The organism is Micromonospora sp. WMMD754, assembly GCF_049315235.1.
GTDB lineage: Bacteria > Actinomycetota > Actinomycetes > Mycobacteriales > Micromonosporaceae > Micromonospora > Micromonospora sediminicola.
The window spans coordinates 5605407-5716806 of record NZ_CP186058.1; the positions used below are offsets into that span (position 1 = coordinate 5605407).

Here is a 111400-nt window from a genome sequence, read left to right on the forward strand (position 1 = left end):
GAAGAACTCGTCCTGGGCATTCGTGTCCAGGTCCCGGTAGACGTCGCTGAGCAGGGTCCGCACCGCGGTGCTGCCGGCCAACGCCGGACCGCCGGGCACCGGCACCGGACCGATCGCGCCGAGCAGGTAGGACAACACCACCGGGTCGACGGCCAGCACCCCGTCCGCGGTGGTCCCGGTGCGGCGGCGCACCATCTCCCGGTAGAGCGCGGCGGCGGTTGGGAAGTCCGGGTCGAGGTTGACGTCGGCCGGATACATTCCCGGCAGGTCCGACCAGAGCCGGCGTGTCTCCGGAGCAACCTTGAGCGGCGGGTCGAAGAACCGCAACTCGCTCGACGTGCCCTGGGTGACCATCCGGATCCGCCCGTCCTCCGCGCGCAGCACGGCGTAGGCGCCGAACATGCCTCCGGTGGACCGCAACTCGGCCGGATTCTGCGAGACGAGCAGGTAGGTGCGCGGGCCGCCGGCGCCGAGCAGCGGCGGCAGCAGGCGGGCGCCGCGGTCCGCGGCCGAGGTGAGCTCGCCCAACTGCTCGAGCTCCGAACGCAGGGCGGTGACCGCGTCCCGCACCTGCGCCACCAGGTCCGCGGTCGGGACGGCCGCCAACCGCTGCGCCGTGCGCCGGACCGCCTGGTCGGCGGTGGAGACCTCCGCCGAGACCGCGCGCAGCCGGTTCAGGTCGAGCTTGCCCTGCTTCGGCACCAGCGAGGCGAGATCGACCCGGAGGAGGGTGGGAAAGGCGAGCCGGGCCAGGTCGTCCACCGCCACCGAGATCTCCCGCACCGCGGTGAGGTCGTCGCCGGCGTACGGCGTCCGCTGGCCGACCCACCAGGCCGGGTCCCCGGTCGCGCCGCGCGCCGCGGTGGCCTGCTCCTGCAGGGCGGCGAGGGTCCGCTGGGCGCGGGCCACGTCGCCGTCGAGCACCTGGGAGCTGAGTTCCTTGGCCAGCCCGGCGGCGTTCACCAGGTGGGCACGGGCCTGCCAGCCCCGGAACGCGACCCAGCCTCCGGTGGTCAGCAGCACCGAGACCACGACCAGGCCGACGAGCAGGATCCGGCGGACCCGGGCCCGGCTGCGCCGCCGCGAGCGCCGCCGCCGACCAGGCGAAGCACCGCGTTCCGTCACTGTTCCCCCTACGTGTCGAATCGGACACTGAACGCATTGACTGCTTTCTAGCACGAAAATGCAGGCGTTCGTCGGGTTTTGGGGGCTCCTGAGCTTTATCGCCCCACTGCGAGGTTTGTTCGCCTCGCCATGGCGGTGGACGCCTCGCGCAACAAGCCCTCGATCCGGTCCACCCCGGCCCGCAACGACATCTCCCGCAGGTAGGCGTCCCGACCGCGACGGCCCATCTCCACCCGTGCGGCCCGCGGGATGGCCGCGGCCAGCCAGAACCGGTCGGCCAGCGCGGCCCAGTCCTCCGGCGGGCAGGACAGGCCGGCGCGCGCCCGCTCCACCAGCTCGGCGGTGTCCCCGCCGGTCGAGGCGACCACCGGCGCGGCACAGGAGAAGGCGGCCTGCAGCTTGCCCGGCACGGTGCCGCGCAATTCGGGCACGTCGCGCTGCATGACGAGCTGGTAGTCGGCGGTCGCGTACAACTGCGGCATGTCCACCGGGGACCGCCACTCGACGAACCGGACGTTGTCGGCGCCGAGGTCGGCGGCGAGCCCCCGCACCCGCCGCTCCTGTGCACCGGAACCGACCAGGACCAGGTCCATCCGGTCGCCCAGCGCGGCCGCCGCGCGGACCGCGGTCTCCAGACCCTGCCGTACGCCGATCGTGCCGGCGTGCATCACCAGGCAGCGGTCGTCCCGGCGGATCAGGCGACGGGCCGCGGGACCGGGCTCGGCCGGGCGGAAGATGCGCTCGTCGGTCCAGTTGAGCACGGTACGCACCCGGTCCGGCCCCGCCCCGGCGGCGACCACCAGGTCGCGCATGGACGGCGCGGTGACCGCCACCGCGGCGGCCTCCCGGTAGAGCCGGCGCAGGCTCGTGTCGAACCGGTCCGCCCAGCGCCGGTTCTCCCCCGGCCGGGACGGCTCCTCCCCCGTCCAGACGTCCTGCACGTGCAGCACCGTGGGCACCCGGCCGAGCAGCCGCAGCAGACCCGCCGCGGCGAAGGTCACCGCCGGGTGCTGGAAGACGTAGAGCGCGTCGACGTCCCGCAGGTAGCGCCGCCCGGCGACCGCCACGCTGCCGGCGAAGGAGAGCCAGGCGGCCGTGCGCGCCCCGGGCGAGGCCTCACCGCGGGCGTACCGGGGCACCCGACGGACGGTCAGCCGCTCGCTGTGGGTCTGGTGCCGCCACCGCTGTCGCCAACCGGGATAGACGTGACCACCCGGGTAGTCCGGGAAGCCGGTGAGCACCCGCACCTCGTGGCCGCGGGCCGCCAACTCCTCGGCCAGGCTGCCCGGGATGAACGCCGGCTCCGGCGGGAAGTGGTAGGACAGGATGCCGATCTTCATGGCCGCGCTCCCGGCGCGGCCTGCGAGACCGCCGCCGTCCGCACCGCGTACGATGCCCGCATCCCCTCTGCGTCCGGCCGCGACCGCCGGAAGAACGCCGTCGCGGCACCGTGTCCCGCGACCGCGCCGACGAGAGGGGTGCAGATGGTCGACGGGGTGCTCTTCGTCTGCCACGCCAACATGTGCCGGTCCCCGATGGCCGAGTTCATCGCCCGCCGCCTGCTGGCCGACCTACCGGTGGTGGTGACCAGCGCCGGGACCGACGCGGTCGACGGCGCCGCCATGCATCCGTACGCCGTCGAGGTGGCGGCCGGCACCGGGGCCGACGCGGCGGCGTTCCGCACCCGCCGGCTCCGTCCGGAACACCTGGCCGGGGCGGCGCTGGTGTTGACCGCGACCCGGCGGCAGCGCTCGGCCTGCACCGCGCTGGCCCCGGCGGCGCTGACCCGGACCTTCACGCTGCGCCAGTTCGCCCGGCTCGCCGCCGCGGCCGAACCGGCCGGGGCGACGGCGGACACGCCGCTGCGGGCGGCGGTGGCGGCGGCCGTCCGCGCCCGGGGGCGGATGCAACCCGCCGCACCCGGCGCGGACGACCTACGCGACCCGATCGGTGGCTCCCCGGCCGACTTCCGCCGCTGCGCCGAGGAGATCGAGCGGTCGATCCGGCCGGTGCTGGCGCTCATCGCGACAGCCGGGTGAGTTCCTGCGTCCGGTCGCCCACGGCCGGCTGCCCACCCCGCCGGGTGCCGGCCCGGTCCGTGGGCACGGACGGCGCGGCGGGCACGACCACCTTGTACGCCTCGTACTGGTAGGCGTCCGCCTTGGCCACCTTGGCCATGTTGAGCACGCAACCGAGCAGGCGCACCGAGACCGAGCTGAGCGCGTGCGCGGCCGCGGCCACCTGGCTGCGTGAGGTCCGCCCCTGCTGGGTGACCAGCAACGCGCCGTCGGCCTGCACCGCCACGACCACGCCGTCGGTGACCGCCAGCAGCGGCGCGGTGTCGATGACCACGATGTCCGCCGACTCGCGCAGCGCCACCAGCAGGTCGGCCATCGCCTTGGAGCCGAGCAGTTCGCTGGGGTTCGGCGGGGCGGCGCCACTGGGCAGCACCAGCAGCGACTTCTCGCCCCAACGCTGCACCACGTCACCGACCTGCACGTCGCCGACGAGCACGTCGGTGAGGCCGACGCCGCCGTCGAGGCCGAGGTAGTCGGCCACCTTGGGCCGGCGCAGGTCGGCGTCGATCAGCAGCACCCGCCACCCGGCCTCGGCCAGCGCGATGGCCGTGTTGCAGGCCATCGTGGTCTTCCCCTCGCCCTGCAACGCGCTGGTGACCGCGATGACCCGGGCCGGCTCGTGCACGTCCACGAACCGCAGGTTGGTGCGCAGCTTGCGGACCGCCTCGGCCCGCGGCGAGTTGGCCGCGTCGCCGACGATCAACGGGGCCGCCTTCGCGCCGGACTCGAAGGGGATCTCGCCCAGCAGCGGGCTGCCGGTGACCCGCTGCAACGCGGCGGCGTCGCGCATCCGCACGTCGGCCAGCCCGCGCAGCACGGCGAGCGCGGCACCGGCCAGCAGGCCGAGCAGGCCGCCGAGGACCAGGTTGCGCACCGGCTGGGGGGACACCGGGCTGGACGTCACCCGAGGGCCGCTCACCACCTCGATCTTGATCGGCGGCGACTTGCCGTCCGGCGGCGTCTCCACCTTTCGGACCAGCTCGGTGAACTTGGCCGCGAGCGCCTCGGTGGTCTTGAGCGCCCGGGTCTGGTCCGTGTCGGTGATGGTGGCGTTGAGCAGGACGGTATCGGGCTTGGCGGAGGTGGTGATCCGGCTGCGTACCTGGTCGGCGGTGAGGCCGAGCGGCGCATCGGCCACCACGCTCTGCGCCAGCCGGTCGCTGGTGAGCAGGTCGCCGTAGGACTTCACCCGCTGCTGGAGGAAGAGGCTGCCCTGGTAGGCGTCGGTGACCCCCTGGCTGGGTGTGGTGACGAAGAACGTCACCGAGGCCTCGTAGCGAGGCGCCGTCCGGACCGTCACCAGCGCGGCGGTGCCCAGCGCGAGCATCACCGTGACCAGCACGATCCACCAGTGGCGTCGGACCAGGCGCAGGTAGCCGAGAACGTCCATCACGCTCCCCCTCGCGACACGCCGGTCTGCCGATGAAACTGCACGAAAGCCCCCTAAAAACACCAGTAGCCGTGCCAGGATCGAATCGCCTATTCGCCACGTTAGGTGACTGGACGAATGTAAACGACCGAACAGGCACATACGGCCTAATTCCGTTCAATCTGGATAGGACACCGAGGCAGCCCATGGATCGTGAAACCACCGCCGACGTCGTGCGACCCCGCGGACGAACCACCCACCGCGCCGCCACCCTCTCCCTGTTAACGCTGGACACGGCCGCGTGGTGCGGAGGATTTCTCGGCGCGGCGTGGACCCGGTACGAGTTCGACCTGACCGCCGCCCTCAGCGGCCGGGTCCTCGGCGTGGCGCTCGCCTGCTCCACGCTGTACGCCCTGCTCACGCTGCTGCGCTCGCAGGTCTACGGCCGCTACCCGATCGGCAGCGCCGGCGATGCCCGGGGACTGGCCGCCACCGTCGCGCTGGCCGCCCTGATCACCGTCGCCGGGGTGCTCCCCTGGGCCGAGCGACCGGTCCCCGCGACCACGCCGCTGGTCGGCGGGGCCGTCGCGCTGGTGCTGATGGCGACCGCCCGCGGACTGTGGCGGGCCCACGCCGACCGGCACCGCCCGGCGGCGCGACACGCCGAACGCTGCCTGGTCTACGGCGTCGACGCGGCCAGCGAACGGCTGGTCCGGGCGTTGCTGCACGACCCGGACAGCAGCTACCGGCCGGTGGGGCTGCTCGACGACGCCCCGGAGAGCCGGGGGCTGCGGCTGGAGGGGCTGCGCGTGCTGGGCGGCCGCGAACAGGTCGGCGCCGTGATCCGCGCCACCCAGGCGCGCACCGTCATCTTCTCGATGAGCGGCTCGGACCCGCAGCTGCTGCGCGACGTGCGGACCCGCACCCTCGAAGCCGGGGCCGCGTTCAAGGTCCTGCCCCCGGTGCGGGAGCTGCTCGACCGACCGGTCGCCGCCACCGACGTCCGCGACCTCCAGCTCACCGACCTGCTGGGCCGGGCCCAGCGGGTGGCCGAGCTGACCGTCGAGCGGGGCGGGCTGGCCGGCCGCCGGGTGCTGGTCACCGGCGCGGGCGGCTCGATCGGCTCGGAGCTGTGCCGGCAGATCGCCCGCTGCGAGCCGGACGAGCTGATGATGCTCGACCGGGACGAGTCCGCGCTGCACGCGCTCCAGATGTCGCTGCACGGCCGCGCCCTGCTGGACGGCCCTGAACTGATCCTGGCCGACATCCGGGACGCCGAGGGGATCGCCCGGATCGTCGCCGACCGGCAGCCCGACGTGGTGTTCCACGCCGCCGCCCTGAAGCACCTGACCATGCTCCAGCGGCACCCGGGCGAGGCGATCAAGACCAACATCCTGGGCACGCTGAACGTGCTGGAGGCGTGCCGGGACGTCGCCGAGTTCGTCAACATCTCCACCGACAAGGCGGCCAACCCGACCAGTGTGCTGGGCTACTCGAAGCGGATCACCGAACGGCTCACCGCCCACCAGGCCGAGCGGATGGGCGGCACCTACCTCAGTGTCCGGTTCGGCAACGTGCTCAGCAGTCGGGGGTCGGTGCTGACCGCGTTCCAGGCCCAGATCCGGGCCGGGGTCCCGATCACGGTCACCCACCCCGACGTGACCCGCTACTTCATGACCGTGCAGGAGGCCGTGCACCTGGTCCTGCAGGCCGCGACGATCGGACGCGGCGGCGAGGCGCTGGTGCTCGACATGGGCGAGCCGGTGCGGATCGCCGACGTGGCCCGCCGGCTCGCCGCCGAGGCGGACCACCCGGTCGACATCGTCTACACCGGGCTGCGGCCGGGCGAGAAACTGCACGAGCACCTGTTCGGCGCCGACGAGGTGGACACCCGCCCGCTGCACCCGCTGATCTCGCACGTGCCGGTGCCGGCGCTCGACCCGGACGAGGTGCGCGCGCTCGACCCGTACGCCGACCAGGACGAGTTGATCAAACGGATGGCGGCGTTCTGCGAGACGATCGGCTCCTCCCTGCCGGCCCTGCCGGGACAGCGCTGAGCCACCGACGGTGGGACGCCCCGTTCACCTGATGAGAGGAGCGTCCCACCGGCTCGGCTCGCCGACGGCCGGACCCGCCGTTAGGGTTGACCATGGTGTGCCGGGAAGCCTGGTCGGCAATCACATTGTCGACCCCTGCTCCCGATCGGATGCCGCATGCCCGACCGCACTTCGCAGTCGTCCCGTCTGTTCTCCCGCCGATCCTGGCCCGAGGCCCGCTTCCTGGCCGACGTGCTGCGCACCGAGACGGTCGGTGGTGGGCTCCTGCTGCTCGGCGCGGTCATCGCCCTGGTCTGGGCCAACTCACCGTGGCGCTCGGCGTACGCGGCACTGGGCGACTGGGTGCCCTGGCCCGGCGGGACGTCGCTGCACCTGGACCTCAGCCTCGGCACCTGGGCCGCCGACGGCCTGCTGGCCATCTTCTTCTTCGTGGTGGGCCTGGAGCTCAAGCGGGAGTTCGTCGCCGGCGATCTGCGCGACCCGCGACGCGCCCTCCTGCCGGTGGTGGCCGCGATCGGCGGCATGGTGGCGCCGGCGCTGATCTACCTGGCGGTGACGCTGAGCGCCGGCGGCGCCGGCGCGCGGGGCTGGGCGATCCCCACCGCCACCGACATCGCGTTCGCGCTCGCCGTGCTGGCCGTGGTCAGCTCGCACCTGCCGCAAGGGCTGCGGGCCTTCCTGCTCACCCTCGCGGTGGTCGACGACCTCTTCGCGATCACCATCATCGCGATCTTCTACACCGCCGACTTCCACCCGCTGCCCCTGCTCGGCGCGCTGCTGCCGATCGCCGCGTTCGGGCTGCTGGTGCAGCGGCGGCGGACCTGGTGGTGGGCGCTGATCCCGCTCGCGGTGACGGCCTGGACGCTGGTGCACGCCTCCGGTGTGCACGCCACGGTAGCCGGGGTGCTGCTCGGCTTCACCGTCCCGGTCCTGCCCAGCCGGAGCGGGGCGCCCGGGCTGGCGGAGCGGCTGGAGCACCGATGGCGGCCCGTCTCCGCCGGCTTCGCGGTACCCGTCTTCGCCTTCTTCGCCGCGGGCGTGACCCTGGTCGGCGTGGACCTGGGCGAAACCCTCACCAACCCGGTGGTGGTGGCGGTGGCTGCCGGGCTGGTGCTGGGCAAGGTCGTGGGGGTGTTCGGTTCGACCTACCTGCTCGCCCGGTTCACCCGCGCGGAACTGGACGAGGAGATCACCTGGGCGGACCTGGTGGGCCTGGCGCTCCTCGCCGGCATCGGCTTCACCGTGTCACTGCTCATCGGTGAGCTGGCGTTCGGCGCGGGAAGCCCCGAGGAGGACGGCGTCAAGGTGGCCGTGCTGCTCGGCTCGGTGGTGTCCGCCGCTCTGGCCGCCCTGGTGCTGGTCCGGCGCAACCGGGTCTACCGGCGGATCAGCGAGCGGGAGAGCCGCGACGCCGACGGCGACGGCATTCCGGACGTCTACCAGCAGGAATCCGCCTGACGCGAAGGCGCCGGCCGCCGACCCCGGTGCGGGATCGGCGGCCGGCGGCCCGGGCGTCAGCGGCGGCGCTCGGCCGGACGGGCCTCGTGCTCGTCCTGGGTCTCCTCCTCGAGCGCGTCGGCGACCGGTTCGGTCAGATCGTCACCGGGCACCGCGACCTGCTCGGCGCGGTCCCGCTCGTCCGCGCGTCCGCCGGCCGGCGGCTCCGGGGCGGTCGCACCGCCTGCGAAGCCGTACTCGTTGGGCTCGTCGTGCCTGCTCATGCGCGGAACCTCCCGGTCGTCCGAATCCTGGCGGCGGCGCGCCACGGCGCCGCCTCCCGGACACTTACCCACCGGGACCGGGCCTGATCATCCGAACGCCACCGGCGTCAGTTCAGCTCCCTGATCGCCTCGAAGACCAGCCACAGGCCGCAGATGGCGAAGAGCACGGCGGCGCCGTAGCGGATCGCCCGTTCCGGCAGGTGCCGGCCGAGCATCCGGCCCACCAGGATCGCCAGCGCGTCCGCGGCGACCATGCCGAGCGTCGAACCGAGCCAGGTGCCGAACCAGCCGTACTTGGTCGCCAACGTGATGGTGGCGAGCATGGTCTTGTCACCCAGCTCGGCCAGGAAGAACGCCACACCGACCGCGACGATCGCCGACTTGGTGCTGCGCTCGGCCTTGCGCTTCTCCTCCTCGGTCAGCTTGTCGCCGCGCAGCGTCCAGGCGCCGAAGCCGAGGAACGCCAGGCCGGCGATGAGCGAGATCCACCCGGTGGGCAGGGCCGCGTTCAGGCCGTAGCCGATGGCCACCGAGGCGAGGTGGACGACCGCCGTGGCGATCGTGATGCCGATGAGCACCGGCACGGGCCGGAAACGCGTGGCGAACGTCAGGGCCATGAGCTGGGACTTGTCCCCCAGCTCGGCGACGAAGATGACGCCGAAGCTGACCACCAGCGCGACGAGGAAACCCTCCATGTGAACCTTCCCGATCAAGCCGGGAGGAGAGACAGGGGCGCCCTCGACCCGGCTGCGACAGCCTGAGTCGAAGGTCTCGCCCGCCTCGGGAACCGAGGCCGCGTGGCCGGATGCGGAACGCACCAGTGTGTCGACCACGACATTGGGGGCTACTCCCCTTCGCGCCGCCAGCCTAGCCGATCGCCCCCGGGCCCGGTCGCCGGGTCTGGCCGGGGCCTCAGTCGGCCCGGGCCAGGCTCACCCCGAACAGGCCCGCGCGGTCGGTCCAGAACGCCTGCCGGTCGAACCCGGCGGCGGTCAGCTCGGCCGCGATCCCCTCCGGGCGGAACTTCGCCGAGACCTCGGTACGCAGCTCCTCACCCTCGGCGAACGCCACGTCCAGGTCGAGCACCCGCGCCCGGGTCGGACGCTCGGCGCGCAGCCGCATCTCGATCCACTCCCGCTCCGGGTCCCAGAGCGCCACGTGGCGGAACGCGCCGAGGTCGAAGTCCGCGCCCAGCTCCCGGTTGATCACGCGGAGCACGTTGCGGTTGAACTCGGCCGTCACGCCCGCCGCGTCGTCGTAGGCGGGCACCACCACGGCCGGGTCCTTGACCAGGTCGGTGCCGACCAGCAGCCAGTCGCCGGCCTCCAGCGCCGCCCGCATCGCGGTGAGGAACTCGGCCCGCTCCACCGGCATCAGGTTGCCGATCGTGCCGCCGAGGAACGCCACCAGGCGCCGGCCACCGGTCGGCAGCCGGTCCAGGTGGCGGGTGAAGTCACCGACGATCCCCCGCACCCGCAACCCCGGGTACGCGGCGGCGATCTGCTCGGTGGACTGCCGCAGGGCGCTGACCGAGACGTCCAACGGCACGAAGGTGCCCAGGTCGCCGTGCCGGGTGAACGCGTCCAACAGCAGTCGGGTCTTCTCCGACGAGCCCGACCCCAGCTCGATCAGCGTCTTCGCCCCGGTCATCGTGGCGACGTCGTCGGCGTGCGCGGCCAGGATCGCCCGCTCGGCCCGGGTCGGGTAGTACTCCGGCAGTCGGGTGATCTCCTCGAACAGCTCGCTGCCCCGGGCGTCGTAGAACCACTTCGGCGGCAGCCACTTCGGTGTGGCGGTCAGCCCGACCCGTACGTCCTCCCGCAGCCCCCGGTCGAGGTCCTGATCCTCCAGGTGGATCTCCAGCGGTTCCGCGCCCATCACGTGTCCTCTCTGTCCTACCGGTGGATTCGGCCGGTCAGGCGGTGGTCGGTTCCCGGATGTCGAGCCCGGCCGTGGTGGCCACCACGAGCCGCCGGTCCGGCACCGGCTGCCAGTCCGGGTGGTCGTCGAAGGGTTCGGAGGCCAGCAGGACCGAACCCGGCCCGCGTCGTACGGACAGCGCGTGCCCGGCCACGCTGGCGACGACCGTCGTGCCGTCGGTGAGCAGCAGGTTCAGCCGGGAGCCGGGCGCGGCCGCGGCGACCGCCGCGACGGTGTCGGCCACCGCCTCGTCGAGCGCCGCGCCGCCGCGCAGCCGGTGCCGGACCAGCGCCCAGAGCAGGGCCGAGTCGGTGGGCACCTCCAACGTGAGCAGGTCACGCACGGGCAGGCCCTCGGCCAACGGGACGAGGCTGTCCGGCCAGCCGCGCACCACGCCGTTGTGGCTGAACAGCCAGCGCCCCTCGGCGAACGGCGCGGCGGCCGTCTCGTGCAGCGGCATCCCCACCGTGGCGGAGCGGACGGCGGCCAGCACCGCCCCGGTCGACGTCACGGCGGCCAGCTCCGGCAGGGTGGTGTCGCTCCACATCGGCTGGGCCCGCCGGTAGCGCACCGGGTCGCCGCCGCCCGGGTACCAGCCGACGCCGAAGCCGTCGGCGTTGATGGTGCCGCCGCCGCGCATGTCCCGCGGCGCCCAGGACTGGCGCAGCAGCCCGTACGGCGGGTCGAACAGGAGGCTCCCCAGGGGCACCGGTGGACCGAGGTACGCGAGGTGGCGGCACATCGGGCCGGCTCACTCCTCTCCGCCGGCGTCGCGGGCGCAGCGGAATCCGCTGAAGATCTGCCGCCGGATCGGGTAGTCCCAGTTGCGGAACGTGCCCCGGCAGGCGGCCCGGTCGGTGCCGAACGAGCCGCCGCGCAGCACCCGGTGGTCGTCGCCGAAGAAGACCTCCGAGTATTCCCGGTAGGGGAACGCGGTGAATCCCGGATGCCCTCGGAACGCGGACGACGTCCACTCCCACACGTCGCCGACGAGCTGGTGCACGCCGAGCGGCGAGGCGCCGTCCGGATACGCGCCGACCGGCGCCGGCCACAGGTGCCGCTGGCCGAGGTTCGCGTGGCCGGGGGTCGGGTCCTGGTCGCCCCACGGGTAGCGGCGGGAGCGGCCGGTCGCCGGGTCCCACCGGGCGGCCTTCTCCCACTCCGCCTCGGTGGGCAGCCGCCGGCCCGCCCAGGCCGCGTACGCCTGGGCCTCGTACCAGCAGACGTGCACCACCGGCTCGTCGTCGCGGACCGTGGACCAGCGGCCGAACCGGCGGTACGCCCACCCGTCGCCGTCGCGCCGCCAGTGCAGCGGCGCGCTCAGGTCCGCCTCGACCCGGTGCCGCCAGCCGGCCTCGCTCCACCAGCGCGGCTCGTCGTAGCCGCCGTCGGCGATGAACGCGCGGTACTGCCCGTTGGTGACCGGCGCGGCGTCGATGGCGTACGCGGGCAGGTCGACCGTGTGCGCGGGCCGCTCGTTGTCCAGCGCCCACGGGTCGGTCGAGGTGCCCATGGTGAACGGGCCGGCCGGCACCAGCACCTCCCCGCCGACCCGGGCCCGGGGCTCGGGTGGGGGCGGGGCGTCCAGCACCGGCGCTCCGGCGCGCAGTTGGTGGGTGGCGAGCATGGTCTCGTCGTGCTGCTGCTCGTGCTGCACGATCATGCCGAACGCGAAACCGTCCTCGACCAGCCGGCGGTCGGTGAAGCGGATGCCGTCGAGCAGGTCGTGGACCTTGTCCCGGACCGTGCGCACGTAGGCGCGCGCCTCGGCCGGGGGCAGCAGCGGCAGCGCGGGCCGGTCCTTGCGCGGTTGCTTGAAGGCGTCGTAGAGGTCGTCGATGTCGCGGCGCACCGGCTCACGGCCGCCGACGTCGCGGACGAGCCACAGCTCCTCCTGGTTGCCCACGTGCGCCAGGTCCCAGACCAGCGGCGACATGAGTGTGGAGTGCTGCCGGACCAGGTCGTCGTCGTCCACCGCGTCGGTCAGCAGGGCGGTACGGGCGCGGGTGCGCTCCAACTCCGCGGCGATCCGGCCGCGCAGCTGCTCGGCGTCCGTACCCGGGCGCTCGGTCGTGGTCACCGGTGTCCCCTCTCCGCGACGGCACGGCGCCGCCGGATCGCTCGGTCGATCTCGTCGTGCAGCCCGGCCGGCAGGTCGAGCCGGGGCAGGGCCGCGAGGGCCAGGTCGAACAGGGCCGCCGCGGCGGTCGCCAGCGGGCGCTCGGCCAACCCGCGCCGGGCCGCCGCGCTCCACCGGTCGGCCACCGGCCCGGCCGCGGCCAGCGCCTCCCTGGTGGTCGCCGGGTCGGCGAAGAGCGCGGCCAGCACCGCCAGCGGCACGGTCCACTCCCGCCCGGGCTGGGCGTCCAGATAGCGCAGCTCGAGGTAGCCGCGCGGGCGCACCGGCGGGAACAGCGTGCTGAGGTGGTAGTCGAGGTCGTCGGTGGTGGGTGGGCGGTCGAGCGCCCCGGCCAGCCAGTCGGCGAAGGTGACGCCCGGCGGCGTGGACCAGTCCGGGCCGTCGTCACGGACGCAGAGCAGCGGCGCGGCCAGCGCGTACTCGGTCCAGGCCGCCACCGGGTCACGGTCGGCGCGGCCCGGTGACCAGACCGGGCGGGTACGCGCCGGGTCGATGGCCAGCCAGGCGGCCATCCGGGCGGACGCCCAACCGGTGCGCCGGCCGGCGTGCCGGTCGGCGGTGGCGAAGGCGGCCAGCAGCGGTGGCCCGACGGCGTGCGCGGCGGCCCACCGCTCGGCCACCTGCCCGGGCTCGCCGACGTCCAGGCAGACCTGGAGCCCGGCCGTGCTGTACATCATGGCCCGCCCGGCCGGGCCCCGCCGGTCGAAGACGCGGCGCATGGCGCGGTAGCGCGGAGTTTCCACGACCGGTCGCGGGGACCGCCAGGGATCCATCCCGGTGCGTCCCAGCACCAGCCCGGCGGCGTCCAGCAGGGCGCGCAGCTCGGCAGCGTCGGCCTCGGTGGCCAGGATGAGCGCGGCGACCGACGGTCGCGCCGCGGCGGAGATCTCCACCTGCCCGCCCGGCTCCACGGTCACGGTTCCGCCGCGCCGGAGCTCGTCGGCCGGGCTGGTGGGGTCGACGGTGACGGGGCTGTGCCGTCCCAACGCCTCGCGCAGTCGCTCGCGGTCGACCCGACGGGTCGGGTCCGCGGCGTCGTGCACGGTCCATTCCAGTTCGACGCCGGTGAGCGTGGGTGGCCCGGTCTTGAAACAGATGCGGGCCAGATGCCCGCGGGCCGCGGCCTCGTCCCCCAGGACGGTGACCCGGTCCAGCTCCGGCGACATCACCACGTGACGGCTCCTCTCCCGGAGACGGACGACGTCGTTGTCGCCCGGGACCCGGCCGGGTACGGCACGGGTCCGCGCGTCCCCCCATCCTCTGTCTAGCAGACGGATTTCGCGCGCCCGGGAAGATGAAATTTTGTCCGGAATCCGATTGCGCCGGACGCTCAGTCCTGGTCGTCGTCCTCGTCGTCGGGCGGGCCCGGAGGCTTCGACTTCGACTTCGACTCCGGGGTGGGCTTGGGCTTGGGCGGCTTCCCGGCCGCCGACGGCACCAGCTCCCGGCAGTAGCCCTCGACCCGGTCGGCGCCACCGGCGGCGGCCACCAGGTCGGCGAAGCCCGGCGTGGTCAGGGCCTTGGCCCGCTGCCGCTCCGGCTTCGCCAGATAGGCGCGGCAGTGACCGGCGAGCCGGCCGTCGACCGGCGGCGCGGTGGCCGAGCGGGACGGCGGGGGCGGCGCCGGGGACGTCGCCGCGCCGGACGCCTCACCGGTCGGGGTGCTGGGAGCCGGTCGCGACGGGCCGGCACCGGACGGGCCGGTACCGGACGGGCCCGCCGTGGTCGGCGCCGGCGGGGCCGTCGGTTCCTGGTTCCGGTCCAGACCCACGGCCGCGAAGGCCACCCCGGCGACCGCGGTGGCGGCGAGCCCGGACAGCGCGGCGGCGACCCGGAGACGCCGGCGCGCGCGTGGCGCGGGGACCGGCGGGGGCGCCGCGCGGGCGGCCCGGAACGCGGCGAGCGCCTGTTCCTCGCCGGCGAGTTCGTCGGCGGAGGCCGGGGCGGCCGCGGCGGCGAGCAGCCGGCTCAGGGGATCGCCGTCGTCGGGCGCCGGCGCGCCGAGGCGTGCCGCGTCGAGAAGGCGGTCGGATTCCGTCCGGTCGTCGGGCCGGCGCGGGTGCATGCCGTCTCTCCTCACGTCAGCCCTCCGCCGGCTCGGCCTCGGGCGCGTGCGGCGCGCGGCGGTCGGTGCGGGGGCGGGGCGCGGACGTCTCCCGGACACCGTTCGGGGCGCCCTCGGCCGAGCGCTCCAACAGCGCCGCCAGGCGGCGCAGCCCGCGGTGGGCGGCGGTACGCACCGCGCCGGCGCGCCGGCCCAGCACCCGCCCGGCGGTCTCCGCGTCGAGGCCGATGACGGCCCGCAGCATCACCGCCTCCGCCTCGGCCGGCGGCAACGTGCGGATCAGCGCCAGCGCGCTCTCGGTGCCGATCGCCTCCCCCGCCCGGTCGGCGGTGTCGGCGTCCGAGGCCAGGTCGTTGAGGGCCTGCACGGGCACCGGCACCGCGGGTCGCCGTCGTTGCCGGCGCAGGTGGTCCATGGCCCGGTTGCGGGCGACGGTCACCGCCCAGGCCCGGAACTCGCCGCCGGTGAACGACGGCAGGTCGCGCGAGATCTGCAGCCAGGTCTCCGACGCCACGTCCTCGGCGTCGGCGCCGACCAGGGCGGTCAGGTAGCGCAGCAGGGCCGGCTGGAGGCTGCGGTAGAGGTGACGGAACGCCTCCTCGTCGCCCGCCCGCGCGGCGGCGACCGCCTCGTTCAGGTCCGGGGTCACGGGCGCCGCCCCGGCGGGACCGGGCTCGCCGGCCGGGCGTCGGCCCGCGCGGGAGACCGCACCGTCATTCGCACCCCCGCCCCCCGCTGAGCTGATCGGCACCGGCCCGGGACCGGTGCGCATGGACACTGCCGCGCAGCGCGGCCGTCGGCGGACATACCGTACCGACGTCGTGGGGCGGCCGGGAGCCGGGCCAACGCTAGGAGGGGATCCCGCTGGCCGGCAAGCCACGAAGAGCCGGGAAAAGGGAGAGAAATGTCTACCGAGCGGATCGGCGTGTCGGTGTAACGAAGACCACCGCCCGGTCGCCGCCGAACCGGAGGAAACGGGCGGATCCCGACCGAACGAGCCGGACATCCGCCGCCGTCCGGACACATTATTGCCGATCGTACCCGGTCGGTCACGGTGCGCCCACGGCCGAAACCGGCCTCGGCCGTTCGGATGACCGGGCCGGAACCGCTCGCCGACCGCGACGGGAGAGATCGCGGGAAATACTCCGGGGCCGCGGTGGGTACGGTATGGGAATGCTCACCTCCGACGTCGTACTCAGCGGTCGGTACCGCCTGGAAGACCGTGTCGCCACCGGCGGCATGGGCGACGTCTGGCGTGCCACCGACCTGGTGCTCGGTCGGCCGGTCGCGGTGAAGGTGCTTCTTCCCGCGCTGGTCTCCGATCCCGACTTCATCGCCCGGTTCCGCTCCGAGGCGCGGATCATGGCGTCGTTGCGTCATCCGGGCGTGGTCCAGGTCTTCGACTGCGGCGAGGACGAACTGCCCGACGGCAGCCGGGCCGACTACCTGGTCATGGAGTTCGTCGCCGGTGAGCCGCTGTCCCGGCGGATCGAGGCGGCCGGGCAGCTCGAGGTCGCCGAGACCATGTCGATCGTGGCCCAGGTGGCCCAGGCGCTGCACGGGGCGCACGGCCGCGGCATCGTCCACCGCGACGTCAAGCCGAGCAACCTGCTGGTGCAGGAGGACGGCACCGTGGTCCTGGTCGACTTCGGGGTGGCCCGCTCGACCAACGTCACCAGCATCACCAGCACGAACGCGGTGCCCGGCACCGCCCTCTACATGGCCCCCGAGCAGGCCGCCGGCCGCCCCGTCTCGGGCGCCACGGACGTGTACGCGCTCGGCGCGGTCGCCTACTGCTGCCTCACCGGCAGCCCGCCGTTCACCGGGGACAACCCGCTCCAGGTCGCGGTGCGACACCTCGACGACGCGCCGCCGGAGCTGCCGGCGGAGATCCCGGCGGCGGTACGCGAGCTGGTCGCCCGGGCGCTGGCGAAGGACCCGGCCGACCGCTACCCGAGCGCCGCGGCGATGGCCGACGCGGCCCGGGCGGCGCGCACCGAGTCGCCCGCCGCGACGGTGCCGGTCGCCCTGCGCGGCGCGGCCGGGCCGGGGCGGACCCGCGACGACCAGCCGGTCGCCCGGCCGGCCGCCGCGGTCGCGCCGGCGCGCCGCCGCAGTCGTCGCGGCACCCTGGTCGGCGCACTGGGCGCCGTGCTGGTGGCGGTGACCGCGCTGGGCGCGCTGGTGGCCGCCGCCAAGGACGCGGAGGCGCCGGCCACCCAGCTCGATTCCACGGCGCCCGCGGTGGCGCCGAGCAACTCCGTCGCCGACACCGCCGTCACCGAGGGGCCGTCGACGGTCGAGGACGACTACACCTACCGCCCGGTCGGCCCGGGCGGCAAGCCCTCGGCGTCGACCTCGGTGACGCCGAGCGCCTCGCCGAGCGCCTCGGGCCAGCCCAGCCCGTCGAGCGCCCCGTCGACGCCGCCGACCGCGCCGAGCAGCCCGCCGGCCACCAGTTCGACGCCGACCGATCCCGCCACGCCGACCGAGACCACCACCACGACCGCCCCCGCCGAGGGCGGCGGCGGGGACGACGGTGGGACCGGCGGCCAACCCGTCTCCCGCCCCTGAGCGACCCCGGACCGGGCCCGGCCACGCGGCGGGACCGAACCGTCGCAGGCACGCACGGAGCCGGTCCCGCCGTCGAGGCGGGACCGGCTCGTCGGCGTCCGGACGACGGTGGCCGACGTCAGTCGGCGCCGAGCGACGCCACCACCGGCCGGGACAGCGCCCGCCGGGCCGGCAGGACCGAGGCGAGCAGCGCGGCGAGCACCGCCACCGCGACGATCAGGCCGAGCCGTCCCCACGGCAGCACCAGCGTGAAGTCCCCGCCGATGCGGGCCACCACGGCCATCGCCCCGGCGGCGACCCCGACGCCCAGCGCGACGCCGAGCAGCGTGCCGACCGACGCGGTGAGCACCGCCTCCACCGCGAGCACCCCCCGCATCCCGCCCCGGCTCAGGCCGACCGCGCGCAGCACGGCGTTCTCCCGGGTCCGCTCCACCACCGAGAGGCTCAGCGTGTTGGCGACCCCCACCAGCGAGATCACCACGGCCAGGCCGAGCAACGCCGTGACCAGACCGAGCACCATGTCGACGGTGCCGGTCAGCATCTTCTTGTAGGCGGCCTGGTCCATCAGGTTGACCGTCGGATAGCGGGCGACCACCGACTCCACGGCGGCCCGGGCGACGTCCACGTCCACCCCGTCGGCGGGATCCACCTCGGCCAGATGACCGCGTTCGGTGGGGAAGAGCCGGGTGAAGTCCGCGTCGACGACGTCCACCACGTACCCGTCGGGCACCGGGCTGCCGGCCAGGGCCGGTCGGTCCTCGGCCACCACGGCGGCGACCCGGAACGGACGCCCGGCGACGGTGACGGTGTCCCCGACGGTCCAGCCCCGGGCCGCGGCCAGCTCGCGGTGCACCAGCACCGAGCCCGGCCCGAACGCGCCCGGGTCGCCGGCGTCCACCGCGGACAGCGTCCGCCGGACCAGGGCCGGGTGGGCGGCCCGCACCTGCACGCCGTCCGACACCCGGCTGCGCTGCTCGTGCACGACGCCCAGCTCCGGCCGGGCGGCCAGCTCACCGGCCAGCGGCGCCGGCAGCTCCCCGCCGATGCCGGTGACCAGGAAGTCCACGCCGATCCGGGCGTCCACCGCGCGCTCGATGCCGGTCTTGACGCTGCCCGCGCCGACCACGAAGGCCGAGACCAGGCCGATCCCGATCACCATCGCGGTGGCGGTGGCCGCGACCCGGCGCGGGTTGCGCACCGCGTTCGCCACGGCCAGGGCGCCCGGCGCGCCGACCACCGCGCGCACCGGCGCGCCGAGCGCCCGGACCAGCGCCGGCACCAGCACCGGGCCGAAGGCCACGATGCCGCCGAAGGCCAGCAACCCGCCGGCCGCCACCAACGGCACCTGGCCGGTCGCCCCCGCGCCGAGCAGCGCCGCCACCCCGGCGACGAGGACCAGCGCCCCGACGCCGAGCCGGATCCGGCCGGCCGGGCGGGCGGGCCGGGTCGCCGCGTCGGTCAGCGCGGCCACCGGCGCGATCCGGGTGCCCTGCCAGGCCGGCAACGCGGCCGCCAGCACGGTGAGCAGCGTGCCCAGTGCCAGGGAGAGCAGCACCGTCCGGGTCGTCACCGTGACCCCGCCGGCGGCCGTCGCTCCGGTCGCCCCGAGCAACGCGCCGAGACCGGCGGCCAGCGCCGTGCCCACCGCCACCCCGACCGTCGAGGCGACCAGCCCGGTCAGCGCCGCCTCGACCAGCGTGGCCCGGTAGACCTGCCCCCGGGTCGCGCCGACCAGGCGCAGCAACGCCGTGCGCCGGGACCGCTGCGCGAGCACGATGGCGAACGTGTTGGCGATCACGAAGCCGGCGACCACCACCGCCACCGCCGCGAAGGTGCCCAGCAGCAGCTCGAACTGCCGCAGGTCGCGAACGGCGTCGGCGACCGCCGCGTCGAGGACGGCCGCGCGGTCCCGGACCGTGACGCCCGGGCCGACCACCGCCCGGACCCGGTCGGCCAGCGCCCGGGTGTCCACCCCGGGGCGCGCGGCCACCATGATCCGCCCGTAACCACGGTCGCCGCCGACCGCGAGGGCGTCGGCGCCCACCAGGCCGATGAACGGCCCGCCGACGTCGCGCGACGTGCCGGCGACGTCGACCGCGCCGACCAGGGTGTACGCCCGGGCCGCCCCGCCGACCCCGCCGACCGACACCGGCCCGCCGAGGGTGAAGCGCTGCTCGGCGACGGTCTTCTCGTCCAGCACCAGCTCGCCCGCGCGCTGCGGTAGCCGGCCGGCGACCACGTCGTACGACTGCAGGGCCGGCTCGGTGGGGATCGCGGCGAGCACGGCGTAGCCGAGCACGGGCCGACCGTCGGCGCCGACCACCCCGGCGCTGCCGGTCAGCTCCCCCGCGGCCGCGGCGACCCCGTCCACCGCGCGGACCCGGTCGACCAGGGCCGGCGACAGGGGCACCCGGCCGGCGTAGGCGGCCAGGTCGGTGTGCCGGTCGAACGCGCCGGCGCGCGCGTACGCCCCGGCCCGCATGCCGTCGGTGACCATCAGGGTGCCGGCGACGAAGGCGACGCCGAGCACGACCGCCAGCGACGACAGCAGCAGCCGCAGGCCGTCGGCGCGGATCTGGCGCAGGGTCAGGCGCAGCATCCCGGTCACCGCCCCACCGGCGTCGCGGCCGGTTCGAGCCGGCTCAGCGCCTCGCGGACCCGGGCGGTGGTCGGAGCGTGCACCTCGTCGACGAGCCGGCCGTCGGCCAGGAAGACCACCCGGTCGGCGTACGCGGCGGCGGCCGGGTCGTGGGTGACCATGACGACGGTCTGACCGAGGGTGTCCACGGCCTCGCGCAGCAGCCGCAGCACCTCGGCGCCGGAGCGGGAGTCCAGGTTGCCGGTCGGCTCGTCGGCGAAGACGACCCACGGCCGGGTGACCAGCGCGCGGGCCACGGCGACGCGCTGCTGCTGCCCGCCGCTGAGTTCCGCCGGCCGGTGGTCGAGGCGGTCGGTCAGGCCGACGGCGACCACCACCTGCCGCAGCCAGGCCGGATCGGGTCGCCGGCCGGCGATGGCCAACGGGAGGACGATGTTCTCCTGCGCGGTGAGCGTGGGCAGCAGGTTGAACCGCTGGAAGACGAAGCCGATCCGGTCCCGGCGCAGCCGGGTCAACCGGCGGTCGTCGAGGCGGGCCAGGTCGGCCTCGCCGATGCGGACGGTGCCGGCCGACGGCCGGTCCAGGCCGGCGAGGCAGTGCAGCAGGGTGGACTTGCCGGAGCCGGAGGGACCCATCACGGCGGTGAACCGGGCGGCGCCCAGGTCGAGGTCGACGCCGTCGAGGGCGACGACCCGGTTCGGCCCGGCGCCGTACTCCATGCGCAGCGCACGGGCGGCGACGGCGACGCCGGTGGTCGGGGTTGCGGACAACGTGGTGCTCCTGTCGGAGACGGTCTGCTGACCCTTCCGACGCTATGGCCGGCACCCGGCCGGCCATCTCCACCTGCGCGCGCGACCTCGGTACTCCCCCGGTCGCCCCCGACCGGCGGACCCGTACGACCCGAGGCGTACGCCGGGTCATCCGCCGGGTGTGACCAGCCCGCTCTCGTACGCCAGCACCACGGCCTGGACCCGGTCGCGGAGCTGGAGTTTGGCCAGGATCCGGCCCACGTGCGTCTTCACCGTCGCCTCCGCGACGTGCACCCGCCCGGCGATCTCCGCGTTGGACAGCCCCTGCGCGACGAGCAGCAGCACCTCCCGCTCCCGCTCGGTCAGCTGGGCCAGTCGCGGGTCCTGGACCGGAGCGGGGCCGAGCTGGCCGGCGAAGCGGTCGAGCAGTCGCCGGGTGATCGACGGGGCGACCACCGAGTCACCCTCGGCGACCACCCGGATCGCGGCGAGCAGGTCCTCCGGCGGCACGTTCTTGAGCAGGAAGCCGCTCGCCCCGGCGCGCAGCGCGGCGAAGGCGTCGGCCTCGGTGTCGAACGTGGTGAGCACCAGCACCCGGGGACGCCCGCCGGTGGAACGGGCGCAGATCCGCCGGGTCGCCTCCACCCCGTCCATGGTGGGCATCCGCAGGTCCATCACCACCACGTCGGCCTCGACCCGCTCCAGGACCCGCAGCGCGTCCGCGCCGTCGATCGCCTCGCCGACCACGGCCAGGTCGGGTTGGGAGTCGAGCACCATCCGGAATCCGGCGCGGACCAGCGCCTGGTCGTCGACGATCATCACCCGCACGGTCACGCCGCCGCGCTCCCTTCCTCGGTGCCGGCCGGCGCGGGCAGCGGCAGTCGCGCCTCCACCCGCCAACCGCCGGCCAGCGTCGGTCCGGCGGCGAGGCTGCCGTCGTACACCCCGACCCGTTCCCGCATGCCGACCAGGCCGTGCCCGCCGGACGGCGCCGGCCGCACCACCGGACGGCCGCGCCCGTCGTCGACGGCCCGGACCACGACGGCGTCGGCGTCCCAGTCGAGCGTCAGCTCGACCGACGCCCCCACGCCGGCGTGCTTGAGCGCGTTGGTCAGGCTCTCCTGCACCACCCGGTAGACGGTCAGTTCCAGGCCGGGCGGCAGCGCCACCGGGGTGCCGGCGCCGGCGCAGGCGATCCGCAGCCCGGCGGCGCGGAACCGGTCGAGCAACGCGGGCAGCTCCACCAGCGCGGGACGCCGGTGCGCCGGCTCGGCGGCCGGCTCGTCGGTCACCGCGGGCGGCTCCGGGCGGCTCGGCTCGCGCAGCACCCCGACCAGCCGCCGCATCTCCTCCAGCGCCTGCCGGCCGGTGTCCGCCACCACCTTCGCGGCCTCCCGCGCGGTCGCCGGGTCCCGGTCCAGGGTGAACCGCACGCCGTCGGCCTGCACGATCATCACAGCCATGCTGTGCGCCACCACGTCGTGCAGCTCCCGGGCGATGCGGGTGCGCTCCTCGGCCACCGCCGCCCGGGACTCCGCCTCCCGCTCCCGCTCCAGCGTCGCGGCCCGCTCCTCCAGGCTGAGCACGTAGAGCCGGCGGGTCCGCACGTTCAGCCCGACCAGCCAGACCGCGCCGGTGACCAGGCCGTAGTAGAGCGCCCCCGCCCACCAGGGCGCCGGCCCGGGCCAGGAGAGCGCGGAGAGCAGCACGCCGATCGCCGCGCCGATCCCGGCCAGGATGCCGTCGCGCGCCCGGTCGGCGTACTTGACCACGCTGTAGAGGGCGATCAGCACGCCGATGTCGTAGCCGAGCGGGCCCCAGCCGACGATCACCTGGGCCAGCGCGAGCGCGGCCACCGCCACGGCGACCAGGGACGGGTGGGTCCGCCGGAAGAACAGCACCGCCGCCATCGCCACGCCGACCGCGAACGCCGGCAGGCCGCCCTGCTCGGCCAGCAGGCCGAGCACGGCGACGAGGACGACCAGCCCGGAGACGGCGGCGTCGAAGGCGACACCGCGCAGCGGGCGGCCGAGGATCAGGCGGTCCACGGTCACCCAGCGTACGGGGTGGCGCGCGCGTCGATGCCCACCGCGTCAGCCGCCGACGCCGGCCGCCTCCGACACGGCCCAGGCCAGGTTCTCGGCGGCGAAGCTGCCGCGCAGCTGGGAGAACCTGGTCCACTCGCCCGCCGGAAGACCAGAACCCGTCACGGTCAACGTCCACCCGTCCTCGGCCCCGGCCGCCCAGTCACGGAGCCCGGCGGCCACCAGGTCGGCGTCGGACCGGGACCCGACCACGGCCCGGATCCGAGTGCCCTCGTCGGGCGTGACAGGCACGGCAGGAACCGTACGACGGAGGTGCGCGAGAAGGTCGGCCGTGGCGGACGGCAGCAGCTCGCTCCCGATCCCGACGGCGAGCCCCACCCACGGCGTCGCCGCAGGCTGCTCCCCGTCGCGCTTCCGCCACCTCCCGGGCAGACTGATCATGAGCGGTGAGAGTACCGACGCCCGGTCGCCCTCCGGAAGTACGCCGTCGACCATGAAGTTGACTGCCTTCACCGTCCGATATGTCGCCGCCAACTTCATGATCGACGGGTTCGGTGGGGTGGGTGGGTCAGGACGGGAGGAGGGCGCGCATGCGGGTGATCTCGGCGGACTGCTCGACCGCGACGGCGTTGGCGAACTCCTGCATGACCTGGTCGGCGCCCACCTTGAGCAGATCGGTGGACATCACCACCGCGCCCTGGTGATGGGCGGTCATCATCCGCACGAACAACGTGTCGAACGCCGCGCCCCGGGCGTCCGCGAGCTGCCGCATGGCCTCGGCGGACTGCATCCCGCGCATGGTGGCGTGGTCGTGGCCGGCCACCTCGGCCGGCAGGCCACGGGTGCTCAGCCAGGCGCGCAGCACCCCGACCTCGGGCCCCTGGGCGGCCCGGATCCGGTCGGCGACGGCCCGCACCCGGGGGTCGGCGGCCCGGTCGGGGGCGAGCTTCGCCATCTCCAGCGCCTGCTCGTGGTGCGGGATCATCATCCGCACGTACCAGACGTCCAGGCCGTTCCACCGCGGCGGGGCGGCGTCGCGGACCTCGGCGGCGGGGCGGGTGGCCGCCGACTCGCCCGGGCGGCCGGGGACCAGCACGGGCGGGGCGGAGACACTGCCCGTCGGGCTCGGGACGGCGCCGGCCGGGCTCGGCCGGGTCGCCGCCGGGCGGGTGTCGCCGCGCCCGGTCAGGGCCAGCCCGCCGATCACCAGGAGCGCTGCCAGCGCTGTGACGGCCCACCACACGCGTGCCTGCCGGCCGGTCATACGACGCTCCCTCCGGTCGAGGTGACAGCGATCCTATCCATAGACGAAAGTTCCCGGATGTGACCGGGATCACATTGATGAACGTCGTAAGTCGGTAAGGTGTGGCGAATCATCATCCCCCTTTCGAAGGGTGTTGCCGATGATCAGCATCCGCACGTCCCGTACCCGTATCGTCGGTCTCGCCGCCGCCGGCCTGCTGCTCGCCGGCGTGATCGCCGCGCCGCCGAGCAGCGCGCAGGAGGTCCCCCGGGCGGCCCCGGCCACCGTGGACAGCGCCGTCCCCGGTGTCGACGAGATCTCCAGCAGCCCCAACCTGCGGCAGGTGGCCAACCTGCCGAAGCAGGCGCCCTTCGACACCACGTCCGCCCTCGGCACCGACATCGCCTTCCAGGGCCGGTACGCGTTCGCCGGCAACTACGAGGGTTTCGTCATCTACGACGTCTCCCGGCCGAGCCGGCCGACCATCGTCTCGCAGGTGCTCTGCCCCGGCTCGCAGAACGACATCTCGGTCCACGGGAACCTGCTCTTCCTGTCGACCGACTCCTCCCGCAACGACGACTCGTGCGCCAGCACCAGCCAGCCGGCGTCGGTCAAGGAGTCGTGGGAGGGCATCAAGATCTTCGACATCCGCGACAAGCGCAACCCGCGCTACATCAAGTCGGTGGAGACGGCCTGCGGCTCGCACACCCACACGCTGGTGCCGGGCAAGGACCGGCGCAACGTCTACCTGTACGTCTCGTCGTACAGCCCGCGGGCCGAGTTCCCGGACTGCCAGCCGCCGCACGACTCGATCTCCATCGTCAAGGTCCCGGTGAAGAGCCCCACCTCGGCGTCCGTGGTCGCCACCCCCAACCTCTTCCCGGACGGCGGCTACCCGGGCATCCCGGGCCAGACGTCCGCGACCACCGGCTGCCACGACATCACCGCGTACCCGTCGAAGGACCTGGCGGCGGGCGCGTGCATGGGTGACGGCGTCCTGCTGGACATCAAGAACCGCGAGGCGCCCCGGGTGATCGAACGGGTCACCGACGCGGAGAACTTCGCGTTCTGGCACTCGGCCACGTTCAACAACGCCGGCACCAAGGTCGTCTTCACCGACGAGCTGGGCGGCGGCGGCGCGGCGACCTGCAACGAGGTGGTCGGGCCGAACCGCGGCGCGGACGCCATCTACGACATCACCGGCCGCGGCGACGCCCGCAAGCTGGAGTTCCGCAGCTACTACAAGATCCCGCGGGTCAACGCGGACACCGAGAACTGCGTGGCGCACAACGGCTCGCTGATCCCGGTGCCCGGCCGCGACATCATGGTCCAGGCCTGGTACCAGGGCGGCATCTCGGTGTGGGACTTCACCGACTCCCGCCAGCCGAAGGAGATCGCCTACTGGGAACGCGGGCCGCTGGACGCCACGCAGCTGCGCACCGGCGGGTCCTGGTCGGCCTACTGGTACAACGGCCACATCTACTCCAGCGACATCCAGAAGGGACTGGACGTGCTGGAGCTGCGTGACCCGCGTACCTGGCTGGCCCAGTTCCTCCTGGTGCCCGAGCTGAACGTGCAGACCCAGGCGGGCTACCTGAGCTGGTGACCCGCTGACCGTCGCCGGGCCCGGCACCCCCTCGGGGCGCCGGGCCCGGGTCAGCCCATCGGGGCGCCGGGCCCGGGTCAGCCCATCGGTAACCGGTAGTCCCGGATCCCGCCGCCCGCCGTGACCACCCGCACCTCGCCGCTGCGCAGCGCGTACGTCACCGACCAGCGGGTGTGCGGCTGCCGGACGGCGGCGAGCAGGCGCAGCGCCCCGGCGGCGTCCAGCGCGCCACCGACCCGGTCCAGCTCCGTCGCCAGCACCCCGTACCGGTGGTCGCGCCGCAGGTCCCGGTCGGTGACCCCGACGGTCGGCACGTTGGTCAGCGCCTGCCACGGACCCCGGCGGCGGTCGACGCGCATGCTCCCGTCGACGAACTCGACCACGGCGGACTCCCCGGTCGCGTCCGCGAGCAGGTAGTGCAGCGCCGGGCCGCCGGCGAAGTCCAGGTTGTGCCGCGCGAAGACGCCGACCGCCTCGTCCACGGTGGCGGCCGCGTCGAGCACCAGCCGCAGGATGCGCACCGAACCCACGGTGGGGCGTCCGGGCACCGGGTCGGCCCGCGCGCCGTCGTCGGCGGCCAACCCGACCGCCAGACCCCGCTCGTTCATCCCGTCGAAGGGCAGCAGCGGCGCGTCGAGCAGCCGCCGGTCCCCGGCCGGGTCGGCGGCGACCCCGAGGTAGGAGATGTCCACCAGCGAGATCGAGGCGTAGCCGTCCGGCGGGTCGGTGCGCAGCACCAGCGCCGGGTTCGGCTCCCAGTCGAAGTTGCGGGCGAACAACGGGCGGTCCCGGTCGGCCAGCGCGGCGAACAGCGAGCAGCCGAACGGGCTGGGCGGGGTGGCGCCCGGCACCCCCACGGTCGGGTCGTAGTCGCCGACGTAGGTCATCTCGTACAGCGGCAGGTCGTCGACCCGGCGCAGGCTGGCCAGGGTCCGCGCGACCTGGTCGGGATCCTGCCGGGAGGCGGTCGAGGTGCCGGGCCCGGGCGCGCCGCCCGCCCCACGGCCGTCGGCGCACGCCGTGGCGATCAGGAGCACCGCGAGCCCGGTGGCGACGAGCGTCCTCCGCATACCCGCGACGCTAGGAGAGACGGCGACCGGTGTCCATCGAGGAACCGGTCAGCCCCGGACGACCGCGAACATCCAGCAGCCGTACACCACGTTGCGGCTGTGCAGGACGTCCACCGCCGGGTCGGCGAACAGCTCGGCGACCACCGCCTCCGGCGCGTCGCCGTCGTGCCGGCGGCCGCCGACGATGCGGCCCCGCCGGTCGTACGCCCGCAGCACCTGCGGCCGTCCGCGCCAGCCCACCGGGTAGGCCGTCACCTCCGCCGGCCCGGCGCAGGCCGCGTCGTGCGCGAAGACCGGCCCGAGTTCCCGGTAGGGGCCGGGCGGCAGCGGCGGCGCGTAGCCGAACAGCAGCAGCGGTTCGCCCGCCTCGGCGTCGCGCAGGCAGCAGCGCAGCGGCTCGCCGCCGCCGGCCCGGTGCCGCTCCGGCGGCTGCCCGCCGGCGTCGCGGCCGGTGCGGCGCAGGTCGGCCAGGATTTCGGCCGGCAGCGGGCGGATCAGGAAGGCGGTACGGGTCGTCGTCACCCGTCCAGCGTGGCCCGGCGCCGGCCGTGGCGCTGGCGGCCATCGGACCTGGCGTTACCCGCCGGAGATTCCGGCCGCCCAGCCGCCGTCCGGGCACCCGTGGCGCGGTCGCGCGGGTCGACAATCGACTGATGGACTATCGGACCCACTCCCCGTACAGCGATCCCCGCCACCACGCCGCGCTGCTCGACGCGGTCCCCGGCGACGTCGCCGGCGCCTCGGCGGCCGCCCGCAACGTGATCGTCCACTACCGCGCCGGCGGCGTCGAGCTGTCCGACGCCCGGCGCGGCGAGGCCAACCTGCGCTGGCTGGACCGGATCCTCGACACCGACCAGTCCCGGTTCCCGCTGCCGCTGAGCGCGCCGCGACCCGTCGCGGAGCGGGTGGCCGGGTGTTGCCGCGACCACACGCTGCTCACCGTCGCCGCGTTGCGCCAGCACGGCGTGCCCGCCCGCAGCCGGGTCGGTTTCGCGAGCTACTTCGTGCCGGGCTGGCACCACGACCACGTGCTGGCGGAGTGGTGGAACGGCGAGCGCTGGGTCTGGGCGGATCCGGAGCTGGACCCCGCCGACCCCCGGCCGTTCGACGGCTACGACATCGACCCGGAGGCGGGGCACTTCGACTCGGCGGCCCGGGTCTGGACGGCGTACCGGGCGGGCCGGGTCGACCCGGACCGGTACGGGGTGGACCCGGCCCTGCCGATCCGGGGCGCCTGGTTCGTCCGCGTCTACGTGCTGCACGAGCTGGCCCACCGGCGCAAGGACGAGCTGCTGCTCTGGGACGGCTTCGGCACGATGAGCGACGACCCGACCGAGGCCGACCTCGCGCTCACCGACGAGATCGCCGCGCTGCTGCTCGCCGCCGACGCCGGTGACGCCGCCGCCGAGCGGGAGCTGGCCGACCGGTACGCGTCGGACACCCGGCTGCGCCCGGACGGGACGGTCCGCAGCGTCGACCCGGTCACCGGCACGGTCACCACCGTCGACCTGCGCCGCTGAGCCCCGGCCTACCCCGGCAGGGGCGCCTCGTCCCCGCCCCGCGTGCGGCGCGGGTTGACCAGCCGGCGCACCATCGGGGCGGCGTTCCACCGGGCGGCGCCGACGAGGTCGCGGGCGTGCTCCAGCACCGTGTAGTCGGGCCGGGCCAGGCCCTCGGCGATGGCCCGGTCGAGGTCGTTGCCGCACCGGGTGAGCACGCTGTCGAAGTCCCGCCGGACCGGTTCGAGCAGGTCGTAACCGAAGGAGCGGTGCAGCCGGGCGAAGAGCGGCTTGTACAGCCGGGCGCGCTCGTGCAGGCCCGACGAGTAGGACATCGGGTTCTTCGGCCGTCGCCGGACGTAGTCGGGCAGCAGGTCGGCGAAGGCCCGCCGGACGATCCACTTCTCCTGCCCGTCGCGCAGCTTGAGGTCCAGCGGCAGTCGCATCCCCAGTTCGACGACGCTGAGGTCGAGGAACGGCACCCGCGCCTCCACGCCGTGCCCCATGCTCGCCCGGTCCACCCGCTGCAACTCGGTCCGGCACAGGTTGCGGATCTTGTGCAGGAACAGCCGGCGGGAGCGTTCCGGCCCGACCCGGTGGTACATCGGGTAGCCGCCGAACACCTCGTCCGAGCCGTCGCCGGTGAGCACCACCTTCACGCCCAGCTCCCGCAGCCGCCGGAAGATCGGCACCGAGACCACGGCGTTGATGATGTCGCCGTACTCGGTCAGCTCGGAGATCCGGATCGCCTCGCGCACGTCGGCGAGCCGGATGTCGCGCGGGCGCAGCTCGATCACCTCGTGGGGCACGCCGAGGTCGGCGGCGAGCCGACGCGCGTACGCGACGTCGGGGCTGTCCGGGACGCCGATGGTCACCGCCACGCAGTCGGGGTGCAACTCCCGGGCGTGCAGCAGCGCCAGCGAGCTGTCCAGGCCGCCGGAGAGCACCACCCCGACGGTGAGGTCGGTGTCCAACCGGATCCGCATGGCGTCGGTGAGCGCGACCCGGACGAGCAGGGCGGCCTCGTCCGGGTCGTCGATCACCGGCAGCCCGGCGCCGAGCGTGAGCAGGTCGACGTGCGGGCGCGGCCGGACCGGGCCGTCGGGTTCGACCCAGCCGTGGTGGCCGGGCGGCACCTCATTGATCGGGGCGCCGTGCCCGACCAGCGCCTTCACCTCGGAGGCGAGGTGCAGGCAGCCGGGCACGCGGGACCAGTAGAGCGGCTTCACCCCGAGCGGGTCACGGGCCAGGTACACCCGGCCGGCGTCGCGTTCGACCACGACGAACGCGTACTCGCCGCGCAGCCGGCGTACCGCGTCCCCGCCCCACTGGCGGTACGCGGCAAGCACCACCTCGGTGTCGCCGAGCGTGCGGAACTCGTGCCCGAGTCGGGTCAGCTCGGCGCGCAGCTCGTGGTGGTTGAAGATCTCGCCGTTGAAGCAGAGCAGGTGCCGTTCGTCCGGCGACACCCAGGGCTGCACGGCCCGGTCCCGGTCCACGATCCGCAGCCGGCGCACGCCGGCCAGCAGCCCGTTCTCCTGCCGGGTCTCGGTGACCTCCCCGCGCGGGGCGAGCGCGGCCAGCATCCGCCGGAAGGTGGCCGGGTCGGCCTCGGGGCCGATGCTCAGCGCGATCCCGCACACCGGGTCACACCCCCATCTCGGCCTCGTACGCCCGCCGGAACCGGCGGCGGGCCACGGGCGCGAGGCAGACGTGCCAGGCCTGTCCCTCGTCGATGACGTTGATCTCACCGGCCTCCTGGCGGGCCAGCAGCAGCCCGGCCAGGGTGGTGCGGGCCCCGAAGCGCTCGTACCACGCCAGCTCCACGTCGGCCGCCCAGCCGAGGCAGTGCCCACTGGGCACCATCGCGGCGTATCCCAGCCGGCGCAGCCGATACTGGTGCTCGGCGCTGCGGGCCAGACTGGTCACCCAGAGCGGCGGCGTGCCGGGCGGGCCGGCCGCGGCGAACTCCCGGCCCAGGTCGTTGAGGAACGCGATCATCTCGCGGCGGGCGCGGCGGAACAGCAGGCCCGCGGTGCGGGGCGTGGCGTCCGGGCGCAGCCGGCGGCGGACCGCCCGCAGGCCCCGCCCGAGCACCGTGGCGGGCTGCTCCTGGTAGCGGAAGTCGAGCAGGCCGCGGCGGCGCAGCCACTCCAGGTCGACCAGCTCGGTGCTGGTGCGGACCTGCTCGTCGGTGAGGAAGGTGGGGCTGTCCCGCCACCACAGCACGTCGATGCGGGAGAGCAGGTAGATCCGGACCAGCGCGGTGAGGTCGTGCGCCGAGCTGCGCGCGTTGGGCTGGTAGCGGGCCATCTCCAGCAGCAGCGTCTCCCGGGCGCCGACCAGCCCCTGGGGCGTGGCGTCCAGGACCGCCGCGACGGCCGGTTCGCGCAGCCGCTGGTCGAGCAGCACCTGTCGGGCGGTGGTCGACGGCGCGTCGGCCAGCGCGCCCACCTCGACCAGCAGCTCCGCCACGGCCGACCGGTACGCGGCCAGGTCGGGCGCGGCGGTGGTCCGCCGCCCTCCGGCGGGCAGCCGGCGGGCGGCGGGGGCGGTGGACGCGACGGCGGGACCGGGCTGGCGACCGGGGCTTCGGCTGGGCACTCGCATGGTCTCCGTCCCCTCTCGGGCAGGACACGGCGTGATGAAACCTGCACTCACCGTAATCGCCAGAGAAGGTACCTCCGAGAACAATCCTCCTATCTCCTCCGAAGGTGCCCGATCAGGTGGCGAACCGCCGTGACAGCTGCTGCACCTCGGCGTACCCCGGCGCGGCCGGCTCGCCGGTGTCCGCCCCGGCGGCGACCGCGTCGACCCGACGCAACGCCGCACCCAGGGCCGCCCGGAACAGCAGCGAACCGGTGCTCACCCGGGCCACCCCGAGCCGGCCCAGGCGGTCCAGGTCCGGCCCGCCCGGCCGGTGCAGGACGTTCAGCGGCAGTCCGGCCTCCGCCACCAGCGTGCCGACCGTGTCGTCGGGCGCGCCGGGGACGAAGAAGCCGTCGGCGCCCGCCGCCCGGTACGCCGCCGCCCGGCGCCGCGCCTCGGCCAGCGGCGCCGGCACGTCCAGCCACCACGCGTCGGTGCGGGCGTTGACGAAGAGCCCCGGCGCCGCCGCGCGTACTGCCGCGATCTTCGCCGCGACGAGCGGCGCCGGGGTCAGGGTGCCGTCCGGACGGCCGTCCTCCAGGTTCACCCCCACCACTCCCAGGGCGGCCAGCTCGCCGACGTAGCGGGCAACGGCCGCGGGCTCCTCGTCGAAGCCGTCCTCCACGTCGACGGTGAGCAGCACCGGCAGGTGCCGCAGGCGACGGGCCAGGTCCAGGGTCTCGGCCCGGGTCGCCCCGGCGCCGTCCGGCCGACCGGCGGCCGCCGCGACACCGAGGCTGGTCGTGCCGATCGCGGCATGCCCCCGGGCGGTGAGCGCCGCCGCGGACGCGTGGTCCCAGGCGTTGGGCAGCAGCAGGGGGCGGCCGGGCCGGTGCAGCGCGCGGAAGGCCGCGTGGCGGTCGCTCATCGCAGGGTCACCTCGAGACGGGTCGGGACGCGCAGCGTCGGATGCGGGGCGTAGCTGACCGGAGCGTCGACCGGTGCGCAGCGGCGGCGCAGCACGTCGACCACATCGGCGGCCAGGGCGAGCGCGTGCCACGACCCCGGGCAGCCCCGGGCGCCGGCGCCGAACGTCAGCGCTCCACCGGACCGGTCGACCACGAACCGGTCCGGCTCCGGATGGACGGCCGGGTCCCGGTTCGCCGCGTCGAAGCGGAGCAGCAGCGGCTCGCCGACCCGGATCGACCGGCCGCCCAGGTCGAGTGCGGCGGTGGTGATCCGGCGGGTGGCGCGTACCGGTGGGTCGAGCCGCAGCACCTCGGCGAGCAGCGCGGCGGTGGCGAGCCCGGCCGGCGCGGTGAGCCCGTGCCGGACCGCCGCGCCGATCAGCCCGGCCGTGGCGTCGGCGGCCTGCACCAGCAGCCCGATCCGGTTCGCGGTCACCTCGGCCGGCGCCGGTGGCGACATCGCCACCAACGCGGCCACCGCCCGGTCGGCCCGCGCGAGCGCGGCCGGCGCCGCGCCCGGATGGTAGGCGGCGGCCACCGCCGTCACCGCCGGGGCGGCCGCCGCCGGATCCGCCAGGCCGAGCCGCTCCCCCAGCACCACCAGCGGTACGCCCCGCGCCAGCGCCCCCATCACCTCCACCCGGGGTGTAAGGAAGGGCCCCCTGTTAACGCCTCCGGTAGTGCAAGGGACCCCTCTTAACAGAGGTGGCACGGGCGACGCCGACCGGTCGAGGAACTCGCCGGTCCGCCGTGCGGCGGCCAGGGACAGGTCCCGCGGGTCGAGGTCGGCCAGCGCCGTCACCGCGATCGCCCGCCGGCCGGGGTGGCGCTCGGGTGGGCTGAAGCGGCTGACGGACGCGCGCAGCCAGGCCAGCGAGCCGGCGACGCCGGGCGGCCCGGCGGGCGGCACCACGCAGCGGGGATCGGTCAGGGCGGCGATGACGTCCGCGTGCCGGGTGACCAGCCAGCCGTCGTCGCCTCGGGTCGGCGGTCCGCAGGCCGGCGTGCCCGGGGCGGCCGTGATCGTCGGTAGGTCCACCACCCGACCGTAGGACGCCGATCGTTCGGTCCGGACCGAACGATCGCCGCGCCAGGTCGGCGAGCTGGCGGCGTCAAAGGCACGTCGACCCCACCAGCTCGCCGACCTGGCCTCGATCAGGCGGACCGGGCCGCCGGGCGGACGGGACGGGCGGGCGGATCAGGCGCGGGCGGGGCCGGTGTCGCGGGAGGTGGGCGGGGCGAGCAGCCCCGGGTCGAGCGCGAGGGCGGCGGCGAGGCCGTCCCGCCCGGCCGGGGTGAGCCGCACCGCCCGACCGGTCCCCCGCGCGATCCAGCCGAGGTCGAGGAAGCGCCCGCACAACGCGGCGCCGAGCGCGCCGGCCAGGTGCGGCCGCCGTTCGGTCCAGTCCAGACAGTCGCGCACCAGCGGTCGACGGGCGGCGCGCAGCCGCTCGACCGGCACGCCCACCTCGGCCAGCCAGGACATCCCGGCCGGGGTGAGCGCGAGGCCGCCGGCCCGGTCCAGCACACCGCGGGCGAGCAGCGCGTCGTGCAGCAGCACGCCGAGTCGCCCGGCGAGGTGGTCGTAGCAGGTCCGGGCGTACGCCAGGGCGGCGCCGGCCGACGCGGCGCGCAACGTGCGGGGCGGCGTGGCCGGGGCGGGCGCCCGCGCGGTCAGGTCCTCGAGGAGCTGGGCGACCGACGGGTCGGCCAGGCGGACGTACCGGTGCCGGCCCTGCCGTTCCTCGGCCAGCAGGCCGCCGCGCACCAGCCGGGTGAGGTGATCGCTGGCGGTGGAGGCCGCGACCCCGGCGCGGCGGGCCAGCTCACCGGCGGTCCAGGCGCGTCCGTCGAGCAGGGCGAGACAGAACTCGGCCCGGGTGGGATCGGCGAGCAGGGCGGCGAGTCCGGCCAGCCCTCGGCCGTCGGCGCGGGTGGTCATCGGACCATGCTGGCACGGCCACGGTTCGGGCCGGACCGGAAGGTGGCGCGAGGCGGCTCTTTACATCGTTGTATCCAACGTTGTACAAACGGGTGCACCGCAGTGACCTCCGTCTACCTCCAAGGCAGGCCTGATGGGACACCTCCGCCGCGGCGGCGTGCTCGCCGCCGTCCTCACCCTTCTGCTCGCCGGCGCGTCACCCGCGCCCGCCGCCGGGCCCGACCGCTACCGCAACCCGGTCTCCGCCGGGTTCGCCGACACCTTCGCCGACCCGGTCGTGGTCCGCGGCGACGACGGGCTCTGGTACGCCTTCGGCACCTCCGACCCGCTGCGCGAGGGCGAGGGAACACCGCACCGGGTGCCGATCGCCCGCTCCGCCGACCTGGTCGACTGGAGCTACGTCGGCGACGCGTTCGCCCCCGACCAGCGGCCCGCGTACGCCGCGCCGGGCGCCGCGTTCTGGGCGCCCGACGTCCGCCGGCTCGGCGGGCGGTGGGTCATGTACATGACCGTCACCGACACCACCGTCTCCGCCGACACCTTCGACACCGCGGTCGGGGTGGCCACCGCGCCGAGCCCGGCCGGACCGTGGACGTTCGCCGACGAGCCGGTGGTCGCCCCGCGTCCCGGCGCGGGCGGCGGCTACCTGTGGACCATCGACCCGAGCCAGCTCACCGGCGCCGACGGCCGGTCCTGGCTCTACTACGGCAGCTACTACGGCGGCATCGCGGTCACCGAACTGTCCCCCGACGGCCTGCGCGCGGTCGGCACGCCGACCCCGGTCGCCATCGACAACAAGTTCGAGGGCGCCTACGTGGTGCGCCGCGACGGCTGGTACTACCTCTTCGCCTCCACCGCCAACTGCTGCGCCGGCCCGGCCACCGGCTACTCCGTCCAGGTCGGCCGGGCCCGTGACCCGCGCGGCCCGTTCACCGACCGCGACGGCCAGCGCCTCGACGTCTCCCGCGCCGGCGGCACCCCGGTGCTGACCCAGAACGGCAACCGCTGGATCGGCACCGGCCACAACGCCGTGCTCACCGACCTGTCCGGGCAGGACTGGATCGCCTACCACGCGATCGACCGGGCCGACCCCTACCTGGACGAGCCGTTCGGCGTCAACGAGCGGCCGATGCTGCTGGACCGGCTCGACTGGATCGACGGCTGGCCGACGGTGAACGCCGGCGCCGGCCCCTCCGACGGCGCCCGCCCCGCGCCGGTCACCACGGGCCGCGTCGACGCCCGCTTCGCCACGTCCGACCTGCGCGACTGGCGGGTCGAGAGCGGCACGTGGCGGGCGGCCGGCGGGGTGCTGACCGGCACCGGGGCGCTGGCCTCGCGTACCGGGATCGGCGGCGACCTGCGGGCGGAGACCGACCTGCGGCTGACCGGCGCGGCCACCGCCGGGCTGCGGCTCGGCGGCGTGGACGTCCGGGTCGGCGGCGGCCGGCTGACCGCCGGCGCCGCCGCGACGGCGCTGCCCGCCGGGACCGACCTGACCCACCGGCACACCCTCGCGGTCGAGGTACGCGGCCGGCAGCTCGTCGCCACGCTCAGCCCGTCCCGCCTCGGCGACCCGGTCGCCCGGGTGTCGCTCCGGCTCCCCCGCCCCACGACCGGTGCGCTGGTCCTGCGGGCCCAGGGCGGGCCGGCCGAGTTCGACAACGTCAGCGCCGCCCGGTTGTACCGCCCGGTCCGGCACCCGGTCGCGCCGCCCCGGGTCGGCCCGGTGCTGCGCGGCTTCTCCGACGAGTTCACCGGTGGGCTCGACCCGGCCTGGCGCTGGGTACGCCCGGATCCGGCCGTCACCGTGGCCGGCGGCGCGCTGCGCTGGCCGGTGCAGGACGCCGACCTGTCCGGCACCGGCAACACCGCCGGGGTGCTGCTGCGCGACGCGCCCGCCGGGGACTACGTGGCCGAGACGAAGGTGACGCTCGACCTAAGCGAGGACACGGTCCGCAACTACCAGCAGGCGGGCCTGGTCGCGTACGTCGACGACGACCGGTTCGCCCGGCTGACCCAGGTGGCGATCTGGAACACCCGTCAGGTCGAGTACGGCTACGAGCTGCCCTTCGCCGGGCAGCCGGTGTACGGCGGCAGCATCGTCGGCACGCCGGGCACCACCACCTGGCTGCGGTTGGCCCACCACGTCGACCGGGTCACCGGGGAACACGAGTTCCGCGCCGGCTCCAGCCGCGACGGGAAGCACTGGACGTGGGGGGCGGTGTGGACGTTCCCGGCCGACACCACGCCCCGGATCGGGCTGGTCGCGCACGGCGGCGCCACGCCCGCCGTGACGGCCGAGTTCGACTACCTGCGTTTCCACCGCTGACCCGCCGGGGCCGCCCGCACCTCGCGGGCGGCCCCGCTCAGCGGTCCGGACGCGGGCAGGTCCCGGCCAGCTCGGAGACCGTGCGCGTATCCCCGTCGTAGCTGCGGGCCGCCACGAACGCGCCGCCCGGGCGGTCCGCTCCGGCGACCGCCCGGGCGAGGCGGCGGTCCGCGCCCCGGAACCGCAGCGCCAGGCTCAGGTGCGGCACCCAGCGCCCGGGCAGGTGCCAGGGGTGCGGGCCGGACGCCTCGGCCAGCACGTCCCAGACCGCGCCGTGCAGCGCGACCAGCTGCGGTGTCGGGTGGACCAGCCAGACCAGCGGGGCGCTGCCGTCGAGGACGGCCAGCCGGTCCAGCCGCACCGGCAGCGGCAGCGCGGCGTCGCAGAGGTCGGCCAGGCGCTGCTCGGCGCCGGGCGGGAACTCGTCGACCGAGGCGAGCGTCAGGTGCGGCCGGTTCGTCGGGTGCGTGTTGCGGGCCAGGCTGGGCAGGCCGGCGGCGGCGAGCCGGTCCCAGGCCGCCCGCACCGCCGCGTCCAGCTCCGGCGAGCAGAGCAACTCGACCGTCCGCACATGATCAGGCTAGTCGCCGTCGGTCAGCCACGACGCCCCGAAGGGCCGGCCGACCGGGACGGATCAGAGCCATCCCGCCTCCCGGGCCCGCCGGACCGCCTCGGCCCGGTCGGCGGCGCCGAGCTTCTGCACGCACGCGCTCAGGTGGTTGCGGACCGTCCCGGCGGCCAGGTGGGTACGTCGGGCGATCACCGCGACCGGAGTGCCGAGTTCGGCCAGCCGGAGCGTCTCCAGCTCGCGCGGGGTCAGCGGGCACTCGGGCAGGGTCAGCGCGTCGGCGGCGAGGGCCGGGTCGACGTACCGCGCACCGGAGTGCACCCGGCGGATCACGTCGGCCAGCGCGCCGCCCGGAGCGCCCTTGGCGAGGAAGCCACGGGCGCCGGCGGCCAGCGCCGGTCGAAGCTGGGCGGGCCGGCCGTGCCCGGTGAGGATCACCGGCGCGCACGCGGGCAGCGCCCGGGCGAGTTCGGCGGCGACCGCCACGCCGCCGGGCGGCGGCATCTCCAGGTCGAGGACGGCGACGTCGGGGCGGTGGGCCAGCGCCGCGGCCAGGGCGGCGCGACCGTCGGCGGCGTGCGCGACCACCTCGATGTCCGGTTCCAGGTCGAGCAGGGCGGCCAGCGCCAGCCGGATCAGCTCCTCGTCGTCGGCCAGCAGGACCCGGATCACGACGTCACCGGCACGGTCGCCACCAGGCTGAACACGCCGTCCTCGGCGGACGCCCGCACGCGTCCGCCGGCCGGGGCCAGCCGGTCGGCCAGCCCGCGCAGGCCGCCGCTGAGCCGGTCCGGCCCGGCGTCACGGACCCCGTCGTTGCGTACGGTCAGGGTCACCAGGCCGTCCTCCCGGGTGATCTCGATCCGGCACCAGCCGGCCCGACTGTGCCGCAGCACGTTCGTCCCGGCCTCCCGCAGCACGGCGGCGAGGTCGGCGGCGACCGGGGCGGGCAGGTCGCCCGCCGGCGGCACCACGGTGCAGCGGACCCCGCTGGAGCGCAACACCTCCCCCACCGCGGCCACCTGCTCGGCCAGGTCGACGGTGCGGTAGCCGTGCACTGCCGCCCGTACCCGGGTCAGCGCCGACGCGGCGAGCCGCCGGGCCTCCGCCGCCTCCCGGCCGGCCCGCTCGCCGTCCACCGGCGCCAGCCGTTCCGCCAGCTCGGCCTTGAGCGCGATCACCGTGAGGTCGTGCCCGAGCAGGTCGTGCACGTCGCGGGCGAAGCGCAGCCGCTCCTCGGCCGCGGCCAGCCGGGCCCGGGCCGCCTGACCCTGCCGGGCCTCCACGAGCACGTCCCAGAACCAGACCTGCACCCAGGTGAGCGCGGCGATGCCGGCGCCCACCCCGCCGGTGACCAGCAGCGCGGTGGGCACCGGCCCACCGGTCGCCGCGGTGACCGCCGCCGAGACCGCGAGCACGCCCGTCGCGGCGAGGACCCCGGTGGCGGGCCGGAGCAGCAGCGGTGTCATGCCGACCAGGGAGGCGCCCAACCAGGCCCAGGTGGGCCACGCGCCCGCCGCGACCGGGCCGACCAGGGGCAGGCTGAGCAGCGCGGCCGCCACCAGGGCGAGGTGCCGACGCCGCCGGGCGGCCGTGGCGAGCCACGGCGTCACCGCCGCGTGCAGCACCGCCACCTGCGCCACCGTGAAGGCGAGCAGGCCGACGACGCCGATCGTCGCCCGCAGCGGATCCGGTTCCCGGGCCAGGCCGACGGCGGGCAGCAGCACCGTGGTCCACACGTTCGTGGCCAGCGACAGCAGGGTGACCCGCCGGGCCCGGCGCAGCCGGTGGTCCGCCGAATCGACTGTCATGCCCGCCGATCCTAGGTGGTGCCGGTCCCGGCGGACCGCTGCGAAATGTCACGGCCGACCCGTGCGTCCCGCACGGATTTCCGGTGACGGACGCGCCTGTCCCGGTGCGCCCGGCCCGGGCAGGGTCGGGGCATGACGGAGATGACGGTGGGCGTACCCCGGCGGTGGGCCGGGTGGGGACGGACCCGGCACCTGGCCGGGATGGTCGTGGCGATGGTGGCCGGGATGGTGCTGCTCGGCCCGCTGTGGCGGGTGGGCGGGGACCTGCTGAGCGGTGCGGGCGTGCTGGCCCGGCCGGACGTGGGCGCGCTGGTGATGGCGACGAACATGGCGCTGGGCATGGTCGCCTGGATGTGGTACCGGGGCGACGCGTGGGCCGCCACCGGGGAGATGAGCGCGGCCATGTACGTGCCGTTCCTGCTGCTCCTGCCGCCCTGGTGGGCGGGGTGGGTCGGGGACGACGCGCTGCTGCTCGGCGGGCACCTGCTGATGGTGCCGGCGATGGCGCTGGTGGCGCTGCGGCACCGCCACCCGGTCGCCGCGCCGCCCCGGCGGCACCCGGTGGCGGCGGCCGTGGCCCGTCGCTGGCCGGTCGGGCTGGCGCTGCTCATGACCGCCGACCTGTGGTTCGCCCCGACGGTGTTCTCGCCGTGGACGCTGCTCGTGCTGCCCGGCGGCTACCTGGTCCTCGGCGCCTGGCGACGGCGGTTCGGCGACCGGCGTCAGCTCGCCGTCCAGCTCGTGGGGTTGGCCGTCTGGGGTGGCCTGGCGGCCGTGGCGCTGGCCGCGCCGGCCGGGGTCGCCGGCACGCTCGTCGGCCTGGGCTGGCTCGGGCACGCCGGCTGGGACCTGTGGCACCACCGCGCCGACGGGGTGGTGCCACGCGGGTACGCGCAGTGGTGCATCGCGCTGGACGTGGCGGTGGGGGTGACCACCCTGCTGGCCGTCACGTCCGGGTGAGCCGGCCCGGTCACGGGGCCGGGCCGGCTCACCCGCACGGACGCCGGGGGTGGCGCGGCGAACGTTTACGCCGGTCGCCGCGACCACCGTCCGGCGGTGATGAAAGGCTTGCCACATGAGTTCCGCACCGACCCCGACCGACCCCGCCCTTCCCGCCGACGCCGAGGACGCCACCGCCTTCGCGGATCTCGGGCTGCGCACCGAACTGCTGGGCGCGCTGTCCGCCCTCGGCTACGAGGAGCCGACCCCGATCCAGCGGGAGGCCATCCCACCGTTGCTGGCCGGTCGGGACCTGCTCGGGCAGGCGGCCACCGGCACCGGCAAGACCGCCGCGTTCGCCCTGCCGCTGCTGCAGCGCATGCCGACGGACCGGCCGGGCGGCGACCCGGTGTCGCTGGTGCTGGTGCCGACGCGGGAACTGGCCGTGCAGGTCTCCGAGGCGTTCCACCGCTACGGCAAGGACCTGGGCGCCCGGGTGCTGCCGATCTACGGCGGGCAGCCGATCGGCCGGCAGTTGCGTGCGCTCGACCACGGGGTGGACGTGGTGGTGGCGACGCCCGGCCGGGCCCTCGACCACATCGCCCGGGGCACGCTGCGGCTGGGCTCGGTGGCCACGGTGGTGCTGGACGAGGCGGACGAGATGCTCGACATGGGCTTCGCCGAGGACATCGAGGCGATCCTGGAGCACGCCCCCGAGGGCCGCCAGACGGTGCTCTTCTCGGCCACCATGCCGGCCCGCATCGACGGGCTCGCCCGCCAGCACCTGACCGACCCGGTCCGGATCCGGATCGAGCGGGAGCAGGCGGTGGCCGGGGCGGCGCCGCGGGTGCGGCAGAGCGCGTACCTGGTGGCGCGGGCGCACAAGCCGGCCGCGCTGGGTCGCGTGCTGGACGTGGAGTCGCCGACCGCCGCCATCGTGTTCTGCCGCAGCCGGGAGGAGGTCGACCGGCTCACCGAGACGATGAACGGCCGCGGCTACCGGGCCGAGGCGCTGCACGGCGGGATGAGCCAGGAACAGCGGGACCGGGTGATGGGTCGGCTGCGCGCCGGCACCGCTGACCTGCTGGTCGCCACCGACGTGGCGGCCCGGGGGTTGGACGTCGAGCAGCTCACCCACGTGGTGAACTACGACGTGCCCTCGGCGCCGGAGTCGTACGTGCACCGCATCGGCCGGGTGGGCCGGGCCGGGCGGGAGGGTGTGGCGATCACCCTCGCCGAGCCGCGTGAGCACCGGATGCTCAAGACCATCGAGCGGGTCACCGGCCAGCGGATCTCGGTCGACAAGATCCCCACGGTGGCCGACCTGCGGACCCGGCGCTTCGAGCTGACCCAGGCCGCGGTACGGGAGTCGCTGCTGGAGGACGACCTGGAGCCGTTCCGGGCGGTCGTCGAGTCGCTGACCGACGAGTTCGACCTGATGGAGGTGGCGCTCGCCGCGGTCCGGCTGGCCCACGAGGCCACCCTGCCCGGCACGGCCGACGAGGAGGAGATCCCCCAGGTCGCCGTCCGTCCGAACCGGGAGGCGCGGCCCGGGTACGACAGCCGGGACCGGCGCGGTGGCACCCGGTCCCGGGGCGCGGGCACCACGCAGGTCTTCATCGGGCTGGGCCGGCGGGCCGGGGTACGGCCGCAGGACCTGGTCGGCGCGATCACCGGCGAGACCCGGATCAACGGGCGCGACATCGGCTCGATCGAGATCGCGGACCGGTTCTCGCTGGTCGAGGTGCCGCAGGCGATGGCCGACGAGGTGATCCGGGGCCTGCGGGGCAGCACCATCAAGGGGCGCAAAGCCACCGTCCGCCGCGACCGCGACGGCGACGACCACCGGTAAGGCGGTTAAGAGGGGCCCCCTGCCATGCACGAGGCGTTAACAGGGGGCCCTTCCTTTCACCTCAGGCGGCGACGGGCTGGCCGCCGAGCGTCTGCGCGTCGACGTCGGCCGGGCGCAGCGCCAGCGCGAGCACGTCCGCGACGTCGGCCAGGGTGTGCACGGTCAGCGCCTCGCGCACCTCGGCCGGCAGGTCGTCCAGGTCCGGCTCGTTGCGCTTCGGGATGATCACCTCGGTCAGGCCGGCCCGGTGCGCGGCGAGCAGCTTCTGCTTCACCCCGCCGATGGGCAGCACCCGGCCGGAGAGCGTCACCTCGCCGGTCATCCCGAACTCCGGCCGCACCGGGCGGCCGGTCACCAGGGAGGCCAGCGCGGTCACCATGGTGATGCCGGCGCTCGGCCCGTCCTTGGGCACCGCGCCCGCCGGGAAGTGCACGTGGATCCGCCGCCCGGCGAGCGCGTTCGGGTCGATGCCGAGCCGTCGACCGTTGGAGCGCAGGTACGACAGCGCGATGTGCGCCGACTCCTTCATCACGTCGCCGAGCTGACCGGTGAGGGTCAGCCCCGGCTCGCCCTCCATGCTGGTCGCCTCGATGAAGAGCACGTCGCCGCCGGCGCCGGTGACCGCCAGGCCGGTCGCCACGCCGGGCACCGCCGTCCGCTCGGCCGACTCCGGGGTGAACTTGGGCCGGCCCAGGTAGCGGGCCAGGTTGCCGGTGTCGACCCGGACCGGCGCCGGGTCGGACGCCAACGCCACGGTCACCTTGCGCAGGATCTTGGCGAGCGCCCGTTCGAGCTGCCGGACCCCGGCCTCCCGGGTGTACTCACCCGCGATCAGCGCCAGCGCCTCGTCGGCGACGGTCACCTCCTCGGCGGTGAGCCCGGCCCGCTCCCGCTGCCGGGGCAGCAGGTGGTCCCGCGCGATCGCCACCTTCTCGTCCTCGGTGTAACCGTCCAGGCCGACCAGCTCCATCCGGTCCAGCAGCGGGCCGGGGATCGACTCCACCACGTTGGCGGTGGCCAGGAACAACACGTCGGACAGGTCGAGGTCGACCTCGAGGTAGTGGTCGCGGAAGGTGTGGTTCTGCGCCGGGTCGAGCACCTCCAGCAGGGCCGCCGCCGGGTCGCCGGAGTAGCCCACGCCGAGCTTGTCGACCTCGTCGAGCAGCACTACCGGGTTCATCGAGCCGGCCTCCCGCAGGGCCCGCACGATCCGGCCGGGCAGCGCGCCGACGTAGGTGCGCCGGTGGCCCCGGATCTCCGCCTCGTCGCGGACGCCGCCGAGCGAGACCCGGACGAAGGTACGCCCGAGCGCCCGCGCGACCGACTCGCCGAGGCTGGTCTTGCCGACGCCGGGCGGGCCGGCGAGGGCGAGCACCGCGCCGGAGCCGCGACCGCCGACCACGCCGAGGTTGCGCTCCGCGCGGCGGTTGCGCACCGCGAGGTACTCCAGGATGCGGTCCTTCACGTCGGTCAGCCCGGCGTGGTCGGCGTCGAGCACCGCCCGCGCCGCGGCCAGGTCGGTGTTGTCCTCGGTACGCGTGTTCCACGGCATCTCGAGGACGGTGTCGAGCCAGGTACGGATCCAGCCCGCCTCCGGTGAGGCGTCGCTGGCCCGCTCCAGCTTGCCGACCTCGCGCAGCGCCGCCTCGCGCACCTTCTCGGGCAGGTCCGCGGACTCGACCCGGGAGCGGTAGTCGGCGGAGCCGTCCGGCTCGTCCTCGCCCAGTTCCTTGCGGATCGCGGCGAGCTGCTGGCGGAGCAGGAACTCGCGCTGGGACTTCTCCAGCCCTTCGCGGACGTCGCTGGTGATCTGCTCGGTGACCTCCTGCTCGGCCAGGTGCTCCTTCACCCAGCCGACCAGCAGCTCGAGGCGGGCGGTGACGTCCGGCGCGGCGAGCAGCTCGGTCTTCTGCGCCAGGCTGAGCCAGGGCGCGTAGCCGGCCGAGTCGGCCAGCTCGGAGAGGTCGGTCATCCGCTCCATGGCGTCGATGACCTGCCAGGCGCCGCGTTGCTGGAGCACCGAGGTCATCAGCGCCCGGTACTCGCGGGCCAGTTCCCGGGCCCGGCCGGCGGGGGCGGGCTCGTCGAGGGCGGTCGCCTCGACCCAGAGGGCCGCGCCGGGGCCGGGTACGCCGGAGCCGATGCGGGCACGGGCGAGACCGCGCACCACGGCGGCCGGCTCACCGTCGGGCAGCCGGCCGACCTTCTCGATGGTGGCGACCACGCCGACGGAGCCGTACTCGCCGTCGATGCGGGGCACGGCCAGGAGTTGCCTGTCGCCGGTGGCCCGGGCCGCGTCGACCGCGGCCTGGGTGGTCGGGTCGAGGGTCACCGGGACGACCATCCCGGGCAGCAGGACGGCGTCGGTCAGGGGAAGTACCGGAAGAGTTGCCATCGAACACCTGCCATCACGTTAGTTGAGCGTGTCTGGCTCAAGTAACAAACCGTGCCCCTTGTTCCGGCTTGTGACCCACGCCACGCCCACGCCCCCCGCGCCGCCCCTCCCGCCTGTCGACCCATTTGCCGCGCCGCCGTTTACGCGACCCGCCGAATGGAAGGAGTCGGGTATTGTTGCGAAATTACCGCTTGGTAGGTCAAACTCTTAGCCACACCCCGCCCGACACAGGGAGTAATGGCGATGGCAAGGAAAGTAATCACCGTTCTGACCGACGACCTCGACGGCGGAAAGGCCGATCGGACCGTCGAGTTCAGCCTGGACGGCGTGGCCTACACGATCGACGTCTCCGACGAGAACGCCGGTGTCCTGCGTAAGGCGCTGGACCCGTACATCAGCGCTGGCAGGCGGATCGGTCGCGGCCCGGCGGACGCCGGCCGGGCGGTCCGGCGCGCGACACGGCCGAGCACCTCGGGAATGGACCGCGAGCAGAACCGCGCCATCCGCGAATGGGCCACCAAGAACGGCTACGAGATTTCCGAGCGGGGTCGCATCCCGGTCTCGGTCGTCGAGGCCTACAAGAACCGCTGAACCCTCCCGGTTCACCGTCGGGCATCCCGGGGTCACGCTGAGAAATCGGCGTGGCCCCGTCGACTTTTTCCAGGTCGACAATTTTCACGCCCCCCGATCCCACCGGCACCAATTTTCCCGCCCACCCGCCCCCCTCCGTTGATCAAGGAGTTCGCGTCGGGAGTCGGCGCGGGCCGGGACGCCAACTCCTTGATCGACGACTCGGACGCACCGACGGCCGGAGCCGCCCGGGAGGGGTCCCGGGCGGCTCCGGCCGTCGGTGGATCGGGTCAGTTGACCTGGATGCGCACCACGTCGATGGCGGGGGTCTGGTTGGCCCGCTCCATCATCGGGATGCGGTGCGAGCCGTCACCGGCCCAGACCGAGCACTGCGCCAGGCCGGACTCCGGCAGGCCCGGGATCTGGATCAGCACGTCGTCCGGCTGGGATCCGCCCCGGCCGTCCTCGGTCGCGACGAAGAACGCGGGCACGTCCTGCGGGTTCGGGGGCTGCCGGGTGCTGCCGAGCATCCGACAGGCGGTGTGGAAGTGGCCGCGCACCAGACCCTGGCCGTTGAGCAGCGAGCTCTCCAGGTAGTAGCCACCCTGACCGGCGGCGAGGAAGCGGTCCCGCACCAGGTTCTTCGTGGTGACCCGGAGCGTGAACGGCTGGTTGCGCTGCACCTGGTTCGGGAACTGGGTGATGAGCAGCGAGGGGTTGTTCGCCGCGGCGCCGACCTCACCGAATGCGGTGCTCACGCACCGGTTGCCGTTCTGGAAACCGTTGTGCGCCTCCAGCTGGCTGCCGCTGCAGTCCTTGGCGAGCACCTCCAGGCCGTTGTTGCCGCCGTTGTTGCCGCCGTTGTTGTTGCCACCGTTCTGGCCGCCGTTCTGGCCGCCGTTGTTGTTCCCGCCGTTCTGGCCACCGTTCTGACCGCCGTTGTCGCCGCCGTTCTGACCCCCGCCGTTCTGACCGCCGCCGTTCTGGCCGCCGCCGTTCTGGGCGTTGTCGGCGAGGGCGCACGCGGCGAGCTGCTCCAGGCCCTGCGGACGCTGGCCGCCCCGGCCGATCGCGGTGGCGATCCGGTTGATCGTCGCGGTGCGCTTGTCGGCGAGCGGACGGAGGATGGCGTTGTTGATGAAGTCGCCACCGTTGCGGCCGTCCCGCGCGAGCCGCCGGTTCGCCTCGGCGATCTGGCTCTCCAGCAGCGCCAGGTTGCGGTCCACCTCGGCGCGGGCCCGGCCGGGCACCTGCGGCAGCTTGCCGCGGACGTCCGGGCAGGCCACGGTCGGGGTGCCGGCGCCCGCGCCGCCGCCCCGGGTCTGCTGACACTCGGCCGACGACATCTGCCCGTCACCCCAGTGGTTACGGACCCAGCGGCCGTTCTGCCAGGTGCGGGTGGTGCTGCCCTGGCCGCCCGGGGCGGTCGCCCCCGGGCTCGGGGCCACACAGGACGCCGAGGCGGCACGGGTGCTCGTCCGCCGGTCCTGGGCGGACGAGATCTGGGTGACGGCGACGATGCCGCCGAAGACCGCGAGCGTGCCGACCACGGCCAGCATCCGCTTGCTCCGTGCGCTACCGGATGACCGGCGCGCCCGTGTGGACCTGCGCATCGAATTGCTCTCCTTCTCGATCCGGTAGTTGACTGGTGATCCCGGCGGAACGACGAATCCTCGGGGTGTGATCACTGCGACGTACGGGTCGCGCGTCAATGGCCGACGGTGCCCTTTCCGCACCGTCTCCGCGCCGTCCGGGCGCGGCGGGAAGATCTGCGTCCATTCCCGCTTAGGTACGGAGCGCCGACGGCGAAGGTTCAACCGGAGATCGGAAAAAAATCGGCGGGTCGCGACGGCCCGGTTCAGTCGACCCAGAGGTGGTCGAACGCGAAGCCGCCGTCGAACGAGGCCCGCCGCTCGGCGAGGCGTCGCACCTGCCCGCGCAGGTCGCCCCGGTCCACCAGGGACGGCGCCGCCGCGTCGAGGTCACGCAGCCGCTCCCCCAACGCCGCCACGGCCAGGTCCTCGGCGAGTCGACCCGGCTCCACCCCGCACGCGAACCCCCGGGACGTCAGCCGGACCCGCTCGACGAGGCACCGGCCGGGCCGCACCTCGACCCAGCCCCAACCCTCCGCCGGGCCGTCGGTCCAGCGCACGTGCAGGCCGCGCACGATCGGGTCGGCCAGCCGGCCCGCCACGTACGCCTCGACCGCGTCGACCCGGGCCAACGCGCCGAGGTCGTTGACCGGACCCCGCCGGCCGTCCGGGAGCCGGCCCTCGATGTCCCGGAACCCGATCGTGTCCCCGTCGTCCGGGTCGGTCCCCGCGGCGTAGGCCCGGGCGTCGACGACGTACTCGGCGAACCGGCGTGCCTGGTCCGCACCGCCGAGCGTCGGCGACTCGACCCGCACCAGCGGCAGTCCGACGGCGGCGCAGACCGCGTCGGTCAGCCGTTCCGCGCGGCGGGCCGGCGACCCGTCGGCCGCCGGCGTGGTGAACCTGACCGCGAAACGCGGAAGTCCCGTGTCGGCCGCGCACACCACCAGGTCGAGGCCGGCGCGGCCGGCGGTGCTCCACTGACTGCCGGTGACCCCCGGCGGGCGTCCCTGCACCAGCTCGCCGAGGCGCCGGTCGGCGTAGCCGACCTGGCCGGCCCGGGTGAACCGGGACGGCACGCCCGGCGGGACCGGCCGCAACCAGGACACGGCCACGCTGCCGGTGCTCGTCATCTCGCCACAATCCGTCCGTCGCTCGCCTCGACGCCCGAGTGTAGGGCGTCGATCATGGTGACCGCCTCGGCGGTGCGGGCGAATCCGGGCACCCGCCGGCCGGTGCGCCACCCGGTCCGGCCCTCTAGGCTCGGCGGGTGCACAGCGGACGGACCCCGGAGCGATTCACCAAACGCAGTCTCGTCGCCGTATCCCACGCCATCGAACGCGCCGCGCTGGCCGAGGCCGAGGACGGCCCACTCGTGGTGCTCGCGCTCTTCCAGCGGCTGCCGTACTTCGACCGGGAGCGCGCGGTCTACCGGCGGATCGCCGGTCGGGCCGCCACCACCGTGGTCGGCATGGTCGGTGGCCCCCCGCCCGACCTGCCCGACCGGACGTACGGGGTGGCGTTGGACGAGGCCGAGGATCTGGCCCGGGAGTGGAGCGTGGTGGCGCTGACCCCGCGCTTCGGCGCCACCCTGGTGGCGTACGACCGGGGCGAGGTCGGGCCGGCGCCGACGCTGGAGTCCGGCCGGCTCTTCGACGGGCGGTGGGGATTCCGCCGCGACGAGGCGCTGCACGAGGTGATCCGGCTGCGGGAGCGGCTCGCCGAACGGCTGCCCGCCGCGGCCCGGTCCGCGCTCGACGAGGCGGTCGCCCGGGTACGGGAGATCCCGGCCGGGCCGGGCGAGTCCCGGGCCGAGGCGGCGCTGCGGCTGCTGGCCCGGCGCGGCGACCGGGGCGTACGCGCGGTCGAGCCGACCGACGGCATGCTCGACGAGCCGGGCCTGCGCCGGTGGACCGACGCGGACGGGGTGACCGCCTCCGGCACGCTGCCGGTGGCCCTGGTCGGCCTGCGGGTGGACGAGCCGGCCGGCGCGCCGGAACGCTTCGGCCGGCGCAGCGTCGCCCGGGAGGGTCAGGCCGTCCTGGCCGCGGTCACCGGCGTGCTGCGCCCGGTCGACCGGGCGGTCCGCGTCGCCGACAACGAGTTCCAGCTCGTCCTGCCGGCGCTCGGCGAGCCGGAGGCGCTGGCCGTGGTCGCACGGCTGCACGAGGCCATCGGTGAGCTGGCCCGGTCGTACCCGTTCCTCGCGTACACCGTGCACGCGGCCGTGGCGGTGACCACCCGGCGGCCGCTGCCCACGGCGGACCTGCGGGCCGCGGTGGAGTGGGCGGTGCGGCAGGGCGTGCCGGTGGCGGGCCTGGAACCCGAGCCGGCGCCCGCCGTGCGCTGACCGGTCAGCGCCAGAGCACCACCTCGGTCGGCGGCTTCCGGTCGATGTCCGGCACGGTCGCGTCGGGCGCGGGATAGCCCACCGGGATGATCAGGTTGCCCCGCTCCTCGGCCGGCCGGTCGAGCAGCTCGTTGAGGAAGCGCATCGGGCTCGGCGTGTGGGTGAGCGTGGCCAGCCCGGCGTGGTGCAGCGCGGCGAGCAGGAACCCGACGGCGATCCCCACCGACTCCTTGACGTAGTAGGGCCGGGGCGACCCGGGCCCGCGGTGCACCTCGAACACCACGATCACCGCCGGCGCGGTCTCCAGGAATGGCTTGCTGGCGTCGGTGCCGAGCGGGGCCAGCGCGGCCAGCCACTCCTCCGGCGCACGCCGCTCGTAGAAGACGCGCTCCTCGGCCTCGGCGGCGGCCCGCAGGCGTCGCTTCAGCGCCGGGTCGGTCAGCACCACGAACCGCCACGGCTGCCGGTTCGCCCCGCTCGGCGCCGACGCGGCGGCCCGCAACGCCTCGGCCAGCACCCCGGGTGGGATCGGCCGGTCGCTGAAGTCGCGTACGGTGCGTCGGCGGACCAGCTGGTCGGCGAACTCACGGGCCCGGGGCAGCGCCTCGGCCGGTGGGACGCCGTAGTCGGGGGCCGGCAGGGCGGCGGGGCTCGGAGGCATCCGCTCATTGTCGACCGGTCCGCCGGCGCCGGCCACCCGACCGGCGGCCGTCGATGCGCCAGGATGGGCGGTACGAGGAGGACGACCGTGCGCGTGGTGTCACTGGTTCCCTCGCTGACCGAGGCGGTCGCGGCGACCCGCCCGGAGGTGCTGGTCGGCGCGACCGACTGGTGCACCCACCCGGACGGGCTGGACGTGACCCGGGTCGGCGGGACGAAATATCCCGACCTGGACCGGGTACTGGCGCTCGCGCCCGACCTGGTGCTGCTCAACGAGGAGGAGAACCGGCTGGCCGACGCGGAGGCGCTGCGCGCGGCCGGGGTGCCGGTGCGGGTCACCTTCCCGCGTACCGTGCCGGAGGCCCTCGACCAGCTCGGCGAGCTGGTCGCCGCGATCGGCGCGCCGGACGAGCCGCCGTGGTTGCGGGCGGCCCGCCGGGCCTGGGCCGCCCCGCCCGCGCCGGCGCGGGTCCGCACCGCGGTGGTGCCGGTGTGGCGGCGCCCCTGGGTGGTGCTGGGCCGGGACACGTTCGCCGGGGACGTGCTGCGCCGGCTCGGTGTGGTCAACGGCTGGGCCGGGGATCCGGAGCGCTATCCCCGACCGGCGCTGGACGTCCTGCGCGCCCGCGCGCCCGAGCTGGTGGTGCTGCCCGACGAGCCGTACCGGTTCACCGCCGACGACGGGCCGGAGGCGTTCCCCGGCGTGCCCTCGGTGCTGGTCTCGGGCCGGCACCTGACCTGGTACGGCCCCTCGCTGGCCGAGGCGCCGGCGCTGCTCGCCGCCCAGCTCGCCGCCCCGGTCTGACCCGTCGCCGCCGCGGGCGGGACGGACGGCCCGCCCGATCGGGTCCTTCGCGCCTGTCCGGGGTCGCCGCCGCGGGTGTGCACTGCGGGCAGGACGAAGGGAGTGGGCCATGAACCAGAACCGACTGATCGTGGTGGGCGTCGACGGGTCGGACGGCGGCCGGCGCGCCCTGGACTGGGCCGCCGACGAGGCGGCGGCGCGCGGCGGCACGGTGCAGGCGGTGGTCGCCTGGCGGTGGGACGGCATCGAGGCGGGGCCGACCACCGCGACGAACCCGACCGACGAGCGGCGACACGCGGAGGAGCTGCTCGACCGGGCGATCGCGGACCTCGTCCGGCGGCAGGGTGCCGGCCACCCGGTCGCCGGGGAGGTGGCCGAGGGCCGGCCGGCGGACGTGCTGACCGCCGCCGCCCGTACGGCCGACCTGCTGGTGCTGGGCAGCCACGGGCACAACCGGCTGCGGCACACCGTGCTCGGCTCGGTCAGTGAGGAGTGCGTCCGCAAGGCGAGCTGCCCGGTGGTCGTGGTCCCGGTGCCGGTCCCGGCGGCCCGGGCCTCCACCGAGCCGGCGCTGCGCGGCTGACCATCGACACGGCGACGGCCGCCCCAACTGTGGGGCGGCCGTCGCCGGTTGCGGGCTCGGACGCCCGACACGTCCCGGGCCCCACCGGCGTCGGCGGGGCCCGGAACGGGGACGGTCAGGCGATCGGGGTGGCGTGCACCGGGTCCAGCTCCATCAGGGTGGTGTCGTCCACGTCGTACCCGACGGCGTTGTGCACCGCGACCACGCCGGCGACCTGGCCCGCCAGGCGTCCGGCGAGGTCGACGGCGCTGCGCCGGTCCAGCCGTCCGTCCATGGTGACCTCCCCGCCGCGGACCTGGACCGTCACCAGGCCGTCCCGCACGGAGAGCACCCGACGCAGCACCTCGTGCACCACGTCCTCGCGGATCTCCGCGTCGGTGCGCAGGTGCACCCGGAGCAGGTCGCCCCGGGTCACGATGCCGGCCAGCCGGCCCAGGTCGTCGAGGACGGGCAGCCGCTTGACCGCCTCGCGGTCCATCAGCCGGGCCGTCGCGGCCAGCGACGCCCGCTCGTGCGTGGTGACCGCCGGCGCGGTCATCAGGTCGCGGGCCACCAGCGCGCCCGCCTTCTCCCGGGCGGTACGCCGGCGCCGCCCCTCGAAGACCCGCCGCTCGTCCGGGTGGCCGGAGCGCTCCACCTTGTGCAGCAGGTCCGCCTCGGAGACCACCCCGAGCACGCGGTGGAACGAGTCCACCACCGGAACCCCGCTGACCCGTTCCCGGACCAGCACGTCGACGACGTCGCGGTACGGGGTGTCCTCGCCCACCGTCGCGACGTCCCTGGTCATCACGTCGGCCACCTGCCACGTCCTCATCACGACCTCCTCGTGCCGGGCCTGCACCAGCGACGCTAGGCCGCCGCCCGGGCGCCCGGGCAGAGGCGGCGGACCGGTCCGCCGGGGGCCGTCCGGACCGGGTCGGGACGGGACCAAGGACCCGGTCACGGGGGCACCGTCGGCCCTGCTGCCGGCCCTCGCCGGGGAGTGGAATGAAGGTGCCACCGGGAACGCGGTGCGAGGCACAGAAGGGACGTGGAGACCATGACCGCGACAATCGAGCGGACCCCCGCCGCCACCATCGCTCCGGCGGCCGAGACCCCCCGCCAGAAGGCCACCCGGTACGTCTGGGCCGGGCTGCGGCTCGCCCTGGGCTGGACGTTCCTCTGGGCCTTCCTCGACAAGATGTTCGGCCTGGGACACGAGACCCCGGCGAAGAACGCCTGGATCAACGGCGGCAGCCCGACCAAGGGCTTCCTGGGCAACGCGGTGGCCGGCCCGTTCGCGGACATCTACCACGACATCGCCGGCGCGGCCTGGGCGGACTGGCTGTTCATGCTCGGCCTGCTCGGCATCGGCGTGGCCCTGCTGCTCGGCATCGGCACCCGGATCGCCGCCGCCACCGGCGGGCTGCTCCTGGTCCTGATGTGGACGGCGGTGCTGCCTCCCGAGAACAACCCCTTCATGGACGACCACCTCATCTACGCGGGCCTGCTCGCCGGTCTGGCTCTGGTCGGCGCCGGCAACACCCTCGGCCTCGGCCGCGCCTGGGCGAAGCTCCCCCTGATCCAGCGCCTCCCCTGGCTGAAGTGAGGTCATCGAGAGCAGGTCGCCCCGGGCGGGCGTCGCCGACAGGCGGCGCCCGCCCGGTCGTACGCCCCCGCCGCGCCCCGGCGGGGACCGGCGCGTATCGGCCGGTCGCGATCGGGCAGGATCGACGGTGACCACACCGTCAGCACCGAGGAGACCCGCTCATGGACAAGCCCGAGGTTGGCCCGATCGAGGGCGCGCCGCCCGCCGATCTCGTCATCGAGGACATCACGGTCGGCGACGGCCCGGAGGCCCGCCCGGGCCAGCTGGCCAGCGTGCACTACGTGGGCGTGGCGCACTCGACCGGCCGCGAGTTCGACGCCTCGTGGAACCGGGGCGAGACGTTCGAGTTCCCGCTCGGCGGCGGCCAGGTCATCGCCGGCTGGGACCAGGGCGTGATCGGCATGAAGGTGGGCGGCCGGCGCCGGCTCACCATCCCGCCGCACCTGGGCTACGGCGCCCGCGGCGCCGGCGGCGTCATCAAGCCGAACGAGACGCTCGTCTTCGTGGTGGACCTGCTCGGCGTGCGCTGAGCGCTCCCCGTCCCCCGGGCCGTCGGCATCGCGCCGGCGGCCCGGCGGCGTGTCGGCGGCCCGGCGGCGGTCAGGCCGCGCAGGCGAGCAGCTCCGACGGGCGGGTCGACTCGCGCACCGGGAGCACCCGATGCAGCCCGGTCACCCGCAGCACCCGGGAGACCACCGGGTCGGGGTCGACCAGCACCAGCTCGCCGCCGCGTGCCCGCACCCGCAGGTGCGCGGCGACCAGCGCGCGCACCCCGGCCGCGGAGAGCAGCCGGACGCCGGACAGGTCGACCCGCAGCACCGGCCGCGCCGGCGCCGCCCAGAGCGCGGCCCGGAACGCCGTCACGGTGGCGATGTCGATCTCGCCGACCGGGCGCAGCACGACCACCTGGTCGTGCACCTCCGTCGCCACGTGGAAGCGGTCGCCGCTGTCTGCCATGCGGCAAACCTACCGGCGCCCACCGACAGTTCCGCCACGTCCGCGCGGGGGTTCCGGGTAGCGCCCGGGTGCCGACCCCGAGGCCGCTCAGGGTCATCCCGCAGCCGCCCGCCGGCTCCGCACCGGGCCCCCTCCGGACCGGCCCGCGCGAGGCCGCAGCCCACCCGCCCGCGCCGCCGGCAGCCCTCTGAGCGCGGGCAGCCGGCCCCACGGACCGGCCCGCCACGCGGACACGCCGGCCGGGACTGCCGTCGACGCGTCGGCCGGGCCACAATGAGCCGATGGCCGTGTCTGTGCCCCGCCCGCGTGCGCCCCTGCTGATCCGGCCGGTCCGTGAGCCGGCCACCGTGCCGCCGCCGCTGGACGGGCCCTGGGCCCCCGGCGACACCCGCCTCGATCGTGCCGACCTGCTGCCGCTGCCCGCCGGCGGGCACGGGCCGGAGGACGTGGTCATCGACGCCGAGGGCCGGGCGATCAGCGGCGACGAGGACGGCCGGCTCTGGTGGTGGCCGGCGGACGCCCCGGCCGGCACCCGGCCCACGCTGCTCGCCGAGACCGGCGGCCGGCCGCTCGGCATCGAGCTGGACCCGGTCGACGGCGGGTTGCTGGTCTGCGACGCCTACCGGGGGCTGCTGCGGGTCGACCCGGCCGGCGCGGTGCACGAGCTGACCGGCAGCGGGCCGCCGGTGCACCTGGCCGACAACGCGGCGGTCGCCCGGGACGGCACCGTCTACTTCACCGACAGCTCCGACCGGTTCCCGCTGTCCCAGTGGAAACGCGACCTGCTGGAGCACCGGCCCAACGGCCGGGTGCTGGCCTACGACCGGCGCAGCGGGCGCACCGACGTGGTGGCGGACGGGCTCTACTTCCCCAACGGGCTGGCCCTCACCCCGGACGAGTCGGCGCTGATGCTGGTCGAGACCGCCACCCACCGGCTGCTGCGGGTCGAGCTGCCGGGCGGGCGGGCCACCGTGCTGGCCGACCTGCCGGCCTACCCGGACAACGTCTCCGCGGTCGGCGACGGGACGTACTGGATCGCGCTGCCCAGCCCACGCCTGCCGATCATGGAGCGGCTGCTGCCCCATCCCCGGGTGCGGCAGATCGTCGCCCTGCTGCCGGGCGCGGTGCAGCCGCAGCCCCGCCGCTACGGGCTGGTCGCGCTGGTCGACGACGCGGGGCGGGTGCTGCGCACGCTGCACGGCCCGAGCGGGGCGTACCCGATGGTCACCGGCGTGCGGCAGCACGGCCGGCAGCTCTGGCTGGGCAGCCTGACCGCGACCGGCGTGGCCCGCGTCGACCTGGACTGAGACGGCGCCGGGCCGGCGCCGCGGACGCGACGCCGGCCCGGTGGCCGTTCCTCCCCCGGTTCAGCCGCCGCTGTTGCTCCGGCTCGGGGCCGGGGCGGGCGACGACCCGCCGGCCACCGCGCCCGGGTGCGGCGTCGGACTCTGCGTGGGCTTCAGGCCCGCCGGTACGGGCAGCGCGCTGCCCTTGGCGAACTCGTTCCACCCGACGTTCCAGGCGGTGAAGCCGTTGCCCTGCTGGAGCTGCACCTCGGTGCCCTTGACGGTCACCAGGTCGCCGACCTGGGTGATGCCCATCAGCCAGTCGGCGGCGGTGGCCGAGACGTTGGTGCAGCCGTGCGAGGTGTTGTTGAAGCCCTGCTCCCCCTCCGACCACGGCGCCGAGTGGATGAACTCGCCGCCCCAGGTCAGTCGCTGGGCGTCGTCCACGTCGACCACGTAGCCGCCGTCCGGCTCACCCCGGGTGTCGAACGTGGTGTGCTCGTGCTTTTCCATGATCACCATGGTGCCGCTGGAACTCGGCGTGCTCGGCTTGCCGAGACTGACCGGGACCTTCTTGAGCAGCTTGCCGTCCTGGTAGACGGCCATCTGCTTGGTGGTGTTGTCGATGTCCAGCGACACCTGCCGCCCCACCTTGGCCGACGCCACCCGGTCCGCGTCGCCCACCGCCTCCTTGCCGATGGGCAGCCCCTCCAGCGCGCTGCGCACGCTGATCTTCGTACCCGGCTTCCACCGGTCGGGCGCCCGGTACTCGGCCTGCTTGCCGTCGGCCACCCAGGACCAGGTGCCCGGCTGCGGCGGGTCGGTCTTGACGAACAGCCGGCGCTGCACGTCCGCGCGGGCCTGCTCCGGGATCGGCGGGTCGAAACCGAGCACCACCGGCATCGCCGTCCCGTACGTCTGGTTGTCCCGGAAATACAATTCACTGGTGATGGCCGGTTTGGTGGATTTGGCCATCGTCGTGAACGTCGTCTTGCGCGTGGTGGTCTTTCCGGAATCGCCGGTAACGGTCACCTCGGCCGTGTACGCCCGGGAATTCGCCAACGGGCGGTCCGGCACCCAGCCGGAACCGTCCTCGCGCGGTTGCGCCGGCACCGGGCGGCCCTTGTCGTCGGTGAGCTTCACGGCGGTCACCCTGCCGTTGCTGACCTTCGCGCCCACCTCCACGCTGATCGGCACGTCCCGGGCCCGGTCGATCGGTGTCACGGTGACCGACGGCGGGGCCGCCTCGGCCTTGCGCGCCACCGACTTCGGGCCGGCGGTGCACGCGCCGACCGCCAGTGGCGCGACTGCGACAGTCATCGCGAATAGCGTCAGTCGTCGCCTCACAAACATATTTCGCCCCCCATTTCCGCGTCCCCTCGCCCACATTCTGTAGGCCCGGCGTCACGCTGTGGCACCTTCGGCGGAATTGCTCGGAAACGGCTGCGCGAATCGTGCCGGACAGGTAATTCCCGTCCCGGCTTGCGCCCCACGCCCCCTCCGCCCGATTCGCGCACCACCGCCCGCCCCGCGCCCCGCCCGCCCCTCATCCGTCGATCATGAAGTTGACGGCGCACGCCCCCGATTCGCCCCCGCCAACCTCATGATCGACGGGGGGCCGGCCCGGCGAGACGGGCAGCGCTGGACGTCGCACGCCACCCGCACCACTGCCGCGATCTTGCAGTTGCGGCCCTCGATAAGGGTGCGAATCGGGCACATCGAGGGCAGCAAGTGCAAGATCGCGGGCGCGGCGGCGGGGACGCGAGCGGCCCCGGCCCCCTCGGTGGGGGCCGGGGCCGGGGGCGGGGGGTCAGACGTTGGCGACCAGCAGGGCCGGCTGCTCGACGCAGTCGGCCACGTGGCGCAGGAACCCGCCGGCCACCCCGCCGTCGCAGACCCGGTGGTCGAAGGTGAGGCTGAGCTGGGTCACCTTGCGGACGGCGAGCTGTCCGTCCACCACCCAGGGCTTGTCCACGATCCGGCCGACGCCGAGCAGCGCCGCCTCCGGGTGGTTGATGATCGGCGTGGAACCGTCCACCCCGAAGACGCCGTAGTTGTTGAGCGTGAACGTGCCGCCGCTCAGCCGCGCCGGGGGCAGCGTGCCCGCACGGGCCGACGCGGTGGTCTCGGCGAGCGCGGCGGCCAGCTCCCGGGTGGTCAGCCGCTGGGCGTCGCGCAGCACCGGCACCACCAGCCCGCGGTCGGTCTGCGCCGCGATGCCCAGGTGCACCCCGGCGGACTGGACGATCCGCTGCCCCTCGGTGTCGACCCGCGCGTTGAGCTGCGGGTACCGCCGCAGCCCGCTGAGGCAGATCCGGGCCAGCAGGGCCAGGATGCTCACCGGCGCGTCCGGGGAGGCGGCGTTGATCGCGGCCCGGGTCTCCAGCAGCCCGGTCGCGTCCACGTCCACCCAGATGGTCACCTCGGGGATCTCCCGCCGGCTGCGGGAGAGCTTGTCGGCGATCACCTTGCGGATGCCGGTGAGCGGGACGACCACGTCGCCGTCGCCGGTCGGGGCGAGCCCGACGTGCGCGTCCGGGGCGTCCGGCACGGCGGCCAGCCGGGCTGGCGGAGCGGTCCGGGCCGCCTCCACGTCGACCCGGCGGATCACGCCGCCCGGGCCGGTGCCGCGCACCGACGCCAGGTCGATCCCGTGCTCCTTCGCCAGCCGCCGCACGATCGGCGAGATGACCAGCGGCGCCGCCGCCGGTCCGGAGGCCCGCGCCGGTTCGGAGTCCCGGTCCGCGGCCGCGAGCGAGCCGGGCGGCGTCGACGAGCCACCCGGGACCGCGCGACCCGTCGGGGCCGCAGGACCGGCCGGGACGGCCGCGGGGGCCGTCGGGGCGGGCTCGGAAGCCACCGCGAGGCGGGGTCGACGTCGTCGCCGACCCGGGCCGCCGTGGCCGGTGCCGTACCCGATCAGGACGTTGCCGGAGCCGGCCCGCTCCTCCTCGCGGTAGGTGGCATGCGGGTCCGGGGCGTCGTCGCCGTCGAGCGGCTCGATGGTGATCAGCGGCTGGCCGACCGGGCGGACCTCGCCCGCCGCGCCGTGCAGGGCCACCACCCGGCCGGGGTACGGGCAGGGCACGTCGACGACGGCCTTGGCGGTCTCCACCTCGACCACGCTCTGGTCCACGGTGACCACGTCACCGACGGCGACCCGCCACTCGACGATCTCCGCCTCGCTCAGCCCTTCCCCCAGGTCCGGCAGGAGGAAGTCGCGTGTACCGACAGCGGCGCTCATGCCGTGCCGGCCGGGCATGGCCTCACGGCCCTCGCTTCGCTCGGTGCGTTCGCTCATGCCGCCACCCACCGGGTGTCGGGCTGGTCGTCCCACTGCAGCCGGGCGACGGCGTCCAGCACCCGGTCGACCGAGGGCAGGTGGGTGTGCTCCAGCATCGGCGCCGGGTAGGGGATGTCCAGTCCGGAGACCCGCAGCACCGGGGCGTGCAGCGCGTGGAAGCAGCGCTCCTGCACCCGGGCGGCGATCTCGGCGCCGACGCCGGCGAAGCCCTGCGCCTCCTGGATCACCACGCACCGTCCGGTGCGGCGTACCGAGGCGGTGACGGTGGCGTCGTCGAACGGCACGATGCTGCGCACGTCGACCACCTCCAGGTCCCAGCCCTCCTCCCGGGCCGCCTCGGCCGCGGCCAGCGCCACCGGCACCGCCGGCCCGTACGCGACGAGGGTGGCGTCGGTGCCGGGGCGGCGCACGACGGCGGTGCCGATCGGCGCGGTGCGCGCCGGCAGCTCCGCCTCGCCGCTTCCGAAGTAGAGCTTCTTCGGCTCCAGGAACACGACCGGGTCGGGGTCGTCGACAGCAGCGCGCAGCAGGGAGTACGCGTCCTCGACGGTGGCCGGGGTGACGACCTTCAACCCCGGGGTGTGCGCGTAGTAGGCCTCGGAGGAGTCGCAGTGGTGCTCGACGCCGCCGATGCCGCCGGCGTAGGGCACCCGGATCACGATCGGCACGCTGAGCGCGCCGCGGGTGCGGTTGCGCAGCTTCGCCACGTGCGAGGCGATCTGCTCGAACGCCGGGTACGCGAACGCGTCGAACTGCATCTCGACCACCGGCCGCAGCCCGGACATGGCCAGGCCGACGGCGAAGCCGACGATGCCCGCCTCGGCGAGCGGGGTGTCGAAGCAGCGCTTGTCGCCGAAGCGGGCCTGCAACCCGTCGGTGATCCGGAAGACGCCGCCGAGTTGGCCGACGTCCTCGCCGAAGACGACCACCCGCTCGTCGTCGAGCATCGCGTCGGCGAGCGCGGCGTTGAGCGCCTTCGCCATGGTCATGGTGGCCATCAGGCGTCCCCCTCCTCGTCGCGGGCCGCTTCCAGCTCGGCCCGGACCAGTTCACGCTGCTCGACCAGCTGCGGCGTCGGCTCGGCGTAGACGTGGTCGAACAGGCTCAGCGGGTCGACGGTGGGCTGGGAGTCCATCCGGCGGCGCAGCGCGGCGGCGTACTCCTCGGCCTCCTGCGCGACGGCCGCGACGGCCTCGTCGTCCAGCACGCCGCGGGCCCGCAGGTAGGCCTCCAGGCGGGCGATCGGGTCGCGGTCGCGCCACGCCTCGACCTCCTCGGCGTCCCGGTAGCGGGTCTGGTCGTCGGCGTTGGTGTGCGGCTCCATCCGGTAGGTGTGCGCCTCGATCAGGTAGGGGCCCTTGCCGGCGCGGGCGTGCGCGACGGCGCGGTTCAGCACCGCGAGGACGGCCACCGGGTCGTTGCCGTCGACCTGCTCGCTGGGCACGCCGTAGCCGACGCCCTTGTAGGCCAGGGTCGGCGCGGCGGTCTGCCGGGACAGCGGCACGCTGATCGCGTACTTGTTGTTCTGCACCAGGTAGACCACCGGGGCCTTGAACACGGCGGCGAAGTTGACGCCCTCGTGGAAGTCGCCCTCGCTGGTGGCGCCGTCGCCGATGAACGTCAGCGCGACGGTGTCCCGCCCCTGGTAGGACTCGCCGTAGGCGAGGCCGGCGGCGTGCACGGACTGGGTCGCGAGGGGGGTGCACTGGGGCGCGGTGCGGGTGACGGCCGGGTCGTACCCGCAGTGCCAGTCGCCGCGCAGCAGGGTGAGCACCTCGACCGGGTCGAGGCCGCGGGCGGTCAGCGCCATCGACTCCCGGTAGGTCGGGAAGACCCAGTCGGTGTCGCGCAGCGCCAGCACGCCGCCGACCTGGCAGGCCTCCTGGCCCCGGGCGGACGGGTAGACGGCGAGCCGGCCCTGCTTGGTCAGCGCGGTGGCCTGGGTGTCGAAGCGGCGGCCGACGACCATCCGGCGGTACATCTCGCGCAGCGTCTCGACCGGCGGCTCGGGGTAGTCGTCGCGGGGCGGCAGCGGAGTGCCGTCCGGATTCAGCAGCCGGACCGGCTCGGACTGCGGCAGCAGGCCAGCCGTCGGGTCGGGAGCGGCCGGGGTGGCCGGCCGGCGGGTGCGCGGGGATGCCCTGCGGACCGCCTGGGGTGTGGTCGTCACGGCGGGGACCTCCTGGACGTGTGGTGGCCCTATGCTCCTGCTCAGGGATGATTGACTCAACATCCGGGATGAACGCGGGACGAATGGCACGGGGAGGCGGGCGGAGTGAGCCAGGAGACCGGCACCACACCGGGCGGGGCGGGCGGAACGGGACGTTCGGTCGGGCCGCTCGACGAGGTCGACCGGCGGATCCTGCGGGAGCTGGTCGCCGACGCCCGGCTGTCCATCCGGACGCTCGCCGAACGGGTGCACGTCTCGCGCACCAACGCGTACGCCCGGGTGGAGCGGCTGCTGCGCGACGGCGTGCTCACCGGCTTCACCGCGCGGGTCGCCCCGGAGCCGGCCGGCCTGGGCACGTCGGCCTACATCGCGTTGACCATCGAGCAGAACACCTGGCGGGAGGTCTCCGCCGAGCTGGCCCAGGTGCGCTACATCGAGCACGCGGCGCTGCTCAGCGGTGAGCACGACGTGCTCGCCCTGGTGCGCGCGCCGGACAACGCCACGCTGCGCGACGTGGTGCTGGACCGGGTCCAGAGCATCGCCGGGGTGCTCTCCACCCGCACCTGGCTGGTCTTCGAGGAGTTCGACGGCACGTCGAGCCCCTGGGCCTGAGCGCTCAACGCTCCGGCGGTGACTCCAGGCCCTCGCGGTCGGCCAGCTCCAGCAGGCGTTCCAGGGAATACCGCCGTGTGTCCAGGCCGGCGTGCGGGTCGCCGCGCTCGGCGAACCGGGCCGGCATGCTCACCACGTCGAAGTCCTCCGGGCGGGCGTCGTCCAGCTCGGCCCAGTCCAGCGGCGCCGAGACCAGCGCCCGCGGCGTCGGCCGGATCGAGTACGCCGAGGTCATGGTGTGGTCGCGGGCCATCTGGTTGTAGTCGACGAAGACCGGCCGGTCGCGTTGGTCCCGCCACCAGGTGGTGGTGACCAGGTCGGGCAGCCGGCGCTGCATCTGGAGGCCGAGCGCCAGCACCGCCCGCCGGCACTCCCCGAAGCTCCAGCGCGGCTCGATCGACAGGTAGACGTGGATGCCACGACCGCCGGTGGTCTTCGGGAAGCCCTCCATGCCCAGCTCGGCGAGGAACGCCCGCACCTCGTGGGCCACCGGCACCACCTGCGCGAAGTCCACCCCGGGCATCGGATCGAGGTCGATGCGCAGCTGGTCGGGGCGCTCGACGTCGGCCTTCGACACCGGCCAGGGGTGGAACCGCAGCGTGCCGAGGTTGGCCGCCCAGATCACCACGGCCAGCTCGCTCGGGGCCACCTCGTCGGCGGTCCGGCCGCTGGGGAAGGTGATGTGCGCGGTGCGGACCCAGTCGGGCGCGCCCGCCGGCAGCCGCTTCTGGTAGAACGCGTCGCCCTTGTTCGTCTGCCGGGTGGCCACCTTCGCGCCCTCGAACACCCCGCGCGGCCAGCGTTCCAGCATGGTCGGCCGGTCCCGCAGCGCGCGCAGGATGCCGTCACCGACGGCGAGGAAGTAGCGCACGACGTCCAGCTTGGTCAGCCCGCGCTCGGGAAAGTAGGGCTTGTCGGGGCTGGAGACGCGGACCAGCCGCTCCCCCACCCGGAGTTCCTCGGCCGCCGTGGTCGCCACGCCCCACACCGTACGACGTGGACCGGCCGCACGCGGGCATCTCGTCAGGTGATCAGCAGCGCCCCGACCACGATCAGCGGCACCGAGACGAAGAGGAAGACGCCGACACCGGTCAGGACCCGCCCGCCGCCGCCGTCGTCCCGCTCGGGCGGCAGGCCGAACGCCGACCGCGCGTCCAGCATGCCGATCCGGCTCAGCGTCAGGTCGCCGGTCACCCCGATCAGGAGGCCGGCCAGGATGAACGACGCGCCGAGCCGGTGCACGAAGTCACCACCGGCGACCGCGACCCAGATGCCGACCGCGACCGCGATCACCACCGCCGCGATCACGAAGAGCACCAGCGCCTCGCGCAGACCCCGGACCACCGTCGACATGCCCGCCCCCCGGCGACCGGGACCGCCCCGGCCTGCCGGACATCCTGCCGGATCGATGCGTACGGCGCTGTCCCTCGCCCGGGCACGCGTCGGCCGGGTGGGCGCACCCACCCGGCCGATCGGGAAGACGGTCAGCCGTTCTCCCGCTGCAGGCGCTCGGCCAGCAGCTTCTTGCCCTGGTCGCCGGCCTTGCGGTTGTTCTCCTGGATCTTGCGGAACCAGGTGGCGAGCTCGGAGTCGCCCCGGTCCTCCGCGTCCGCGATGTACGTCTCCAGTTGCCAGATGTGCTGGAGTGACATCTGCAGCGCGTGGATCAGGTCGTAGTTCTTGTCCTTCACCGGGCTCATCGGCTCACGGACCATGGTCGCCACGGCACACCTCCCTGTGTCGACTTCCGGAACCGCCCGCTTACCCCTTCCCGGCACGTTCACGCACGGTGGCGACCGGCACGGTTACCCGTCCCGGACCCCGGGTACCGGAGGCCGCATGGCGGAGTTGGCATCGCTCTGGATCGTCCGGCACGGCGAGAGCACGGCGAACGTGGCGGCCACCGCGGCCGAGACGTCCGGCGCCGAGCTGATCGACCTCACCCACCGGGACGCGGACGTGCCGCTGTCGTCGACCGGCGAGGAGCAGGCCCGGGCGACCGGCCGGTGGCTGGCCGGCCTGCCCGAGGGGCGCCGGCCGGACGTGGCGGTGGTGTCGCCGTACCTGCGGGCGGTGCGCACCGCCGAGCTGGCCCTGGCCGGGACCGGCGTGCCGATGAGCCGCGACGAACGGCTGCGCGACCGGGAGCTGGGCATCCTCGACGGGTTGACCGGCCACGGCGTGCGCCGGCGCCATCCCGAGGAGGCCGAGCGACGCGCCCGGCTCGGCAAGTTCTACTACCGCCCGCCGGGCGGCGAGTCCTGGACCGACGTGGCGCTGCGGCTGCGGGCCCTGCTGGGCGACCTGCGCCGCGACCACGAAGGCGGGCGGGTGCTGCTGTTCGGCCACGACGCGTTGGTGTTCCTGCTGCGCTACCTGGTGGAGGGGCTCACCGAGGAGGAGTTGATGGCGCTCACCCGTGACCACGTGATCGCCAACTGCTCGGTCACCGGCTGGCGTGCCGACGAGTCCGGCCGCCTCACGCCGGAGCTGTTCAACGACGTCACCCACCTGCACCGGCAGGGGGCGCAACCCACCAGGGAGGACGAGGTCCATGCCGAGCCGGTCTGACGTGATCACCCCCGCGCTGCTGCGGGACTGGGCGCTGCCCGTACCGACCGGCGGCAAGGAGGCCCGGGGCACGGTGCTGGTCGTCGGCGGCTCCCGGTTCACGCCCGGGGCGGTGCTGCTGGCCGGCGTGGCCGCGCTGCGCGCCGGCGCCGGCGTGCTGCAACTCGCCGCCGCCGAGTCCACCGCCGCCGCGCTCAGCATCCAGGTGCCCGAGGCGTTGGTGGTCGGCCTGCCGGAGAACCGCGACGGCGCGGTCCGGGGCGATCCCGGCGACCTGCTCGGCGGGCTGGTCGCCGACGCGGACGTGGTGACGGTCGGCCCCGGGTTGAACGACATCGACACCACCGGGGAACTGCTGCGCCTGGTCCTCGACGCGGCCGGGCCGGAGACCGCGCTGGTGCTCGACGCGTACGCGCTCGGCGCGCTCAGCCACGAGCCGGACCTGCTGGTCGGCTCGGGCCGCAGGGTGGTGCTGACCCCCAACCTCACCGAGGCCCGCCACCTGCTCGACCGCGACCCCGGCGACGACCTGGACGCCGAGGCGATCGAGCTGGCCGGCCGCTACGACGCGGTGGTCTCGCTCTACGGCCACATCGCCACCCCGGACGGCCGGGCCTGGCGGGAGGAGAGCGGGGACGCCGGGCTGGGCACCTCCGGCAGCGGCGACGTGCGCGCCGGACTGCTCGCCGGGCTGCTCTCCCGGGGCGCCGACCCCGCGCAGGCCGCCTGCTGGGCCGCGTTCGCGCACGCGGTGAGCGGGCAGCGGCTGGTCCCCCGCTACGGCCGGATCGGTTTCCTCGCCCGCGAGCTGCTCGACGAGATCCCGTACACGCTGGCCACGGTGTGATCCGCACGGTTTGTGCCGATCCGGTCGGGGGTAGGGGGCCGACATCAGTCGACCCTAGGAGGCACCGGTGTCCACCGACGCGATCGTCCTGCTCAAGGAGGACCACAAGGAGATCCGCCGCCTGTTCAAGGCGTTCCAGGACGCCGAGGACGGCCCGGCGGGCGCGCGCGGGAAGATCGTCACGCAGATCCTCGAGGCCCTGACGGTGCACACCTACCTGGAGAACGAGGTGATGTACCCCGAGGTCCGCAAGCTGGTGCCGGACGTCGAGGACGACATCCTCGAGTCGTACGAGGAGCACCACGTCGCGGACGTGCTCTGCTTCGAGCTGTTCACCATGGACGCCGACGACGAGCGGTACGTGGCCAAGACGACGGTGCTGATCGAGAACGTGCTGCACCACGTCGAGGAGGAGGAGCAGGAGTGGTTCCCGAAGGTCCGCGAGGCGCTCGGGCGTAACCAGCTCCAGGAGATCGGCCAGCGGATGCTCGACCTGCGGCCGAAGGCCCCGACGACGCCGACCGAGCCGAAGGCGCTGAAGAAGGCGCGCGACGCCGTCGTCGCCTGAGCGGCCCAACCCCGCAGGTCCGGCGCGGGCCCACCCGGTAGGATCGGCGCGGGCCGTGACTGGCGCGTGGAGATGGAGCACCATCGGGGAGCGGCCTCGTCATGAGGACGCATGCCGAGCGCCTGGGCCTTCCGCACGTCACCAGGAGGTCGCATGTCGCGCAACGCCGAGTCCACCGCCTTCCGCAGCGCGCTGGAGGTGATCCGCGCCGTCGAGCCGCGGGTGGCCGACGCCATCGGCGCGGAGCTGGCCGACCAACGCGAGTCGCTGAAGCTCATCGCCAGCGAGAACTACGCCTCCCCCGCGACCCTGCTGACCATGGGCAACTGGTTCAGCGACAAGTACGCCGAGGGCACCGTCGGTCGGCGCTTCTACGCCGGCTGCCAGAACGTGGACACCGTCGAGGCGCTCGCCGCCGAGCACGCCCGGGAGCTGTTCGGCGCCACCCACGCGTACGTGCAGCCACACTCCGGCATCGACGCCAACCTGGTCGCCTTCTGGGCGATCCTGGCCGACCGGGTCGAGTCCCCCGCGCTGAAGAAGGCCCAGGCCCGCCACGTCAACGACCTCACCGAGGCGGACTGGTTCGCGCTGCGCCGGGAGCTGGGCGACCAGCGGATGCTCGGCATGTCGCTGGACGCCGGCGGCCACCTCACCCACGGTTTCCGGCCGAACATCTCCGGCAAGATGTTCGACCAGCGCAGCTACGGCACCGACCCGGCGACCGGGCTGATCGACTACGACCGGGTGGCCGAGGCGGCCCGCGAGTTCCGGCCGCTGATCCTGGTCGCCGGCTACTCGGCGTACCCCCGGAAGGTCAACTTCCGGATCATGCGGGAGATCGCCGACTCGGTCGGCGCCACCTTCATGGTCGACATGGCGCACTTCGCCGGGCTGGTCGCCGGCAAGGTCTTCACCGGCGACTTCGACCCGGTGCCGCACGCGCACATCGTCACCACCACCACGCACAAGTCGCTGCGCGGCCCGCGCGGCGGCATGGTGCTCTGCGGTCCGGAGCTGGCCGACCAGGTCGACCGGGGCTGCCCGATGGTGCTCGGCGGCCCGCTGCCGCACGTGATGGCCGCCAAGGCGGTCGCGCTGGCCGAGGCCCGGCGCCCCGACTTCGCCGACTACGCCCAGCGGATCGTCGACAACGCCCAGGCCCTCGCCGACGGGCTGCTGCGCCGGGGCGCGACGCTGGTCACCGGCGGCACCGACAACCACCTGGTGCTCATCGACGTGTCCAACTACGGGCTGACCGGGCGGCAGGCCGAGCAGGCGCTGCTCGACTCCGGCATCGTGACCAACCGCAACGCGGTGCCGCAGGACCCGAACGGCGCCTGGTACACCTCCGGCATCCGGATCGGCACCCCGGCGCTGACCACCCGGGGGCTCGGCGCCACCGAGATGGACGCCACCGCCGAGCTGATCCACACCGTGCTCAGCCAGACCACGGCCGGCACCGGCCCGGACGGCGCCGCGTCCAAGGCGAAGTACGTCCTCGACCCGGCGGTCGCCGAGCAGGTCGGCAAGCAGGCCGCCGACCTGCTCACCCCCTTCCCCCTCTACCCCACCGTCGACCTGGCCTGACTCCGACCGGCTGCCGCCGCCGACCCGAACTCCCTGGTCACCCCGGGGAGGACGGGTCGGCCGGGGCGGGACGGGTGGCGCGGCGGGCGTGGAGGCGGTGCAGGAGGTCGGTGCCGCCCCGGCCGAAGTGGTCGTGCAGGGCGCGGTAGTCGGCGTACAGGTCGTCGTAGGCGTCGGTGCGGGCCCGGTCCGGGTGGACCGTCTCGCGGTGTGCCGCGCCCATGGCCGCCGAGGCGCGCTCCACGTCCGGGTACACGCCGGCGGCGACCGCCGCGTGGATCGCCGCGCCCAGCGCGGCCGGGTGCGCGGCGGCCAGCACGTGCAGCGGGCGGCGCAGCACGTCGGCGTAGACGCGCAGCAGCAACCGGTTCGCGGTGAGACCGCCGGCCACGGTCAGCTCGTCCACGGCCAGCCCGGCGGACCCGAACGCCTCGAGCACGGTGCGGGCGCCGAACGCGGTCGCCTCCAGCAGCGCCCGCCAGATGTCCTCCGGCCGGGTGGCCAGCGTGAGCCCGACCAGCACGCCGCTCAGCTCGTGGTCCATCAACACCGAACGGTTGCCGCTGTGCCAGTCCAGCGCCAGCAGCCCGTGCCCGCCGACCGGCTGGTCGGCGGCGAGCGCGTCCAGCAGGTCCTGCGGCGACAGGCCGCGCCGGGCGGCCTCCTCGGCGTACGCGGCGGGCAGCCCGCGCTCGACGTACCAGGCGAAGATGTCGCCGACCCCGCTCTGCCCGGCCTCGTAGCCCCAGTGGCCGGCGGTCACCCCGTCCGCGACCACCCCGCAGACGCCGGGCACCTCGTGGCGGTGCTCCGCGTTCAGGATCAGGCAGGTGCTGGTGCCGAGCACGGCGAGCATCCGGCCGGGCGTGACCGTCCGGGCCGCCGCCGCGGTCACGTGCGCGTCGATGGCCCCGGCTGCGACCGGGACGCCGGTGGGCAGGCCGGTCCAGCCGGCCGCCTCCTCGGTCAGCAGGCCCGCGCGGGCGGCCGGTGGCAGCAGCGGGCCGTGGTCCAGCTTCGCCAGCAGGCCGGGCAGCTCCGGGTGCAGCGCGGCGAGGAAGCCGGCGTCCGGGTCGCGGCCGTCCTGCCGCAGCCCCTTGAACCCGGCGGCGGAGGCGTTGCGGGTGGCCCGCCCGCACAGCCGTCGGACCAGCCAGTCCGCCGTCTCCACCCAGTGTCGGGCCCGGTGGAACACGACCGGGTCCTCCTCCAGCACCTCCAGTGCCTTGGCCAGCTGCCACTCGGCGGACACCCGGCCGCCGTAGCGGGCCAGCCAGCTCTCGCCGCGCGCCTCGGCCAGGGCGGTGATCCGCTCGGCCTGCCGCTGGGCGGCGTGGTGCTTCCAGAGCTTCGGCCAGGCGTGCGGCCGGTCCCGCAGGTCGGGCAGCTCGGCGAGCGGGGTGCCGTCGGCCAGGGTGGGCAGCACCGTGCACGAGGTGGCGTCCACCCCGACGCCGACCACCTCGGCCGGATCGATCCCGGCGGCACGGACGGCGGCGGGCACGGCGGTCCGCAGCACCTCCACGTGGTCGGCCGGGTCCTGCAGCGCCCAGCCGGGCGGCAGCGCCGGCCCGCCCGGGAGCCGCTCGGTCAGCACCCCGTGCCGGTAGGCGTGCACCGCGCTTCCCCGCTCGGCGCCGTCGACCACGTCGACCACCACGGCCCGCCCGGAGAGCGTGCCCAGGTCCACCCCGACCACGTAGCGACCCACCGCTGCTCCCTCCCCTGCCGGCGGGGAGACGCTACCGGGTCAGCGCAGCGGGCGCTTGAGATGGTAGCGGTGCACCTCGGTGCTGCCCTGCACGTTGTTCACGTCCTCGGCGGCGGAGACCAGCTCCCAGCCCTCGCGGCCGACCCGGTTGAGGTGGGCGATCGCGGTGTCGCCGTACGCGGTCACGTCGGATCGCGAGCCGTCCGGGCCGTACCAGACGAACGTGACGTGGAAATTGCGGCCCTGCCCCTGATAGCGACGGACCAGCAACGCGTACTCCCAGGCAACCATCCGTCCATTATCAACGGACCGCACCGCGGCGGGGAACACGGGTGGTGCCGGAACGGCGACAGTGCGCCGTCACACCGGCGCGCCCACGCCGGCCGTCACGTCGCCGACCAGCGCGGCGAGCCGGTCCAGGCCCAGGTCGATCTGCGCCGGCGTGACCGCGCTCACCGACAGGCGCAGCGCGCGCACCGGCGTGCCGGCGTCGTAGAAGTGCGCCATCGGCGTCCAGAGCACGCCGTACTCGCGGGCCGAGCGGTGCAGCAGCGCGTCGTCCACCGGGAACGGCACGGTGACCACCACGAAGAAGCCGCCGGCCGGCACGGTCCAGCGCACCGGCCCGCCAGCCGGGAAGCGCCGCGCCAGGCCGTCGACCAGGTGACCCAGGTTGCGGGCGTACGCGGACCGCTCCCGCACGTTGGCGGCCGCCAGCGAGCAGTCGTGCGCCAGCAGCGCGCCCCCGATCACCGCCTGGCTGATCGGCGAGGTGTTCACCGTGACCATGCTCTTGATCTTCGCGAGCTGGTCGGCGAGCGGGCCGACCGTGCCGTCGGAGCCGCCCACCCGCTGGTCGGCGACCACGTAGCCGACCCGCGCGCCGGGCAGCACGGTCTTGGCGAACGAGCCGAGGTAGACCACCCGCCGCGCGGTGTCCAGCGCCTTGAGCGTCGGCCGCCGGTCCGTGCCGGCCGCCGGGAACAGGCCGTACGGGTTGTCCTCGATCAGCAGCAAGTCCTCGGCGGCGGCCAGGTCCAGCAGTCGGCGGCGGTGCGCGGTGTCCATGCTGACCCCGGACGGGTTGGCGAAGTCCGGCATCACGTAGCAGGCCCGGGGCCGCAGCCCTTCGGCGCGGGCCCGGCGCACCCCGGCGCGCAGGTCGGCCAGGTCCACCCCGTCCGGCCCGCCGGCCACCGGGCGCACCGGCAGGTCGACCAGGCGGGCCGCGCCGGTGAGCCCGACGTACGTGGGCGCGACCGCGAACAGCACGTCGGCCGGGTCGGCCCGCAGCGCGCGCAGCACCAGGAACATGGCCTCCTGGCAGCCGACCGTCACCACGATCGTCTCCGGGTCGACGCTCATCCGCTCGTCCACGGCCAGGTGCCGGGCGATCAGGTGGTGCACGATCCCCTTGGTCCGCCCGTACTGCAACAGCGTGCGGTCGACCTGCGCCCGGTCCAGGCCGAGGTCGTCGGCGAGGTGCCGGCGGAACCGGTCCAGGTGCGCGTGCAGCAGCGCCGAGTCGAAGAACTCCTCGTAGGGCCGGCCGGCGGCCAGCGACACCGCCTCCGGGTAGTGCTGCGCCACCTCGTTGAGGAAGTTCATCGAGTTCAGCGCGGGGTCGTCGACGCTGCCGTGCAGCGTCGTGACGGCCAGGTCCACCGGCTCCACGTCAGCCTCCGATCCGGGTGCGCAGCCGCCGGGCCGCGACCGGGTCCGGGCAGCCGCTGAGGATGAGGGCGTCGCGCAGCTCGGCCGCGAGCAGCGCCAGGGCGGCCTCGGCGCCGGCCCGGCCGCCGGCTGCGAGCGCCCACAGCAGCGGCCGGCCGACCAGCACACCGGTGGCGCCGAGGGCGAGCGCCCGCAGCACGTCGGTGCCGCTGCGGATGCCGCTGTCCAGCATTACCGCGCATCGCTCCGCCACCGCGTCGACGACCTCCGGCAGCACAGTGGCGGTGGCCGGGGCGGCGTCGAGCTGCCGGCCGCCGTGGTTGGAGACCACCACCGCGTCCACGCCGGCGTCCGCCGCGCGGACCGCGTCGCGCGCGTCCAGGATGCCCTTGACCAGCAACGGCACCGGGGTACGCGCCCGCAGCCAGGCCAGGTCGGCCCAGCTCAGCGCCGGGGCGAAGACCGCGCCGGTGTGCGCCTTCACCGCGGACACGCCGGGGGTGCCCTGGTGGGCCAGGTCGTCCCGGTCGCCGGGCAGGTTGGCGGCGGTGACGTGCGGCGGCAGCGCGAAGCCGTTGCGGGCGTCGCGCAGCCGGCGGCCGAGCACCGGCACGTCCACGGTCACCATCAGCGCCGCGCAGCCGGCGGCCGCCGCCCGGTCCAGCAGGTCGGCGACCAGACCCCGGTCGCGCAGCCAGTAGAGCTGGAACCAGACCGTCGCGCCGGTGGCGGCGATCTCCTCGATCGACGTGCTGGACAGCGTGCTGGCCACGTAGGGCACGCCCGCCGCGCGGGCCGCCGCCGCGAGCGCCGGCTCGCCGTCGGGGTGCAGCAACCGCTGGTACGCCATCGGCGCGACCGCCACCGGCAGCGCGGCCCGGCCGCCCGGCAGCGCCGCCCCGGTGGACGGGTCGTCCACGCCGGCCAGCATCCGGGGCAGCACCGCCACCCGGTCCAGCGCGGCCCGGTTCGCGGCCAGCGCGGTCTCGGTGCCGCTGCCGCCGTCGACGAAGTCCCACACGTCGGCCGGCAGCGCCGCCCGGGCCATCGCGGCGAAGTCGGCCAGGCTGACCGGCGGCACGAACGAACCGGACTCAGCCATGCTCGGTCCCGACGCTCGCCGCAGCCGGCGCCGGGTCGGGGCCGAACCGCTCGCGCAGGAACGCGGCGGCCCGTTCCTGGGCCTCGCGGCCGGCGTCGAACACGCCGGGCATGGCGAAGAAGCCGTGCACCATGCCCGGGTAGTCGGCCGTCTCGGTGGGCACGCCGGCCTCCCGCAGCCGCTCGGCGTACCGCCGGCCCTCGGCGCGCAGCGGATCGTGCCCGGCGGTGACCACGAGCGCCGGGGGCAGTCCGGACAGGTTCTCGGCGAGCAGCGGCGAGGCGAGCGGGTGGGCCGCGTCGCCGGGGTCGGCGAGGTAGTGGTCCCGGTACCACCGCACCGAGTGCCGGTTGAACAGCAGCGGGTCCTCGTCGTCGGTCGGGCGCTCGCCGGGGCGTTGGTCGGTGTTCGGGTAGACCAGCACCTGGGCGGCGAGCCGGGGACCGCCGTCGGCGCGGGCCAGCAGCGTCACCGCGGCGGCCAGGTTGCCGCCGGCGCTGTCGCCGCCGACCGCGAGCCGGTCCGGGTCGACGCGGAACTCGTCGGCCCGCGCGGCGACGTGGCGCAGCCCGGCGTGGCAGTCCTCCACCGCGGCCGGGAACGGGTGTTCCGGGGCGAGCCGGTAGCCGACGGTCACGGTCTGGCAGCCGGCCAGGTTGACCAGGCGGCGGCAGATCCCGTCGGCGGTGTCCACGCTGCCGAGCGTCCAGCCACCGCCGAAGAACCAGACCAGCGTGGGCAGCGGGCCGTCGCCGGGCGGCCGGTGGATCCGCACCGGCAGCGGCCCGCCCGGGCCGGGCACGTGCGTGTCGCGTACCTCGGCGACCGGCTCGACCGCGCCGGAGCCGGCGCGGATCGCGGCGAGGTCGGCGGCGCGGGCCTCGGCGAGGGTCTGGGTGTAGAGCGGCGCGGTGCCGGTGGCGGCGCGCGCGGCCCGCCACGCGAGGACCTGCGGGTCGAGCGTCATCCGGCCTCCCCGGTGGTGACGAAGAGCTTGTCGATGCCGCGCAGGAACAGGCTCCCGCTGTAGGTCCAGGGCTGGGTGACGGCGAGGCGGGGGAACCGGGCGAACAGGCGGGGCAGCGCGATCCGTCCCTCCAGCCGGGACACCGCCGAGCCGAGGCAGAAGTGCAGCCCGACGCCGAACGCCAGCGACGGCGGCCCGGCGCGGCGCGGATCGAAGCGGTCCGGGTCGGGGAACCGGGCCGGGTCCCGGTTGGCGGCGGCGATCAGCAGCAGCACGTTGTCGTCGCGCGCGATCGGAACGCCGTCCACGTCGGTGTCGGCGGGCGCGGAGCGGGCCAGGAAGTGCACCGGACTCTCCATCCGCAGCACCTCGTCCACGCAGCCGCGGGCCAGCGCGTCGTCGCCGGGCAGCGCGGCGGTCACCTCGGGGTGGTCCAGCAGCAGCGGCAGCCCGTTGCTGAACATGTAGACGGTGGTGACGAAGCTGGCGTTGAACAGCACAATCAGGTTGCTGATCAGCTCGTCCTCGGTGAGGTCGACGTCGCCCGCGTCGAGCACCTCGACCAGCCCGCTGATCAGGTCGGTGGCGGGTGAGCGGCGACGGTGGGCGATCAGGTCCCGGTAGTAGACCCGCAGCTCCTCGGCGGCCTGGTTGGCCCGGGCCAGCCGCTCCGGCGTCTTGCCGGAGACGTCCATGTACTCGTCGATCCAGTCGACCCGCTGCCGGTACCAGGCCAGGTCCGTCGCCGGCAGGCCGACGAACTCGGCCATCACCAGGGCCGGGACCGGGTACGCGAAGTCGGCGACGAAGTCGACCTCGGCGCCGTGCCCGCCGGCCTCGGCCATCCGGTCCAGCCGCTCCTCCACGATCCGCACCACCACCGGCTCCAGCGCGCCGAGCCGGCGCGGCGTGAAGGTCCTCGCGAAGACGGCCCGCATCCGGGTGTGGTCCGGCGGGTTGACGAACATCATCGAGGTGAGGAAGGTGCGCAGGATCTCCTGCTCCTCCCAGCCCGGCGGGAGGCCCTTGTACCAGTCGGGATCGCGCAGGATCCGGTCCACCACGTCGTAGCCGCCGGCGACGGCGGTCACGGTGCTGTGCTCGGCCCGGACGGGAATGTGGTTGATCGGCCCGTGCGCGTGCAGGGCCGCGTAGAAGGGATAGGGGTTCTGCCGGCCCTGCTCGCTGTACAGGCCGGTGAGGATCTCGCTGACGTCCACGACGGTCGTTCCTCCCCAGGAATGGCGGCGGGGGCGGCCGCCGTGCCGACGCCGCCCCCGCCCGGTGTCACAGCCCGAGCAGCCGCAACGGGACGGCGTTCGCCATCGCCCGCGCGCCCGCGTCGTTCGGGTGGATGTGGTCCCCGGCGTCGTACGCCGGCAGCAGCCGGCTCGGCCGTGCCGGGTCCCGCAGCACGGCGTCGAAGTCGAGCACGCCGTCGAACTCGGCCCGCCCGGCACCACGCAGCCAGGTGTTGACCGCGTTGCGGGTGGCGTCCTTCTCCTCGGTCCACACCCCCGGCCCGCCGTTGCCCTCGTACGGCGTGATCGTGCCGACCAGGCTGGTCAGGCCGCGGGCCTTGACCTGCTGGTTGAGCTGTCGCAGCGAGGCGATGATCGCCTCCGCGCTGTCGCCGCTCATCCAGATGTCGTTGATGCCCAGGTGGGTGATGACGGTGCGCACCCCGGTCTGCGGGAACACGTCCTCGTTGAGTCGGGCCAACGCGTTCGGGCCCAGCTCGTAGTAGCCGGGGAAGCCGCCCGCGCCGGGCTCGGTGCCCTCGTGGTTGAGCCGGTTGCCGGCCAGGCTGAGGTTGAGCACCCCCGGGGTGCGGACCTCCGGACGCGCGTCGATCAGGCGCTCGGCGAGCAGGTCCGGCCACCGCTGGTCGGTGTTGACCGTGCTGCCGTTGCCGTCGCCGATGGAGTCGCCGAGCACCACCACCGAGCCCGGGGTGGCCCGCCGCTCGACGTCGATGCCGGAGAGGAACATCCAGCAGCAGTTGGGCTTGATGGTGAATCCGGCGCCGCCCGGGGTCGTGGTCAGGTCGGTCGCGCCGATGAAGTTGGTGACGCGGGACTGGCCGTGGAACGTGACCGGGCCGGTGAGCACCGGGAAGTACAGGGTGACCACCAGGTCCTCCTGCTCGGCCACCGGATAGGGCAGCGGGTCGCTGAGCAGTTCCGCGCCCTTGTTGATGGTCGCCGACGTGCCGCCGGAGAACCGCAGCTCGCGGACGCTGGCCGGGTCGACGTCGGACAGGTCGTCGGTGGTGGCGGTGTTCGGCCGGGCGATCGTCGCGTGGCCCACCTTCACCGCCTGCTCGCCGTAGAGGTTGGTGAGCCGGACCCGCAGCCGGGGACCGCCCACCGTGGTCTGCACGGTCATCCGGATGCTCTGGTCGTTCAGGCCGGTGTTGGTCAGCCCCACGGTGTTGCCGCGGGTCACCGCCGCGGCCCAGCTCCCGGCCCACTCCGCGCGCCCGTGCCCGGCGCGGTCGGTGTCGGTGGGGCCGGCGCTCGCGGTCACCGCCGGGGTGCCGGCGAGCAGCAGCGTTGCGGCGGAAGCTATGACGTGCCATCTCTTCGGGGTCGGCATCGATCCTCCATGGTCGGCAGCCCCGGGCGTGGCGCGGTCGGCGTCACCGCCCGGTCGATGGACGGGAAACTAGCCGTCTGCGATGACGAGCGTCAATCAACCTGATCGACCTGATCAAATGCCCGGGGGGCGCGAGCCGACGCCGATCGGCTCTGTCCGCCGTGGACCGCCGATGCCTAGGCTCGGAACCGGCGGCGGTGCGGTCGCCGACTTTGGCACCTGCCGTCGTATCCCGGCTCCGACCTGCCCGGACGCCGTTCGCGGACCACGATGGGGGCTGCCATGACCGACCGCCCGAACTACGTGCACGAGGCGCTGGACCTGTTCGCCGGATTCGGTGATCGGGAGGCGCTGGTGGCGGGCGACCGCCGGTTGACCTACACCCAGGTCGCCGCCGAGGTGCGCGCCCTGGCCGCCGCGCTGCGCCGGCACGGCGTACGGCCGGGCGCGGCGGTGCTGGTGATGCTCGGCAACACGCTCGAGGGGCCGCTGCTGCAACTCGCGCTGCACCTGCTCGGCTGCCGCAGCATGTGGATCGCCCCGGTCACCTCCCGCCGCGAGATCGACGAGTTCGTCGCGCTGGCCGAACCGGAGGTCTTCGTGCACGACCCGCGCGACCCGCTGGGCGGGCAGCTCGCCGCGGGCCTGGCCGGCGTACCGGTGCTCTGCCTCGGGCCGGGCGGCGCCGGGCCGGACCTGACCGCCGGCGGCGCGGAGCCGGCGCCGCCGCCGGCCGACGTGCCCGCGCCGGAGTCGTTCCTGCAGACCAGCGGCACCACCGGCACGCCGAAGCTGGTGCACCACCGGGAGAGCTTCTACCGGCAGGTGCTCGCGCTGGCCGCCGACTTCCGGGGCGCCGGGTTCCCGCTGCTGCGACACCTGTCGCACTCGCCGATGTGGCTGGCCAGCGGCCAGATCACCACGTTGTTCAACCTGTTCACCGGCGGGGTGCTGTTCCTGCGCGAGCGGTGGGACCCGGCCGCGTTCGTCGCCACCGTGGACGCCGAGCGGCTCACCTCCACGTTCGTCACCCCGCCGATGCTCTACGAGGTGCTCGACCACCCCGACCTGCCGGGTGCCGACTTCTCCGCGATGTTCATGTTCAACGTGGGCGCCGGGCCGGCCGCGCCGGCCCGGCTGCGTCAGGCGATCGCCCGGTTCGGCCCGTGCCTGCGGATCGTCTACGGGCTCAGCGAGGCGGTGGTCATCTGCGCGCTGCCCGGGCTCACCGAGGACCCGGAGCATCCGGAGCGGCTGCGGTCCTGCGGCCGGCCGTACGGGGACGTGACGGTGCAGATCCGGGACGCCGACGGGCGGGTGCTGCCGGCCGGCGTCGACGGCGAGGTGTGGGTGCGCACGAAGCTCAGCTTCGCCGGCTACCACGGGCAGCCCGAGCTGACCGCCGAGTCGCTCGTCGACGGCTGGGTGCGCACCCGGGACATCGGCCACCTCGACGCCGACGGGTTCCTCTACCTGGTCGACCGGCTGCAGGACCGGATCCTCACCCGGCAGCGCAGCTGGCCGATCTACTCCCGCCCGATCGAGGACGTGCTCGCCGGCCACCCCGAGGTCCGCGCCGCCGCGGTGATCGGCGTGCCGGACCCGGTGGCCGGGGAACTGCCCCACGCGTACGTGGTGCCCGCGCCGGACGCGACCGTCACCGGCGACGAGCTGATCGCGTTGGTGACCCGGGAACTGAGCGGGACGTGGGCGCCGGGCGCGGTGGAGTTCGTCGACGCACTGCCGCTGAACCGGTCCGCGAAGGTCGACAAACGGGCGTTGCGGGCCCGGTACGCCGCCGCGCACCCGGCCGACACCGACTCGGTGGGGACCTCGGCGTGAACCCGCGCCGGGAGTTGTACACCCTGGTCGGCGCCGACCTGCTGTCCAACCTCGGCACCCGGATCTCGGTGGTCGCCATCCCCTGGCTGGTGCTGGAGACCACCGGCAGCCCCACCCGGATGGGCCTGGTCGCGGCCGCGGAGACGCTGCCGTACATGCTCTCCAGCGCGCTGGCCACCCCGTGGGCGGACCGGTTCGGGGTACGCCGTACCTCCGTCGTCGTGGACGCCGCGAGCGCCGCCGCGATGGCGGTGGTGGCGTTGGCGCCCTGGCTGGGGTTCGGCACGCTGCTGGTGCTGGTGGCCGTCGCGGGCGGGCTTCGCGGCATCGGCGACCGGGTCAAGCACGTGCTGTTCAAGCCGGCCGCGGAGCGGGCCGGGGTGCCGTTGATCCGGCTCACCTCCGCCTACGACGGGCTGGCCCGGGGCATGACGCTGTTCGGCGCGGTGCTGGGCGGGCTGCTCATCGACTGGGTGGGGCTGACCCGGGCGATCTGGATCGACGCGGCCACGTTCGCGGTGTGCGCGCTGCTGATCGGGCTGCTGGTCCGGCCGCCGGCGCCGGCGCACCCGGCGCCCCGGGAGCGTTATCTGCGGGCGCTGCGCGGCGGCTTCGCGTACCTGCGCACCGATCGGACGCTGCTGACCATGCTGATCGTGGTGTCGGCGTCCAACATGTTCGCCAACGCCAGCGTCGCGGTCTGGATTCCGCTCTGGGTGAGTGAGGTGCTCGGCGACCCGGCCGGGTTCGGGCTGCTGCTGGGGGTGTTCTCCGCCGGCGCGCTGCTGGGCAACCTGCTGTTCACCGTGCTCGGCACGCGGTTGCCGGGGCAGGCCGTGTTCGCGCTGGGGCTGGCGCTCAGCGGCACGCCCCGGCTGCTCGCCCTGGCGCTCAGCGACGACCTGGTCGTGGTGCTGGTGGTGACGTTCCTGTCCGGCATCGGGATCGCGGCGGTGAACCCGCTGCTCGGCGCGGCGCTCTACCAGCGGGTGCCGGAGGCGTTGCAGACCCGGGTGTTGGGCATCTCCGGCTCGGTGGCCTTCCTGGGCCTGCCGGTCGGCGCGTTGCTCGGCGGCTGGTCGGTGGCGGCGCTCGGGCTGCACCGGGCGCTGCTGGTGATGGCGGTGGCCTGCCTGGTGCTCACCGTGGTGCCGCTGCTGTTCACCCGCTCGTCGACCGACCGCCCGGCGTCGGAGCCGGTCGCGGCCACGCCGGCCTGAGCGACGGTGTCGGTGGGTGGGCGTAGGGTCGGCCCATGGCGAGCTGGGACGACGTCCGGCGGGTCGCGCTGGCCCTGCCCGAGACCACCGAGCGCGGGTCCTACGACGACCTGCCGGCGTGGCGGGTGCGCGACAAGATGTTCGCCTGGGAACGGCCGCTGCGCCGCGCCGACCTCGACGCGCTCGGCGACGCCGCACCCGACGGGCCGATCCTCGCCGCCCGGGTGCCCGACCTGGGCGCCAAGGAGGCGCTGCTCGCCGACGACCCGGCGGTCTACTTCACCGTGCCCCACCTCGACGGCTACCCGGCGGTGCTGGTGCGGCTCGACCGGATCGGGGCGGTCGAGCTGACCGAGCTGCTCACCGAGGCGTGGTATGCCCGCGCCCCGAAGCGACTCGCCGCCGGCCACCGGGCCGGCGCCTGACGGTCTTCCTCCGGCGCGTCGGCTCGGCTAGCCTGCCGGGCATGCCATCGACGCTGACCGAGGCGACGGACCCGTGGTGCCTGCGCCCCGGTGAGGCCGGCGAGCTGTTGCGCGGGCATCCGTGGCACCGGTTCGTGGTGCTGGGCGACAGCGTCGCGGAGGGGCTCTGCGAGCCGGTCGACGGCTACCCGGACGTCCAGTGGGCCGACCGGATCGCGGCCGAGCTACGCGGGGTGCGGCCCGATCTGGCATACCTGAACCTGGGTCGGCGTGGGCTACGCGCGCACGAGGTACGGGCCACTCAACTGACCGACGCGCTGGCCTTCGGCCCGGACCTGGCGCTGGTGGTGTGCGGCGGCAACGACGCGTTCCGGCCCGGCTACGACCCGGACGCGGTCGACGCCGAACTGTCCGCGATGGTCACCGCGTTGCGCGACGCCGGGGCGGACGTGATCACGGTGGGCATGTTCGACGTGTCGCACAGCCCGGCCGTGCCGGACGCGCTGCGGGCCGGCCTGGGCGAGCGGATGCGCCGGCTGTCCACGCACACCCGCGCGGTGGCGCAGCGCCTCGGCACGTTGCACGTGCACCTGACCGACCATCCGCTGGTCGCGGACCCGTCGCTCTACAGCGGCGACGGCCGGCACGGCAGCGCCCGTAGCGACGCGGTCGCGACCGCCGAGACGCTGCGCGTCCTCGCCACCCGCGACACCTCCCGGCCACCCGCCGGCGACGATCTCCGGCACGGACCGACCCCCGCCGCATAGCCGGCCCCACCGGCCCGCCCCGGCCCGACGCCGTCCGTGGCGCGGCTCTGCGCGCCGGTCGGGTCCGGACGTGAGCGGCTCAGGCGCGCCGCTCAGGCGGCGCGGCTCAGGCGGCGCGGCTCAGGCGGCGCGGCTCAGGCGACGCGCTCAGGCGGCGCGGCTCACGGCGCGGCTCAGGCGTGCGGCTCAGGCGTGCGGCTCAGGCGTGCGGCTCAGGCGTGCGGCTCACGGCGCGGTCGGGCCGGCGACTCCGGCACGGGCCGGGTTCGCGCGAGCACACGCGCCGGGCCCGGCCGGGCTGGACGACTCCCGGAGCCTGTGGCGGAGGCTGATCACCTGCGAGTGCCTCTCGAGCTGATATCACCAACGACTCACCAACGACTCACCGACGCCGTCGCCGGGATCCGCCCGTGGCCGGCACGCTCTGAGTCGTTTCTGATATCAGCTCGAAAGGCAGTGGAAACGCATCGCGTTGCCCGACGCGAACGCCACCACCGAGACCGGACACGGCCAGGCGCGGCCGGGCACACCAGGAACCGCCCCCTCGAAAGACAGTCGAAGACGCGTCACGCCGCCCCACCCGAACGCCACCACCGAGACCGGACACGACCAGGCGCGGCCGGGCACACCAGGAACCGCCCGTCGGTGGCCGGCAGGGCACCTCAGGGCCGGTCGGCGGTCAGGAGGCCGGTGAGCAGCGCGCGCAGCGTGCGGGCGAACAGGTCGTCCCCGGGCGGCAGGGCCGGCGCGGGGGCGGCGAACGCCGCCGCCAGGTGCGGGTAGTCCGCCAGGTCGACGTGGTCGAACGTCACCGTGCCGGTGGCCGCCGCGCTGCGGGCGAAGAGCGAGACCACGCCGGTGACCATGGCGATCGCTTCGAACTTCGCGGCGACGCCGGCCGGCACCGGCGCCAGGATGCGCAGGCAGGCGTCGAAGTAGGCGAGCGTGTTCGGCCCGGGCACCGCCGGTCGGGCGAGCGCGTCCGGCAGCCACGGGTGGCGACGGTGCAGCGCGAGTTGGCGGCGGGCCAGCAGGAGGAACTGGTCGGTCCAGCTCCCGTCGTCGGTCGGGTACGGCCGCAACTCTCCCACGCACCGGTCGACCATCAGGTCCAGCAGGTCGTCGCGGGAGGACAGGTGCCGGTAGAGCGAGCCGGCGGCCATGCCCAGCGCGCCGGCCACCGCGCGCATCGACACGGCGTCCAGCCCGCCGGCGTCGGCCAGCGCGACCGCGGCGGCGGCGATCTCGTCCCGGCCGTGCGTCGGGGTCGGGCCGCGGGTGCCGCGCCGGGGCCGGGACCAGATCGACCCTCCGGTGGATGCGTCGCTCACCCTCCCACTGTAAACTGCAAACGACGTTCGCAGTTTGCCGGGCGGAGAGGGGACAGTCATGCACCGGATCACGGCGCCGGACGGCGCGGGCATCGTCGTGCACTCCACGGGCACCGGGCCGGGGCTCGTGGTGGTGCACGGCGGCGGGGTGACGATCGCGGAGTACCGTCGCCTCGCCGCCCGGCTCGCCGACCGGTTCACCGTGCACCTGTACAACCGGCGAGGTCGGGCGGACGCGCCGCCACGGCGCGAGCCGTACACGGTGGAGCAGGAGATCGACGACCTCGGCGCGGTGCTCGCGCACACCGGCACCCGCTGGGCGATCGGGCACAGCTACGGCGCGTTCGTGGTGCTGCGCGCCGCGTTGCGGCTGCCGCTGGAGCGGATCGCGGTCTACGACGCCCCGCTGCGACTCGACGGCCACGGCATGTCGACGGCGTTCCTGGATCCGGCCGACGCCGCCGTCCGGGCCGGCGACACCGCCCGCGCCCTGGCGATCGTGGCCGCCGCCGTCAACCCGCAGTCCGCCGCGTCCCGGCTTCCGCTGGCGGTGCGCACGGCCCTCACCCGTGCGTTCCTGCGGACCGAGGTCGGCCGGACGATGGGTTCGCTGGTGGGCATGACGCTCGCCGAGTCACGCCAGATCGTGGCCCACGAGGGGCCGGCCGAGCAGTACGCCGGCATCACCGCCGAGACGCTGCTGATCAGCGGCGCCAAGGCCGCACCGTTCTTCACCGAGACCAACGACCTCCTGGCCACCGTCCTCCCCCGGGCCCGCACGCTGCGTGTACCCGGCAGCCCGCACAACGGCATCGCCGTCGCCCCGCCGGCCCTCACCACCCCGCTGGCCGCCTTCTTCACCACCCCGGCCGTCGGCGGGATCAGTCGGTGAGGAGAACGCCGGTCATGAGGACACCCCGGGCCAGGTTGAGCACGCCCTCGCAACCGGGATAGCCGACCCGGGCCAGCGCACCGGAGCCGGTGCGCCCGAACAGGTAGGGGGCGAGGCTCCAGGGCACCTCGGCGGTGACCGTCTCCCCGGTCTCGATCTGCACGAAGTCCATCGCCACCCGGTCCGCCTCGTGATAGCGCTGCAGGATGTTGCCGCCCGCGTCGATCGCGGCGCGCACCCCGTCCTCCCAGGCCACCGCGCTCATCTCCCGGCCGATCAGCACCCCGTGCCCGGCCGAGCCGCCGGCCGGCTTGGCGACCAGGTCGGCCTGCCCGGCCAGCGCCCGGTCGAGCTGGTCGGCGGTGAGCGCGACGGTGTGCGGCACGTAACGGCGGATCAGCGCCCGGTCCGGCTCCGGCAGCAGGTCGAGGTCGGCCCAGAGCCAGGCGTAGTTGAGCTTGTTGCTGAGCAGCCAGGCCGCGCTGCTGACGAACATCGGCAGTGTCCCGGCGGCCAGCGCGCCGGCCACCGCGTCCAGGCCGGCGCTGGGCGTGACCCGGTTCGGCACGAACAACCGGAACAGCGCGTCCACCGGCGCGCCGCCGACGACGAGCCGACTCTCCTCGTCCAGCGTGGCGGTGGCGAGCGGGGCGATGACCAGGTCGATGCCGAACGGCCGGGCCTGGTCGACCAGCGGCGAGAGGATACGGATGAACGTCTCCGGGTCGTCCAGCCCGGGATAGTCCGCCTCGAAGTCCATCAGCAGCGCCACCCGGGCGCCCTCGGGCAGGCCGAGCGTGTCCCGGATCGCCACGAACCGCTGGTCCAGCAGGGACGGCGCGGGCCGCAGGCCGTCGAGCAGGTCGCGCGAGCGGTACAGCTCCGCGTAGCGCTGGATCACCGTGTCGGCGTCGAAGCCGCCGCCGAGGCTGCTGTCGATGTTGTACTCCACGATGCACGGCACGCCGCCGGAGAAGAGCACGTCCGGGCGGTACGCGGCGAGCAGCCCGTCGTGCAGCGCCTCGTCCGGGTCGAGCAGGCGGGTCTCCCCCTCCGGCACGTCGAGCAGCCGGCGCAGCTCACCGGCGGTGCCGGCGCGGCGCCGGCACGCCTCCAGGATGAGCTGGGCGATCCGGTCGCAGACCTCGTTCAGCTCGCCGAACGCGTCCGCGGTGAGCACCGGCGGGCGGGCCAGCCGCCACTGCCTGTTGTAGGTGGCCCGACCGTGGAAGATCTTCTCCCACGTCTCGGCGCCGGCCGCCACCATCGCCGCGCGGGTGGACTCGGGCAGGTCGGTCCACGCCTGGCCGAGCGGCGGCCACGGGTAGTTCGGGTCCATGGTTCATCCGTCCTTGAGGGTCAGTTGGATGGCGGCGGCGAGCTGGTCCCGGCCGGGCTGCACGGCCCGGTCCAGGGCCGGCGCGAACGGCAGCACGGCACCGTCGGGCCGGGTGACGCGCCGGGGTGGCGCGGCCAGTCGGACCCGCTCGACCACGGTCGCGATGATCTCCCCGGCGATGCCGCAGGACCGGTTGCCGTCGTCGACCACGACGAGTCGCCCGGTACGGGTCACCGAGTCCACCAGCCCGTCCCAGTCGAACGGGTACAGCGTGCGGGGGTCGAAGACCTCCACCGACGCCTGGTCGGCCAGCTCGTCGGCGACCGCGAGCGCGTCGTGCACCAGGTGCCCGACGGCGACCACGGTGACGTCGTCACCCGGCCGGCGGACCACGCCGCGGCCCAACGGCACCGGCACGAGGTCGGTGACGTCCGCCCGCAGGTCGAGCGCGCCGGCCGGCGCGAAGACCACCACCGGGTCGTCGCAGCGGATCGCGGAGACCAGCAGCCCGTACGCGTCGGCCGGGGTGGCCGGCACCACGGTGGTCACCCCGACGTGGGCGAACAGCGCGTACGGGTGGTCGGAGTGCTGCCCGGCCCAGCCGGTGCGGGAGCCGGAGCCGGGCACCAGGTAGGTGACCGGCACCGCGCACTGGCCGCCGGTCATCAGCGGGAACTTGTGCGCGTGGTTGACGATCTGCTCGAAGACCAGGAACAGCAACGACGGGATCTGGAACTCCACCACCGGGCGGGCCCCGGCCAGCGCCGCGCCGGTGGCGAAGCTGGTGAACGCCTGCTCGGACAGCGGGGTGTCGCGGACCCGGTCCGGGCCGAACCTCTTGAGCAGGCCGGTGGTGACGTTGGCGGCGGCCACCCGGATGTCCTCGCCGAGCACCACGACCGACTCGTCGCGGGTCATCTCGTCGGCGAGCGCCCGGGTGAGCGCCCTGCGGTAGGAGAGCCGGGGCATCAGCCACCTCCGGTCCGGGCGGTGAGCCCGCTGGCGTACAGGTGGTCCAGGGCGGTCGCCGGGTCGGGGTGCGGTCCGGCCAGCGCGAAGTCGACGGCCGCGTCGAGGACCGCCTCGACGGCGGCGTCGACCTCGGCGCGTACCGCCGGGGGCAGCCGGGCGCCCTGGATGTCGACCGGGTCCCGGGAGCGCCCGGCCGCCACCTCCTCGGGCGGGCGGTAGTCGAGGCGTACCCGGTGTTCGAAGGTGTGGTGGGCGTCGAACCGGTGGGTGTGCGCCTCGATCAGCTCGGGGCCGCCGCCGGCGCGCATCCGCCCGACGGCGGCGGCGGTGACCTCGCGTACCGCCTCGGGGTCCTGCCCGTCGACGGCGGACGCCGGCATGCCGAACGCGGCGGCCCGGCCGCCGATCGTGCCGGCGACCGCGCCGGCGACCGGCATGGTGGTGGCCCAGCCGTTGTTCTCGCAGACGAACAGCACCGGCACCCGCCAGAGCGCGGCCAGGTTGAACGCCTCCAGCAGCATGCCCTCGTTGACCGCGCCGTCGCCGAAGAACGTCGCGCCGACGATGTCGGCGCCGCGCCGCCGGCGCTCCCACACCGCACCGGTGAGGATCGCGCCGGCGGCCCCGACGATGGCGTTGGCGCCGAGCACACCGACGCCGAAGTCGGCGGCGTGCATCGACCCGCCCCGGCCCCGGTTGAGCCCGGTGACCCGGCCGCACAGCTCGGCCAGCATCCGGGCCGGGTCGGCGCCCTTGGCCAGCACGTGCCCGTGCCCGCGGTGGGTACCGGTGACCAGGTCGTCGGCGGCGAGCTCCGCGCAGACCCCGGCGGCCACCCCCTCCTGCCCGAGGTACGGGTGGATGCCGCCGACGATCTCCCCGGAGTCGACCAGCTCGATCGCCCGCTCCTCGAAGCGGCGGATCAGCCGGACCGTCCGGTAGAGCCGGACCGGGTCGGAGTCGGTCACGCCGGACGGCCCTCCTTGATCGCGGCGAGGATGTCGTCCCAGAGGCGGGCGCGGGCGGTCAGCGCGGCGTTCACCGTGTCCGCGCACTCCTGCCACTTCGTGTCGTCGTCGCCGCACAGGTCGGCGAGCATCTGCATGGCCATCGGGGTGTGCTGCTCCCCGTCGACCTCGATGTGCCGCTCCAGGTAGTCGACGAACGTGTTCAGCCGGTTGCTGCGCTCGTTGACGGCGACGACCTGGGTGAACATCTCCGGGATGAGGTCCTCCCGGCCGAACGCGAACGCGGCCGCCTGGCAGTGCACCGGGGTGGTCTCGATGATCCGCCAGGTGGTGCCGGCGAACGCCGCCGACGGGGCCGGCACGCCGGCCGCGCCGAGCGCCTCGGTCACCGGCCGGCCGGCCCGCAGCAGGTCGACCAGCTTCTCCACCGCCGTGGTGTCCGCGCCGGCCTCGGTCATGCCCCGCACGTACAGCTCGAAGTGGCTGATGTAGCCCTCGCCCAGCTCGTCGCTCTCCTCGACCATGACGATGTCGTTGATCAGGCGGCGGCTGCCGGTCGGGCCGGTCGGGATCCACGGCACGGTGACGCAGGTCAGCTGGCGCTGCAAGGACTTCAGCAGGGACATGAAGTCCCAGACCGCGAAGACGTGGTGCTCCATGAACGTGACGAGCGCGTCGTGGGTGTCCAGGTTGGCGTAGAGCGGGTGCTTGACCACCACGTCGCGGCGCTCGGTCACCGCCCGCTCCAGCCGCTCGATGCCCGGGTGCGTCCTACCCCAGTCGTACCGTGACATTGTCAGCCTCCCTGCTGGGCGCGGTCGCGCCAGATGACCGGGCAGTAATCGGGGTCCGCGTAGTCCGGCCGCCCCTCGTGGGTGCGGCGGACCAGCACGTCGTGGTTGTACGCGGCGAGCGTGCCGTCGGAGAGCGGATACTCCCGCCAGGCGTTGTCGCCGTCCTGCAGGTGCAGCGAGATCGCCCGCCGGGGCCGCCCGCTGACGTTCGCGCCGCTTCCGTGGTAGGTGCGGCAGTGGTGGAAGCTCATGTGTCCCTTGGGGATCACCATCGGGATCTTGCGGATCTCGGCGCCGTTGTGGGCCGCGTTCTCGGCGAGCATCGCCTCGAGCTGGTCGCGGTCCCGGTCGGCGAAGTGCCGGACCACGGTGTCGTCGGCGCCGATCTCCCGCCAGCGGTGCGAGCCGTCGACCATGGTGATGGTGCCCATCTCCTCGCCGCAGTCGTGGAACGGGATGAACGCGGTGAGCATGTGCTCCGACGACGAGGATGCCCAGTAGTGCTTGTCGAAGTGCCAGGGCACGATGTTGGACGGCTCGCCGGCGATCGGCGGCTTCCAGATCAGCGTCGACTGGAAGATCCGGATCTCGGAAGCCCGCGCGAGCCGGGCGGCGACCGCCCCGATCAGCGGCTTGCGCAGGATCCGGGCGATGCCGTCGTGCTCGTGGTGCACGTAGTCGTTGTGCCGTTGCACGTCGCCCTTCGACGGCTCCCAGTAGGCGAGCTTCGGCGGGCGCACCGGCAGCCGCCGGTCGCGTTCCCCAGCGTAGTAGCGGTCGGTGGCGGCGACCAGCTCGTCCACCTCGTCGTCGGTGAGCAGCTTCTTCGACAGGTACCAGCCGTGCTCGGCGTAGTGCCGGACGTCGTCGTCGGAGGGCAGCAACGCCTCCTCCTCGGCGGTCAACCCGGGATCGATGGTGGTCATGCTCCAACCCCTCCTCCGGCCGCGGCGGCGGGGATCGCCCCCGCCGCGGTCAGTTCGCGTTCCTTGGCCTCGTAGAGCGCCTTGATGTTGCCGCTGCCGAAGGTGCGCGCCCCGCGCCGCTCGATGAGTTCGAGGAAGAGGGTGCGGCGCACGTGCATCGACTCGGTGAAGATCTGCAGGAGCTGCCCGTCGTGGTCGGAGTCGACCAGGATGCTCAGCTCCCGCAGCCGGTCCACCGGCGCGTCCAGCCGACCGACCCGCTGTTCCAGGTGGTCGTAGTAGGCGCCGGGCGTGCGGGCGAACCGCACCCCCCGGCCGGCGAGCGCGCCGACCGCGGTGACGATGTCGTCGGTGCGCAGCCCCAGGTGCTGCACCCCGGCGCCGGCGTGCCAGCGCAGGAAGTCCTCGATCTGCCCGGCCCGGGCACCCGTGTCCGGCTCCAGCAGCACGAAGGTGACCTGCCCGGACGGGCTCTGCACCACCTTGGAGTTCATCGCCTGGCCGGCGACCTCGATGTGTTCGGTGAAGATCTCGGCGAAGCCGAACACCTTCTCGTAGTGCGCGACCGTCTCGTCGAGCTGCCCGGGTGGCACGCAGACCGCCAGGTGGTCGACCTCGGCCAGCAGCGCGTCGCCGTCCGGGGCGGCCACCGGCTCGATCGCGCCGGGCAGGAACACGTCGTGGTCACCGCGCCGCTCGACGAGCCGGTGCAGCACGTCGCCGAAGCCGCCGACCTCGGCGAGCACCACCTCGGCGTTCCCGTCGGTGAAGGTCCGCGGTGGCGTCACCCCGGTCGCACCCCGGGCCACCAGCTCCGCGTACGCCCCGGCGGCGTCGTCGACGGCCAGCGCGACCACCGCGATGCCGTCGCCGTGCCGGTGCACGTAGGTGGCGGCCGGGTGCTCGGCGGACAGGCCGGTGGTCAGCAGCAGCCGGATGCCGGCCTGGGCCAGCAGCAGCGAACGCTGCCCGGCCAGCCCGGTCTCCGGTCCGCCCTGACCGCGCAGCCGGAACCCGACCGCGGTGTCGAAGTAGAAGGCCGCCTGCCGGGCGTCCCCCACGTACAGTTCGAGATGGTCGATGCCGTTGATGTGCATGGACGGGTTTCCCCCTGTTCCCCCCGTGATCACGACCCGGGCGGACGCCCGGGATGGAGTACGGTCAGCCGGCGGCGACCGGGGTGGCGGCCCGGCGGGCCGGCTCCGGGAGCCGGCGCAGCAGCAGGCTGACGTTCTGGCCGCCGAACCCGAACGAGTTCGTCAGCGCGTGGTCGGTCCGGGTGGGCCGGGGCGCGGCGCGGACGTGGTCCGCCTCGCACTCCGGGTCCGGGTCGTCCAGGTGGTAGGTGGGCGGCAGCAGGCCGCGCCCGAGCGCCAGCGCGGTGACCGCGGCCTCCAGCACCCCGGAGGCGCCGAGCAGGTGCCCGGTGAGTGCCTTGGTGGAGCTGACCGGCACCGCGCCGACGCCGAACACCTCGGCCAGCGCGGTGGTCTCGGCGACGTCTCCGCGTTTCGTGCCGGTGCCGTGGGCGTTGACGTAACCGACGTCGTCCGGCCCGACACCGGCGCCGGCCAGCGCCCGACGCATGCACGCGGCGGCGCCCGCGCCGTCGGGCCGGGGCGCGGTCGGGTGGTAGGCGTCGGTGTTCACCCCGTAGCCGGCGACCTCGGCGTAGCCGGTCGCGCCCCGGGCGGCGGCGTGCCCGGCCCGTTCGAGCACCAGCAGCGCCGCGCCCTCGGCCAGCACGAACCCGTTGCGCCGCTTGTCGAACGGCCGGCTCGCCTCGGTGGGTTCGTCCCAGCCGCGGGCCAGCGCCCGGGCGTTGCCGAACGTGTCGGCGAACGTGCCGAACAGCGGCGCCTCGCTCGCCCCGCACACCACCACGTCGGCCTCGCCGGCGCGGATGAGGCGTACCCCGTCGGCGACGGCCTGGGCGCCGGAGGCGCAGGCCGTGCCCACCGCCGAGCTGTAGCCGCGGATGCCGTGCGCGATCGCGACGCGGGCCGAGGGCATGTTCGGCAGGATCCCGGTGAGCAGGTACGGGCTGACCGCCGCCCGGCCGCGCGCGGCCCGGGCCAGGACCTGGCTCTCCAGGGTGGACATCCCGCCGACACCGCCGATGATCACCCCGATCCGGTCCGGGTCGACGTCGCGCCCCACCTCGATGCCGGCGTCGGCGAGCGCCTCGGCCGCGGTGAGCAGGGCGAGCAGCACGATCCGGTCGAGCACCCTGGTCTCCGGCCCGGACGCGACGGTGCGCGGGTCGATCTCCGGCAGCACCCCGGCGACCTCCAGGCTGTCCCGCACCGGGTGGCCCTCGGGTGGGCGACGCAGCCCGGAGCGGCCGGACAGCAGCCCCGCGAACGTCTCCTCGACGCCCCGCCCGGCCGGGGTGAACAGCCCCATGCCGGTGATCAGCGCGGTCACGACGGGGCCTGGGTCAGGTAGCGCTCCCGCAGCGCCACCTTGCGGACCTTGCCGGTGACGGTGACCGGGATGTCGTCGGCGCGGACCGGCACCACCCGGCGCAGCGTGGCGGCCACGTCCGGGCCGAGCGCGGCGCGGATGCGCGCGGTGCGGTCCGCGTCCGGGTCGGCCCCGGCGGCCAGCTCCAGCAGCACGTCGGTGGTGACCGTGCCGTCGTCCGCCTTGACGATCACCACCGTGCAGTCGGTGACGTCGGCGCAGGCGGCGAGGATCCGCTCCTCGGACAGCGCGGTGAAGAACCGTTTCCCGTCGCCGACCTCGACCGAGTCGACCGCCCGGTCCAGGTGGTAGTAGCGGCCGTCGTCGTCGGCGTACACCAGGTCGCCGGTGAGATACCAGCCGCGCAGCCGGAACCGGTAGGTGGTGACCGAGTCGTTCCAGTAGCCGCGGAACAGCGACGGCGAGTCGATGCCCAGCCAGCCCACCTGCCCGGCCGGCAGCTCGTTGCCGTCGGCGTCGAGCACGGCCACCGTCGTGAACCGGTACGGCCGGCCGACGCAGCGCCCGTACCGGTTGGTGTCGACGGTGTGCGTGACGTGGAACATGGAGTGCCCCATCTCGCTGGAGCCGAGCCCGTCGATGAAGACCGACCCGGGCACCCGGGTCACGCCCTCGCGGGTGACCACGTCCCGCGAGCCGACCGCGACCAGCCGCCGTACGTGCGGCTCGTGCGAGCAGTCGCCGGTGTTGAACCACAGCCGCACCGAGTCCAGGTCGTAGCCGGACAGGTCGAAGCGGGCCAGCTCGGCCCAGGTGACGGAGAACCCGAACACGCCGTCGGGCCGCCAGCGTTGGATCGCGTCCAGCACCCGTTCGCCGCCCTGCTCGGACAGCAGGTACATCTGGGCCCGGTTGCCCAGCGCCTGGTTGACCATGAGCACGGTGGCGGTGTGCGGGGCGGGCAACGCGTTGAGGATGCGGGTGGTGCCCTGCGCCTGCGGCATGGACAGCAGGTGCCGGGTGGCGGCGAACAGGCTGGCGTGCGAGTGCAGCACCGCCTTCGGCACGCCGGTGGTGCCGGAGGTGTGGGTGATCACGATCGGGTCGTCCGGGTGGTGCCGGTAGTGCGCGGGCGCGGCGGCCGGGTCGCCGGCGCCGGCCCGCGCCGGCTCGCCGAGCATCGGTGCGCCCAGGTCGTGGCCGGCCAGGGCGGTGGCCCGTTCGGCGTCGGCGAGCACCCCGGCGGCCCGCAGCCGGCGGATGTACTCGGCGGCGATCTCCGGGCGCAGCCTGCCGTTCATCAGCGCGGGGATCGCGCCGAGACGGGTCAGCGCCAGGAACGACAGCACCATGTCGGCGGCGGTGCCGGCCCAGACGGCGACCGGGTCGCGTGGCGTCACCCCGCGCTCGTGCAGCCAGGCCGCCCGGGCGGCGACCATCCGGTCGAGCTGGCCCAGGGTCAGCGGGGTCTCGGCCGGGTGGCCGTCCACCTCGGTGTCGAACGTGAGCCCCGGGCCGTCCGGGTCGGCGCCGTGGGCCAGCACCCGGGCGAGCACGTTGCCCGCGCCCAGCTCGGCGTCGGCCGCGAGCGCGCCGCGCAGTCCCTTCGTCCTCATTGACGTGTCTCCTCCCCCAGCAGCACCGCGGTCGCCTCGCCCGACGTGCCGTCCGGTGCCAGTTCGATCAGGATCAGCAACGCCTGCGCGGCGTCGCCGTCGTGCAGCAGCAGGTCCGCCTCGGCCTCACCCGCGGCCCGTGGGTCCCCCGTGGGGCTCAGGCACACCACCGGCCCGTCCAGTCCCCGGCGCACCGCGACGTGCCCGGCCACGCTGTTCGGCACCGACTGGAAGAAGAACAGCGGCCCGACCCGCCCACCGGCGGCCACCGTGGCGCGCACGTGCGCCGCGCTGGCGGAGTCCCCGCCGGTGCTGACCAGCACCACCGCCGTCCGGTTGCCCGGTGGCAGCGGCCCGTCCCCGTACCGCCGCGCGAGGCACCGCTCGGCCACCGCCGCCACCAGCGGCGCGAACGGCGAGTGCACGAACCCCGGCACCCCCGCCGGCCCCGCACCCCCGTCCCCCGCCTCGGGCCACCGCGCCTCCGCGAGCACCACCACCCCGTCGTTGCGCGATCTTGCGGTTGGTGCCCCCTCGGCGGGCGTTGTGCCCGTTTCGCCGGGGCCGGAAGTGCAAGATCGCGGGGAGCCAGGGTGGGGGGTGGGAGTGGGGGCGGTCATGAGGTGCTCACCAGGAGGGCCGTGTTGGCGCCGCCGAAGGCGGCGTTGAGGGTCAGGGCGTGTGCGGTACGCGCGGGGCGGGGTGCGTCGCGGATGACGTCCAGCGGGCACTGCGGGTCGCGGCCGAGCCAGCCGGCGGTGACCGGCAGCTTGCCGTGCCGCAGGGCCAGCACGGTGACCAGCAGTTCCAGCAGACCGGACGCCTCCAGCGCGTGCCCGTGCACCGACTTGGTGGAGCTGACCGGCAGCCGGCCGGCGTCCGCGCCGAACACCCGGGTCAGCGCCGCCGCCTCGGAGGCGTCGCTGAACGGGGTGCCGGTGGCGTTGGCGTTGACGTAGCCGACCGCGTCCGGGGGCAGCCCGCCCCGGCGCAGCGCCGCCTCGACCGCCCGGGCCAGCCCGGTCCCGTCCGGATGCGGCTGGCACGGGTGGTACGCGTCCCCCGCCCGGCCCCACCCGGCCACCGTCGCGAGCGTCTCGGCGTCCCGCCGGGCCGCGGCGCCCGCCGACTCCAGCACCACCGCGGCCACCCCGTCGCCGAGCAGCAGCCCCGTGCGGCCGGCGCTGAACGGCCGGACCGCGCCGTCGGCGGCGAGCGCCCGGCCGGCGTCGAAGAGCGCGTACTGGTCGGGTTCGACCAGGTAGCCGGCCGCGACCACGACCCGGTCCAGGTCGCCGCGGTGGATCAGCGTGGCCGCGTCGGCGACCGCGGTGCTGGCCGAGACGCAGGCGGTGGTGTAGATCCGGGTGGGCCCGCCGAGCCCGCAGTGGGCGGCCAGGTGACCGGCGAGCGCCGGCACCGTCGGCTCGTCCCGCCCCAGGGGTACGGGCAGCGAGTGCGGCCCGCCGTGGGTGGCCAGGAACAGGGCGGACCCGGCCCGGTCGGCCCGGCCCAGCCCGGCGGCCCGGGCGGCGGCGTCGATCGCGTCGGTGAGTTCGGCGGCGAGCGTGCCGACCTCCGGCAGGGTGGCCGCCACGGTGACCCGGCGGCCGGTGGTGTCGAAGCGGCGCACCGGCCCGAACGCCGGGGCGCCGGAGAACACCCCGGACAGCAGCGCGTCGGCGCCCCTGCCGAGGGCGCTGAGCGCGTGCGTGCCGGTGATCCGTACGGTCTCCCGCTCAGCCATCTGCGGGAGCGGTCAGCGAGCTGCGGAACATCGCCAACGCGTCGTCGACGGTGCGGATGCCGGCGAGCTGGTCGTCGCTCAGCTCCAGCCGGCGGTCGTAGCGCTGCTCGACGAGGTGGACCAGCCAGGCCAGCTCCATCGAGCCGATCCGGTCGGGCACCCGGTCGACGGGTTTCGCGGTCAGTTCGGCGAGCATGCTCACCAGGTCAGCTCGCCCCAGGTCGGGCCGACCGGACATCAGGAGTCGTCGCCGTCGGCGGCCGCGCGGTCGGCCACCATGGTGGTGAACTCGCCGACCGTCATCAGGGCCAGCTTCTCCGACTCGTCGTCGGCGAACTTCAGGCCGTAGCGGTCCTCGACCCGGACCGCGAGGTCGGCCAGGGCCAGCGACTCCAGGTCGACGCCGGAGGGGCCCAGGGTGGTGTCGTCGTCGAGGTCCTCGACGTCGTAGTTCATGTCGGCCAGTTGCTCGATGACGAAGGTGCGGACCTCGTCGCGCATGGGGTTAACCTCTTTCCGTGAACCAGCTACCGGTGCCCGGTCGGGACACCGTGTACGTGTGGACCGGCCGTGCCACCGGCGACCAGCGGGAGCTGACGCGGCGGCTGCTCAGGCGCGCGGGTGGCGCGTTGCTCGGCCGGCCCGAGGCGGGGATCGGGGTGGACCGGAGGCCCGGCGGGCGCCCGGAGGTGCGCGCCGACGACGGGCGGACGCTGCCGGTCAGCGTCAGCCACGTCGACGGGGTGGTCGTGGTGGCCGCCCGGGCGGCCGGCCCGGTCGGGGTGGACGTGGAGCGGCGCCGTCCGCTGCCCGCCACGTCCCTGGCCCGCCGCTGGTACGCCCCGGACGAGGCGGACTGGCTGGCGGCCCGTGACGAGACCGGGCGGGAGCTGGACTTCCTGCGCCTGTGGACGGCGAAGGAGGCGGTCGGCAAGGCGCTCGGTCGGGGGCTGCGCGGCGGCGGGCTGCGCCGCCGGATGCCGCCCCCGCACGGCGGCGGCGAGCTGTGGCCGGTCCCCGGGCGTCCGGACGCGCGCGTCGGTCATCCCGCCGGTGGGGACGATCTGGTGCTCGCGGTCGCGGTGCTCGGCGCCGCCGGGCCGGTCGGGGTGGTGCTCGCCTAGCGGGCCGGTCACGACGCCGCCTCCCGCAGGGCCGGCACCGCGCGGACCAGCTTCCCGGTGGTGGTGCGGGGCAGTTGTTCGAGCAGGTGCAGCGTGCGGGGCCGCTTGAACCCGGCCAGCCGCTCGGCGAGCAGGATGTCCAGCGTCTCCTCGGTGGGTGTGCCGTCGGTCTGCACGTAGGCGCTGATCCCGTCGTCCCAGACCACCACGGCGGCGGTGACGCCGGGCAGCCCGGCCACGGTGGCCTCCACCTCGGTGAGGTCGACCTTGAGGCCGCCGACCGACACCTGCGAGTCGAGCCGCCCCCGCACGGTGACCAGCCCGGTCCCGGGGTCGACCGCGCCGGCGTCGCGGGTGTGCAGCCAGCCGTCGGCCCAGCGGGTCGGGTCGGCGAGCCCGACGTACGGGTTGGCCGGGCAGCTGACCCACAGCTCGCCGTCGCGTTCCCGCACCTCGATGCCGGGGGCGGGGGCGACGGCGGGGCGGTGCGCGCCGTACAGGTCGGTGCCGATGACCCCGACCTCGGTCATCCCGTACATGTTGCCCAGGGGGACGCCGTACCGGTCGGTGAAGGCCCGGGCGACCGCGGCCGGGACCAGTTCGCCGCCGGTGGTCATGCGACGCAGCTGCGGCAGCGGGCCGGTGGGCACGGTGGAGGCGAGCAGTCCGATGTGGAACGGCACGCCGAGCACGGTGGCCGGGGTGTCCTGGGCGGCGACCGCGGCGAGGATCGCGTCGCCGCCGAGCCGCTCCGGCGGGCACAGCTCGACCCCGGCGTGCAGGCCGTAGAGCAGGCCGCCGACCAGGCCGAGCACGTGCACCATGGACGGCAGCAGGATGATCCGTTCGCCGGGCAGCGCGACGCCGTCGATCCGGGTGTAGCGGCGCACCTCGGCGACCAGGTCGGCGGCGGTGCGGCCGATCACCTTGGACGGGCCGGTGGAGCCGGAGCTGAGCTGGATCACCGCGTGCGGGCTGCCGGCGGGACGGTCGGAGTAGGACGTGACGCCGGCGGTGACGTCGACGAAGACGCGCAGCGCGCCGCCGCCGGTGCGGACCGGCGCGACCACCACCTGCGGGGTGAGCCGGCGCAGGGCCAGGTCGACCTCGTGGTCGGTGAGCCGGTGGTCGAGCAGCACGGCCTGGCCGCCGGCGCGCCAGGTGGCCAGCAGGTGCGCCACGTACGCCAGGGAGGGCGGCAGGCGCAGCGCCGCGGCGCCGCCCGGACGCAGCCCGGCCCCGGTCAGGCGGGCCTGCGCCTCGCCGACGAGGCGACGCAGCGTGCCCTTGTCGACCGGCTCCGGCAGGCGGAGACACACGTCGGTGTCGCGGCCGGTGAACAGGATGTCGTCCACCCAGTCCACCGTCGTCGACGCGGGATCGTCCGCCACGGGATGTGCACTCACGACCGGCCACCGCCCAGCCTCGATGTGGGCGGATCCGCCCACCGGGTACGTCTTTCGGGGTGCTGACGGAACCCTACGGCGGCCCTTCTCGGCATCGCCAGATGCAAATGGCTAGATCCAAAACAGCGGCTGGTGGATTGCCCAGGATCGATCGGACAGGCAGGATCGGACGCACGCCGGCAAGGTAGCCCGCCGGCCGCCCGACGCTGTGCTGCGCGCAGTGCGTCGCGGTCCGGCCGATGGCTACGCTCGGGGCATGTTCCGTGTGGCCCGGCACAGCGACTTCGCGCAGATCGTCCGCCTCTACCGGCAGTTGAACCCCGACGACCCGCACCTGACCGACGGCTCCGACGCGCGGGCCTTCGCGCGGATCCTGGCCACCGCGGGGCTGCACCTGTTCGTGCTCGACCTGGACGGTGCCGTCGTCGCCACCACGTACCTCAACGTGATCCCGAACATCAGCCGATCGGCGTCCCCCTACGCGGTCATCGAGAACGTCGTCGTCGACGAGTCGCGGCGCGGCACCGGTCTGGGCAAGCGGATCATGGCCGGCACGCTCCAGGCCGCCTGGGACGCCGGTTGTTACAAGGCGATGCTCATGACCGGGTCACGCCGGCCCGTGACCCACGCCTTCTACCGGGCCTGCGGGTTCTCCGGCGACGCCAAGACGGCCTACCTGGCGGCGCGGCCGTCGTGACCCGGCACACCGGACCGGACTGCCCGGTCAGCCCTCCCCGGTCGGCGGGGGCGCGGCGCCGCGCAGCACCAGCGCGCTGTTGAACCCGTCGAAGCCGCGCGCGCCGACCAGCGCGATCCGGCTGCGCGGCCGGCGGGGCTCGCGCAGGAAGGTCAGCTCGCACCCGGGCGCCGGGTCGTCCGGGCCGGCGGAGACGGGCAGCACGCCCCGCTGGAACGCCAGCAGCGCGGTGGCCGCGTCCAGCGCCGACCCGCCCTGGTGGGCCCGGCCGGTCAACGGCTTCTGCGTGGTCACCGGCGGGGTCCGGTCGCCGAACACGGCCCGCAGCGCGCTCGCCTCGGCCCGGTCGTACGCCGGCACACCGAGCGCGTCCGGCCAGATCACGTCCACGTCGTGCGGACGGACCGCGGCCCGGTCCAGGGCCAGGCGCAGCGCCCGGGCGTAGTGGGTCGGGTCGGGTCCGGCCTCCGGGTCGGTGGGGGCGGCATCGTGGGTGGCCGCCCAGCCGGTGATCTCCCCGTAGATCCGCGCGCCCCGGCCCAGCGCGTGCCCCAGCTCCTCCACCACGAACACCGCGCCGCCCTCGGCCGGCACGTACCCGCTGGCCGCGGCGTCGAACGGCCGGTACGCGCGCTCCGGGTCGGCGACGTCGCTGAGCAGGCCGGAGCGCAGTTGGCAGGCGAGCGCGTACGGGCTCAGCGGGCACTCGGTAGCCCCGGCGACGACCACCGGCGTGCCCCGGCGGATGGTGCGCACCGCGTGCGCCAGGCTGTCCAGCCCGCCGGCCGACTCGGACACGGTGACCCCGGACGGCCCCTTGAACTGGTGCCGGATCGACAGCTGCCCGACGCTGGCCGCGTAGAACCAGGCGATCGACTGGTACGCCCCGACCGTGCGGGTCGGGCCGCCCCAGAGCCGTTGCAGCTCCCGCTGCCCGAACAGGTTCCCGCCGGACGAGCTGGCCAGCGTGACCGCCCAGCCGTACGGGTCGGGTGACACCTCGGGCAGGCCGGCGTCGGCCAGCGCCAGCCGGGTGGCGGCGAAGCCGAGGTGGGTCCAGCGGTCGGTCTGCACCCGCTGCCGGGGGTCGGTGAACCCGGCCGGGTCGAAGTCGGCCACCTCGCCGGCCACCCGGGTCGGGTAGCGCGCCGGGTCGAACAGCGTGATCGGGCCGGTGCGCCGGGTGCCGGCCAGCACGGTGGCCCAGTGCGCGTCCGCGCCGACGCCGCTCGGCGCGACCACGCCGATGCCGGTCACCACCGCCCGCGCCGTCATGACTGGGTCACCGCCAGCCGGCGGAACACCATCGCGGACTGGAAGCCGCCGAAGCCGCTGCCCACCGACAACGCCACGTCCACCGGCACCTCCCGGGCCTCGTTCGGCACGTAGTCCAGGTCGCACTCCGGGTCGCGGGTGGCCCAGTTGGCGGTCGGCGGAACCACGCCGTACTCGATGGCCAGCGCGCAGGCGGCCATCTCGATCGAGCCGATCGCGCCGAGCGAGTGCCCGACCATCGACTTGATCGAGCTGATCGGCACCCGGTACGCGGCCGGGCCGAGCGCCCGCTTGAACGCCGCCGTCTCGTGCCGGTCGTTCTGCCGGGTGCCGGAGCCGTGCGCGCTGACGTACGACACGGCCGAGGGGGTGAGCCGGGCCTGGCGCAGCGCGTCGGTGATGGCCACCGCCATCTCGGCGCCGTCCGGACGCAGGCCGGTCATGTGGAAACCGTTGCTGCGGCTGGCGTAGCCGGCGACCTCGCAGTAGACGTGCGCGCCCCGGCGGCGAGCGTGCTCGGCCTCCTCCAGCACCAGCACCGCCGCGCCCTCGGCGAGGACGAACCCGTGCCGGTCGGCGTCGAACGGCCGGGACGCGTGCTCCGGGTCGTCGTTGTCCGGGCTGGTCGCGCCGATCGCGTCGAACGAGGCGACGGTGACCGGGGAGATCGGCGAGTCGGCGGCCCCGGCCAGCACCACGTCCGCCTCGCCGTCGGCGACGAGCTGGTGGGCGTACCCGATCGCGTCGATGCCGGAGGTGCAGCCGGTGGAGACCACCTGGGCCGGGCCGTGCAGCCCGTGCCGGCAGGCCACGTCGGCGGCCAGGCTGCTGGGCACCAGCGCCTGGTAGAGGTACGGCCCGCCGAGGGCGTGGTCGACCAGCCAGTGCCGGCCGGAGTCGCTGACCCGGACGTACTCCTGCTCCAGGGCCATGGTGCCGCCGACGGCGGTGCCGAGCACCACGCCGGCCCGCTCCCGCTCGGCGTCGGTGAGCGTCAACCCGCTGTCCGCGAGCGCCTCGGCGGAGCAGGCGAGCGCGAACTGCACGTACCGGTCGGCGCGCTGCCGCTCGGCCAGCGTGATCCCGGCGGCGTCCGGGTCGAAGTCGCACTCGGCGGCGATCTGCGAGCGGAACGGCGACGGGTCGAAGAAGCTGATCCGCCGGGTGGCGGTCCGCCCCTCGGTGATGGTCTTCCAGAAGCGGTCCCGGGTGGCGCCGCCGGGCGCGACCACGCCGACGCCGGTGACCACGGTACGCCGGCCGGTCACGACGGCTCCCGCGGTGGTGGGGCGGCGCTCTCGGTGTCGACGTGGCCGAGTTCCGGTCGGGGCGCGAGCGGCCCCAGGTGGAAGACCACCTCGGCGGGCTCGTCGCCGGTGTTGCGCAGCCGGTGCCGCACGTACTTCGGCACGTAGAGCGCCTCCCCGGCGGCCAGCGGCACCTCGACGTCGTCCAGGTCGACGGTGATCGCGCCACGCGCCACGTAGAGGAACTCCTCGCTGTACGGGTGGTAGTGCTCGGCGATCCGCTCCCCCGGCGCGAGCGCGGCCACGCCCATGAAGCCGGAGGTGCTGCCGACGGTCTTCGGGCCGAGCAGCACCCGCAGCTCCCCGCCGCGACGGCGGTCGGCGGACACGTCGTGGACGGAGACCCGGGCGGTGGTGATGTCGGTCATCGCGCGCCTCCCGCGTGCGCCCGCTCGATCCGCTCCTTGATCACGGCGAGCTGGACCTTGCTGTTGGTGTTGATCCGTGCGGTCATGCCGGCGTTGTCGACCGGCGCGGTGGGCTTCATCGCGAAGTCCTGCACCCAGGTCATCCGGGTGCTGCCGTCGACCTCCTCGTACCGCCAGTGGATGCGCATGTACTCGAACGGCCCGGTCTCGACGCGGCGGGCGTGCACCTGCCGGGTCGCCGGGTCGGCGGTGCGCTCGCTGACCCAGCTCCACGCCACGCCGTTCTCGTCCGGGTGCATGGTGAGCCGGAAGCGGACCGTGTCCCCCTCCGCGTGCAGGATCTCCACCAGCGCGTACTCGGTGAACAGCTCGGTCCACCGGGCCACGTCGTTGGTGATGTCCCAGACCAACGGCAGCGGTGCGTCGATGTCGATCGCGTTCTCGGTGTGCCCGGGCGGGTCCGCCCTGCGGGCCACCAGGTCGGCGACGCCGGCGATGCTGAGCTGGCCGGCCTGTTCGGGGATCTTCACCCGCCACCGGTCGGCCACGACCGCGGAGAGTTCGAGCAGCGCCAGGGAGTCCATGCCCAGTTCCTCCAGGCTCGCGGCCGGGGTGCTGGCGGCGGCGTCGGGGTCCAGGCCGCAGTGCGTCACCAGGATGTCGGTGATCTCGCTGGCGAGCGGGCGGTCGGGGGCGACGGTCATCGGTTCCTCCAGGTGGTCGGGCCGGCGGCGGGCGCGGCGGGAACGGGGGTACGGCCGGCCGGGTCGGTCTCGGCGCGCGGGTCGGGCACCGCCGAGCGCAGCCTCGGTAGGGCGGCGTCGGCGTGGACGGCGCCGTCGGTCCGACCGACGGCCGGCGCGCTGTCGACGCCACCGGCGGCGTCGGCGCTCCCCACGGGCACGGCCTCGTCGGCGCTCCCGGCGGGCACGACGTCGGCAGCGGCGTCAGCGGCCGGGGCGAGCAGGCGTTCGACCAGGCCGGTGGTGTGCCGGGCGGCCCGGAACGCGGGATCGCGCAGCACCCGCCGGGCGAACGGGATGGTGGTGCGCACCCCCGGGCCGGCCACGTCGAACTCGGCCAGCGCCCGGTCGAGCCGGTCCAGCGCGGCGTCCCGGTCCGGCGCCCAGACCGCCACCTTGGCCAGCAGCGAGTCGTAGTGCGGGCTGACCAGGTAGCCGACGTGGCCGTGCGTGTCGACCCGGGTGAACGGGCCGCCCGGCGGCCGGAACCGCTCCAGCCGGCCGGGCGCGGGCGCGAAGTCGCGGTCCGGGTCCTCCACGTTGACCCGGCACTCGATCGCCACCCCGTGCGGCCGGACGTCGGACTGCCGCAGACGCAGCGGCGTGCCGGCGGCCACGTGCAACTGTTCCTGGACCAGGTCGACGCCGGTGATCATCTCGGTCACCGGATGCTCCACCTGGATCCGACAGTTGATCTCCAGGAAGTGGGCCCGTTCCGCCTCGTCCACCAGGAACTCGACCGTGCCGGCGCCGGTGAAGCCGACCGACAGCGCGCCGCGCAGGGCGACCTCGGCGAGCGTGTCCAGGGTGGCCGGTCGCAGCGCGGGCGCGGGTGCCTCCTCGATGAGCTTCTGGTGCCGGCGCTGCACCGAGCAGTCCCGGGTGCCCAGGTGGACGCCGTTGCCGTGGGCGTCGCAGAGCACCTGCACCTCCACGTGCCGGGCGTCGGCGAGGTACCGCTCGACGTACACCCGGTCGTCGCCGAACGCGACCTGCGCGGCGGCGCGGGTGCGGGCGTACGCGCGGGGCAGCTCGGCGGCCGTGCGCACCACCGTCATCCCGCGTCCGCCCCCGCCGGCGGCGGCCTTGACGATGACCGGGTAGCCGACCTCGGCGGCCACCGCCTGTGCCTCGGCGGCGGTCGGCAGCGTCCGCACGCTGCCCGGCGGCAGCGGCAGGCCGGCGCCGCTCATCAACGCGCGGGCGGTGGACTTGTCGGCCAGCGCGGCCATCACCTGCGGCGGCGGGCCGATGAAGACCAGCCCGTTCTCGGCGCAGATCTCGGCGAAGTCGGCGTCCTCGGAGAGGAAGCCGTAGCCGGGGTGGACGGCCTGCGCGCCGGTCTGCCGGGCGGCCTCGACGATCGCGGCGGCGTTGAGGTAGCTGCGCCGGCTGGCCGCCGGCCCGATCCGGACCGCCTCGTCGGCCAGCCGCACCGGCAGCGAGTCGGCATCGGCGCTGGAGTGCACCACCACCGTCCGGACGCCCATCTCCCGGCAGGCGCGCAGCACCCGCAACGCGATCTCGCCGCGGTTGGCGATCAGCACCTTGTCGAACATCAGGCGTCCCGTCCGGTGACCGGGTCCAGGGCGATCAGCGGCTGGTCGTACTCGACGGGCTTGCCGTCCTCCACCAGCACCTCGGCCACCCGTCCGGCCTGGCCGGCGGTCACCTCGTTCATCAGCTTCATGGCCTCGACGATGCCGATCACCTGGCCCGGCCGGACCAGGTCGCCGACCGCGACGAACGGCATCGCCCCGGGCTCGGGGGCGCGGTAGAACGTGCCGACCACCGGGGACCGTACCGTCGCCCGGTCGGTCGCCGGCGCCGCCTGCGCGGCCGGCCCCACGGGCGACGCGGCGGGGTCGGCGTCCGTCCTCGGCGGCGGCACCGGATCGTGCCACTCGACCTCCAGCAGCGCCTCGCCGCTGCGCAGCCGCACCCGGCGCACCGGTCCGTCGAGGTCGGCGACCAGCTTGCGGGCCTGCCGGCGCAGCCCGTCCAACACCTGCTCGGGTCCGGCGTTCGCCATCACGCCACCTCCGCCCGGCCGTCGACCGGCGGGGTCGCCGTGGAGCGGGCCGCGCCGAAGCGGCGGAAGCGCTGTCGGCGGCGGCGTACCAGCGTGGCCGGGGGCATCGAGAGCAGCGGGGCGAGGTTCGCCGCGACCGCCCGGCCGAGCAGCTCCGCCGCGCCCACCGGGTCGCCGTGCGCGGCCGGGTACGGCTCGGGTACCAGCTCGTCGACCACGCCGAGCCGGCACAGGTCGGCGCCGGTGAGACGCAGCGCCCGGGCGGCCTGCGGCGCGGCGGAGCTGTCCGGCCAGAGGATCGCGGCGCAGCCCTCCGGGCTGATCACCGAGTAGACGGCGTGCTCCAGCATGAGCACCCGGTCGGCGACCGCGAGCGCCAGCGCGCCGCCGCTGCCGCCCTCTCCGGTGACCACCGCGACCACCGGGGTGGGCAGGACGCTCAGCGCGAGGATGTTCTCCGCGATCGCCGCCGCCTGGCCCTGCTGCTCGGCGGTCACCCCCGGGTCGGCGCCCGGCGTGTCCACCAGCGTCACCACGGGCAGCCGGAGCCGGGCCGCCAGGCGCGCCAGCCGCAACGCCTTGCGGTGCCCGGCCGGGCTGGCCATGCCGAAGTTGCGGGCCACCAGCTCGGCGGTGGTGTGTCCCTTCTGGTGGCCGATCACCATCACCGGCCGGCCGTCCAGGCGGGCGATGCCGCCGACGATCGCCGGGCAGTCCGCGCCGAGCCGGTCGCCGTGCAGCTCGACGAAGCCGTCGAACGCGGTCTCCAGGTAGTCGAGGGCGGTCGGCCGGCCGGGGTGCCGGGCGACGCGTACCGTCTCCCAGGCGTCGCGGGGCGCCGGGGCGGCCGGACGCGGCGACGGCGCCGGCGCCGGCCGGGGCGCCGGGGGTCGCCGCCCGGCGTCGGCGGCGGCGAGCAGCGCGGCCAGGCGTCCCCGCAGCGCGTGCCGGGGCACCACCATGTCGACCTGGCCGTGGCGCAGCAGATACTCCGCGGTCTGGAAGCCCTCCGGCAACGCGGCGCCGGTGACCTGGCGGATCACCCGCGGACCGGCGAAGCCCAACCGGGCGCCGCTCTCGGCGAGCACGACGTCGGTGTTGGTGGCGAACGACGCGGCCACCCCGCCGTACGTGGGGTCGGTGACCACGCTGACCGTCAGCAGTCCCGCCTCGCGCAGCCCCGCGAGCGCCTGGCTGACCGTGGCCATCTGCATCAGCGACAGCGCGCCCTCCTGCATCCGCGCCCCGCCGGACGCGGTGACCAGCACCAGCGGGCAGCCGTCGGCCAGCGCCCGCTCGGCGGTCCGGGTGATCAGCTCGCCGACCGCGCAGCCGAGGCTGCCGCCGAGGAACCGGAAGTCCATCACCGCCAGCGCCACCGGGTGCCCGCCCAGCCGGGCGGTGCCGCAGAGCACCGCCTCGTCCAGGCCGGTGCCGGCGCGCGCCGCGCCGAGCCGGTGCGGGTACGGCACCGCGTCGACGAAGTCGATCGGGTCCACCCGTACCGCCCGGTCCGGCAGCGGGGTGAACGAGTCCGGGTCGACCAGCTGCGCCACCCGGTCCGGCGCGTCCAGCCGGGTGTGCGAGCCGCACTCCGGGCAGACGTCCAGGTTGCGGCGCAGCCGCTTGCGGTAGAGCAGCGAGGCGCAGCCGTCGCACCGCGACCAGAGCTGCTCGTCCCGGGGTGCCGTGGTGGTCACGGCCGCCGCCCGGCGGCGTCGTACCGGTGGGCCTGGTGACCCGGGGCGTCGTAGCGGTAGAAGCAGTGCGCCATGGCGTCGCGCGGCGAGCGCCAGGTCGGCAGGTACGGCGAGATGTACGGCCGCAGCCGCTCGCTGATCCGGACGAACTCGGGATGCCCCCGCGCGTCCTCGACCGCGCCCTGCGCCGGCGACTCCGTCTCCAGCAGGTGGACGTAGAGGTCGTGCAGGCGGTAGAGGGAGCGGTGCCGCACGCCGACCAGGCCGGGCAGTTCGGTCGCGTCGGACTCGGCGAAGATCTCGGCGACCCGGTCCTCGGCGGTGGGCACCACCTTGGCGACGATGAGCGAGCGGTCCATTCGCGGCCTCCCCTGCGTACGTCCCGGTGCGCGGCGAACCGGTCGCGCCGCACGGATGGCTCACGGTGCCGCCGGGGGCGTCACCCGGGCGTCAACCGGGCACGAGCAGAGCGGAAACATGGTGACGCTGCGTTGACGCAAACTGTGCGTGGCCTATGGGAAGATCGAGTTCCGCTTCTCGTTGGCGACACTTTTTCGCAGATCACGGGCGACTTACGAGTCAGTTACGGACTGTCATCGATGTTGCGGGCCGTTGACTGAGAGTAACAGGCGTTGATATTCTTCGTCTCGGTCAGCCCGGCCGCGACGGACCTCTCCGGCCGAGGCGGAACGTTCCGACACCGGGGTCGCGGGCGAGCAGAGCCGGGCAACACACAGGACGGTCGGGACGAATGTTCCGGTGCAGGGGGGTGCGCCGTGTCCGGTGGTTCGAGGATGCCGACGGCGGGCGACCCCGCCCCCCGGGTGTCACTGCACCTGCTCGGCGGCTTCCAGCTGCTGCACGACGGCGTGCCCGTGGTGGTGCCCCGGGGCCTGCAACGGGTCATCGCCCTCATCGGGCTGCGCCCCGGCGCCACCCGCAGCCACCTCGCCGGGCTGCTCTGGCCCGAGACCTCCGAGGAACGGGCGCTCTCCTCCCTGCGGACCGCCCTGTGGCGGCTGCGCCAGGACCCGTGCTGCCCGCTGCGCACCGGCGGCGACACCGTACGCCTCGGACCCACCGTCCACCTCGACGTGGACGAGCTGGTGGTGACCGCCGCCCGGGTCCGCGACGGCGCGACCCCCCGGGGCGCCGCCGGCGCCGGCCGGCACGACCTGCTCCCCGGCTGGTACGACGACTGGGTCCTGCTGGAACGGGAACGGCTCCGCCAGCTCCGCCTGCACATGCTGGAGGAACTGGCCGGCAACCACCTCGCCGCCGGCCGCCACGGAGAGGCCCTGGAGGCCGCGCTGGAGGCGATGGCGGCCGAGCCGCTGCGGGAGACCCCGCACCGCCTGGTCGTCCGCATCCACCTGGCCGAGGGCAACGCGTTCGAGGCGGTGCACTCCTTCTACGTCTACCGGGACCTGCTCCTGCGCGAACTGCGCCTGGAACCCTCCCCGGCGATGACGGCCCTGCTGGACGACACCCTCGCCCCGATCCGTCGGGCCAGCCGGCCGGAACCGCCGCAACGGCGGGCCGACCGCGGCCGGCCCGCCGGCCCCGCCCGCCCGCAACGCGCCGCACCACCGCCATCAATACCCAGGGGTACGCCGTGACGGCGAGGTGACAGCCGGGCCGGCACCGTGGACGCAGCAGCAGCGCGGCGAGAGGGGTCCCGATGAGTCGACTGTTGGTGGTCAGCCGGATCGTGCCCGGGTCGCAGGGCCGGGTGGCACAGATCTTCGCCGAGTCCGACGCGACCGAGCTGCCCCACCTCACCGGGATCCGGCACCGGTCCCTCTACTACCTGCACGACCTGTGCGTGCACCTGATGGAGACCGGCGACGTCGCGCCCGACCTCGCCGCCGACCTGCGCGACCACCCGCTCTACGAACGCGTCAACGAGCGGCTCTCCGCGCACACCTCGCCGTACCTGCCGACCTGGCACTCCCCCCGGGACGCCGTGGCCGGCTGCTTCTACAGCTGGGACGCCGCCGACACACCCACGCCCGACCGGATCCGCTGACCGGCCACGGGCGACGGACGGGGCGCCCCGGGACCCCGCACGGCACCAGGTCCCGGGGCGCCCTCCCCCATCGCCGACGGCACACGCTCGGTCATCCACCGACCACCGGCCGACACGGCCGATCCCACCGTCGACGCCCGACCCCCGGCCTGCCTGTCGCCCCGTGCGCGCGTGTGCGAAGCTGCCCCGAGTTTTCTCGTGACCGTCGTGCACGCACATAGAAGGAGGTAGGCCATGCCGTCGAGCTTCGGGCAGTGGCTGGTCGTGATCCTGGCCCTGCTCATCGGACTGGTCGTCGGCTGGGTGGTGAGCGGCCGTCGGGCCGGCGCCGGCAGCTCCGCGCCCACTGTGGACGCCGCCGCCACCCCGGCCCCCGAGGTGACCGCCGTCGTCGACGAGCCCCGTCCGGCCGCGGTGGTCGACGAGACGCCGGCTCCGGCCGCCGTGACCGACCAGCCCGCGCCGACCACCACGGAGCCGGCCGCCGCCTCGGAGCCGGCGGAAGCCTCGGAGCCCGTGACCGCCTCGGAGCCCGTGACCCCCGCTGCCGGGCCCGTGACTGTCGACGAGCCGGTCGCCGCGCCGGAACCGGTCGCCGCGCCGGAACCGGTCGCCGCGGCGGAACCGGACCGCGAGCCGGTCGGCATCAGCGCCGAGCCGTCCCCGGTCGCGCCCGAGCCGGTCGCGGAGTCCGCGCCCGTCGAGCCCGCGCCGGTGGGCGTCGACGCCGAACCCGCCGACCCGCGGTCGCCCGCCGTCACCGAGCCGGTCGGCGCCGAGCCGGAACCCGCCACCGTGGCCGCCGTGGAGCCGGTGGCCGGACCGACCGGATCGGACACCGCGCCGGCGGTGGTGCCGGCGCCGCGGGCCTCGGCCGAGAACGATCTGTCGGACGGTGCGACGCCGGACGACTTCCGGCGTATCCAGGGCATCGGGCCGAAGCTGGCCACCGCGTTGCAGGACGCGGGCATCCGCACCTACCGCCAGCTCGCCGAGCTGGACGAGGCGGCGCTGCGGGAGACCGTGAAGGCCGCCGGCCTGCGGGCCGCGCCCGGGCTGGCCACCTGGCCGCAGCAGGCGAAGGTGCTCGCCGGCGCCCGCGCCGAGGCCGACCAGGTCCTGCCCGCGGGCGAGTAGTCCGCGCCCGCACCGGGCCGGTGGTGACCGATGGTCGCCGCCGGCCCGACCTGTTCACCCGCGTCCCCGCCGGCCGTCCCGTTCCGGACGGGCCCGGCCACCTGCCCGGAATGGCGGAAAGCCGACCGGAGACGGACGGGCGTCGCTACGGTCGGTGAAGGGCCAGGACGGACGGCCCGCCGCGCCCGATCCCGCCCGCAGGAGCAGCTCGTGCCCACCGGAACACCGGAGCCCGCCGGCCGGCGGCCGCCGGTCCGCGATCCGGAGGCGCCGCGCCGGGTGACCCTGCTGGAGCTGTTCTTCGACCTGGTCTACGTGGTCGCGCTGGCCCTGATCTCGCGCAACCTGATGGGCGAGGTCAGTTGGGAGCGGGCCGCCCAGTCGCTGGTCATGCTGATGGCGATCTGGTGGACCTGGGCGATCACCACGCTGGTCACCGACCTCTACGATCCGCAGCGCGGTGAGATCAAGCTCCTCATCGTGGCGGTGATGTTCGGCGCGCTGCTGATGACCACCGCCATTCCGGAGGCGTTCGGCGCCCGTGGGCTGGTCTTCGCCGGCACGTACGTGGCGATCCATCTCGGACGCGGCCTGTTCCTCATGCCGGCGGTCCGCCGCCACCCGCAGACCCGGCGCCGCGCCATCCGCATCTTCATCTGGTTCGCCGTGTCGGCGGTGCCCTGGCTGATCGGGGCGGTGGCGGCACACGGCGCCGCACGGCTGTGGTTCTGGGCGCTGGCGCTGGCCATCGACTACCTCGGTTTCCGGCTGGCCTACCCGGTGCCCGGCCTGGGCTCGGTGCCGGACGCCCAGCGCAACGTCACCGCCGAGCACCTCTCCGAGCGCTACCAGCAGTTCTTCATCATCGCGCTGGGCGACGCGGTGCTGGTCTCCGGCACCGTGTTCAGCCTGCACCACTCGGAGGTGGAGAACCTCCTCGCGTTCAGCACCGCGTTCGCCACCACGCTGCTGCTCTGGCGCATCTACGTGCACAAGTCCGGTGAGCTGCTGCCGGAGGCCATCGCTCGGTCGACCCAGCCGAGCCGGTTCCTGAACACCGCCCCGTACACGCATCTGCTGATGGTGGCCGGGGTGGTGACCAGCGCGGCCGGCTTCGACCTGGTGCTGCTGGAGCCGACCGGGCACACCCCGCCGGCCTGGCTGGCGATCATCCTCGGCGGCCCGGCGCTGTTCCTGGCCGGTCGGGCCGCCTTCGAGTACGAGGTGTTCAGCCGAGTGTCGCTGTCGCGCCCCGGCGGGGTCCTGGTGCTGCTCTGCATCGCGCCGGCGGCGCTGTTCCTCGCGCCGCTCTACGCCGCCGTCGGGGCGATGCTGGTGCTCGCCGGGGTGGCCGTCGCCGACCACCGGCGCAGCCGCGGCCGTCCGCCCGAGGAGCCGGCGCCGCCGCACTGAGTCACCGCGCCGGTAGGTAATCGGAATCGGCCGTGCCGGCACCGGTGTTCCGTTTGGCGGATCACCCGCGCGGGGTACATGCCCTCCACCTCGAATCCACCACAACCCCAGTGGAGGCAACTGATGCGCGGCACCTCGATAGTCGGCGTTCTGGTCGTCATCTGGCTCATCATCGGCGCGATCGCCGCCGGGCAGCGCGGCTACTACGGCAACGACGACACCAACTGCGCGGAGGCGGGCACGATCCTGGTCACCATCGTGGCCGGCCCGCTGAACTACATCGGCGCCAACCCGAAGATCGACTGCAAGCTCCCGGAGCCGTCCAAGTAGGCCTCCACCCCGTACTTCCCCTCGGCCCGCGCCCGCCTGGCGAGCGCGGGCCGTTCCGTGCCCGGAGTCGCGCACCGCACCATCCGTCAGGCGTCCTAGGAGGCTGGGTTTGTGGGGTTTGCCGTCGGGCCAGGCGGGAACGGCAGCGGTCCGCTGACGACGGGACGGAGAACCCCGGCATGAAGATCGGCTACAAGCTCGCCTCGGAGGCGTTCGGGCCGCAGGAACTCATCCGGCAGGCGGTCCGCGCGGAGGAGGCCGGCTTCGACTTCGTCGAGATGAGCGACCACTACCACCCGTGGCTGGAGGTGCAGGGACACTCCTGCTTCACCTGGAGCGCACTGGGCGCGATCGCCGCCCGCACCAGCACGCTCGGCCTGGCCACCGGGGTCACCTGCCCCTCGGTCCGGTACCACCCGGCGATCGTCGCGCAGGCGGCGGCGACGCTGGCGCTGATCTCCGACGGCCGGTTCACGCTCGGGGTGGGCGCCGGCGAGCGGCTGAACGAGCACGTGGTCGGGCTGGGCTTCCCGAGCGTACGGGGCCGGCACGAGCGGCTGCGCGAGGCGCTGGAGATCATCCGGCTGCTCTGGCAGGGCGGTTACCAGTCCTACGAGGGCCGGCACCTCCAGCTGGAGGACGCCCGGGTGTGGGACCTGCCCGAGCAGCCGCCGGTGATCGCCGTCGCGGCCAGCGGCCGGGCGTCCGCGACGCTCGCCGCCGAACTGGGCAGCGGGCTGTTCGCCACCGAGCCGAAGGCGTCCATCGTCGGGCACTACCGGGAGGCCGGCGGTCAGGGCCCGCGCTACGCCGAGGTGCCGATGGCCTGGGCAACCGACGAGGAGCAGGCGGTACGCGCGGCGAAGGAGACCAGCCGCTGGGCGGTCACCGGGTGGAAGGTGATGAGCGAGCTGCCCAACCCGGTGAACTTCGACGCGGCCACCGCCTGGGTGGAGGACCACCACATCCGGCAGCAGTTCTCCGTCGGCCCGGCGCCGGAGCCGCACGTGGAGAAGGCGCGGGCGTACGTCGAGGCGGGCTACGACCACATCGTGCTGCAGAACGCCGGCCCGGATCCGGACGGCTTCCTCGACTTCTGCGCCGGCGACCTGCTCGCCCGCGTCCGCGCGCTCGCCTAGCCGATGCAAGGAAGGGCCCCTTATTAACAGACGTCTGTTAATAAGGGGCCCTTCCTTGGCTTGCATCGCGGCTCAGCCGCCGACGTGGATGCCGGGGCGGCGGGTCGGGTCCGGCTCGGACTTGCGGATGATCTCCCGGACCACGGGCGGTGTGTCGCCGCGGCCCAGGATCAGGTAGCGCAGCAGGTGCGCAATGGGGTTGCCCTCGGACCACTCGAAGTGACAGTGCGGGCGGACCCCGGTGGCGTCGCGCAGCGCGAGCAGGATGGCGGCGATCGCGTTCGGCGCGGCCGGGCTGCTGGCCCGCAGGATGCGATAGTCGCCGACCTCCACCCCGTGCACCTTGAGCACCTGGCTGAACTGGGACGGGTCGCTCACGTCGATCTCCAGGAAGAGCACGTCGGCGGCGCCCGGCACCGGGTTCATGGACCGCTGCGCCCGCTCCTTGACCCGGTACTCCTTGACCGAGCCGCTCTGCCGCTTGTTCGCGATCAGGTGCAGCCGCCGGTCACGGGCGACGGACTCGTCGACGAACCGGCGGGCGGCGTCGTCGAACTCGATCCGCTCGGCGCGCAGCTCGGTGGTCCGGGTGACCCGGGAGATCAGCGAGACCGCGACGATGCCGGCGATGAAGAACCCGGAGATGGTGATGCCGTCGGGCTTCGCCACGACGTTCTCCGCGAGCGCGTACAGCAGCACGGCGGTGAGCACCGCGAACCCGACGCCGGCACCCCGGTGCCCGGCCCGCAGCGCCGAGATGGTCACCGCGATCGCGCCCGAGACCATCATGGCCAGGATGCCGGTGGCGTACGCGCCGGCCTGGGCGTTGACGTCGGCCCGGAAGGCGACGGTGATGGCGATGCTGATCGCGGTGTAGACGAGCACCACCGGGCGGACCGCACGTCCCCACTCCGGCGCCATGCCGTACGACGGCAGGTAGCGCGGCACGATGTTGATCAGCCCGGCCATCGCCGAGGCGCCGGCGAACCAGAGGATGAGGACGCTGCTGATGTCGTAGACGGTGCCGAACGCCTCGCCCAGGTGTTCGTGGGCGAGGAAGGCGAGCGCCCGGCCGTTGGCCCCGCCGCCGGGCTGGAACGCCGCCGGGGGGATCAGCACGGTGGTGACGAACGTGGTGGCGACCAGGTAGACCGACATGATCAGCGCGGCGGCGGTGAGCAGCCGCCGGGTGTTGCGGATCCGGGCCGCCAGCCGGCGCTCCGGGTCGTCGCCGTCGCCCCGGACCAGCGGCATCATGCTCACCCCGGTCTCGAAACCGGACAGGCCCAGCACCAGCAGCGGGAAGGCGAGCACGCTGGTGGTCAGCACGTCGCCCGCGCCACCGACCCGGGTGAGCCGTTCGGTCCAGTCGCCGAACAGCCCGGGGTCGGCGACGATCTCGGCCACCCCGACGGCCACCACCACCGCGTTCAACGCCAGGAAGACCGCGACGAGCGGGATGGCCACCTGCACCGCCTCGCTGAAGCCGAGCAGGAACACGCCACCCAGCACCAGCAGCAGCACCACGGTCACCGCCACCGCGGCCGAGGCGCCGTGCGGGAACGACGCCGGCAGGACCGGGTTCTCCAGCAGGTGCACGCTGGCGTCGGCGGCGGAGAGCGTGATCGTGATGATCCACGAGGTGGCGACGAACCCGAGCAGCACCAGCACGAAGATCTTGCCGCGCCAGAACGGCAGCAGCCGCTCCAGCATGGCCACCGACCCCTGCCCGTGCGGGCTCTCCCGGGCCACCCGGCGGTACATCGGCAGCATCCCGAACAGCGTCAGCGCCACGATGAGCAGGGTGGCCAGCGGACTCAGCGCGCCGGCCGCCACCGCCGCGATGCCGGGCAGGTAGGACAGGGTGGAGAAGTAGTCGACGCCGGTCAGGCACATCACCTGCCACCACGGGTGGGCGCGTGCCTGGTGCTCCCGTATCTCCGGGCCGACCGGCTCGACGCGATGCTGGAACAGCCAGCGGTGCAGGCGGTCGGCCGGCGCCGTCGGCCGGGCCGGCGTCTCCACCCGCTCCGGCAGCGTGCCCGGCGCGCGGCCGGACCGGTCGCCGTGCTCGGCGTGCCGGCCCGCCCGGGCCGCGGCGGCGGCGTGTGCCTCGCGCCGCCGGTCCCGCGTACGCCGGGGCTGCTCCCCGTCCTCTGCCTGCGCCATCTGCTCCCCTCCGGCCTCCTGATCACGGTAGGCGGTGGCCGGGGCGCGGCCCGGCGGAACCGGTCAAGCGCCGCCGGAAGTGCCGGGAGCCAGCGCCTCGCGCAGCGCCGCCGGGTCGGCGACGGTCACGGTGAGCGCCGGGTGTCGCGGCCAGGGGCCGGGTGCCAGCGCCGGCACCGGCTCGGTGAACCGGAGGCAGAGGCCGCCGGCGACGCTGGTGCCGAATGTCGCGCCGCCGTCGGCCAGCGACAGGTGCGGGCCGATCGCCCGCCACCAGCGGTACGGGCCGCTCAGTTCGACTCCGGCGACGTTGCCCGGGGTGGTCCGCAGGCGCCACGGGCCGAACCGGACGACGAGCGCGTCCGGGGCGAGTTCCACCGCGGCGGTCTCGGGCCGCACGCCGAGCAGGGCCAGCGGCACCCGGAACGCGGGGTCGAAGCGGAACGGGAAACGGCGGACCGGGCCGGGCGGGCCGGTCGGGACGGGATGCGGCACGGCCACGTCGTACCCGGCCGGACGGGCTCGACACCCCGACGGACGGTGTCCCCGCGTCCCGCGCCCGGACGGCGGGACGCGGGGACCCCCCGTCCCGGCTACTGCAGGAACGCCCCGAGGGGCGACAGCAGCAGCCGGCCGAGCAGCGCGGCGTTGTCGTCCAACCGCGTCCGCTCACACTCGCGGGCGTCCGGGTCGTGCCGGCAGCGCCAGATCTTCTGCGCGTTGCGCCAGGCCACGTTCCGGGTGTACTCCACCAGCTCGCCCTGGTACCAGTCGTCGATGTCGCCGTTGACCATGTCGATCATGAGCTGCCAGTGGTCCAGGTAGCCACGGCGCAGCTCCGGGATCCGCTCGGCGAAGATCTTGTTGATCTCCAGGTAGTCGCGGTGCTGGTCGCTGCCGTCGACCGGCTCGGACTCCAGGCTCTCCAGCGTGGTCACCAACGCGAACGGCAGGTCGTAGTTGATGTGCGCGTTGACCCCGGCGGCGGCCGAGGGCAGCGGGCGGGCGTCCGGGCCGCGCATCCGCTTGAACAGGCAGGACCAGGCCTTGGGCGTGCTCGGGCTGGCGTCGGTCCAGAACCGCAGCGCCTCGAAGTAGCGCGCCGCGAACTCCACGTCGAGCCGGGCCAGGAAGGCCGGGTCGACGAACCGGTCCTCGTAGAGACCGTCGAGCACGGTGCTGGTGATGACCAGGTAGAGCTTGTTGAAGTCGGCCAGCGGGCAGCTCGCCTCCAGCGGAGGAAGCCGGACCAGCATGTCCTGCAGCTTGGTGAGATGGTCGACGACCGCCGGCACGTCGGCGGGGTGGTCGGCGAGCAACCCGACGATGTCCTGGTGCACAGGACCCCAGACCGGTTCGGTCATCTCTCCTCCACGATGGTCGGCGCCCCCCACGACGCCACCCGATTCCGCGGCACAGCCTGCCAGCCGCCGCACCCGCGCCGGATCAGTAGAACGACGTATTGCCGACGTACGTCTATTCCGGGCGGTTGCGCAGGAAGATCGCGCTGGCCTGCACCCGGGTGCGGACCTGGAGCTTGTCGAAGATGTGCGACACGTGCACGCCGATGGTCCGCTCGCTGATGAACAGCCGTTGACCGATCTCCTTGTTCGTCAACCCCTCGGCGACCGCGGCCAGCACCTCCCGTTCCCGCGCGGTCAGCACCGCCAGCTCGTCCACCGCCGGCGCGGTCGGCACGGCCGGCGCCGTGCGCGGCCGGGGCACCGGCGCGGGCGACGGCGCGTCGTCCAGGGTCACCCGGGCCCGACCGGCGAGGGTACGGATCTCGGCGCTCAGCGGCACCGCGCCGAGCGACTGCGCCATCGCGTGGGCCTGGCGGAGCAGCTTGCCGGCGGTGGCCACCCGGCTGCGCCGGGCCAGCAGCGCCTCGGCCTGCCGCAACCGCG

The 111400-nt window shown here is 74.8% G+C and carries 106 protein-coding genes, 1 pseudogene and 1 riboswitch (2 of these 108 only partly in view); of the genes and pseudogenes, 34 read left to right on the top strand and 73 right to left on the bottom strand.

Translation table 11 applies throughout. The features are described from left to right. Window positions 1–1125, bottom strand: partial view of a DUF4012 domain-containing protein gene (locus tag ACN27B_RS26365; RefSeq protein WP_099160783.1) — the 5' portion only. 660 nt of this gene lie to the left of the window's left edge; only the first 1125 of its 1785 coding nucleotides appear in the window; the start codon lies at window positions 1123–1125; its stop codon lies beyond the left edge, outside the window. A 95-nt stretch (window positions 1126–1220) separates the two neighbouring features. Next, window positions 1221–2465, bottom strand: coding sequence for a glycosyltransferase family 4 protein (locus tag ACN27B_RS26370; protein WP_099160782.1), 1245 nt, complete (start codon window positions 2463–2465; stop codon window positions 1221–1223). Window positions 2466–2609: 144 nt separating this feature from the next. Here ACN27B_RS26370 and ACN27B_RS26375 point away from each other — a divergent pair, with 144 nt between their 5' ends. Continuing rightward, window positions 2610–3164: a low molecular weight phosphatase family protein gene (locus ACN27B_RS26375; RefSeq protein ID WP_091577562.1), complete on the top strand. Its 555-nt coding sequence runs from the start codon at window positions 2610–2612 to the stop codon at window positions 3162–3164. Here the strand turns inward: ACN27B_RS26375 and ACN27B_RS26380 are convergent. Continuing rightward, complete coding sequence (locus ACN27B_RS26380) at window positions 3145–4593, bottom strand: polysaccharide biosynthesis tyrosine autokinase (protein WP_099160781.1); 1449 nt, start codon at window positions 4591–4593, stop codon at window positions 3145–3147. The genes ACN27B_RS26375 and ACN27B_RS26380 overlap by 20 nt on opposite strands. 185 nt (window positions 4594–4778) lie before the next feature. Between ACN27B_RS26380 and ACN27B_RS26385 the strand changes: the two genes are divergently transcribed. After that, window positions 4779–6629 carry a polysaccharide biosynthesis protein gene (locus ACN27B_RS26385; protein WP_422741803.1) on the top strand — a complete coding sequence of 617 codons (1851 nt, stop codon included), beginning with the start codon at window positions 4779–4781 and terminating at the stop codon, window positions 6627–6629. 156 nt (window positions 6630–6785) lie between these two features. Beyond that, window positions 6786–8087, top strand: coding sequence for a Na+/H+ antiporter NhaA (gene nhaA, locus ACN27B_RS26390; RefSeq protein WP_099160779.1), 1302 nt, complete (start codon window positions 6786–6788; stop codon window positions 8085–8087). 56 nt (window positions 8088–8143) lie between these two features. Here nhaA and ACN27B_RS26395 read toward each other — a convergent pair whose 3' ends face one another. From ACN27B_RS26395 to ACN27B_RS26430, 8 genes are all read right to left on the bottom strand, one after another. Then, the gene (locus tag ACN27B_RS26395; protein ID WP_099160778.1) at window positions 8144–8350 is read right to left on the bottom strand and encodes a hypothetical protein; all 207 of its coding nucleotides are present in this window, start codon (window positions 8348–8350) and stop codon (window positions 8144–8146) included. 107 nt (window positions 8351–8457) lie between these two features. Continuing rightward, on the bottom strand, window positions 8458–9045 hold the full coding sequence (locus tag ACN27B_RS26400; RefSeq protein ID WP_098744627.1) for a TMEM165/GDT1 family protein: 588 nt from the start codon (window positions 9043–9045) through the stop codon (window positions 8458–8460). Between the two features lie 217 nt (window positions 9046–9262). Then, window positions 9263–10228, bottom strand: coding sequence for an L-histidine N(alpha)-methyltransferase (gene egtD / locus ACN27B_RS26405; protein WP_099160777.1), 966 nt, complete (start codon window positions 10226–10228; stop codon window positions 9263–9265). 37 nt (window positions 10229–10265) lie between these two features. Next, on the bottom strand, window positions 10266–11012 hold the full coding sequence (egtC, locus tag ACN27B_RS26410) for an ergothioneine biosynthesis protein EgtC (protein WP_099160776.1): 747 nt from the start codon (window positions 11010–11012) through the stop codon (window positions 10266–10268). A gap of 9 nt (window positions 11013–11021) precedes the next feature. Beyond that, a complete protein-coding gene (gene egtB / locus ACN27B_RS26415) occupies window positions 11022–12350 on the bottom strand; it encodes an ergothioneine biosynthesis protein EgtB (RefSeq protein ID WP_099160775.1) in 1329 nt (442 codons plus the stop codon). Next, the gene (egtA, locus tag ACN27B_RS26420) at window positions 12347–13582 is read right to left on the bottom strand and encodes an ergothioneine biosynthesis glutamate--cysteine ligase EgtA (RefSeq protein ID WP_422741804.1); all 1236 of its coding nucleotides are present in this window, start codon (window positions 13580–13582) and stop codon (window positions 12347–12349) included. The genes egtB and egtA overlap by 4 nt, the downstream gene beginning before the upstream one ends. A 158-nt stretch (window positions 13583–13740) precedes the next feature. Then, window positions 13741–14475, bottom strand: coding sequence for a hypothetical protein (locus ACN27B_RS26425; protein WP_422741805.1), 735 nt, complete (start codon window positions 14473–14475; stop codon window positions 13741–13743). 16 nt (window positions 14476–14491) lie between these two features. Further along, entirely contained in the window at window positions 14492–15124 is a 633-nt protein-coding gene (locus ACN27B_RS26430; protein WP_099160773.1) for an RNA polymerase sigma factor, read from the bottom strand. Window positions 15125–15642: 518 nt separating this feature from the next. On the opposite strand from ACN27B_RS26430, the gene ACN27B_RS26435 reads away from it, so the two are divergent. Further along, complete coding sequence (locus ACN27B_RS26435) at window positions 15643–17049, top strand: serine/threonine-protein kinase (protein WP_099160772.1); 1407 nt, start codon at window positions 15643–15645, stop codon at window positions 17047–17049. Between the two features lie 118 nt (window positions 17050–17167). Here the strand turns inward: ACN27B_RS26435 and ACN27B_RS26440 are convergent, their stop codons facing one another. From ACN27B_RS26440 to ACN27B_RS26465, 6 genes are all read right to left on the bottom strand, one after another. Beyond that, window positions 17168–19648, bottom strand: coding sequence for an FtsX-like permease family protein (locus ACN27B_RS26440; RefSeq protein ID WP_422741806.1), 2481 nt, complete (start codon window positions 19646–19648; stop codon window positions 17168–17170). Between the two features lie 5 nt (window positions 19649–19653). After that, complete coding sequence (locus ACN27B_RS26445; RefSeq protein ID WP_422741807.1) at window positions 19654–20418, bottom strand: ABC transporter ATP-binding protein; 765 nt, start codon at window positions 20416–20418, stop codon at window positions 19654–19656. Between the two features lie 147 nt (window positions 20419–20565). Continuing rightward, window positions 20566–21231, bottom strand: coding sequence for a response regulator (locus tag ACN27B_RS26450; RefSeq protein ID WP_091574196.1), 666 nt, complete (start codon window positions 21229–21231; stop codon window positions 20566–20568). After that, the gene (locus tag ACN27B_RS26455) at window positions 21228–22451 is read right to left on the bottom strand and encodes a sensor histidine kinase (protein ID WP_099160770.1); all 1224 of its coding nucleotides are present in this window, start codon (window positions 22449–22451) and stop codon (window positions 21228–21230) included. The genes ACN27B_RS26450 and ACN27B_RS26455 overlap by 4 nt, the downstream gene beginning before the upstream one ends. Window positions 22452–22490: 39 nt before the next feature. Continuing rightward, window positions 22491–22733, bottom strand: a complete 243-nt coding sequence (locus tag ACN27B_RS26460) for a hypothetical protein (RefSeq protein ID WP_141684584.1) — start codon at window positions 22731–22733, stop codon at window positions 22491–22493. Between the two features lie 277 nt (window positions 22734–23010). Further along, entirely contained in the window at window positions 23011–23706 is a 696-nt protein-coding gene (locus ACN27B_RS26465; protein ID WP_422741808.1) for a DUF305 domain-containing protein, read from the bottom strand. 139 nt (window positions 23707–23845) lie between these two features. On the opposite strand from ACN27B_RS26465, the gene ACN27B_RS26470 reads away from it, so the two are divergent. Further along, entirely contained in the window at window positions 23846–25291 is a 1446-nt protein-coding gene (locus ACN27B_RS26470; RefSeq protein WP_099160767.1) for an LVIVD repeat-containing protein, read from the top strand. Window positions 25292–25368: 77 nt separating this feature from the next. On the opposite strand, the gene ACN27B_RS26475 is transcribed toward ACN27B_RS26470, so the two are convergent. Both ACN27B_RS26475 and ACN27B_RS26480 read right to left on the bottom strand, forming a co-directional pair. Then, window positions 25369–26361, bottom strand: coding sequence for a carcinine hydrolase/isopenicillin-N N-acyltransferase family protein (locus ACN27B_RS26475; protein WP_099160766.1), 993 nt, complete (start codon window positions 26359–26361; stop codon window positions 25369–25371). Between the two features lie 48 nt (window positions 26362–26409). Next, window positions 26410–26883, bottom strand: a complete 474-nt coding sequence (locus ACN27B_RS26480) for a DUF1203 domain-containing protein (protein ID WP_099160765.1) — start codon at window positions 26881–26883, stop codon at window positions 26410–26412. A 131-nt stretch (window positions 26884–27014) separates the two neighbouring features. Between ACN27B_RS26480 and ACN27B_RS26485 the strand changes: the two genes are divergently transcribed. Further along, on the top strand, window positions 27015–27881 hold the full coding sequence (locus ACN27B_RS26485; RefSeq protein ID WP_099160764.1) for a transglutaminase domain-containing protein: 867 nt from the start codon (window positions 27015–27017) through the stop codon (window positions 27879–27881). 8 nt (window positions 27882–27889) lie between these two features. Here the strand turns inward: ACN27B_RS26485 and ACN27B_RS26490 are convergent, their stop codons facing one another. From ACN27B_RS26490 to ACN27B_RS26510, 5 genes are all read right to left on the bottom strand, one after another. Further along, the gene (locus ACN27B_RS26490; protein WP_099160763.1) at window positions 27890–29503 is read right to left on the bottom strand and encodes an asparagine synthetase B family protein; all 1614 of its coding nucleotides are present in this window, start codon (window positions 29501–29503) and stop codon (window positions 27890–27892) included. A 4-nt stretch (window positions 29504–29507) separates the two neighbouring features. Beyond that, complete coding sequence (locus ACN27B_RS26495) at window positions 29508–30470, bottom strand: hypothetical protein (RefSeq protein WP_099160762.1); 963 nt, start codon at window positions 30468–30470, stop codon at window positions 29508–29510. A gap of 112 nt (window positions 30471–30582) precedes the next feature. Next, on the bottom strand, window positions 30583–31377 hold the full coding sequence (locus ACN27B_RS26500) for an isocitrate lyase/PEP mutase family protein (RefSeq protein ID WP_099160761.1): 795 nt from the start codon (window positions 31375–31377) through the stop codon (window positions 30583–30585). Then, window positions 31374–32456, bottom strand: a complete 1083-nt coding sequence (locus ACN27B_RS26505; protein ID WP_422741809.1) for a cytochrome P450 — start codon at window positions 32454–32456, stop codon at window positions 31374–31376. The genes ACN27B_RS26500 and ACN27B_RS26505 overlap by 4 nt, the downstream gene beginning before the upstream one ends. Window positions 32457–32615: 159 nt before the next feature. Further along, on the bottom strand, window positions 32616–33359 hold the full coding sequence (locus tag ACN27B_RS26510; protein WP_099160760.1) for an ArsR/SmtB family transcription factor: 744 nt from the start codon (window positions 33357–33359) through the stop codon (window positions 32616–32618). A 133-nt stretch (window positions 33360–33492) separates the two neighbouring features. Between ACN27B_RS26510 and ACN27B_RS26515 the strand changes: the two genes are divergently transcribed. Beyond that, complete coding sequence (locus ACN27B_RS26515; protein WP_422741810.1) at window positions 33493–35688, top strand: family 43 glycosylhydrolase; 2196 nt, start codon at window positions 33493–33495, stop codon at window positions 35686–35688. 37 nt (window positions 35689–35725) lie between these two features. On the opposite strand, the gene ACN27B_RS26520 is transcribed toward ACN27B_RS26515, so the two are convergent. The 3 genes from ACN27B_RS26520 to ACN27B_RS26530 form a co-directional block, all read right to left on the bottom strand. Then, a complete protein-coding gene (locus tag ACN27B_RS26520) occupies window positions 35726–36259 on the bottom strand; it encodes a 2'-5' RNA ligase family protein (RefSeq protein ID WP_099160758.1) in 534 nt (177 codons plus the stop codon). Window positions 36260–36322: 63 nt separating this feature from the next. Further along, the gene (locus tag ACN27B_RS26525; protein WP_091574184.1) at window positions 36323–36928 is read right to left on the bottom strand and encodes a response regulator transcription factor; all 606 of its coding nucleotides are present in this window, start codon (window positions 36926–36928) and stop codon (window positions 36323–36325) included. Beyond that, a complete protein-coding gene (locus tag ACN27B_RS26530; protein ID WP_422741811.1) occupies window positions 36925–38067 on the bottom strand; it encodes a sensor histidine kinase in 1143 nt (380 codons plus the stop codon). The genes ACN27B_RS26525 and ACN27B_RS26530 overlap by 4 nt, the downstream gene beginning before the upstream one ends. A gap of 132 nt (window positions 38068–38199) precedes the next feature. On the opposite strand from ACN27B_RS26530, the gene ACN27B_RS26535 reads away from it, so the two are divergent. Continuing rightward, on the top strand, window positions 38200–39027 hold the full coding sequence (locus ACN27B_RS26535) for a hypothetical protein (RefSeq protein WP_422741812.1): 828 nt from the start codon (window positions 38200–38202) through the stop codon (window positions 39025–39027). Window positions 39028–39142: 115 nt separating this feature from the next. Next, window positions 39143–40858, top strand: coding sequence for a DEAD/DEAH box helicase (locus ACN27B_RS26540; RefSeq protein ID WP_422741813.1), 1716 nt, complete (start codon window positions 39143–39145; stop codon window positions 40856–40858). 61 nt (window positions 40859–40919) lie between these two features. Here ACN27B_RS26540 and lon read toward each other — a convergent pair whose 3' ends face one another. Beyond that, window positions 40920–43253, bottom strand: coding sequence for an endopeptidase La (gene lon, locus ACN27B_RS26545; protein WP_422741814.1), 2334 nt, complete (start codon window positions 43251–43253; stop codon window positions 40920–40922). Window positions 43254–43496: 243 nt separating this feature from the next. Between lon and ACN27B_RS26550 the strand changes: the two genes are divergently transcribed. Then, the gene (locus ACN27B_RS26550; RefSeq protein WP_422746077.1) at window positions 43497–43844 is read left to right on the top strand and encodes a histone-like nucleoid-structuring protein Lsr2; all 348 of its coding nucleotides are present in this window, start codon (window positions 43497–43499) and stop codon (window positions 43842–43844) included. Window positions 43845–44113: 269 nt separating this feature from the next. Here the strand turns inward: ACN27B_RS26550 and ACN27B_RS26555 are convergent, their stop codons facing one another. Further along, window positions 44114–45382: a hypothetical protein gene (locus ACN27B_RS26555; protein WP_422741815.1), complete on the bottom strand. Its 1269-nt coding sequence runs from the start codon at window positions 45380–45382 to the stop codon at window positions 44114–44116. 299 nt (window positions 45383–45681) lie between these two features. Beyond that, on the bottom strand, window positions 45682–46548 hold the full coding sequence (locus tag ACN27B_RS26560) for a DUF2726 domain-containing protein (protein WP_355518547.1): 867 nt from the start codon (window positions 46546–46548) through the stop codon (window positions 45682–45684). 137 nt (window positions 46549–46685) lie between these two features. Here ACN27B_RS26560 and ACN27B_RS26565 point away from each other — a divergent pair, with 137 nt between their 5' ends. After that, on the top strand, window positions 46686–47765 hold the full coding sequence (locus tag ACN27B_RS26565; RefSeq protein ID WP_422741816.1) for a DICT sensory domain-containing protein: 1080 nt from the start codon (window positions 46686–46688) through the stop codon (window positions 47763–47765). Between the two features lie 4 nt (window positions 47766–47769). Here ACN27B_RS26565 and ACN27B_RS26570 read toward each other — a convergent pair whose 3' ends face one another. Then, complete coding sequence (locus ACN27B_RS26570; protein ID WP_422741817.1) at window positions 47770–48426, bottom strand: nitroreductase family protein; 657 nt, start codon at window positions 48424–48426, stop codon at window positions 47770–47772. Between the two features lie 87 nt (window positions 48427–48513). Here ACN27B_RS26570 and ACN27B_RS26575 point away from each other — a divergent pair, with 87 nt between their 5' ends. Together ACN27B_RS26575 and ACN27B_RS26580 are read left to right on the top strand one after the other, a co-directional pair. After that, window positions 48514–49230: a helical backbone metal receptor gene (locus tag ACN27B_RS26575; protein WP_091574176.1), complete on the top strand. Its 717-nt coding sequence runs from the start codon at window positions 48514–48516 to the stop codon at window positions 49228–49230. Between the two features lie 109 nt (window positions 49231–49339). Next, on the top strand, window positions 49340–49813 hold the full coding sequence (locus ACN27B_RS26580) for a universal stress protein (protein WP_099160750.1): 474 nt from the start codon (window positions 49340–49342) through the stop codon (window positions 49811–49813). A 115-nt stretch (window positions 49814–49928) separates the two neighbouring features. Here ACN27B_RS26580 and ACN27B_RS26585 read toward each other — a convergent pair whose 3' ends face one another. Further along, window positions 49929–50627, bottom strand: coding sequence for a CBS domain-containing protein (locus ACN27B_RS26585; protein ID WP_098746209.1), 699 nt, complete (start codon window positions 50625–50627; stop codon window positions 49929–49931). A gap of 216 nt (window positions 50628–50843) precedes the next feature. Here ACN27B_RS26585 and ACN27B_RS26590 point away from each other — a divergent pair, with 216 nt between their 5' ends. Both ACN27B_RS26590 and ACN27B_RS26595 read left to right on the top strand, forming a co-directional pair. Beyond that, window positions 50844–51401, top strand: coding sequence for a DoxX family membrane protein (locus ACN27B_RS26590; protein ID WP_422741818.1), 558 nt, complete (start codon window positions 50844–50846; stop codon window positions 51399–51401). Window positions 51402–51562: 161 nt separating this feature from the next. After that, the gene (locus ACN27B_RS26595) at window positions 51563–51931 is read left to right on the top strand and encodes an FKBP-type peptidyl-prolyl cis-trans isomerase (protein ID WP_091574174.1); all 369 of its coding nucleotides are present in this window, start codon (window positions 51563–51565) and stop codon (window positions 51929–51931) included. A gap of 70 nt (window positions 51932–52001) precedes the next feature. Here the strand turns inward: ACN27B_RS26595 and ACN27B_RS26600 are convergent, their stop codons facing one another. Further along, window positions 52002–52358 carry an STAS domain-containing protein gene (locus ACN27B_RS26600; RefSeq protein WP_099160749.1) on the bottom strand — a complete coding sequence of 119 codons (357 nt, stop codon included), beginning with the start codon at window positions 52356–52358 and terminating at the stop codon, window positions 52002–52004. A 281-nt stretch (window positions 52359–52639) separates the two neighbouring features. Here ACN27B_RS26600 and ACN27B_RS26605 point away from each other — a divergent pair, with 281 nt between their 5' ends. Beyond that, window positions 52640–53665, top strand: a complete 1026-nt coding sequence (locus ACN27B_RS26605) for an SMP-30/gluconolactonase/LRE family protein (RefSeq protein WP_422741819.1) — start codon at window positions 52640–52642, stop codon at window positions 53663–53665. A 60-nt stretch (window positions 53666–53725) separates the two neighbouring features. Here ACN27B_RS26605 and ACN27B_RS26610 read toward each other — a convergent pair whose 3' ends face one another. The 4 genes from ACN27B_RS26610 to pdhA form a co-directional block, all read right to left on the bottom strand. Next, entirely contained in the window at window positions 53726–54997 is a 1272-nt protein-coding gene (locus tag ACN27B_RS26610) for an Ig-like domain-containing protein (protein WP_422741820.1), read from the bottom strand. Between the two features lie 457 nt (window positions 54998–55454). Further along, the gene (locus ACN27B_RS26615) at window positions 55455–56888 is read right to left on the bottom strand and encodes a dihydrolipoamide acetyltransferase family protein (RefSeq protein ID WP_253866682.1); all 1434 of its coding nucleotides are present in this window, start codon (window positions 56886–56888) and stop codon (window positions 55455–55457) included. 53 nt (window positions 56889–56941) lie between these two features. Further along, window positions 56942–57946, bottom strand: a complete 1005-nt coding sequence (locus ACN27B_RS26620) for an alpha-ketoacid dehydrogenase subunit beta (protein ID WP_355518525.1) — start codon at window positions 57944–57946, stop codon at window positions 56942–56944. Beyond that, on the bottom strand, window positions 57946–59151 hold the full coding sequence (gene pdhA, locus ACN27B_RS26625) for a pyruvate dehydrogenase (acetyl-transferring) E1 component subunit alpha (RefSeq protein ID WP_422746080.1): 1206 nt from the start codon (window positions 59149–59151) through the stop codon (window positions 57946–57948). Before pdhA ends, ACN27B_RS26620 begins: the two co-directional genes overlap by 1 nt. A 72-nt stretch (window positions 59152–59223) precedes the next feature. Between pdhA and ACN27B_RS26630 the strand changes: the two genes are divergently transcribed. Beyond that, a complete protein-coding gene (locus ACN27B_RS26630) occupies window positions 59224–59730 on the top strand; it encodes an Lrp/AsnC family transcriptional regulator (protein WP_422741823.1) in 507 nt (168 codons plus the stop codon). Window positions 59731–59734: 4 nt separating this feature from the next. Here ACN27B_RS26630 and ACN27B_RS26635 read toward each other — a convergent pair whose 3' ends face one another. From ACN27B_RS26635 to ACN27B_RS26645, 3 genes are all read right to left on the bottom strand, one after another. After that, on the bottom strand, window positions 59735–60718 hold the full coding sequence (locus ACN27B_RS26635) for a DNA polymerase domain-containing protein (protein ID WP_099160746.1): 984 nt from the start codon (window positions 60716–60718) through the stop codon (window positions 59735–59737). Window positions 60719–60753: 35 nt separating this feature from the next. Then, window positions 60754–61083 carry a hypothetical protein gene (locus ACN27B_RS26640; protein WP_099160745.1) on the bottom strand — a complete coding sequence of 110 codons (330 nt, stop codon included), beginning with the start codon at window positions 61081–61083 and terminating at the stop codon, window positions 60754–60756. Window positions 61084–61214: 131 nt separating this feature from the next. Beyond that, window positions 61215–61445, bottom strand: a complete 231-nt coding sequence (locus ACN27B_RS26645; protein WP_091577528.1) for a hypothetical protein — start codon at window positions 61443–61445, stop codon at window positions 61215–61217. Window positions 61446–61569: 124 nt separating this feature from the next. Between ACN27B_RS26645 and ACN27B_RS26650 the strand changes: the two genes are divergently transcribed. The 4 genes from ACN27B_RS26650 (at window position 61570) to ACN27B_RS26665 (ending at window position 65306) form a co-directional block, all read left to right on the top strand. Continuing rightward, window positions 61570–62301 carry a histidine phosphatase family protein gene (locus ACN27B_RS26650; RefSeq protein WP_091574168.1) on the top strand — a complete coding sequence of 244 codons (732 nt, stop codon included), beginning with the start codon at window positions 61570–61572 and terminating at the stop codon, window positions 62299–62301. Then, complete coding sequence (locus ACN27B_RS26655) at window positions 62285–63148, top strand: NAD(P)H-hydrate dehydratase (RefSeq protein WP_422741826.1); 864 nt, start codon at window positions 62285–62287, stop codon at window positions 63146–63148. Before ACN27B_RS26650 ends, ACN27B_RS26655 begins: the two co-directional genes overlap by 17 nt. Window positions 63149–63215: 67 nt before the next feature. Then, entirely contained in the window at window positions 63216–63716 is a 501-nt protein-coding gene (locus ACN27B_RS26660) for a hemerythrin domain-containing protein (RefSeq protein WP_422741828.1), read from the top strand. A gap of 45 nt (window positions 63717–63761) precedes the next feature. Beyond that, window positions 63762–63851, top strand: a riboswitch (ZMP/ZTP riboswitch). Between the two features lie 18 nt (window positions 63852–63869). Continuing rightward, window positions 63870–65306, top strand: a complete 1437-nt coding sequence (locus ACN27B_RS26665; protein ID WP_281592571.1) for a glycine hydroxymethyltransferase — start codon at window positions 63870–63872, stop codon at window positions 65304–65306. A gap of 37 nt (window positions 65307–65343) precedes the next feature. Here the strand turns inward: ACN27B_RS26665 and ACN27B_RS26670 are convergent, their stop codons facing one another. From ACN27B_RS26670 to ACN27B_RS26700, 7 genes are all read right to left on the bottom strand, one after another. After that, a complete protein-coding gene (locus tag ACN27B_RS26670) occupies window positions 65344–67017 on the bottom strand; it encodes a ribulokinase (protein ID WP_422741830.1) in 1674 nt (557 codons plus the stop codon). A 39-nt stretch (window positions 67018–67056) separates the two neighbouring features. After that, the gene (locus tag ACN27B_RS26675; protein ID WP_091574162.1) at window positions 67057–67308 is read right to left on the bottom strand and encodes a hypothetical protein; all 252 of its coding nucleotides are present in this window, start codon (window positions 67306–67308) and stop codon (window positions 67057–67059) included. Window positions 67309–67377: 69 nt separating this feature from the next. Continuing rightward, window positions 67378–68691 carry a PLP-dependent aminotransferase family protein gene (locus ACN27B_RS26680; RefSeq protein ID WP_422741832.1) on the bottom strand — a complete coding sequence of 438 codons (1314 nt, stop codon included), beginning with the start codon at window positions 68689–68691 and terminating at the stop codon, window positions 67378–67380. 1 nt (window position 68692) lies between these two features. Beyond that, window positions 68693–69793, bottom strand: a complete 1101-nt coding sequence (locus tag ACN27B_RS26685) for an alpha-hydroxy acid oxidase (RefSeq protein ID WP_422741834.1) — start codon at window positions 69791–69793, stop codon at window positions 68693–68695. Continuing rightward, on the bottom strand, window positions 69786–70760 hold the full coding sequence (locus tag ACN27B_RS26690; protein ID WP_422741836.1) for an alpha/beta hydrolase: 975 nt from the start codon (window positions 70758–70760) through the stop codon (window positions 69786–69788). Before ACN27B_RS26690 ends, ACN27B_RS26685 begins: the two co-directional genes overlap by 8 nt. Then, window positions 70757–71980 carry a cytochrome P450 gene (locus tag ACN27B_RS26695; RefSeq protein WP_422741838.1) on the bottom strand — a complete coding sequence of 408 codons (1224 nt, stop codon included), beginning with the start codon at window positions 71978–71980 and terminating at the stop codon, window positions 70757–70759. The genes ACN27B_RS26690 and ACN27B_RS26695 overlap by 4 nt, the downstream gene beginning before the upstream one ends. 67 nt (window positions 71981–72047) lie before the next feature. After that, window positions 72048–73331, bottom strand: coding sequence for an SGNH/GDSL hydrolase family protein (locus ACN27B_RS26700; protein WP_396822741.1), 1284 nt, complete (start codon window positions 73329–73331; stop codon window positions 72048–72050). Between the two features lie 309 nt (window positions 73332–73640). On the opposite strand from ACN27B_RS26700, the gene ACN27B_RS26705 reads away from it, so the two are divergent. Genes ACN27B_RS26705 through ACN27B_RS26720 form a run of 4 tightly spaced genes read left to right on the top strand, consistent with a single transcriptional unit; the run spans window position 73641 to window position 77612 of the window. Continuing rightward, window positions 73641–75200, top strand: coding sequence for a class I adenylate-forming enzyme family protein (locus tag ACN27B_RS26705; protein ID WP_099160738.1), 1560 nt, complete (start codon window positions 73641–73643; stop codon window positions 75198–75200). Then, the gene (locus ACN27B_RS26710) at window positions 75197–76420 is read left to right on the top strand and encodes an MFS transporter (RefSeq protein ID WP_396822506.1); all 1224 of its coding nucleotides are present in this window, start codon (window positions 75197–75199) and stop codon (window positions 76418–76420) included. Before ACN27B_RS26705 ends, ACN27B_RS26710 begins: the two co-directional genes overlap by 4 nt. Before the next feature lie 35 nt (window positions 76421–76455). Beyond that, a complete protein-coding gene (locus ACN27B_RS26715; protein WP_422741841.1) occupies window positions 76456–76845 on the top strand; it encodes an MmcQ/YjbR family DNA-binding protein in 390 nt (129 codons plus the stop codon). Window positions 76846–76886: 41 nt separating this feature from the next. Then, the gene (locus ACN27B_RS26720) at window positions 76887–77612 is read left to right on the top strand and encodes an SGNH/GDSL hydrolase family protein (RefSeq protein WP_422741843.1); all 726 of its coding nucleotides are present in this window, start codon (window positions 76887–76889) and stop codon (window positions 77610–77612) included. A gap of 662 nt (window positions 77613–78274) precedes the next feature. Here the strand turns inward: ACN27B_RS26720 and ACN27B_RS26725 are convergent. Beyond that, a complete protein-coding gene (locus tag ACN27B_RS26725; protein WP_253866378.1) occupies window positions 78275–78943 on the bottom strand; it encodes a TetR/AcrR family transcriptional regulator in 669 nt (222 codons plus the stop codon). Window positions 78944–79001: 58 nt separating this feature from the next. On the opposite strand from ACN27B_RS26725, the gene ACN27B_RS26730 reads away from it, so the two are divergent. Continuing rightward, on the top strand, window positions 79002–79835 hold the full coding sequence (locus tag ACN27B_RS26730; RefSeq protein ID WP_422741845.1) for an alpha/beta fold hydrolase: 834 nt from the start codon (window positions 79002–79004) through the stop codon (window positions 79833–79835). Here the strand turns inward: ACN27B_RS26730 and ACN27B_RS26735 are convergent. From ACN27B_RS26735 to ACN27B_RS26790, 12 genes are all read right to left on the bottom strand, one after another. Next, window positions 79825–81174, bottom strand: coding sequence for a hypothetical protein (locus ACN27B_RS26735; protein ID WP_099160733.1), 1350 nt, complete (start codon window positions 81172–81174; stop codon window positions 79825–79827). The genes ACN27B_RS26730 and ACN27B_RS26735 overlap by 11 nt on opposite strands. Window positions 81175–81177: 3 nt before the next feature. Then, window positions 81178–82143 carry an alpha-ketoacid dehydrogenase subunit beta gene (locus ACN27B_RS26740; protein ID WP_099160732.1) on the bottom strand — a complete coding sequence of 322 codons (966 nt, stop codon included), beginning with the start codon at window positions 82141–82143 and terminating at the stop codon, window positions 81178–81180. Continuing rightward, the gene (locus ACN27B_RS26745; RefSeq protein WP_422741848.1) at window positions 82143–83114 is read right to left on the bottom strand and encodes a thiamine pyrophosphate-dependent dehydrogenase E1 component subunit alpha; all 972 of its coding nucleotides are present in this window, start codon (window positions 83112–83114) and stop codon (window positions 82143–82145) included. Before ACN27B_RS26745 ends, ACN27B_RS26740 begins: the two co-directional genes overlap by 1 nt. Further along, window positions 83111–83908, bottom strand: coding sequence for a DUF3050 domain-containing protein (locus ACN27B_RS26750; protein WP_099160730.1), 798 nt, complete (start codon window positions 83906–83908; stop codon window positions 83111–83113). Before ACN27B_RS26750 ends, ACN27B_RS26745 begins: the two co-directional genes overlap by 4 nt. Before the next feature lie 2 nt (window positions 83909–83910). Continuing rightward, complete coding sequence (locus ACN27B_RS26755) at window positions 83911–84834, bottom strand: phytanoyl-CoA dioxygenase family protein (protein ID WP_396821703.1); 924 nt, start codon at window positions 84832–84834, stop codon at window positions 83911–83913. Beyond that, on the bottom strand, window positions 84831–85931 hold the full coding sequence (gene hppD / locus ACN27B_RS26760) for a 4-hydroxyphenylpyruvate dioxygenase (protein ID WP_099160728.1): 1101 nt from the start codon (window positions 85929–85931) through the stop codon (window positions 84831–84833). The genes ACN27B_RS26755 and hppD overlap by 4 nt, the downstream gene beginning before the upstream one ends. Before the next feature lie 64 nt (window positions 85932–85995). Next, on the bottom strand, window positions 85996–87261 hold the full coding sequence (locus ACN27B_RS26765; RefSeq protein ID WP_422741851.1) for a beta-ketoacyl-[acyl-carrier-protein] synthase family protein: 1266 nt from the start codon (window positions 87259–87261) through the stop codon (window positions 85996–85998). Further along, a complete protein-coding gene (locus ACN27B_RS26770; protein ID WP_422741853.1) occupies window positions 87258–88877 on the bottom strand; it encodes a class I adenylate-forming enzyme family protein in 1620 nt (539 codons plus the stop codon). The genes ACN27B_RS26765 and ACN27B_RS26770 overlap by 4 nt, the downstream gene beginning before the upstream one ends. Then, complete coding sequence (locus ACN27B_RS26775) at window positions 88874–89374, bottom strand: beta-ketoacyl synthase chain length factor (RefSeq protein WP_099164551.1); 501 nt, start codon at window positions 89372–89374, stop codon at window positions 88874–88876. Before ACN27B_RS26775 ends, ACN27B_RS26770 begins: the two co-directional genes overlap by 4 nt. 119 nt (window positions 89375–89493) lie before the next feature. Then, window positions 89494–90624, bottom strand: a complete 1131-nt coding sequence (locus ACN27B_RS26780) for a beta-ketoacyl-[acyl-carrier-protein] synthase family protein (RefSeq protein ID WP_422741855.1) — start codon at window positions 90622–90624, stop codon at window positions 89494–89496. Then, a complete protein-coding gene (locus tag ACN27B_RS26785) occupies window positions 90617–90862 on the bottom strand; it encodes a hypothetical protein (RefSeq protein ID WP_099160724.1) in 246 nt (81 codons plus the stop codon). The genes ACN27B_RS26780 and ACN27B_RS26785 overlap by 8 nt, the downstream gene beginning before the upstream one ends. Beyond that, window positions 90862–91125 carry an acyl carrier protein gene (locus tag ACN27B_RS26790; RefSeq protein ID WP_091574142.1) on the bottom strand — a complete coding sequence of 88 codons (264 nt, stop codon included), beginning with the start codon at window positions 91123–91125 and terminating at the stop codon, window positions 90862–90864. The genes ACN27B_RS26785 and ACN27B_RS26790 overlap by 1 nt, the downstream gene beginning before the upstream one ends. Window positions 91126–91142: 17 nt before the next feature. Here ACN27B_RS26790 and ACN27B_RS26795 point away from each other — a divergent pair, with 17 nt between their 5' ends. Beyond that, window positions 91143–91748 (top strand): 4'-phosphopantetheinyl transferase family protein, encoded by a 606-nt coding sequence (locus ACN27B_RS26795; protein ID WP_099160723.1) that lies wholly within the window; start codon window positions 91143–91145, stop codon window positions 91746–91748. Between the two features lie 8 nt (window positions 91749–91756). Here ACN27B_RS26795 and ACN27B_RS26800 read toward each other — a convergent pair whose 3' ends face one another. Next, window positions 91757–93154 carry a class I adenylate-forming enzyme family protein gene (locus tag ACN27B_RS26800; protein ID WP_422741859.1) on the bottom strand — a complete coding sequence of 466 codons (1398 nt, stop codon included), beginning with the start codon at window positions 93152–93154 and terminating at the stop codon, window positions 91757–91759. Window positions 93155–93410: 256 nt separating this feature from the next. Between ACN27B_RS26800 and ACN27B_RS26805 the strand changes: the two genes are divergently transcribed. Next, window positions 93411–93851 (top strand): GNAT family N-acetyltransferase, encoded by a 441-nt coding sequence (locus ACN27B_RS26805; RefSeq protein WP_099160721.1) that lies wholly within the window; start codon window positions 93411–93413, stop codon window positions 93849–93851. Window positions 93852–93878: 27 nt separating this feature from the next. Here the strand turns inward: ACN27B_RS26805 and ACN27B_RS26810 are convergent, their stop codons facing one another. The 8 genes and pseudogenes from ACN27B_RS26810 to ACN27B_RS26845 all read right to left on the bottom strand — a co-directional run bounded on the left by ACN27B_RS26810 (window position 93879) and on the right by ACN27B_RS26845 (window position 101635). After that, window positions 93879–95126 (bottom strand): beta-ketoacyl synthase N-terminal-like domain-containing protein, encoded by a 1248-nt coding sequence (locus tag ACN27B_RS26810; RefSeq protein WP_422741861.1) that lies wholly within the window; start codon window positions 95124–95126, stop codon window positions 93879–93881. Beyond that, window positions 95123–96394 carry a beta-ketoacyl-[acyl-carrier-protein] synthase family protein gene (locus ACN27B_RS26815; RefSeq protein ID WP_422741863.1) on the bottom strand — a complete coding sequence of 424 codons (1272 nt, stop codon included), beginning with the start codon at window positions 96392–96394 and terminating at the stop codon, window positions 95123–95125. Before ACN27B_RS26815 ends, ACN27B_RS26810 begins: the two co-directional genes overlap by 4 nt. Further along, window positions 96391–96801, bottom strand: coding sequence for a cupin domain-containing protein (locus ACN27B_RS26820; protein ID WP_091574136.1), 411 nt, complete (start codon window positions 96799–96801; stop codon window positions 96391–96393). The genes ACN27B_RS26815 and ACN27B_RS26820 overlap by 4 nt, the downstream gene beginning before the upstream one ends. After that, on the bottom strand, window positions 96798–97505 hold the full coding sequence (locus ACN27B_RS26825; RefSeq protein WP_422741866.1) for an SRPBCC family protein: 708 nt from the start codon (window positions 97503–97505) through the stop codon (window positions 96798–96800). The genes ACN27B_RS26820 and ACN27B_RS26825 overlap by 4 nt, the downstream gene beginning before the upstream one ends. A 254-nt stretch (window positions 97506–97759) precedes the next feature. Then, a pseudogene (locus ACN27B_RS26830) lies at window positions 97760–99103 on the bottom strand (acetyl-CoA carboxylase biotin carboxylase subunit); the annotation flags it as partial. Further along, complete coding sequence (accB, locus tag ACN27B_RS26835; protein ID WP_422741868.1) at window positions 99103–99576, bottom strand: acetyl-CoA carboxylase biotin carboxyl carrier protein; 474 nt, start codon at window positions 99574–99576, stop codon at window positions 99103–99105. The gene accB and the pseudogene ACN27B_RS26830, both read right to left, overlap by 1 nt. Further along, on the bottom strand, window positions 99576–101276 hold the full coding sequence (locus tag ACN27B_RS26840) for an acetyl-CoA carboxylase carboxyltransferase subunit alpha (RefSeq protein ID WP_422741870.1): 1701 nt from the start codon (window positions 101274–101276) through the stop codon (window positions 99576–99578). Before ACN27B_RS26840 ends, accB begins: the two co-directional genes overlap by 1 nt. After that, window positions 101273–101635, bottom strand: coding sequence for a TcmI family type II polyketide cyclase (locus tag ACN27B_RS26845; RefSeq protein ID WP_091574131.1), 363 nt, complete (start codon window positions 101633–101635; stop codon window positions 101273–101275). Before ACN27B_RS26845 ends, ACN27B_RS26840 begins: the two co-directional genes overlap by 4 nt. Window positions 101636–102070: 435 nt before the next feature. Here ACN27B_RS26845 and ACN27B_RS26850 point away from each other — a divergent pair, with 435 nt between their 5' ends. The 6 genes from ACN27B_RS26850 to ACN27B_RS26875 all read left to right on the top strand — a co-directional run bounded on the left by ACN27B_RS26850 (window position 102071) and on the right by ACN27B_RS26875 (window position 107324). Beyond that, complete coding sequence (locus tag ACN27B_RS26850; RefSeq protein WP_371682267.1) at window positions 102071–102895, top strand: AfsR/SARP family transcriptional regulator; 825 nt, start codon at window positions 102071–102073, stop codon at window positions 102893–102895. 62 nt (window positions 102896–102957) lie between these two features. Continuing rightward, complete coding sequence (locus ACN27B_RS26855) at window positions 102958–103305, top strand: TcmI family type II polyketide cyclase (protein WP_099160712.1); 348 nt, start codon at window positions 102958–102960, stop codon at window positions 103303–103305. Window positions 103306–103539: 234 nt separating this feature from the next. Continuing rightward, entirely contained in the window at window positions 103540–104442 is a 903-nt protein-coding gene (locus ACN27B_RS26860; protein ID WP_099160711.1) for a helix-hairpin-helix domain-containing protein, read from the top strand. 210 nt (window positions 104443–104652) lie between these two features. After that, window positions 104653–105855: a low temperature requirement protein A gene (locus tag ACN27B_RS26865; RefSeq protein WP_099160710.1), complete on the top strand. Its 1203-nt coding sequence runs from the start codon at window positions 104653–104655 to the stop codon at window positions 105853–105855. 123 nt (window positions 105856–105978) lie between these two features. Beyond that, window positions 105979–106185 (top strand): hypothetical protein, encoded by a 207-nt coding sequence (locus tag ACN27B_RS26870; protein WP_091574126.1) that lies wholly within the window; start codon window positions 105979–105981, stop codon window positions 106183–106185. Between the two features lie 179 nt (window positions 106186–106364). Beyond that, window positions 106365–107324, top strand: a complete 960-nt coding sequence (locus ACN27B_RS26875) for a TIGR03557 family F420-dependent LLM class oxidoreductase (protein WP_422741874.1) — start codon at window positions 106365–106367, stop codon at window positions 107322–107324. A 72-nt stretch (window positions 107325–107396) separates the two neighbouring features. On the opposite strand, the gene ACN27B_RS26880 is transcribed toward ACN27B_RS26875, so the two are convergent. From ACN27B_RS26880 to ACN27B_RS26895, 4 genes are all read right to left on the bottom strand, one after another. Further along, window positions 107397–109493 carry an amino acid transporter gene (locus ACN27B_RS26880; protein ID WP_422741876.1) on the bottom strand — a complete coding sequence of 699 codons (2097 nt, stop codon included), beginning with the start codon at window positions 109491–109493 and terminating at the stop codon, window positions 107397–107399. Between the two features lie 63 nt (window positions 109494–109556). Continuing rightward, a complete protein-coding gene (locus tag ACN27B_RS26885; RefSeq protein WP_355518418.1) occupies window positions 109557–109988 on the bottom strand; it encodes a hypothetical protein in 432 nt (143 codons plus the stop codon). A 98-nt stretch (window positions 109989–110086) separates the two neighbouring features. Beyond that, window positions 110087–110857 (bottom strand): DUF5995 family protein, encoded by a 771-nt coding sequence (locus ACN27B_RS26890; RefSeq protein WP_091574122.1) that lies wholly within the window; start codon window positions 110855–110857, stop codon window positions 110087–110089. Window positions 110858–110969: 112 nt separating this feature from the next. Continuing rightward, window positions 110970–111400: the 3' portion of a helix-turn-helix transcriptional regulator gene (locus ACN27B_RS26895; RefSeq protein ID WP_422741879.1), read on the bottom strand. It continues 2509 nt past the right edge of the window; only the last 431 of its 2940 coding nucleotides appear in the window; its start codon lies off the right edge, out of view; its stop codon occupies window positions 110970–110972.

Excerpts from the sequence above, each read along its gene's own strand:
- ACN27B_RS26485 (WP_099160764.1), top strand. The coding sequence starts at position 27,015 with ATGGACTATCGGACCCACTCCCCGTACAGCGATCCCCGCCACCACGCC.
- ACN27B_RS26470 (WP_099160767.1), top strand. The coding sequence starts at position 23,846 with ATGATCAGCATCCGCACGTCCCGTACCCGTATCGTCGGTCTCGCCGCC.
- ACN27B_RS26375 (WP_091577562.1), top strand. The coding sequence starts at position 2,610 with ATGGTCGACGGGGTGCTCTTCGTCTGCCACGCCAACATGTGCCGGTCC.
- ACN27B_RS26690 (WP_422741836.1), bottom strand. The coding sequence starts at position 70,760 with ATGACGCTCGACCCGCAGGTCCTCGCGTGGCGGGCCGCGCGCGCCGCC.
- ACN27B_RS26530 (WP_422741811.1), bottom strand. The coding sequence starts at position 38,067 with ATGACAGTCGATTCGGCGGACCACCGGCTGCGCCGGGCCCGGCGGGTC.
- ACN27B_RS26785 (WP_099160724.1), bottom strand. The coding sequence starts at position 90,862 with ATGTCCGGTCGGCCCGACCTGGGGCGAGCTGACCTGGTGAGCATGCTC.
- ACN27B_RS26640 (WP_099160745.1), bottom strand. The coding sequence starts at position 61,083 with ATGTCGACGGTGGTCCGGGGTCTGCGCGAGGCGCTGGTGCTCTTCGTG.
- ACN27B_RS26880 (WP_422741876.1), bottom strand. The coding sequence starts at position 109,493 with ATGGCGCAGGCAGAGGACGGGGAGCAGCCCCGGCGTACGCGGGACCGG.
- ACN27B_RS26425 (WP_422741805.1), bottom strand. The coding sequence starts at position 14,475 with ATGCACCCGCGCCGGCCCGACGACCGGACGGAATCCGACCGCCTTCTC.
- accB (WP_422741868.1), bottom strand. The coding sequence starts at position 99,576 with ATGGCGAACGCCGGACCCGAGCAGGTGTTGGACGGGCTGCGCCGGCAG.
- ACN27B_RS26435 (WP_099160772.1), top strand. The coding sequence starts at position 15,643 with ATGGGAATGCTCACCTCCGACGTCGTACTCAGCGGTCGGTACCGCCTG.
- ACN27B_RS26605 (WP_422741819.1), top strand. The coding sequence starts at position 52,640 with ATGGCCGTGTCTGTGCCCCGCCCGCGTGCGCCCCTGCTGATCCGGCCG.
- ACN27B_RS26600 (WP_099160749.1), bottom strand. The coding sequence starts at position 52,358 with ATGGCAGACAGCGGCGACCGCTTCCACGTGGCGACGGAGGTGCACGAC.
- ACN27B_RS26570 (WP_422741817.1), bottom strand. The coding sequence starts at position 48,426 with ATGCCTCCGAGCCCCGCCGCCCTGCCGGCCCCCGACTACGGCGTCCCA.
- ACN27B_RS26810 (WP_422741861.1), bottom strand. The coding sequence starts at position 95,126 with ATGACGGCGCGGGCGGTGGTGACCGGCATCGGCGTGGTCGCGCCGAGC.
- ACN27B_RS26475 (WP_099160766.1), bottom strand. The coding sequence starts at position 26,361 with ATGCGGAGGACGCTCGTCGCCACCGGGCTCGCGGTGCTCCTGATCGCC.
- ACN27B_RS26560 (WP_355518547.1), bottom strand. The coding sequence starts at position 46,548 with ATGACGAGCACCGGCAGCGTGGCCGTGTCCTGGTTGCGGCCGGTCCCG.
- ACN27B_RS26510 (WP_099160760.1), bottom strand. The coding sequence starts at position 33,359 with ATGACCACCCGCGCCGACGGCCGAGGGCTGGCCGGACTCGCCGCCCTG.
- ACN27B_RS26870 (WP_091574126.1), top strand. The coding sequence starts at position 105,979 with ATGCGCGGCACCTCGATAGTCGGCGTTCTGGTCGTCATCTGGCTCATC.
- egtC (WP_099160776.1), bottom strand. The coding sequence starts at position 11,012 with ATGTGCCGCCACCTCGCGTACCTCGGTCCACCGGTGCCCCTGGGGAGC.
- ACN27B_RS26850 (WP_371682267.1), top strand. The coding sequence starts at position 102,071 with ATGCCGACGGCGGGCGACCCCGCCCCCCGGGTGTCACTGCACCTGCTC.
- lon (WP_422741814.1), bottom strand. The coding sequence starts at position 43,253 with ATGGCAACTCTTCCGGTACTTCCCCTGACCGACGCCGTCCTGCTGCCC.
- ACN27B_RS26555 (WP_422741815.1), bottom strand. The coding sequence starts at position 45,382 with ATGCTGGCCGTGGTCGGCACGCTCGCGGTCTTCGGCGGCATCGTCGCC.
- ACN27B_RS26860 (WP_099160711.1), top strand. The coding sequence starts at position 103,540 with ATGCCGTCGAGCTTCGGGCAGTGGCTGGTCGTGATCCTGGCCCTGCTC.
- ACN27B_RS26385 (WP_422741803.1), top strand. The coding sequence starts at position 4,779 with ATGGATCGTGAAACCACCGCCGACGTCGTGCGACCCCGCGGACGAACC.
- ACN27B_RS26825 (WP_422741866.1), bottom strand. The coding sequence starts at position 97,505 with ATGACCGTCGCCCCCGACCGCCCGCTCGCCAGCGAGATCACCGACATC.
- ACN27B_RS26820 (WP_091574136.1), bottom strand. The coding sequence starts at position 96,801 with ATGACCGACATCACCACCGCCCGGGTCTCCGTCCACGACGTGTCCGCC.
- ACN27B_RS26540 (WP_422741813.1), top strand. The coding sequence starts at position 39,143 with ATGAGTTCCGCACCGACCCCGACCGACCCCGCCCTTCCCGCCGACGCC.
- ACN27B_RS26855 (WP_099160712.1), top strand. The coding sequence starts at position 102,958 with ATGAGTCGACTGTTGGTGGTCAGCCGGATCGTGCCCGGGTCGCAGGGC.
- ACN27B_RS26395 (WP_099160778.1), bottom strand. The coding sequence starts at position 8,350 with ATGAGCAGGCACGACGAGCCCAACGAGTACGGCTTCGCAGGCGGTGCG.
- ACN27B_RS26740 (WP_099160732.1), bottom strand. The coding sequence starts at position 82,143 with ATGCCCCGGCTCTCCTACCGCAGGGCGCTCACCCGGGCGCTCGCCGAC.
- ACN27B_RS26495 (WP_099160762.1), bottom strand. The coding sequence starts at position 30,470 with ATGCGAGTGCCCAGCCGAAGCCCCGGTCGCCAGCCCGGTCCCGCCGTC.
- ACN27B_RS26770 (WP_422741853.1), bottom strand. The coding sequence starts at position 88,877 with ATGAGGACGAAGGGACTGCGCGGCGCGCTCGCGGCCGACGCCGAGCTG.
- ACN27B_RS26665 (WP_281592571.1), top strand. The coding sequence starts at position 63,870 with ATGTCGCGCAACGCCGAGTCCACCGCCTTCCGCAGCGCGCTGGAGGTG.
- ACN27B_RS26650 (WP_091574168.1), top strand. The coding sequence starts at position 61,570 with ATGGCGGAGTTGGCATCGCTCTGGATCGTCCGGCACGGCGAGAGCACG.
- ACN27B_RS26535 (WP_422741812.1), top strand. The coding sequence starts at position 38,200 with ATGACGGAGATGACGGTGGGCGTACCCCGGCGGTGGGCCGGGTGGGGA.
- ACN27B_RS26585 (WP_098746209.1), bottom strand. The coding sequence starts at position 50,627 with ATGAGGACGTGGCAGGTGGCCGACGTGATGACCAGGGACGTCGCGACG.
- ACN27B_RS26610 (WP_422741820.1), bottom strand. The coding sequence starts at position 54,997 with ATGTTTGTGAGGCGACGACTGACGCTATTCGCGATGACTGTCGCAGTC.
- ACN27B_RS26750 (WP_099160730.1), bottom strand. The coding sequence starts at position 83,908 with ATGTCACGGTACGACTGGGGTAGGACGCACCCGGGCATCGAGCGGCTG.
- ACN27B_RS26500 (WP_099160761.1), bottom strand. The coding sequence starts at position 31,377 with ATGAGCGACCGCCACGCGGCCTTCCGCGCGCTGCACCGGCCCGGCCGC.
- ACN27B_RS26370 (WP_099160782.1), bottom strand. The coding sequence starts at position 2,465 with ATGAAGATCGGCATCCTGTCCTACCACTTCCCGCCGGAGCCGGCGTTC.
- ACN27B_RS26875 (WP_422741874.1), top strand. The coding sequence starts at position 106,365 with ATGAAGATCGGCTACAAGCTCGCCTCGGAGGCGTTCGGGCCGCAGGAA.
- ACN27B_RS26780 (WP_422741855.1), bottom strand. The coding sequence starts at position 90,624 with ATGGCTGAGCGGGAGACCGTACGGATCACCGGCACGCACGCGCTCAGC.
- ACN27B_RS26465 (WP_422741808.1), bottom strand. The coding sequence starts at position 23,706 with ATGACCGGCCGGCAGGCACGCGTGTGGTGGGCCGTCACAGCGCTGGCA.
- ACN27B_RS26705 (WP_099160738.1), top strand. The coding sequence starts at position 73,641 with ATGACCGACCGCCCGAACTACGTGCACGAGGCGCTGGACCTGTTCGCC.
- ACN27B_RS26755 (WP_396821703.1), bottom strand. The coding sequence starts at position 84,834 with ATGACCACCATCGATCCCGGGTTGACCGCCGAGGAGGAGGCGTTGCTG.
- hppD (WP_099160728.1), bottom strand. The coding sequence starts at position 85,931 with ATGCACATCAACGGCATCGACCATCTCGAACTGTACGTGGGGGACGCC.
- ACN27B_RS26655 (WP_422741826.1), top strand. The coding sequence starts at position 62,285 with ATGCCGAGCCGGTCTGACGTGATCACCCCCGCGCTGCTGCGGGACTGG.
- ACN27B_RS26550 (WP_422746077.1), top strand. The coding sequence starts at position 43,497 with ATGGCAAGGAAAGTAATCACCGTTCTGACCGACGACCTCGACGGCGGA.
- ACN27B_RS26595 (WP_091574174.1), top strand. The coding sequence starts at position 51,563 with ATGGACAAGCCCGAGGTTGGCCCGATCGAGGGCGCGCCGCCCGCCGAT.
- ACN27B_RS26685 (WP_422741834.1), bottom strand. The coding sequence starts at position 69,793 with ATGGCTGAGTCCGGTTCGTTCGTGCCGCCGGTCAGCCTGGCCGACTTC.
- ACN27B_RS26380 (WP_099160781.1), bottom strand. The coding sequence starts at position 4,593 with ATGGACGTTCTCGGCTACCTGCGCCTGGTCCGACGCCACTGGTGGATC.
- ACN27B_RS26515 (WP_422741810.1), top strand. The coding sequence starts at position 33,493 with ATGGGACACCTCCGCCGCGGCGGCGTGCTCGCCGCCGTCCTCACCCTT.
- ACN27B_RS26620 (WP_355518525.1), bottom strand. The coding sequence starts at position 57,946 with ATGGCCACCATGACCATGGCGAAGGCGCTCAACGCCGCGCTCGCCGAC.
- ACN27B_RS26805 (WP_099160721.1), top strand. The coding sequence starts at position 93,411 with ATGTTCCGTGTGGCCCGGCACAGCGACTTCGCGCAGATCGTCCGCCTC.
- ACN27B_RS26580 (WP_099160750.1), top strand. The coding sequence starts at position 49,340 with ATGAACCAGAACCGACTGATCGTGGTGGGCGTCGACGGGTCGGACGGC.
- ACN27B_RS26845 (WP_091574131.1), bottom strand. The coding sequence starts at position 101,635 with ATGGACCGCTCGCTCATCGTCGCCAAGGTGGTGCCCACCGCCGAGGAC.
- ACN27B_RS26730 (WP_422741845.1), top strand. The coding sequence starts at position 79,002 with ATGCACCGGATCACGGCGCCGGACGGCGCGGGCATCGTCGTGCACTCC.
- ACN27B_RS26715 (WP_422741841.1), top strand. The coding sequence starts at position 76,456 with ATGGCGAGCTGGGACGACGTCCGGCGGGTCGCGCTGGCCCTGCCCGAG.
- ACN27B_RS26440 (WP_422741806.1), bottom strand. The coding sequence starts at position 19,648 with ATGCTGCGCCTGACCCTGCGCCAGATCCGCGCCGACGGCCTGCGGCTG.
- ACN27B_RS26675 (WP_091574162.1), bottom strand. The coding sequence starts at position 67,308 with ATGGTTGCCTGGGAGTACGCGTTGCTGGTCCGTCGCTATCAGGGGCAG.
- ACN27B_RS26400 (WP_098744627.1), bottom strand. The coding sequence starts at position 9,045 with ATGGAGGGTTTCCTCGTCGCGCTGGTGGTCAGCTTCGGCGTCATCTTC.
- ACN27B_RS26735 (WP_099160733.1), bottom strand. The coding sequence starts at position 81,174 with ATGGACCCGAACTACCCGTGGCCGCCGCTCGGCCAGGCGTGGACCGAC.
- ACN27B_RS26615 (WP_253866682.1), bottom strand. The coding sequence starts at position 56,888 with ATGAGCGCCGCTGTCGGTACACGCGACTTCCTCCTGCCGGACCTGGGG.
- ACN27B_RS26890 (WP_091574122.1), bottom strand. The coding sequence starts at position 110,857 with ATGACCGAACCGGTCTGGGGTCCTGTGCACCAGGACATCGTCGGGTTG.
- ACN27B_RS26790 (WP_091574142.1), bottom strand. The coding sequence starts at position 91,125 with ATGCGCGACGAGGTCCGCACCTTCGTCATCGAGCAACTGGCCGACATG.
- nhaA (WP_099160779.1), top strand. The coding sequence starts at position 6,786 with ATGCCCGACCGCACTTCGCAGTCGTCCCGTCTGTTCTCCCGCCGATCC.
- egtD (WP_099160777.1), bottom strand. The coding sequence starts at position 10,228 with ATGGGCGCGGAACCGCTGGAGATCCACCTGGAGGATCAGGACCTCGAC.
- ACN27B_RS26645 (WP_091577528.1), bottom strand. The coding sequence starts at position 61,445 with ATGGTCCGTGAGCCGATGAGCCCGGTGAAGGACAAGAACTACGACCTG.
- ACN27B_RS26720 (WP_422741843.1), top strand. The coding sequence starts at position 76,887 with ATGCCATCGACGCTGACCGAGGCGACGGACCCGTGGTGCCTGCGCCCC.